74 protein-coding genes, 2 tRNA genes and 2 pseudogenes are annotated in these 87,833 nt (G+C 70.1%); 46 read left to right on the top strand and 32 right to left on the bottom strand.

Annotated features, from left to right (window positions below):
- Positions 1-54: 54 nt before the first annotated feature.
- Positions 55-228, bottom strand: a pseudogene (locus ACFHVL_RS02820) (DUF397 domain-containing protein); the annotation flags it as partial.
- A 426-nt stretch (positions 229-654) separates the two neighbouring features.
- Positions 655-1,812: a DUF4192 domain-containing protein gene (locus ACFHVL_RS02825; protein ID WP_416625245.1), complete on the bottom strand. Its 1,158-nt coding sequence runs from the start codon at positions 1,810-1,812 to the stop codon at positions 655-657.
- A 209-nt stretch (positions 1,813-2,021) separates the two neighbouring features.
- Here ACFHVL_RS02825 and ACFHVL_RS02830 point away from each other — a divergent pair, with 209 nt between their 5' ends.
- From ACFHVL_RS02830 to ACFHVL_RS02850, 5 genes are all read left to right on the top strand, one after another.
- Complete coding sequence (locus tag ACFHVL_RS02830) at positions 2,022-2,915, top strand: fructosamine kinase family protein (RefSeq protein ID WP_416625247.1); 894 nt, start codon at positions 2,022-2,024, stop codon at positions 2,913-2,915.
- A 48-nt stretch (positions 2,916-2,963) separates the two neighbouring features.
- Positions 2,964-3,995, top strand: a complete 1,032-nt coding sequence (gene moaA / locus ACFHVL_RS02835) for a GTP 3',8-cyclase MoaA (protein WP_416625249.1) — start codon at positions 2,964-2,966, stop codon at positions 3,993-3,995.
- 2 nt (positions 3,996-3,997) lie between these two features.
- Entirely contained in the window at positions 3,998-4,255 is a 258-nt protein-coding gene (locus ACFHVL_RS02840) for a MoaD/ThiS family protein (protein WP_416625371.1), read from the top strand.
- 15 nt (positions 4,256-4,270) lie between these two features.
- A complete protein-coding gene (locus ACFHVL_RS02845; protein WP_416625251.1) occupies positions 4,271-5,536 on the top strand; it encodes a metallophosphoesterase in 1,266 nt (421 codons plus the stop codon).
- Between the two features lie 93 nt (positions 5,537-5,629).
- Positions 5,630-8,869, top strand: a complete 3,240-nt coding sequence (locus tag ACFHVL_RS02850; RefSeq protein WP_416625253.1) for a UvrD-helicase domain-containing protein — start codon at positions 5,630-5,632, stop codon at positions 8,867-8,869.
- A gap of 169 nt (positions 8,870-9,038) precedes the next feature.
- Here ACFHVL_RS02850 and ACFHVL_RS02855 read toward each other — a convergent pair whose 3' ends face one another.
- On the bottom strand, positions 9,039-9,986 hold the full coding sequence (locus ACFHVL_RS02855; protein ID WP_416625254.1) for an EamA family transporter: 948 nt from the start codon (positions 9,984-9,986) through the stop codon (positions 9,039-9,041).
- 167 nt (positions 9,987-10,153) lie between these two features.
- Here ACFHVL_RS02855 and ACFHVL_RS02860 point away from each other — a divergent pair, with 167 nt between their 5' ends.
- From ACFHVL_RS02860 to ACFHVL_RS02880, 5 genes are all read left to right on the top strand, one after another.
- Positions 10,154-11,098, top strand: a complete 945-nt coding sequence (locus ACFHVL_RS02860) for an LppU/SCO3897 family protein (protein ID WP_416625256.1) — start codon at positions 10,154-10,156, stop codon at positions 11,096-11,098.
- Positions 11,099-11,314: 216 nt separating this feature from the next.
- Positions 11,315-12,133 carry an LppU/SCO3897 family protein gene (locus tag ACFHVL_RS02865; RefSeq protein ID WP_416625258.1) on the top strand — a complete coding sequence of 273 codons (819 nt, stop codon included), beginning with the start codon at positions 11,315-11,317 and terminating at the stop codon, positions 12,131-12,133.
- A gap of 169 nt (positions 12,134-12,302) precedes the next feature.
- On the top strand, positions 12,303-13,559 hold the full coding sequence (locus tag ACFHVL_RS02870) for an AAA family ATPase (RefSeq protein ID WP_416625259.1): 1,257 nt from the start codon (positions 12,303-12,305) through the stop codon (positions 13,557-13,559).
- A 55-nt stretch (positions 13,560-13,614) separates the two neighbouring features.
- Complete coding sequence (locus tag ACFHVL_RS02875) at positions 13,615-14,166, top strand: DoxX family membrane protein (protein WP_416625260.1); 552 nt, start codon at positions 13,615-13,617, stop codon at positions 14,164-14,166.
- Between the two features lie 254 nt (positions 14,167-14,420).
- Positions 14,421-15,917: a glycosyltransferase 87 family protein gene (locus ACFHVL_RS02880; protein WP_416625262.1), complete on the top strand. Its 1,497-nt coding sequence runs from the start codon at positions 14,421-14,423 to the stop codon at positions 15,915-15,917.
- Here ACFHVL_RS02880 and ACFHVL_RS02885 read toward each other — a convergent pair.
- The 4 genes from ACFHVL_RS02885 to moaC are packed head-to-tail and all read right to left on the bottom strand — an operon-like array spanning position 15,904 to position 18,610.
- Positions 15,904-16,335 (bottom strand): molybdenum cofactor biosynthesis protein MoaE, encoded by a 432-nt coding sequence (locus tag ACFHVL_RS02885; RefSeq protein WP_416625264.1) that lies wholly within the window; start codon positions 16,333-16,335, stop codon positions 15,904-15,906. The genes ACFHVL_RS02880 and ACFHVL_RS02885 overlap by 14 nt on opposite strands.
- On the bottom strand, positions 16,332-17,558 hold the full coding sequence (locus ACFHVL_RS02890) for a molybdopterin molybdotransferase MoeA (protein WP_416625266.1): 1,227 nt from the start codon (positions 17,556-17,558) through the stop codon (positions 16,332-16,334). Before ACFHVL_RS02890 ends, ACFHVL_RS02885 begins: the two co-directional genes overlap by 4 nt.
- 39 nt (positions 17,559-17,597) lie before the next feature.
- Positions 17,598-18,122 (bottom strand): MogA/MoaB family molybdenum cofactor biosynthesis protein, encoded by a 525-nt coding sequence (locus ACFHVL_RS02895; RefSeq protein WP_416625268.1) that lies wholly within the window; start codon positions 18,120-18,122, stop codon positions 17,598-17,600.
- Positions 18,119-18,610, bottom strand: coding sequence for a cyclic pyranopterin monophosphate synthase MoaC (moaC, locus tag ACFHVL_RS02900; protein ID WP_416625270.1), 492 nt, complete (start codon positions 18,608-18,610; stop codon positions 18,119-18,121). Before moaC ends, ACFHVL_RS02895 begins: the two co-directional genes overlap by 4 nt.
- A gap of 443 nt (positions 18,611-19,053) precedes the next feature.
- On the opposite strand from moaC, the gene ACFHVL_RS02905 reads away from it, so the two are divergent.
- Genes ACFHVL_RS02905 through ACFHVL_RS02930 form a run of 6 tightly spaced genes read left to right on the top strand, consistent with a single transcriptional unit; the run spans position 19,054 to position 24,908 of the window.
- Complete coding sequence (locus ACFHVL_RS02905; RefSeq protein ID WP_416625272.1) at positions 19,054-21,585, top strand: putative bifunctional diguanylate cyclase/phosphodiesterase; 2,532 nt, start codon at positions 19,054-19,056, stop codon at positions 21,583-21,585.
- A 23-nt stretch (positions 21,586-21,608) separates the two neighbouring features.
- A complete protein-coding gene (locus tag ACFHVL_RS02910; RefSeq protein WP_416625274.1) occupies positions 21,609-23,063 on the top strand; it encodes a glycosyltransferase 87 family protein in 1,455 nt (484 codons plus the stop codon).
- Complete coding sequence (locus tag ACFHVL_RS02915; protein WP_416625276.1) at positions 22,973-23,482, top strand: fluoride efflux transporter FluC; 510 nt, start codon at positions 22,973-22,975, stop codon at positions 23,480-23,482. The genes ACFHVL_RS02910 and ACFHVL_RS02915 overlap by 91 nt, the downstream gene beginning before the upstream one ends.
- Positions 23,479-23,850, top strand: a complete 372-nt coding sequence (locus tag ACFHVL_RS02920; protein WP_416625278.1) for a fluoride efflux transporter FluC — start codon at positions 23,479-23,481, stop codon at positions 23,848-23,850. Before ACFHVL_RS02915 ends, ACFHVL_RS02920 begins: the two co-directional genes overlap by 4 nt.
- Before the next feature lie 54 nt (positions 23,851-23,904).
- The gene (locus ACFHVL_RS02925) at positions 23,905-24,537 is read left to right on the top strand and encodes a phosphoribosyltransferase (protein ID WP_416625279.1); all 633 of its coding nucleotides are present in this window, start codon (positions 23,905-23,907) and stop codon (positions 24,535-24,537) included.
- A 26-nt stretch (positions 24,538-24,563) separates the two neighbouring features.
- Positions 24,564-24,908, top strand: coding sequence for a zf-TFIIB domain-containing protein (locus ACFHVL_RS02930; RefSeq protein ID WP_416625281.1), 345 nt, complete (start codon positions 24,564-24,566; stop codon positions 24,906-24,908).
- An 86-nt stretch (positions 24,909-24,994) separates the two neighbouring features.
- On the opposite strand, the gene dnaB is transcribed toward ACFHVL_RS02930, so the two are convergent.
- Positions 24,995-27,340: a replicative DNA helicase gene (dnaB, locus tag ACFHVL_RS02935; RefSeq protein WP_416625283.1), complete on the bottom strand. Its 2,346-nt coding sequence runs from the start codon at positions 27,338-27,340 to the stop codon at positions 24,995-24,997.
- 970 nt (positions 27,341-28,310) lie between these two features.
- Here dnaB and ACFHVL_RS02940 point away from each other — a divergent pair.
- Both ACFHVL_RS02940 and ACFHVL_RS02945 read left to right on the top strand, forming a co-directional pair.
- Positions 28,311-29,618, top strand: coding sequence for a hypothetical protein (locus ACFHVL_RS02940; protein WP_416625285.1), 1,308 nt, complete (start codon positions 28,311-28,313; stop codon positions 29,616-29,618).
- Positions 29,619-29,681: 63 nt separating this feature from the next.
- Positions 29,682-30,923: a hypothetical protein gene (locus ACFHVL_RS02945; RefSeq protein ID WP_416625286.1), complete on the top strand. Its 1,242-nt coding sequence runs from the start codon at positions 29,682-29,684 to the stop codon at positions 30,921-30,923.
- 134 nt (positions 30,924-31,057) lie between these two features.
- Here ACFHVL_RS02945 and rplI read toward each other — a convergent pair whose 3' ends face one another.
- The 4 genes from rplI to rpsF all read right to left on the bottom strand — a co-directional run bounded on the left by rplI (position 31,058) and on the right by rpsF (position 32,713).
- Positions 31,058-31,507, bottom strand: coding sequence for a 50S ribosomal protein L9 (gene rplI, locus ACFHVL_RS02950; protein ID WP_416625288.1), 450 nt, complete (start codon positions 31,505-31,507; stop codon positions 31,058-31,060).
- A gap of 14 nt (positions 31,508-31,521) precedes the next feature.
- Positions 31,522-31,761: a 30S ribosomal protein S18 gene (rpsR, locus tag ACFHVL_RS02955; RefSeq protein WP_091551811.1), complete on the bottom strand. Its 240-nt coding sequence runs from the start codon at positions 31,759-31,761 to the stop codon at positions 31,522-31,524.
- Between the two features lie 41 nt (positions 31,762-31,802).
- Positions 31,803-32,324 (bottom strand): single-stranded DNA-binding protein, encoded by a 522-nt coding sequence (locus ACFHVL_RS02960; protein WP_416625289.1) that lies wholly within the window; start codon positions 32,322-32,324, stop codon positions 31,803-31,805.
- A 98-nt stretch (positions 32,325-32,422) separates the two neighbouring features.
- Positions 32,423-32,713 (bottom strand): 30S ribosomal protein S6, encoded by a 291-nt coding sequence (gene rpsF / locus ACFHVL_RS02965; RefSeq protein ID WP_326550722.1) that lies wholly within the window; start codon positions 32,711-32,713, stop codon positions 32,423-32,425.
- A gap of 675 nt (positions 32,714-33,388) precedes the next feature.
- Between rpsF and ACFHVL_RS02970 the strand changes: the two genes are divergently transcribed.
- Together ACFHVL_RS02970 and ACFHVL_RS02975 are read left to right on the top strand one after the other, a co-directional pair.
- Positions 33,389-34,180: a deoxyribonuclease IV gene (locus tag ACFHVL_RS02970; protein WP_416625291.1), complete on the top strand. Its 792-nt coding sequence runs from the start codon at positions 33,389-33,391 to the stop codon at positions 34,178-34,180.
- Positions 34,177-36,183 carry a hypothetical protein gene (locus ACFHVL_RS02975; RefSeq protein ID WP_416625293.1) on the top strand — a complete coding sequence of 669 codons (2,007 nt, stop codon included), beginning with the start codon at positions 34,177-34,179 and terminating at the stop codon, positions 36,181-36,183. Before ACFHVL_RS02970 ends, ACFHVL_RS02975 begins: the two co-directional genes overlap by 4 nt.
- Here ACFHVL_RS02975 and ACFHVL_RS02980 read toward each other — a convergent pair.
- The 3 genes from ACFHVL_RS02980 to ACFHVL_RS02990 all read right to left on the bottom strand — a co-directional run bounded on the left by ACFHVL_RS02980 (position 36,118) and on the right by ACFHVL_RS02990 (position 41,408).
- Positions 36,118-37,725, bottom strand: a complete 1,608-nt coding sequence (locus tag ACFHVL_RS02980; protein ID WP_416625294.1) for a glycosyltransferase family 87 protein — start codon at positions 37,723-37,725, stop codon at positions 36,118-36,120. The two genes, ACFHVL_RS02975 and ACFHVL_RS02980, sit on opposite strands and share 66 nt — an antisense overlap.
- A 144-nt stretch (positions 37,726-37,869) precedes the next feature.
- Positions 37,870-40,752 (bottom strand): transglycosylase domain-containing protein, encoded by a 2,883-nt coding sequence (locus ACFHVL_RS02985; RefSeq protein ID WP_416625296.1) that lies wholly within the window; start codon positions 40,750-40,752, stop codon positions 37,870-37,872.
- A gap of 194 nt (positions 40,753-40,946) precedes the next feature.
- Positions 40,947-41,408 (bottom strand): DUF5318 domain-containing protein, encoded by a 462-nt coding sequence (locus tag ACFHVL_RS02990; protein WP_416625298.1) that lies wholly within the window; start codon positions 41,406-41,408, stop codon positions 40,947-40,949.
- Positions 41,409-41,637: 229 nt separating this feature from the next.
- Between ACFHVL_RS02990 and ACFHVL_RS02995 the strand changes: the two genes are divergently transcribed.
- A complete protein-coding gene (locus tag ACFHVL_RS02995; RefSeq protein ID WP_416625300.1) occupies positions 41,638-42,306 on the top strand; it encodes a PadR family transcriptional regulator in 669 nt (222 codons plus the stop codon).
- Positions 42,307-42,329: 23 nt separating this feature from the next.
- Positions 42,330-43,409 carry an inositol-3-phosphate synthase gene (locus ACFHVL_RS03000; protein ID WP_416625373.1) on the top strand — a complete coding sequence of 360 codons (1,080 nt, stop codon included), beginning with the start codon at positions 42,330-42,332 and terminating at the stop codon, positions 43,407-43,409.
- 100 nt (positions 43,410-43,509) lie between these two features.
- Here the strand turns inward: ACFHVL_RS03000 and ACFHVL_RS03005 are convergent, their stop codons facing one another.
- The 3 genes from ACFHVL_RS03005 to ACFHVL_RS03015 form a co-directional block, all read right to left on the bottom strand.
- On the bottom strand, positions 43,510-43,992 hold the full coding sequence (locus ACFHVL_RS03005) for a methylated-DNA--[protein]-cysteine S-methyltransferase (protein WP_416625302.1): 483 nt from the start codon (positions 43,990-43,992) through the stop codon (positions 43,510-43,512).
- Between the two features lie 7 nt (positions 43,993-43,999).
- On the bottom strand, positions 44,000-44,620 hold the full coding sequence (locus tag ACFHVL_RS03010) for a GNAT family N-acetyltransferase (protein ID WP_416625304.1): 621 nt from the start codon (positions 44,618-44,620) through the stop codon (positions 44,000-44,002).
- Positions 44,621-44,706: 86 nt separating this feature from the next.
- On the bottom strand, positions 44,707-44,928 hold the full coding sequence (locus ACFHVL_RS03015) for a hypothetical protein (RefSeq protein WP_416625306.1): 222 nt from the start codon (positions 44,926-44,928) through the stop codon (positions 44,707-44,709).
- Between the two features lie 624 nt (positions 44,929-45,552).
- On the opposite strand from ACFHVL_RS03015, the gene ACFHVL_RS03020 reads away from it, so the two are divergent.
- From ACFHVL_RS03020 to ACFHVL_RS03030, 3 genes are all read left to right on the top strand, one after another.
- Positions 45,553-45,942: a hypothetical protein gene (locus ACFHVL_RS03020; RefSeq protein WP_416625307.1), complete on the top strand. Its 390-nt coding sequence runs from the start codon at positions 45,553-45,555 to the stop codon at positions 45,940-45,942.
- A 348-nt stretch (positions 45,943-46,290) separates the two neighbouring features.
- Entirely contained in the window at positions 46,291-46,815 is a 525-nt protein-coding gene (locus ACFHVL_RS03025) for an NfeD family protein (protein WP_416625308.1), read from the top strand.
- Between the two features lie 34 nt (positions 46,816-46,849).
- The gene (locus tag ACFHVL_RS03030) at positions 46,850-48,394 is read left to right on the top strand and encodes a flotillin family protein (RefSeq protein WP_416625309.1); all 1,545 of its coding nucleotides are present in this window, start codon (positions 46,850-46,852) and stop codon (positions 48,392-48,394) included.
- A 100-nt stretch (positions 48,395-48,494) separates the two neighbouring features.
- Here ACFHVL_RS03030 and ACFHVL_RS03035 read toward each other — a convergent pair whose 3' ends face one another.
- On the bottom strand, positions 48,495-49,250 hold the full coding sequence (locus tag ACFHVL_RS03035) for a hypothetical protein (RefSeq protein WP_416625310.1): 756 nt from the start codon (positions 49,248-49,250) through the stop codon (positions 48,495-48,497).
- Between the two features lie 127 nt (positions 49,251-49,377).
- Positions 49,378-50,919 (bottom strand): CCA tRNA nucleotidyltransferase, encoded by a 1,542-nt coding sequence (locus tag ACFHVL_RS03040; RefSeq protein WP_416625311.1) that lies wholly within the window; start codon positions 50,917-50,919, stop codon positions 49,378-49,380.
- 59 nt (positions 50,920-50,978) lie between these two features.
- Here ACFHVL_RS03040 and ACFHVL_RS03045 point away from each other — a divergent pair, with 59 nt between their 5' ends.
- The 8 genes from ACFHVL_RS03045 (at position 50,979) to ACFHVL_RS03080 (ending at position 60,381) form a co-directional block, all read left to right on the top strand.
- On the top strand, positions 50,979-51,989 hold the full coding sequence (locus tag ACFHVL_RS03045; RefSeq protein WP_416625312.1) for a hypothetical protein: 1,011 nt from the start codon (positions 50,979-50,981) through the stop codon (positions 51,987-51,989).
- Between the two features lie 55 nt (positions 51,990-52,044).
- Entirely contained in the window at positions 52,045-53,850 is a 1,806-nt protein-coding gene (gene murJ / locus ACFHVL_RS03050; protein WP_416625313.1) for a murein biosynthesis integral membrane protein MurJ, read from the top strand.
- 460 nt (positions 53,851-54,310) lie between these two features.
- The gene (locus tag ACFHVL_RS03055; protein WP_416625315.1) at positions 54,311-55,849 is read left to right on the top strand and encodes a protein kinase domain-containing protein; all 1,539 of its coding nucleotides are present in this window, start codon (positions 54,311-54,313) and stop codon (positions 55,847-55,849) included.
- Entirely contained in the window at positions 55,846-56,592 is a 747-nt protein-coding gene (sigM, locus tag ACFHVL_RS03060) for an RNA polymerase sigma factor SigM (protein ID WP_416625317.1), read from the top strand. Before ACFHVL_RS03055 ends, sigM begins: the two co-directional genes overlap by 4 nt.
- Entirely contained in the window at positions 56,589-57,569 is a 981-nt protein-coding gene (locus tag ACFHVL_RS03065) for a hypothetical protein (protein WP_416625318.1), read from the top strand. The genes sigM and ACFHVL_RS03065 overlap by 4 nt, the downstream gene beginning before the upstream one ends.
- Before the next feature lie 114 nt (positions 57,570-57,683).
- Positions 57,684-58,640, top strand: a complete 957-nt coding sequence (trxB, locus tag ACFHVL_RS03070; protein WP_416625320.1) for a thioredoxin-disulfide reductase — start codon at positions 57,684-57,686, stop codon at positions 58,638-58,640.
- A gap of 38 nt (positions 58,641-58,678) precedes the next feature.
- The gene (gene trxA, locus ACFHVL_RS03075; RefSeq protein ID WP_416625322.1) at positions 58,679-59,002 is read left to right on the top strand and encodes a thioredoxin; all 324 of its coding nucleotides are present in this window, start codon (positions 58,679-58,681) and stop codon (positions 59,000-59,002) included.
- 221 nt (positions 59,003-59,223) lie between these two features.
- The gene (locus tag ACFHVL_RS03080) at positions 59,224-60,381 is read left to right on the top strand and encodes an N-acetylmuramoyl-L-alanine amidase (RefSeq protein ID WP_416625324.1); all 1,158 of its coding nucleotides are present in this window, start codon (positions 59,224-59,226) and stop codon (positions 60,379-60,381) included.
- Between the two features lie 3 nt (positions 60,382-60,384).
- On the opposite strand, the gene ACFHVL_RS03085 is transcribed toward ACFHVL_RS03080, so the two are convergent.
- Positions 60,385-61,038: a GNAT family N-acetyltransferase gene (locus ACFHVL_RS03085; protein WP_416625325.1), complete on the bottom strand. Its 654-nt coding sequence runs from the start codon at positions 61,036-61,038 to the stop codon at positions 60,385-60,387.
- 285 nt (positions 61,039-61,323) lie between these two features.
- On the opposite strand from ACFHVL_RS03085, the gene ACFHVL_RS03090 reads away from it, so the two are divergent.
- Together ACFHVL_RS03090 and ACFHVL_RS03095 are read left to right on the top strand one after the other, a co-directional pair.
- Positions 61,324-62,637, top strand: coding sequence for a PLP-dependent aminotransferase family protein (locus ACFHVL_RS03090; protein ID WP_416625327.1), 1,314 nt, complete (start codon positions 61,324-61,326; stop codon positions 62,635-62,637).
- Positions 62,638-62,644: 7 nt separating this feature from the next.
- Complete coding sequence (locus ACFHVL_RS03095) at positions 62,645-63,628, top strand: D-alanine--D-alanine ligase family protein (RefSeq protein ID WP_416625329.1); 984 nt, start codon at positions 62,645-62,647, stop codon at positions 63,626-63,628.
- Here ACFHVL_RS03095 and ACFHVL_RS03100 read toward each other — a convergent pair.
- The 9 genes and pseudogenes from ACFHVL_RS03100 to rpmH all read right to left on the bottom strand — a co-directional run bounded on the left by ACFHVL_RS03100 (position 63,587) and on the right by rpmH (position 71,525).
- Positions 63,587-64,678: a hypothetical protein gene (locus ACFHVL_RS03100; RefSeq protein ID WP_416625330.1), complete on the bottom strand. Its 1,092-nt coding sequence runs from the start codon at positions 64,676-64,678 to the stop codon at positions 63,587-63,589. The two genes, ACFHVL_RS03095 and ACFHVL_RS03100, sit on opposite strands and share 42 nt — an antisense overlap.
- 605 nt (positions 64,679-65,283) lie before the next feature.
- The gene (locus tag ACFHVL_RS03105) at positions 65,284-66,357 is read right to left on the bottom strand and encodes a ParB/RepB/Spo0J family partition protein (protein WP_416625332.1); all 1,074 of its coding nucleotides are present in this window, start codon (positions 66,355-66,357) and stop codon (positions 65,284-65,286) included.
- A 27-nt stretch (positions 66,358-66,384) separates the two neighbouring features.
- Positions 66,385-67,632, bottom strand: coding sequence for a ParA family protein (locus tag ACFHVL_RS03110; protein WP_416625374.1), 1,248 nt, complete (start codon positions 67,630-67,632; stop codon positions 66,385-66,387).
- A 229-nt stretch (positions 67,633-67,861) separates the two neighbouring features.
- Complete coding sequence (gene rsmG, locus ACFHVL_RS03115) at positions 67,862-68,713, bottom strand: 16S rRNA (guanine(527)-N(7))-methyltransferase RsmG (protein WP_416625334.1); 852 nt, start codon at positions 68,711-68,713, stop codon at positions 67,862-67,864.
- A gap of 4 nt (positions 68,714-68,717) precedes the next feature.
- Positions 68,718-69,317 (bottom strand): protein jag, encoded by a 600-nt coding sequence (locus ACFHVL_RS03120; protein WP_416625336.1) that lies wholly within the window; start codon positions 69,315-69,317, stop codon positions 68,718-68,720.
- A gap of 223 nt (positions 69,318-69,540) precedes the next feature.
- Positions 69,541-70,605, bottom strand: coding sequence for a membrane protein insertase YidC (gene yidC / locus ACFHVL_RS03125; RefSeq protein WP_416625338.1), 1,065 nt, complete (start codon positions 70,603-70,605; stop codon positions 69,541-69,543).
- Positions 70,602-70,892, bottom strand: a complete 291-nt coding sequence (gene yidD / locus ACFHVL_RS03130; protein WP_416625340.1) for a membrane protein insertion efficiency factor YidD — start codon at positions 70,890-70,892, stop codon at positions 70,602-70,604. Before yidD ends, yidC begins: the two co-directional genes overlap by 4 nt.
- A 74-nt stretch (positions 70,893-70,966) precedes the next feature.
- A pseudogene (rnpA, locus tag ACFHVL_RS03135) lies at positions 70,967-71,353 on the bottom strand (ribonuclease P protein component); the annotation flags it as partial.
- A 34-nt stretch (positions 71,354-71,387) separates the two neighbouring features.
- On the bottom strand, positions 71,388-71,525 hold the full coding sequence (rpmH, locus tag ACFHVL_RS03140) for a 50S ribosomal protein L34 (RefSeq protein WP_326550692.1): 138 nt from the start codon (positions 71,523-71,525) through the stop codon (positions 71,388-71,390).
- 611 nt (positions 71,526-72,136) lie between these two features.
- On the opposite strand from rpmH, the gene dnaA reads away from it, so the two are divergent.
- The 5 genes from dnaA (at position 72,137) to ACFHVL_RS03165 (ending at position 78,405) form a co-directional block, all read left to right on the top strand.
- Positions 72,137-73,975: a chromosomal replication initiator protein DnaA gene (dnaA, locus tag ACFHVL_RS03145; protein ID WP_416625343.1), complete on the top strand. Its 1,839-nt coding sequence runs from the start codon at positions 72,137-72,139 to the stop codon at positions 73,973-73,975.
- Positions 73,976-74,649: 674 nt separating this feature from the next.
- On the top strand, positions 74,650-75,783 hold the full coding sequence (dnaN, locus tag ACFHVL_RS03150; RefSeq protein WP_416625345.1) for a DNA polymerase III subunit beta: 1,134 nt from the start codon (positions 74,650-74,652) through the stop codon (positions 75,781-75,783).
- Between the two features lie 51 nt (positions 75,784-75,834).
- Positions 75,835-76,710, top strand: a complete 876-nt coding sequence (gene gnd, locus ACFHVL_RS03155) for a phosphogluconate dehydrogenase (NAD(+)-dependent, decarboxylating) (protein ID WP_416625347.1) — start codon at positions 75,835-75,837, stop codon at positions 76,708-76,710.
- Between the two features lie 5 nt (positions 76,711-76,715).
- The gene (gene recF / locus ACFHVL_RS03160) at positions 76,716-77,852 is read left to right on the top strand and encodes a DNA replication/repair protein RecF (protein WP_416625349.1); all 1,137 of its coding nucleotides are present in this window, start codon (positions 76,716-76,718) and stop codon (positions 77,850-77,852) included.
- Positions 77,842-78,405 (top strand): DUF721 domain-containing protein, encoded by a 564-nt coding sequence (locus tag ACFHVL_RS03165; RefSeq protein WP_416625351.1) that lies wholly within the window; start codon positions 77,842-77,844, stop codon positions 78,403-78,405. The genes recF and ACFHVL_RS03165 overlap by 11 nt, the downstream gene beginning before the upstream one ends.
- Positions 78,406-78,460: 55 nt before the next feature.
- On the opposite strand, the gene ACFHVL_RS03170 is transcribed toward ACFHVL_RS03165, so the two are convergent.
- A complete protein-coding gene (locus ACFHVL_RS03170) occupies positions 78,461-79,021 on the bottom strand; it encodes a hypothetical protein (RefSeq protein ID WP_416625376.1) in 561 nt (186 codons plus the stop codon).
- Positions 79,022-79,593: 572 nt separating this feature from the next.
- On the opposite strand from ACFHVL_RS03170, the gene gyrB reads away from it, so the two are divergent.
- From gyrB to ACFHVL_RS03200, 6 genes are all read left to right on the top strand, one after another.
- Positions 79,594-81,537, top strand: coding sequence for a DNA topoisomerase (ATP-hydrolyzing) subunit B (gene gyrB / locus ACFHVL_RS03175; RefSeq protein ID WP_416625352.1), 1,944 nt, complete (start codon positions 79,594-79,596; stop codon positions 81,535-81,537).
- Positions 81,538-81,817: 280 nt separating this feature from the next.
- A complete protein-coding gene (gene gyrA, locus ACFHVL_RS03180; protein WP_416625378.1) occupies positions 81,818-85,468 on the top strand; it encodes an intein-containing DNA gyrase subunit A in 3,651 nt (1,216 codons plus the stop codon).
- Between the two features lie 3 nt (positions 85,469-85,471).
- On the top strand, positions 85,472-86,467 hold the full coding sequence (locus tag ACFHVL_RS03185) for a DUF3566 domain-containing protein (protein ID WP_416625354.1): 996 nt from the start codon (positions 85,472-85,474) through the stop codon (positions 86,465-86,467).
- Between the two features lie 171 nt (positions 86,468-86,638).
- Positions 86,639-86,712: transfer RNA gene (locus ACFHVL_RS03190), tRNA-Ile, on the top strand.
- 34 nt (positions 86,713-86,746) lie between these two features.
- A complete protein-coding gene (locus ACFHVL_RS03195; protein WP_416625356.1) occupies positions 86,747-86,875 on the top strand; it encodes a DLW-39 family protein in 129 nt (42 codons plus the stop codon).
- A gap of 51 nt (positions 86,876-86,926) precedes the next feature.
- Positions 86,927-86,999: transfer RNA gene (locus ACFHVL_RS03200), tRNA-Ala, on the top strand.
- 381 nt (positions 87,000-87,380) lie between these two features.
- Here the strand turns inward: ACFHVL_RS03200 and ACFHVL_RS03205 are convergent.
- On the bottom strand, positions 87,381-87,833 hold a 453-nt coding region (locus ACFHVL_RS03205), incomplete at its 5' end, for an LPXTG cell wall anchor domain-containing protein (protein WP_416625358.1).

Below are 87,833 nucleotides of genomic sequence, written 5' to 3' on the forward strand. Positions count from 1 at the left end.
GCGCTGGGCTACGCGGGGGACGCACCCCGACCGCTGCCACGAGAGTTGCTGCAGCTAGCGATGGCAGAAGCCCTTGGCTAGCTCAACGAACGCCGACCAGGCGACCGGGCCGAAGGCGAGCGTCCCGCCGTCGCGGTCCTTGGTGTCCCGGACGAGGACGTGGCCCGGAAGGTTGTCAGCGACCTCGACGCACGAACCACTGTCGGACTTGATGCTCTTGCGCCATCGCGGAGTGTTGGACGATGACGACGTCTGACCCCTGGTGTGCCCCGGGGCGGGCAATCCCGTTGCCGCCCCCGCCTCGGGGGACTCCATAGCTCGCAGTCACCGAGGGGGAGACTGCGCGGCCCCTGCTGACCCCCCGGGGTGAGCACACTCGCACCTCACCGCTCCCCACGGCCGCCGCTCAGTGCCTGTACACCCCGGGGCCTTCCCGCGACCCCGGGGGTCGCTCGGCGGTGGTTTGCGCAGTTCCCGCAGAACCGCATCCCCGCGCCTTCCCGGGGGACAGGATGGGAGACCCGGGTGGAGTCCTGCTCACCTCGGGGCCCAACCAGGGAGTCCGGCTTACTCGACCGTCGGGGTCAGCTAGGCCGGACTCCCCGCCTACATCTACTCGGGTGCCGAACAGCTCACGGACTGAGCTGCGGCGATTCACGGTCGGTGGGGACCGGCGGGGCGCGGGCCGGCGGGGCGGGCGCGGTCCCGGCGCTCGCCGCGCGGGCGACGACGGCGGGCGGTCCGGGTGTCGGTACGCGTGCCGCCGCTGGCGGGCTCCTCGCCCGGCTTGGGCCAGGGGCCGAGCGCTGCTGGCGGGATGCCCCGGATCAGCACGTCGTCCATCAACTGGGCCATCGTGTAGCCGGGTTCGGCGTCGAGGGCGCGGTCCAGGGCGACCCTGGCGAGCGCGCCGTTGCCGTTGCGCCAGGCGGCGAAGGCGAGCAGGCTGGCCGGCCCGGCCGCCAACTCCGGCTCGGCCCGCCGCGCGACGTCCTGCCAGAAGGTGACCTGCCACGGCTCGTCGGTGATCCGTTCCCAGGCGTGGTCGCGCACCGTGAGGTCGGTCAGCAGCAGGGTGAGCCAGGCGATGTCGTCGTCGGTCGGGGCGATGCCGCGCCGTTGCCGGTCGAGCAGCATCCGGACGGTCTTCTCGCCGGCGCGGCGCAGGGTACGCGCGCCGAGCAGGTCGCTCGGCGGGGCTTCGCCCAGCAGCGCGGACCGACGGGCGCGGGCCCGCTCGGTCGCGGCCCGCAGCGCCGAACGGGCCGGGCCGGTGATCGGCTCGACCTGCCGCTGCAGGGTGGCCCGGTCGGGCAGGGCGACCTGGCCGGCGACGGTGGCGGCGACGGCCAGCGGGCTGACGCCCGGTGCGATGTGGTGGCCTTCGGGCGGGCAACAGGCGAGGTCCTCACAGAAGAAGGACCAGTAACGGTCGCCGGTCACCCGTAACGCGTCGAGCAGTGGGATGCCGTACTGGCGCAGCGAGGTGGTGGTCGCGTCGAGCGCCGGGTCGACGGCGGCGGCCGGTCCGTAGCCGAGCAGGACGGCGGCGTCCACCCGTTGCCGTTCGACGATCGCCATCAGCTGGGCGGTGGCCGTCGCCCGGATCTGCTCGGAAGCCGTGCCGTCGAGCAGGTCGGCTCGGGCGGCGAAGACGACGGTCGCGTCGCGCAGCCCGACCACCACGACGCTGTCGGCGGGATGGAAGCCGATCAGGTACGGCACGGCGGCGATCAGGTCGGCCGGCTCGCGGACGGTCAGTGCGCCAGCCGAGGAGGTGGGATCGGAAGAGGTGGGATCGATCGGTGTCATGAAGAAAAGGGTTCGTCATCCGCCCCCGCCCGGCGCGACGACCACAGCGGACCTGTGGACAACGATGGACCCAGATTGGACGACATGCCGAGTTATCCACAGGCACGCAGAGTATTGATCCAGGTGGGGGCGTTTCTCCGTATCGAGGGTAGGGATCGGGATCGGTGGGTCCGGCGAGGTCCCGGCGCGGCACGGGCTACCGTGCGGCCATGGATCTGGCGTACCTGCGGGCCCACCCGGAGCACCTGCCGACGTTCCTCACCCATCAGCGGATCCGGGAGACGCCGGTGGCCGGCGGCAGCATCTGTACGGCGAGTCGACTCACCCTCGACGACGGCAACTCGGTGTTCACCAAGTCCTGGCCGGAGGCCGCCGGCTCGCCGGCCCCGGAGGGTTTCTTCACCACCGAGGCTGCCGGGCTGCGGTGGTTGGGCGCGGCCGGCGGGGTACCGGTTCCCGAGGTGATCGTCGCGCTGCCGCAGCTGCTGGCCCTGGAGTGGGTCGAGCCTGGTGAGCCGGACGCCGAAGCCGCCGAGCGCTTCGGCCGCGAGCTGGCGGTCACCCACCGGGCCGGGGCGCGGCGGTTCGGGGCGGACTGGCCCGGCTTCATCGGCGCCCTGCCGCAGGACAACACCCCGGCCGCGGAGGGGTCGTGGTCGGCATGGTTCGCGCAGCGCCGGCTGCTGCCGTACCTGCGGCTGTCGGTCGACAACGGCGCGCTCGCTGCGGCGGACGTCGCCCTGGTCGAGCAGTTGATCAACAAGATCGACGGGTACGGCGGGGACGAACCGCCGGCCCGGGTGCACGGTGACCTGTGGCCCGGCAACCTGCTGTGGGCGGCGGACGGCCGCTGCCGGCTGGTGGACCCGGCGGCGCACGGCGGGCATCGGGAGACCGACCTGGCGCAGTTGTCGCTCTTCGGCGGGGTGCCGCACCTGGACCGGATCCTGTCCGGCTACCAGCAGCAGTGGCCACTGGCGGACGGCTGGGCGGCCCGGGTGCCGGTGCATCAGCTGCAGTTGTTGCTGGTGCACACCGCGCTGTTCGGGGCGGCGTACCGGTCGGCGGTGGCCGCTGCGGCCCGCACCGCGCTGCGCTGCTGACCTACGCGCCGAAACCCGCCCGTCGGACCGGCGCGCTACCGTCGGCGCATGGACTCGAGCGTACGGCCCGACGACGGCCGGCTCATCGACCGGTACGGACGGGTCGCCACCGATCTGCGGGTGTCCCTGACCGATCGCTGCAACCTGCGCTGTTCCTACTGCATGCCGCCGGAGGGTCTGCCCTGGCTGCCCAGCCCGGACATCCTGACCGACGACGAGGTGATCCGGCTGATCCGGGTCGCGGTGCGGCTGCTCGGGGTACGCGAGGTGCGGTTCACCGGCGGTGAGCCGCTGCTGCGGCCGGGTCTGACCCGGATCGTCGCCGCCGCGGCGGCGCTGCGGCCCCGGCCGGTGCTGTCGCTGACCACCAACGGGATCGGTCTGGACCGGCTGGCCCCTGGGCTGCGCTCGGCGGGCCTGGACCGGGTCAACGTGTCCTTGGACACGCTCGACGGGGAGCGGTTCGCCCGGTTGGCGCACCGCCGGCGGCTGCCGGACGTCCTCGCCGGGCTGGCTGGCGCGGCGGCGGCCGGGCTGACCCCGGTGAAGATCAACGCGGTGCTGCTGCGCGGCGTCAACGACGACGAGGCCCCGGCACTGCTGCGGTTCGCCCTCGCCGCCGGCTACGAGTTGCGCTTCATCGAGCAGATGCCCCTGGACGCGCAGCAGTCCTGGGACCGCGCGCAGATGGTCACCGCCGCCGAGATTCTGGCCGCGCTGCGGGCCGAATTCGACCTGCTGCCGGATCCGGTCGAGCGGGGTGCCGCACCGGCCGAGACCTGGCTGGTCGGGGGTGTCACCGGAGTGCAGGGCCCGGCGCGGGTCGGCGTGATCGGCACGATCACCCGGCCGTTCTGCGGCGACTGCGACCGGGCCCGGCTCACCGCCGACGGTCAGGTGCGGGACTGTCTGTTCGCCCGGCACGAGTCGGACCTGCGCGGCGCGCTGCGCTCCGGTGCCGACGACGACGAGTTGGCGCGCCGGTGGCGGGTGGCGATGTGGGGCAAGCGGGCCGGGCACGGCATCGACGACCCGTCGTTTCTGCAGCCGACCCGGCCGATGTCCGCGATCGGCGGTTGACCATGGCAGCAGGGCCGTCGGTGACGGTGCGCTACTTCGCCGGGGCGCGGGCGGCGGCCGGCCGCGCCGAGGAGTCCGCCCCCGCCGGCCTGGACCGGGCCGGCTTCGTAGCCGAGTTGACCAGCCGGCACGGCGACCAGCTGGGTCGGGTGCTGTCGGCGGCGAGTTTCCTCGTCGACGGCACGGTCTGGCATGATCGTCACGCACCGTTGCCGGCCGGTGTCACGGTCGACGTGCTGCCACCGTTCGCCGGCGGCTGAGAAGGAGCCGCGCCTGTGCTCGCCGTACTCGGGTTCGTCGCAACGCTGACGCTGGTCACCGGCCTCATCCACTTCTACCTGTGGCGGCGGTTGGTCCGCGACACCACCCGGCCGGGACGGTCCAGACGAGCCGGCAGCCTGCTGGCCCTCGGGCTGGCGGTCCTGGTGCCGACGACCATGGTGAGCACCCGCTCGGCCGGGATGTCCTGGCTGGCCTGGCCGGGCTACGTCTGGCTGGCGGTGATGTTCTACCTGCTGGTCGTCCTGGTCGTGCTGGAAGTGCCGATGCTGGTGGTCCGGCTCGTCGGGCGCACGCGCGGCCGGCAGGTCGGCACGCTGGACTCGGTGCCGGTGACCGCCCCGGCCGCCGCGGCGGCCGGACCACCGCCGACCGAACTGCCCGGCGGCCGCCCGGCCGACGACGTCGTGCCCGACCCCAGCAGGCGGCTGCTGCTCGCCCGGGGCGTCGCGGTCTTCGCCGGGCTGACCGCCGCTGGCGTCACCGGCTACGGGGTGCGCACCGCGCTCGGCCCACCCCGGCTGGACCGGGTACGGATCCCGCTCGCCCGGCTGCCCCGCGCGATGGACGGCCTGCGGATCGCCACCGTCTCCGACATCCATATCGGGCCACTGACCGGGCCGGCGCACACCGCCCGGATCGTGGAGCTGATCAACAGTTTGGACGCCGACCTGGTCGCCGTGGTCGGCGACCTGGTCGACGGCACCGTCACTGAGCTCGGCAGCAGCGCCGCCCCGCTGGCCGACCTGCGCTCCCGCTACGGCAGTTTCTTCGTCACCGGCAACCACGAGTACTACTCCGGTGTCGAGGAGTGGGTCGCCGAGGTGAACCGGCTCGGCCTGCAGGTACTGGTCAACGAACGTCGGGAGATCGTCACCTCGGGCGGCGTACTCGACCTGGCCGGGGTGAACGACGCGACCGGGGAAACCGCCGGGGTCTCCGGGCCACTGGCCGGCCCGGACTACGACCGGGCACTCGGTGACCGGGATCCGGGCCGCCCGGTGGTGCTGCTGGCCCATCAGCCGGTGCAGGCCCAGGAGGCCGCCCGCTACGGGGTCGACCTGCAGCTCTCCGGGCACACCCACGGTGGTCAGCTCGTGCCGTTCAACCTGTTGGTGGGGCTGGTGCAGCCGGTGGTCTCCGGCCTCGGCTCCGTCGACGGCACCCAGGTGTACGTGACCAACGGTGCCGGCTTCTGGGGGCCGCCGGTGCGCGTCGGCGCGCCGCCGCAGGTCTCCCTGGTGGAGCTGCGGGCCGGCTGACCGAGTACCGAGCCGGGCGAGTGAGAGTCACGTCTCGTGTGTTTCCGAGCGTGGCGACACGCCGAACGGCCTGCCGTCGTGGCAGGATGCGGCGTGCCCCCGTACCGCGCCGTGCCCTCCCCCGGCTCCACGGGTCCCGGATCCTTCGTCGCCGACCTGCACATCCATTCCCGGTATTCGCGTGCCTGCAGTCGCGACCTGAACATGTCGAACCTGGCCTGGTGGGCCCGGCGCAAGGGCGTCAGCCTGCTCGGCACCGGTGACTTCACCCACCCGGCCTGGTTCGACCACCTGCGTGAGTCGCTGCGCCCGGCCGAGCCGGGGCTGTACCGGCTCAGCCCCGAGGCCGAGCGGGACGTGGCCAGACGGCTGCCGCCCCGACTGGCCAGCGAGGCCGAGTCGAACCCGGTGCGGTACATGTTGAGCGTCGAGATCTCGACGATCTACAAACGGGACGACCGCACCCGGAAGGTGCACCATCTGATCTATCTGCCCGACCTGAACGCGGTTGCCCGCTTCAACACCGCGCTGGGGCGGATCGGCAACCTCGGCTCGGACGGGCGGCCGATCCTCGGCCTGGACTCCCGCGATCTGCTGGAGATCACCCTGGCGGCGAGCCCGGATGGTTATCTGGTGCCGGCGCACATCTGGACGCCGTGGTTCTCCGCGTTGGGCTCCAAGTCCGGCTTCGACGCGATCGCCGACTGCTACGCGGACCTGGCCGAGCACATCTTCGCGGTGGAGACCGGGCTCTCCTCGGATCCCGCGATGAACTGGCGGGTGTCCCACCTGGACAAATATCAGTTGGTGTCGAACTCCGACGCCCACTCGCCGCCGGCGCTGGCCCGGGAGGCCACCGTGCTGGACAGCGCGCTCGACTACTACGCGGTACGCGAGGCGCTGCGCACCGGAGACGGGCTGGTCGGCACGATCGAATTCTTCCCCGAGGAGGGCAAGTACCACGCCGACGGGCACCGCAACTGCGGCGTCAACTGGGCACCGGAGCAGACCCGACAGACCGGCGGCAACTGCCCCGAGTGCGGCAAACCGCTGACCATCGGCGTACTGAGCCGGGTCGCCGACCTCGCCGACCGGGCCGACGGGCACCGGCCGGCGAACGCCAAGCAGGTCACCCACCTGGTGGCACTGCCGGAGATCGTCGGCGAGATCAACCGGGTCGGTGCCCGGTCCAAGACCGTCGAAGGCCAGGTCGTCAACCTGGTCGCCACGCTCGGCTCGGAGCTGGACATCCTGACCAAGGTCCCGGTCGACGACATCCGCCGGGTCGGCGGCGAGCTGCTCGGCGAGGCGATCGAGCGGCTGCGCCGCGGCGACGTCCGCCGGGTGCCGGGCTACGACGGCGAGTACGGGGTTATCACGATGTTCGCACCCGAGGAGTTGGCCGGCGGGGCCGGCAGCCAGCCGGAGGCGCTGTTCGACGTACCGGCGCAGCGACCGGCCGGCGAGCCGACAGCCGCGGGCGGACCGGCCCCGGCCGCGGCCCGGCGCGGCACCCGAGCCGCCAGCGCGGGACGACCGGTGCGGACCGGCCGGGCGAGCGCGGCGCCGGCCGCGCCCCCCATTCCGCCGCCGCCGGCGCCGTCGCCACACGAGCCGTTCGAGCCGATGCTGGCCGGGATGGAGGAGGTCGGCACCGGGCTGTTGGACCGCCTCGACGCGATGCAACGGGTCGCCGCGTCGGCACCCGGCGGGCCGCTGCTGATCGTGGCCGGCCCGGGCACCGGCAAGACCCGCACGCTGACCCACCGGATCGCCTACCTCTGTGCCGAGCTCAACGTCTACCCCGAGCGCTGCCTGGCGATCACCTTCACCCGCCGGGCCGCCGAGGAGCTGCGGCACCGCCTCGACGGGCTGCTCGGGCCGGTGGCCGAGGACATCACCGTCGCCACGTTCCACTCGCTGGGCCTGACCATTCTGCGGGAGAACCCGAAGGCGGCCGGGCTGGCGAAGGGCTTCCGGATCGCCGACGACACCGAACGGGCCCAGGCCCGCGCCGAGGCCGGCGAGGACGACGCCGCGTACGCCAAGCTGCTGCGCGCCGCCGACCTGGTCGACCTCGACGAGTTGGTCACCCTGCCGCTGCGGTTGCTGCGCGACGACCCCAAGTTGGTACGGCGGTACCGGGACCGCTGGCGGTGGATCTTCGTCGACGAGTACCAGGACGTCGACGCGGATCAGTACGAGTTGCTGCGGCAACTCAGCCCGGCGGACGGCAACCTGTGTGCGATCGGCGACCCCGACCAGGCGATCTACTCGTTCCGTGGTGCGGACGTGGGCTACTTCCTGCGCTTCTCCGAGGACTTCGTCGACGCCCGGCTGGTGCGGCTGGCCCGCAACTACCGGTCGGCGGCACCGATCCTGGCAGCCGCGGTGCAGGCCATCGCCCCCAGCTCGCTGGTCCGTGGCCGACGGCTGGAGCCGGCCCGACTGGATCCGCAGGCACCGCTGATCGGCCGGTATCCGGCCGGCACCGCCGCCGAGGAGGCGGCGTTCGTGGTGCGCACGGTCGACGAACTGGTCGGCGGGGTGTCGCACCGTTCGTTGGACTCAGGGCGGATCGACGGGCAGTCGTCGACGGTGTCGTTCTCCGACATCGCGGTGCTGTACCGCACCGACGCGCAGTCCGGGGCGATCGTGGAGGCGCTGACCCGCGCCGGGGTTCCGGTGCAGAAGCGGTCCCACAACCGGCTGCGGGACCGGCCGGGGGTGACGGCGATCGCCCGGGAGTTGCGGCACACCGACGCGGCGGCGGAGCCCTCGCTCGCCGCCCGGGTCCGGCTCGCCGGCCAGGTCCTGGCCGACCGGCTGACCACGCCGACGCTCGACTCGGCCGCCGGCCCGCACCTGGTCCCGGCGGACATCTGGTCGGCGGTGGAACTACTCGGCCCACTGGCCCGGCGCTGCGGCGACGACCTGCCGATGCTGCTGTCGCTGTTGGACACCGGCGCCGAGGTGGACGCCATGGACCCCCGGGCCGAGGCGGTCACCCTGCTCACCCTGCACGCCGCCAAGGGCCTGGAGTTCCCGGTGGTTTTCCTGGTCGGCTGTGAGGACGGGCTGCTCCCGTTGCGCTTTCCGGGCACGACCCCCAGCGAGGACGAGGTGGCCGAGGAGCGCCGGCTGTTCTTCGTCGGGCTCACCCGGGCTCAGGACCGGCTGTACGTGTCACACGCCGGCCGGCGGGTCCGGCACGGTCAGGAACGGCCGATGCGGCCGACGCCGTTCCTCGACGCGATCGATGCCGGCCTGTTCGACCGGCTGGGCGAAGAAGGTCCGCGTCGTCCGAAGGATCGCCAACTGCGGCTACTGTGACCATCGACGACTGTCGCTTGGCCGACAGGCGCTGGCCACACATTCATACGAGTGACCCTTGGCTCGAGTCTGACTACCATGAGTCAGCGGCCCCGGATGCTCTTCCGCGGCACGGTCTTCGGCGACGTCGACATCCGGGGACACATCCTCGGGATCCGCGACGGCCGGGCTACCCCCTTCGTCCGCTGAACCGGGGCCGGTTCAGCCGGGGTCGTTCGGTGGTGACCACCAACGCCACCCCGACGACGATCACCAGACCGCCGAGCAGCACCCGGGGAGTGATCGGCTCGGCGACGAACAGCGCGCCGAGGGCGACCGCGACCGCCGGGTTGACGTACGCGTAGGTGGCCACCAACGAGATCGGCGCGTTCTGCAGCAACCACACGTACGCGGTGAAGGCGATCAACGACCCGGCCACCAGGAGGTAGACCAACGCCGCCCACGATCTCACCGAGACCTGAGCCACGTCGAAGCCGCGCAGCTCGCCCCGCAGCGCCCCGATCGCCAGCAGCGCGGCCGCGCCAGCGGCCATCTGGTAGACGGTGGCGACGAACGCGTCGGACGGCATGCTGATCCGGCTGGAGATGAACGAGCCGGTCGACCACGAGGTGGCGGCCGCCAGCACGAGCAACGCGCCGGAAAGTGGCGCGGCGGCGGCACCGGTCGGAGCGACCAGGACGACCAGCCCACCCAGGCCGACGAGCACCCCGGCGACGGTCGTCGGCCGTGGCCGGTCCCGCACAGCCAGCCGGAGCAGCACCACCAGCAGCGGGACGACCGCCACCAGCAACGCGGCGATGCCGGACGGCACGGCGACCCCCGGCGGACCGGACTCGGCCAGCATCACCAGTCCGTTCCCACCGGCGAGCAGAAGGACCCCGACCAGCGCCGCCCCCACGAGTTGCCGGCCGGTGACCCGCAGCGCACGTCGACCGTGGCGTACCCGCAGAATCGCGGCGAGCAGCACCGCCGCCAGCCCGAACCGGGCCCCTGCCGACACCATCGGTGGCATCGTCTCCACCACCACCCGGATCGCCAGGTAGGTGGATCCCCAGACGATGTAGACGATCAGCAGGGCTGACCAGACCATCGCCGGTCGGGTTGCCGACACGCCCACGGAGTCGGCAACTGTCGACCCGGCAAGTCCGCCCGAATCGGGCGGAGCTCCGGGAGTTGGCGTACTTCGGGGAGGTGAGCTCATGGGGTGCTCACGCTACGGTGGCGTCATCACCGCCAGGCCAAGCGGGTGACCAGATCGACCCGCGCCGTGCAGGAGGACAGGACATGTCGCAATACGGACCGCCCGGCGGGCCGTACCCGGATCAGCAGCCGGACCGGTGGGCTGACCGACACGCGCCGGAGCCGTTCCGGGAGCCGTCAGACCCGTGGGGCGGGAACGACCCCTGGGGCGGTACCCCACCCCCCGCCGGGCCACAACAACCCTGGCACGGCGAGAACGACCCCAACTGGCAGGCCGGCCAACCCCCGGCCGCGCAACCCGACTGGCAGGCCGGCCAACCCCCGGCCGCGCAACCCAACTGGCAGGGGTACGGGCAGCAGACGTCGGCGGGTGACCAGAACTGGCATTCGGCGACGCAACCGGCGCCGGGGTGGGCGGGTGCCGCTGAGCAGACCTGGCAGCAGCCCGGGGCCGGCCAGCACCAGCAGCCGCCGGCAGCGCCAGCCTGGGAGCCGACAGCGGCACCGGGCCGGCCCGGCAAGAAGAGCGGCGGCGTGAGCGGCGCGCTGCTCGCGGTGGTGATCGGCTTGGCGGTGCTGCTCTGTGGCGGCGGCGCGGTCGGGATCTACCTGATCAACCGGGCCGAGCCGCAGAACGGCGGGGAAGGACTGGCGGTGCCGACGACGGACCCGCAGGTCGACCCGGCCGTGGTGCCGTCGGCTGGCACCGACCCCACGCCCGAACCAGTCCAGGACGACGACCCCACCCCGGCACCGACACCGACGGCGTCGAACGACGCCCGTTTCGTCACCGTCGGCCAGTGCGTGCGCAACGAGGCCGACGGTGAGGAGGACGACGCGACGCCGGTGTTGGCCATCACGGAATGCGACGCCGGCGCGTACGAGGTGCTCGCCCGCTTCGATGGGGTCACTGAGGGTGAGGAAGACGCGAAGACGAAGTGTGCCGACGTCACCGGCTACACCAACTGGTACTTCTTCAACAGCCAACTCGACGCGCTCGACTTCGTACTCTGTCTCAAACAGCGCTGAGCTGCGACGGCGCCAGGAGCTGAGTGGTTCGGCGGCTAGTGCGACGATGCCCGGGACGCCAGTCGCGCCGGCCGGGACCTGTCGCCCCGCCCACGTCCGACCTGCCGGCCGGCCGGCAGTTGGCGACCGTTGGTTACCGTGCTGAGTAGCACGGTTGTTCCGCGCTACGCTGCCAGACCACCTCGACCCCGCTGCAGCGACGACGCTAGGGAGATCATGTCCAGCTACGGTCCGCCGGGCCACCCCGGTGCGGGACAGCCCGACGACCCCGCCGGCCAACCCGGATATCCGCCGCCCGGTCAGGCCTTTCCGCCACCGCCCGGGTATCCCTCACCGGGCGAGTATCCGGCCGGTGGCGGCTACCCACCCCCGGGTGCGCAACCGGTGTCCGGCGGCGGCTACCCCGATCCCACGACGCCGTACCAGTCGCCTTATCAACCGGGTGGGCAGCCGGGCTTCCCACCGCCGACCTCGGGTGGCGGCGGCTACCCCCCGCCGCCGGGCTCCGGGGGTGGCTACCCGCCGCCACCGCCACCCGGTTGGGGTCCGCCACCGCCGGGAATGCCAGGCGGTCAGCCGCCGAAGAAGTCACGGGTTGGGCTGATCATCGGGCTGGTGATCGGCGCGGTGGTGCTACTGGTGCTCTGCGGCTGCGGTGGCCTCGTGGCATTCGCCGTGGCCAACGGCGAGACCAGCACCGCGAGCGGTCCGGTCGAGTCGCCGTCGGTGGGCACGCCGGCCGAGTCGCCGGACGACGATGCGGAGTCCGGCGTGCCGCCGACCGAGGACGGTGACACCGTTGGGCTGATCGTGGTCGGCGACTGTGTCGTCAACGACGGCACGGATTCCGACGCGGTGCTGCGCAAGGTCGCCTGCGAGCCGGGCTCGTACGAGGTGCTCGCCCGCATCCCGCTGACCACCGACACGGAGCGCTGTGACGATCCGGTCTTCGGCCACGAGGACACCGACACCACGTACGTCAACGACAGCGACCAGGCGATCCTCGACTATGTGCTCTGCATGAAGGAGCTCTGAGCCGGCGAAGTTCCCTGCTCGGGCCGGCCGGCTGGCCGCACCCGCTTCGGCAAACTAGGGCTCTCTAGCATCTAAGCTAGAGAGCCCTAGTTTGCAGTCGAGAACGACACGATCGCGTCTTCTAGCTGGATCTAGCGATCACGCTAGATGAGCCGATACGGTGCCAGACGTGGACCCGATCCGGAACCCGTACGCCCCCGGTGCCGGCCAACGCCCGCCGGAGCTCGCCGGCCGGGGCCGCGAACTCGACGTCTTCGACGTCGTGTTGGAACGGGTCGCCCGGGGCCGCCCTGAACGCAGCCTGATGCTCACCGGCCTGCGCGGTGTCGGCAAGACCGTCCTGCTCAACACGCTGCGGTCGCAAGCCATCAGCCGGCTGTGGGGCACCGGCAAGATCGAGGCCCGGCCGGACCAGTCGCTGCGCCGACCGGTCGCCGCCGCCCTGCACATGGCGGTACGCGAACTCGCCCCCCGGCATCGGGCACCGGAGCGGATCGACGACTTCCTCGGCGTACTCAAGGCCTTCGCGTTGCGCGCGAACCCGGCGGCCGCCGGCGGACGTGGTGCCGCGCTCCGGCTGCGCGACCGCTGGCAGCCCGGCATCGACGTGCCGACCGCCACCGGTCGGGCCGACTCGGGTGACATCGAGATCGACCTGGTGGAGCTCTTCACCGACGCCGCGGCGGTCGCCACCGACGTCGGCACCGGGATCGCGCTGTTCATCGACGAGATGCAGGATGTGGGCACCGACGACGTGTCGGCGCTCTGCGCGGCCTGCCACGAACTGTCGCAGCTCGGCGGGCCGTTGATCGTGGTCGGCGCCGGACTGCCCCACCTGCCCGCGGTGCTGTCCGCCGCGAAGTCCTACTCCGAGCGGCTCTTCCGCTACCAGCGCATCGACCGGTTGGACCGGGTCGCCGCCGATCAGGCGCTGACCGCACCCGCCGTTCGCGAGCAGGTCGAGTACGAGGCGAAGGCCCTCGACCTGTTGTACGACAAGTCGGGCGGATACCCGTACTTCGTCCAGGCATACGGCAAGGCGACGTGGGACAACGCGCCGCGTTCACCGATCACCGCCGCCGATGTACGGATGGCCGCGCCCGAGGCCGAGGCGGAACTGGCGGTCGGCTTCTTCGGCTCCCGATTCGAGCGCGCGACACCGGCCGAACGCGAGTACATGCGGGCGATGGCGTCACTCGCTGGTGCCGCCGACCCGTCCGCCACGGCGCGGGTGGTCGATGATGTCGACCCGGACGCGGCGGTGCCGACCGCCGAGATCGCCCGATCGCTGGGGCGCAAGCCGGCCAGCCTGTCGCCGGCCCGGGACGCGTTGATCAAAAAGGGCCTGATCTATTCGGGCGAACGCGGCACGGTCGCCTTCACCGTTCCGCACTTCGGCCGCTACCTGCGCACCCAGCCCGGTTGAGTCGAGCATCCGGGTTTGCGGCATAGCGGACCGGCCAAGCGGGTACGAATGAAGCATGAGACCCGTACGTACCGCTGCCCGCGCCCTACTCAGTGGCATCTTCCTCGTCAGTGGCGCCCGCGCGGTGGCCAACCCTGCGGCGTACGTCGACCGGGCGAAGCCGGTCACCGATCAGGTCGGACCGATGCTCGGCCGCGCCGCACCACGAGTGCCGACCGACCCCGAGAGCCTGGTACGGATGCACGGCGCCAGCCAACTCGTGGGCGGCATGCTGCTCGCGACCGGTCATTGCACCCGTCCGGCGGCCGCGGTGCTGGCTGCGTCGCTGGTGCCGACGACGATCGCCGGACATCCGTTCTGGTCGACCTCGGACCCGGCCGAACGGCAACTCCATCAGGTGCACTTCCTCAAGAATCTGGGACTTCTCGGTGGGTTGCTCCTCGCCGCGGCGGATACTAGGGGTCGCCCGGGCCTGCGGTGGCGGACCGGTCGAGCGGTTCGCCAGAGTCGCAGGTCGGTCCGGCGGGCGATGCACTCGGCCCGGCGGGACGCGCGGATAGCGGTCAGGTCCGCTGCCGTGGCCCGTCGGCTGCCCGGTGGCCGGTGATCCCGCGATGGCGGCCTGAACTGCCCCGATGCACGCAGCGTAGTCCGTAAATATCGGACTTCATATCTTAGTTTGCCATTGAGCGCTACGAATCATACGGAACACGCCACACTGCGTTAACGAGGTTGAAATGTCGCGAACTAGTGTGGGATCGGACACGGTAGGGTAACGCGCCCGGTGTCGGACGCCGCTGCGTTCTAGGCTCAGACGGGCGCTGAAGTTCTGGGCAACCGATAGCCGGGGGTGGGTATTTCATGGTGACGGACGTCCGGGACCGGGTCCGTCGTCTGGCTCCGCTACGCCGGGCCCACTTGGAGAAACTCCTTCGCGCCGGCCGTGGCGTCGAGCGGGGCACGCTGCTACGGATCGGTCTCGTCGCGCTGACCTGCTATATCGCGTGGCTGGCGATCGGCACCTTCGGTAGGCCGTACAACTTCTTCGACATGCGCATCTACCACGGTGCGATCCTGTGGTGGGCCAACGGCGGCGAGTTGTACGAGTTCATCGCACCGGAGACCACGCTCGGCTTCACCTACCCACCGTTCGCCGGGCTCACCATGCTGCCGATGGCGCTGGTGCCGATGATCACGGCCGGCTGGATCAACGTCGCCCTCGGCATCGTCACCCTCACCGCCGTACTCATGGTCCTGCTCGGTCCGATCGCGGACCGTTGTGGCTGGCCACGGTGGTTCGTCGTCGGCCTCGCGGTGCCCTTGGCCGTAGCCATCGAACCCTCCCGGGAAACCCTCGGGTACGGCCAGGTCAACCTGCTGCTCTTCGGCCTGGTCATCGCCGACCTGGTGGCGTTGCGCTGGCGGGCCGCGCCGGTGCCACACCGGCTGGCCGCTGGCGGCCCGCTGCGCCGGTTCTTCTTCAGCGGCATCTGGGCCGGCGCCGGCATCGGCCTGGCGACCTCGATCAAGCTGACGCCCGCGCTGTTCATCGTCTACCTGCTGGTCACCCGGCAGTGGCGGGCGGCCGCCGCCGCGATCGGCACCGGGGCCGCGGTCACCATCGGCGCGATGCTCATCGCCGCGGACGAGTCGGCGACCTACTTCACCTCCGTGCTGTGGGACACCAGCCGGGTCGGTGTGGCCGACATGACGCCGAACCAGTCGCTCGCCGGGGTACTGGCCCGGCTGTACGACTCGATGCAGACCCCCGGCCTGCTCTGGATCTCCTTCGCGTCACTGCTGCTCGCCCTCGGGCTGTCCCGGGCCGCCCACGCACACGCCGACGGCGACGAGTTGACCGCCTTCACCCTGATCGGCCTCACCGCCAACGTCATCAGCCCGATCAGCTGGTCGCACCACCTGGTCTTCGTGATTCCGGCGATCATCGTGCTGGCCGACGCGGCACTGCGCCGCCGCAGCGCCAGCCGGGGGCTCATCTCGCGCCGCACCTATCCGCCGACCGGCCCCGGGATCAGCGGGGTGGCCGGCCTGCGTACGCCGATCTGGTTCCCCGCGCTGACCGGCCTGCGGCACGCCACCGCCGCCGTCGCGCTGTACCTGCTGTTCCTGATCTCCCCGATCTGGCCGTACGAGCACCAGCTGCCGCAGGTGTCGCACTACCACGACGGGTTGTTCGGCGTCGTGATGGAGAACTCGCTCGCCTTGGCGCTGATCGCGCTCGTCGCGGCCCTGCCGTGGCGGCCGGGCGCCGAGCCGGCCTTCTACACCGATCCCCAGCCGCAGATCCGACACCGCCGAAAAGTTACCGGAAGCGCACAGTCGACTACGGGCAGTTGACCCACTCTTCGGTCCCGTCGGCGAAGATCTGTCGCTTCCAGATCGGCAACCGGGCTTTCGCCTCGTCGACCAGTCGGGCGCAGGCGGCAAAGGCCGCCGCCCGATGCGCGGTGCTCACCGCCGCGACCAGGGCCACGTCGCCGATGGCCAGCGGGCCCAGCCGGTGCGACACGGCGACCCCGTACACCGCCGGATCGGCAGCCACCTCCCGGGCCACCTCCCGCAGCACGCCGGCCGCGCCGGGATGGCCTTCGTACTCGAGCCGGGTCACCGTACGCCCGTGGTCGTGGTCGCGGACCACACCCTGGAAGGACACCACGGCACCGGCGCGCGAATCGGCCACCGCCGCCTCGTGCGCGGCCAGGTCGAGCGGTTCCGAGGTCACCGCCACCAGGGCAAGCCGGATCGGTACGGTCACGTCAGTCGCTCCCCGGGCAGCAGTTGCAGCGGTACGACAGACACTTCGTCGCCCGCCCGGCCGGCACCGCCGGGCGGTATCACCGCGAATCCGATGGCGGTCGCCAGGCCACGCAGCATCGCCGACCCGACGTGTCGCACCGGGTACACCATCCCGGTCACCGGATCCGCGCGTACCAGCGCCAGATGGGTGAAGTCGCCACGGCCCGGCACCGGCGCGCCCAGCCGGTGCTGCGGCAGCTGTGGCGCCGCCCGACCGTGCAGCCCGGCGAGCAGCGGCGCTACCAGCGACACCAGCGCCACGATCGCCGACTGCGGATTACCGGGCAGCCCGGCCACGAAACGGTCCTGCCCGTCGGCACCGGTCAACCGCGCGAGCAGCATCGGGAATCCCGGCCGGACCGCGACGGTGTTGACCACGTACTCGGTGCCGATCACCCGCAACGCGGCATGCAGGTGGTCGACCGGCCCGTGCATGGTGCCGCCGGTGGTGCAGACCAGATCGGCGCGCGACAACGCGGACCGTAGCTCGTCGACGTGGGCGTCGAGGGTGTCCGCGACCGGGCCGATCCCCACCGTGGCTGGCAGTTCGCAGCCGTAGCGACGCAGCCAGGCCGGCACGGCCGGGCCGAGCGCGTCGCGGACCCTGCCCGCCCCCGGCCGCCCGGTGGTCAGCAACTCGTCGCCGAAGACCAGCAGAGCGGCCTGGACGGGGCGGTGCACCAGCAGCGTGTCGTAGCCGCAGGAGGCGGCGAGACCGATCACCCCGGGGTCGACCGGAGTCCCGGCCGGCAGTAGCTCCTCACCGACGGACGCCTCCTCCCCCGGGTTACGCCACTCGGGTCGCGCCCGCGGCTCGCCACGCACCAGTCCCGCCGCGTCGGTCGTCGAATCCTCGACCCGCAGCACACTGGTGGCGCCCGGCGGCACCATCGCCCCGGTGGCGATCCGCACCGTGGTGCCGTCGTCGGTGAGTGCGGTCGGTACCGCCCCGGCGAGCACCTCGCCGACGATCCGCCAGGGCCCGCCGCCGCGAACCGCCCAGCCGTCGATGCTCGCGGTCGGGAAGGCCGGCAGGTCGGTCAGCGTGACCAGCGGGGCGGCGAGAGTGCGCCCGTCGGTCTGGGGCAACGGCAGTCGCCGGGCCGGCCGCCGGGCGGCCCGGCCGGCGGCGTGGCAGAGTTCGCGGGCCAGTGCCCAGTCGACGGGCGGGGTGGCGGTCACCGGGCGAGCCTATCCGGTCGGTAGTGACGCTCGGCCGGCTCAGCCACGTCGATGGTCGCCGCCGGCCAACTGGTCCAGCGCGTGCCGAAGGATCGGCCCGAGTACGGCGAGACCGTCGCGGGCACCGCCGGTGGAGCCGGGCAGGTTGACGATCAGGGTCCGATCGGCCACCCCGGCGGTGGCCCGGGACAAGGCCGAGGTCGGTACGGCTGATCGGCTGACCGCCCGGATCGCCTCGGCGATCCCGGGGATCTCGTAGTCGAGCACCGCCCGGGTGGCCTCCGGAGTCCGGTCGGTCGGGGTGATGCCGGTGCCGCCGCTGGTGAGCACGAGCACGGCGCCGGCCGCGATCGCCCGGCGCAGCGCTTCGGTGACCGGTGGGCCGTCCGGCACGACCACCGGCTCGGCCACCCGGCAGCCCAGTTCCCGCAGTCCGGCCACCAGCAGCGGCCCGCTGGTGTCGGAGTAGACCCCGGCGGCGGCCCGGTTGGAGGCGACGACCACCCAGGCGTACGGACCAGGGTCGGAGCCCGCCGGCTGACGACCCTGCGGTGACCCGGTCACGGCCGGTCCGCCGGTCGCTGCCAGTCGCCGGTCTTGCCGCCTTCCTTGGTCAGCACCCGTACCCCGTCGATGGTGGCCGCCGGATCGACCGCCTTGACCATGTCGATCAGGGTGAGGCCGGCCGTGGCGACGGCGGTGAGCGCTTCCATCTCGACACCGGTCCGGTCAGCGGTACGGACGGTGGCGACGATCTCCACCGCATCGTCGTGCAGGGTCAGGTCGACGGTGACGCCGTGCAGGGCGATCGGGTGGCACAGCGGGATCAGGTCGGGGGTGCGCTTGGCACCCATGATTCCGGCGATGCGGGCCACCGCGATCGCGTCACCCTTGGGCAGTCCGTCGCGGCGAAGCAGGTCGACCACCTCGGCCGTGGTCCGCAGCCAACCGGCTGCCACCGCGCGCCGGATGGTCGGCGTCTTGGTGGAGACGTCCACCATCCGTGCGGCACCGGCCTCGTCGACATGGGTCAGATTCTGCGCCTTGGTCACCTGAACGACCCTAGCGAGGGATAGCGCTGGGCGGTCACTCACCTGTGTCATCAAGGTGTGTGACCGCCGATCGACCACCCATCACCGGCAGCGTGGGCCGGCCAGGGCACGGGTAAGGGAGTGCCGGCAATTCCCTAAGGAAATCCTAAGGATACGAGCGAACGTGTTCGAAAGCGTTCCGTTTGCACCCAGGGACTCAGGGTGACAAACCATGCCAACGTTCACTTAATCTGCACATATGGACATTTATAAGTATGCAAACCGCATAACGCAACTTACGCTTTGCTCCAGTCGAACACAAAGAATCGGATCAAATCCGGTGAATCTTCTGGAGGAGGCGGAGATGCGCGCTCACGAGTGGCAGTGATCCCTGTTGTCAACGGGTCACGACGAGTAGTCTTGCGAGGCACGTGACGGCTTTCCAGTCGGAACCGGGAACGATTGTGACTCGCACGGACAGACGCGATGCTGAGACCGATAGGTGGCTGTTGCCACTCATCGGTCTCGTCGTCGTTTGCGCCTCTTTAGTCGGTATCGCGGCGCTTTACCTGGTCGCCGGCACGATGGCTCCGACCGTCACCGAACTCGCACTGATGGCCAGTCTCATCTTTCTCGCCGCAGTCGGATACACGGTCAAATGGCGGCTGCGGATCCGTTCCACCTCGCACGCCATCACCTGGGGCGAGACCGCGATCGTCATCGGGCTGGCCGTCGCCCCGGCCCCTCTGGTGGTCCTGTCCACCGGTCTCGGCGTCGGGGTCGTGCTGATCGTCCGACCGCTGCCGAGGATCAAGGCCCTCTTCGCCATCGCCAAGAACATGCTGATCGCCGCAGCGGCGGGCCTGGCCCTGCAGCTGCTCGGCTGGACCTCCCCGCCCAGCGACCTCGCCGGCCTGCTCGTGCCGATCGCGGTCGCCTACAGCGTCGCGGTGGTGATCGACGAGCTGCTGACCCTGCCCGTCATCGCTCTCGCCACCCACACCAATCTGTGGCGGCTGTTCCACGACGGCTGGGGCACCCGGGTGGTCAGCGCAGTCGTGCGGTACCTGCTCATCATCGGCACGTTGGCGATCCTGGTCGCCGATCAGTGGCTGCTGGTCGCGATCCCACCACTGATTCTCTGCATCCACCTGGCCCACGCCGGACAGGCCCGAGCCGGAGCCGACCAGCAGGCCTGGCAGCACCTCGCCCGCGCCACCGACGCGCTCAACGTGGTCGACCTCGACGCGGTGCTCTCCGCCGCGACGGTCCAGGCCGCCGAGCTGTTCTCCACCGACCGGGTCGAGGTCGAGCTCACCGAGCCGCCCCGACTCGTCCAGGGCAACAGCGACGGCGTGCGCTACGACGGCCGACCCGACAGCGCACCCGCCACCCCCACCCGCACCGTCATCGCCGTACCACTGGTCGGCCCGGACAGCGGGACCAGCGTCGGCACCCTGCGGTTGTGCTTCACCGGTCAGGTCAAGTTCACCGAACGGGAGCACTACACGCTGCGTACCTTCGCTTCCGCACTTTGTACAGCGGTACGCAACGCCTCCATGTACCAGGAGCTGATCCAGGTCGCCGCCCGGCACGCCCGGGAGGCAGCCCAGGATGCACTCACCGGACTGGCGAACCGACGTCGGTTGATGGAGCACGGCGCCGAGGTCCTCGGCCGCCGGCCAGCAGGCGGCATCACCGCCCTGCTGTTGATCGACCTCAATCACTTCAAGGAGATCAACGACACTCTCGGGCACGCCGCCGGGGACAAGCTGCTGATCGAGGTCGCCGGCCGACTTTCCAGCACCGCCCACGCCGGTGACATGGTCGCCCGGCTCGGCGGCGACGAGTTCGCCGTACTGCTGACCGGTCTCCCGGCCCCCGCGATCGCCACCCACCGGGCCGACACGCTGCTCGCCGCGATCTGCGCGTCGATGGAGCTCGACGGAATGCGGATCAACGTCGAAGCCAGCGGCGGCATCGCCGTGGCTCCCGGCAGCGGCGGCATCGCCGAGCTGCTGCGGCGCGCCGACGTCGCCATGTATCAGGCCAAACGCTCCGGCGGGCGGATCGCCACCTACACCCGTGGCCGGGACACCGCAGACTTCGGTCGGCTCGCCCTCGGCGGCGACCTGTCCCGGGCGGTCGCCCCACACGAGTTCAGCGTCAGCTTCCAACCGATAGTCGACCTCGGCACCGGTGACGTGATCGCCGCCGAGGCCCTGGCCCGCTGGCAGCACCCGGATCGCGGACGTCTCGACCCACGGCGTTTCCTGGAGACCGTCGAACGGTCCGGACTGCTTCCGGCATTCGCCGACGCCGTCCTCGACAAGTCCCTGACCGCGGCAGGCACCTGGGCCGAAGCCGGATTCGCCGTACCGGTCGCGGTCAACCTGTCGCCGCGCAGCCTGCTCGATCCGCGCTTTCCCAGCGCCGTTCTGGCCCGGCTACGCGCGCACGACATCCCACCCAGCCAGCTCATCCTGGAGCTCACCGAAACCCTCACCATCAGCCAACTCGAAGTCGTCGACCAGGTCCTCGGACAGCTCCGCGACGCCGGGGTCCGGCTGGCGCTCGACGAGTTCGGCACCGGATACTCGTCGCTGTCGATGCTCTCCCGCGTGCCGGTCCATGAGCTGAAGATCGCCCGATCTTTCGTGGCGGGAATGGAGACCTCCGCCGAAGCCGTCGCCGTCATCCGGTCGACGGTCGATCTCGGCCGCAGTCTCGATCTGATGGTGGTGGCCGAGGGCGTGGAGAGCGAGCCACAACGCCAGGCACTGTGGGCACTCGGCTGCACCGCCGGGCAGGGCCACCTGTTCGCCCGGCCGATGGCCGCCCACCGGCTGCTCACCGTGTTGCAGTGCGGATCCGGCGGGCGCCCGGGAAGCCTGGCGGGCCCGCTGCACGGCACCGGATCGGTCATCCGGCTGGACCAGTCGCGACGGGCCGGCCAACGCAACCGTACGGAAAAGATCCCACATCTGCCGGCCTGACCCCATCTGCCAGAATTTCCAGCGTGACCGCCGCGACCGCCGCAGACCCGGGCCAGCAGACCCGGCCAGGAGCGATCCGTCGACACTGGCAGTGGATCGACCGCCACGCAGGTGGCCTCACCGGCGATCTCGCCCTCTACCTGATCTCGACCGCCTTCACCGGAGTCATCGCGATCACCACGTCGCTCACCCCGCACCGGGCCTGGGCCACCGTCGCGATCATCGGCTACACCATCGCGACCGCCGCCGTGCTGGTCCAACTCGCCATCCACCGGTACGCCGGTACGCCGCTGCCGGATCGCGGGAACGCACCCACCGGGTCGGCCCGGTCCGCGCCGACCCGGGGCCAGGTCGGCGCGGCGTGGACCGGCGTCGCGGCCCGCTCCTGGCTCACCGGCGTCACCTGGGTCGCGGTGGCCGCCGTGCCGCTGGTGCTCCAGGCCGTACAGCGGGCCGGCGGACGGGCCGACCGGGCACAGGAAGAGGTACTTGTCGTCGAGGACGCCGGTGCCCGGCTGTTGGCCGACGGCAGCCCGTACCTGTCACAACAGCAGATCATGACGCTGCCCGCCGAGGACCAGCTCCTCGGCTACCTGCCGTACCAGCCAGGGATGGCGCTGTTCGGGATACCCCGGGCGCTCGCCGGCGTCAGTTGGTGGACCGACGCACGGGTCTGGTTCGCTCTCGCCACGATCGCCGCCCTCGGCGCGGCGATCGTCGTGTCGTACCGGCGGGTCACCACCGGCGGCGGCAACGCCACGCTGGTTCGCGCCGCGCAGCTCAGTTCGGTACTGCCGATCTACGCACTGACCCTGAGCACCGGCGGCGGCGACCTTCCGGTGCTCGCCCTGGCCCTACTCGCGCTGGTGCTGTGTGCGACCGGACGGTACGGCACAGCCGGCGCAGCGATCGGCGCGGCGGCCGCGCTCAAACTCTTCGCCTGGCCGATCCTGGTCGTGCTGCTCTGCCACGCCGCGACCCGCGGGCGGCACCCGCTTGGGCGGCTCGCCGTCTGCGGAATCGGGCTGCCGTTGCTCGCGCTGCTGCCGGCGGTGCTCGTGGACGGTGCCGCGGTAGCGCACAACGTGCTCGCATTCCCACTCGGTGACGGCGTGGTCGGCACTCCCGCCCAGTCGCCGCTGCCGGGTCAACTGGTCGCCGACTGGCTGCCCGGCGGACGGTTCATCGCCGGCGCGTTGCTGGTGACGGCCGGGCTCGTCATCGCGGCACGCCTGCTGCGCCGGCCACCGCGCACCGCCGCCGCCACCGCGCTGATCTGCTGGGTCGGTCTGCTCGCCGCGACCATGTTGCTGCCATCGACCCGGTTCGGCTACCTGCTGTATCCGATCGCGCTGCTCAGCTGGGTCCCCACGCTGCGGGCGGTCCAGTGGCCGACGCCGACACCGACACCGACCGGGACCGGGACCGGGACCGGGACCGGGACCGGGACCGGGACCGGGACCGGGACCGGCCGATGATGCCGGCCGGGTCGACCGCGCCCACCGTGCTCGCGGCGGTGGCCACCGGTGGCGCGCTCGGCGCCGCCGCCCGGTACGCGGTGGCGACCACCTGGCCACCCGCCGACGCTGGCTTTCCATGGGCCACCCTGGGGACCAACCTCGTCGGCTGCCTGCTGATCGCCGTACTGATGCGACTCGTCACCGCCCACCCACGACCGCACCGGTTGCTCCGACCGTTTCTCGGTGCCGGACTGCTCGGTGGGTTCACCACCTTCTCGGTCCAGACGCTCGAGACGACGAACCTGATCACCGCGGACCGGCCATGGCTGGCCGCCGGCTACGCGTTGGGCACCTTGGCCGGCGGCGTGACAGCCGTCTGGCTCGGCGGGACGGCCGCCCGGCCGGTCGCCACCCGCATCGCGCAGGCCGCACCGTGACGCTCGTCCTGGTGATGATCGGTGGAGCCGCCGGTGCGCTGGTGCGCTACCTCGTCGACCGGATCACGGTCGGGCTCGGCCGACCGAGCTTCCTGGGCACCTTCACCGTCAACGTCGTCGGGGCCACCGCGCTCGGCTTCCTGGCCGCAGTGGCAACGGTCACGGCCAGCTGGCTGGCCCCGTTGGTCGCCACCGGCTTCTGCGGGGCGCTGACCACCTACTCGACCTTCGCGTACGAGGTGGTCCAGCTCGCCGGCGGCTCCCGCCGGGCGCGGTGGACCGCCGCCGGCTACGCGGCCGGCACCCTCGGCGTGGGATTGACCGCCCTGGTCACGGGCCGGCTCGTCGCCAAACTGCTCAGCGGTTGATGGATTTGAGCTGATGGCAGGCGAGCTGCACGGATCCCGCGTACATCTAGAGGAATGGAGAGAGCGTACCGGGATCGCGACGATGCAGGCGAGACGCTTGCCCGCGAGTTGGCGCAGCTGACCGGCCGGCCCGACATCACCGTACTGGGTCTGCTGCGCGGCGGCGCACCGGTCGCGGCGGTGATCGCCCGCCAGCTCGGCGTACGGTACGACGTCCTGGTCATCCGCAAGCTCGGGCTGCCGTCGGCACCGGAGGTCGCCTTCGGGGCGATCGGGCCTGGTGGGGTACGCGTGTTGAACACCGAGGTCGCCCAGCGGCTCGATGCCGAGCAGATCGCGCAGGTCACCAGCGACGAGACCGCCGAGCTCCGCCGCCGTGAACAGCGGCTGCGGGGCGGCCGTCCGCCGCTCGACCTGGCCGGACGAACCGCCGTGTTGGTCGACGACGGGTTGGCCACCGGGGCGACGGCACGAGCCGCGGTGGCGGTGGCCCGAGGTCTGGGTGCCGCCCGGGTGATCCTGGCGGTACCGGTCGGCTCGGTCGAGGCGGTTGCCTCGCTGCGCGACGTCGTCGACGAGATCGTCTGCCCACTGCGGCCGAACGACTTCCGAGCCGTGGGCCAGTACTACCTCGATTTTCACCAGATTTCCGACGATGAAGTGACCCGACTGCCTGTCGGCGGGTGAAGACCGGAGCCGGTACCGTCGAACCCATGCAGATGAACTGTCCCAAGTGTCACGGAGCCATGCGGCAGTACGAGCGCAGCGGTATCACTGTCGACCAGTGCACCGAGTGTCGCGGAATCTTCCTCGACCGGGGCGAATTGGAGCGACTCCTCGACGCGGAGGCCGCCTGGAACGGCGGCCCTGGCGGCCAGCCCCAGCAGGCACCGCGGCCGACCGCGCCCCCCACCGGCGGATATCCACCGCCGGCACACCAGCCGGGCTACCCGCCGGCACCGGGCTACCCGCCGGCACCGGCCTATGGGCACCATGGCTACCACGGGCACTACCGGAACAAGAAGCAGAAGAGCTTCCTGAACCAGCTCTTCGACTGACCCAGCCGCCTACCGGCTGGTCGATCAACTGAGTCTCGGCTCGCTGTACTGGCCGGACATCGGTAGGGCGGCCAGCCAGCGGCGGATCAGATCGCCATGTCGACGAACCGAGAAAGGTGGAGTTGCGCCGCGACGGTCACCGTGTCGGTCGGACCGTTCCGGTGCTTCGCGACGATGAAGTCCGCCTCCCCCGCCCGGGGAGACTCCTTGTCGTAGTAGTCGTCCCGGTGCAGCAGGATCACCACATCGGCGTCCTGCTCGATCGATCCCGACTCACGCAGGTCGGACAGTTGCGGTCGCTTGTCGGTGCGTTGCTCCGGACCACGGTTCAGCTGGCTGACCGCGATGACCGGGCACTCGACCTCCTTGGCCAGCAGCTTGAGCCCTCGGGACAGCTCAGCGACCTCCTGCTGACGGCTCTCGGTCCGCTTCGGCGAGCTCATCAGCTGCATGTAGTCCACAACGATCAACTTCAGGTCGTGCCGTTGGCGCAACCGCCGAGCCTTCGCCCGGATCTCCATCAGGTTCATGTTGGGCGTGTCGTCGACGAAGAGCGGAGCCTCGCTGATCTCGCCCATCCGCCGGGCGAGTTTGGTCCAGTCGTCGTCGGAGAGCTGACCCGAGCGCAGTACGTGCAGCGGGACCTTCGCCTCGGCCGACAGCAGCCGCATGACGATCTCCACCTTGCTCATTTCCAGCGAGAAGATCGCACTGGCACAGCCGGCTCGGATCGCCGCGTTGCGGGCGAAGTCCATCGACGCGGTGGAGTTGTGCGTCGGGGTCATCGACCGACCGGCCAGGAAGAGGTGGTCGGCGCTGTCCACCGTCACGCAGCGCACCGGGACGCTGCGCACCGGTCGGACCGTGGTGACGTACCGCTGCTGCTGCCCGGGGCCGGCCTGAATCGCCACGGTGTACACCGTGGGCGGAGCGGTCATCCGGCCCTGGACGGTCGCGGCCGAGATGGTGCAGTGGTAACCCAGGCTCGCCACCAGCTCCCGAACCGTGTCGGCCAGCCGTCGGGAGGTGGCGCGGTACTCGACGAGCCCGCCGGCACGCGGCGTACCGGCGCTGTCGAGCAGCCCGGCCAGCAACGCCCGACGCTGCTGCTCGGATCCACGCAGGTAGGCCGCCGGGATTCGCCGGTCATCATTGTCGTCGCCGTCGAGGGCCCGGTCGCCGGTGGCGAGCTCGACCCCCATCTCGTACGGCGGAACCGGCAGGTCGTCGCGGTCGGGCAGCGCCAGCGGGCGGCAGTTGGTGACCACGACGCTGGGCTCACCGCCGGCGCCGAGCACCTCGACGATCTGCTCGGTGGTGAGCACCTCGGTCGGTGCGCCCGCGGTCGGATCGGTCCAGTTGCCGGCGGCCGCGGCGGAGGGTCCGGCACCGGAAAGGGCCATCGCCACCGGTTGGCGGGTCACCTGCCACAGGTGGTCGGCGTCGGCGACGATCGTCGAATCGTCGGAGAACTCCACCTGGTACGACCGGCCGCCGAGGAGGATGCCGGAGGTACCGACGACGGTCGTCGGCCGTCCGTCCGCACCCAGCAACTGGTCGCCGATGGTGACTTCGCCCATGGTCGTCCAGCCCGCCGGAGTGGGCAGCGGGGTGTCCAGCGCCAGCGCCTTGCCCAGACCGGGCCGTCCGGCGACGATGATCAGCTGCCCGGGGTGCAGACCGTTGAGTAGCCGGTCGAGATCGGTGAACCCGGTCGGCACTCCGGTCATGACGCCGCCCTGGGCGCCCACCGCCTCGATCTCGTCGAGTGTCGGCTGCAGCATGTCGGCGAGGACGGCGAAGTCCTCACTCACCCGCCGCTCGGTGACGTCGTAGATCGCTTGCTGGGCCAGGTCGACGACGTCGTCGATGTCCCGGCCGCCACCGGCCGCGGATCCGTAGCCCAGCTGGACGATCTTGGTGCCGGCGTTGACGAGTCGACGCAGCACCGCGCGTTCGGCCACGATGCGCGCGTAGTACGACGCGTTGGCTGCGGTCGGCACGCTGGCGATCAGCGTATGCAGGTACGGGGCACCGCCGACCCGGCCGAGGTCGCCCGAGTCGGCGAGTGCGGCGGAGACGGTGATCGCGTCGGCCGGCTCACCCCGACCGTAGAGGTCGAGCACGATGTCGAAAATCGTCGCGTGGATCGGGCGGTAGAAGTCGTGCGACTTGAGGATCTCGACGACGTCGGCGATCGCGTCCTTGGACAGCAGCATCCCACCGAGCACGCACTGCTCGGCGGCGATGTCCTGCGGGGGAGTGCGGTCGAACTGGCCGCCGCCGCCCGCTGGTCCGGGTGGCTGGGCCGGGGGTTTGGGTGGGCCGGCGGGTCGCGGCGGCCGGGAGTCGGCCTGCAGATCATCCGTGATGGACATCCGGCCCCCCTTCGCTACGTCACCACCCGCTAGTGAACTGCTCGGGTACGACATCGTCTGCTGTTCGTCGGCGTCTCGCCGGCTGCCACGCCGCAGGCGTCGGCGACCGGGGGCGTCGCATCTGTGCGGGAGGGCTCCGGGAAACGATACGGACTCCGGGCGGCAGCCCCAAACGGGCCTGTTGATGAACCTCGGGACAAGCTGTGGATAGCGGGCCACAGCCTGTGCACAAGGTTGTGCACAGCCTGTGGATAACTCAGGCCGATTCTGGGGACAGCACGTCTGAGCTGCAGCAACTCTGTCCACATCCAGTGGACAAAAGTCCGTGCCGGGCTGCAGGCCCGGCTACCGGCTACTATCAGCGGTAACTGATTCGCCGGTTCAGCCGATCACGGCTCGACAGCGAGGGAGCGAGGCTCCGGCGGTGGACTACCGGGACTGGGAGTACGACGACCGCCCTTCACGTGAGCGGCGGCCGGCTACTCGCTGGCCCGATGACCGCGATCCTGGCTCGGACGAGCCGTCCCGTTACCCACAGTATCCGGATCCGGTCGGCTACGACGGACCGTCGCGGCGCCGGCGTCGCGACGACGGTGCGGCACCGTCCGCCGGGTCGAGGGCGTCCGACCCACCGGTCTCGCCGGCTGGCCCGAGCGGTCGCGCCGGACGGCACCGCGACCAGTCATGGCAGATTCCTGAGCAGCCGGCACGCGGCCGGCGCGGCTCCCGTGGTTCCGCCGCCGATCCGCGGTCCGGTGACGACTCGGCCTACCCCACCAGTGGCAGTCGGCGGGCCATCGAGGGCCGCCCCGGCGGCCGACGCCGGGCCGCCGAGGAACCGGTCTCGGGTGATCCCTACTCCGGGGAGCCGACCTCCAGCCGGCCGTACTCCAGCCGGCCGCACTCCGATGAACCGGTCTCCGGAACCCCGACGTCGGGCGGCCGACGCGGTTGGGAACGCGACGTCCCCAGCAGCGGCGCCGGTCCGGCAACCTGGTCGAGCCCGCCGGCGAGGTGGTCGGAGGTGCCCGCCGAGCAGGTCGACCCGTGGCGGGACGACGGTCGACCCGGCCGCCGGCGGGCGCGCGATCCCGGGGAGCCGGACGACACCCGACGCCCGAGCCGACGACGCAGAGCCGACGACGACGGACGCCGGTACGAGCCGGACTTCACCTCGGAGTGGCTTCGGGACGACCCGCCCGCTGCGGCGGGCGGCGGCACCGACCGCCGTCCGGGCTCCCGGCGGCGAGCCATCGGTGGGTCCGCCGGCAGCGGTGCCGACCTCACCGGCGGGTGGAGTCGTGGGTCGGACTACACCGGCGAGTGGAGCCGAGAGTCCGACTACACCGGCGAGTGGAGCCGAGAGTCCGACTACACGGAAGGTTGGCAGCGGGAGGACACCAGGTCAGGGCGGCGTACCCGGGCAGCTCGACGGGAGCTGGAAGCCTCCCGTCGGGAGCTAGATGCGCCACGCCGGGAGCCGTCCGCCGACACCGGTACGTGGACGCGCGCCCCACGCGCCATCGGCGCGGGCCCGGAGGCGCCACGGACCGGCGCGACCGGCCGACCGGCCGACCGCGAGAGGTACGGACCGGAGCCGGCAAACGGTTGGCGGGGCGTCAGCGACTACACCGGCCAGTGGCATCGGGGCGACGATCCGGAAAGTTGGCCCGCCGGCAGCCGGACCGGAGCACGCAAGAGGCTGGCGGCCGACATCGCCGGGCCGGACGAGGTTCTCCCGCCGGTCGATCCGTGGCCGTCGGCGCAACCCGGCCGCGAAGGCACCTTCTGGTCAGGGACCCGGCTCGCGGCGGACGACCCGAGGTGGGTGGAGACCCCGCTGTCCGCGCCACGGTCACCGATGGCGTTACCGAGTGCGCCGCGGTCCCGGGCCGACCCGGAGCCACGGTCCCGGCCACGCTACGAGCCGCCGTCGCAGCGGCGGCTGACGTACCGGATCGACGACGAGCTGATCGACGCCGATCAGGGCGGCTACCTGTCGTCGTTGCTCTACACGGCGGCCTGGTACGCCCTTCCAGTGGTGGCGTTCCTCATCTGGAGCCTGACGCTGGACGGCACCCCCGCCACCAACGACTGCGTACTCGGAGTGGACGGCGACTGTCTTTCCGCCCGCGAGCAGGCGATCAGTTCGCTGATCGCCGCCGCGCCCGCCTTCGCCTACGCGTTGATGATCTCGCTGGTCCTGGCGGTGTTGATCCGCTGGGTGAGCGGCACCTGGCGCGCGTCCAGCGCCGGCCTGGCAGCGGCGGTCATCGGCGGCGGCATGTCGCAGGTCTTGGCCAGCGCCATCACCGGCCAGCCCATCGGCTGACGGTCCAGAACAGCCACCTGTTCGTGCTGTTCACGGTGTGCGCGATGCTCGTACCATCGGCCGGTGCACAGCAGAGACCGGACAACCACGCGCGCCGCCGCCGGGCTGCTGCTCGCAGCCCTGCTCGCCGGCTGCGGCAGTAGCGGTGGCGACGTCGTCGTCGAGGACCCGGACCGGGCTGCGGCGACAACGCCGGCTGCGTCCGCGCCGGTTCCCGCCACCGAGGCCGCGCCGTCCGGGGACTCCGGGCTCGGGCCGGCCCCGCGCCCGGACGGTGCCGCCGCACCGGGCGACGCCGGTGGCACGCCGTCGGGTGACCCGGCCGGCAATCCCGACGGCGCGGCGGAGGTGCCGGCGCAGGCCCGTGCGGTGGACACCAGCCGGCCGACCCGCACGGTCGGCGACGGTACGCCGGCCAGTTGCACCTCTGACGCGGTGGTCGCGGCGGTGGCCGCAGGCGGGATCATCACCTTCTCCTGCGGTCCGGCGCCGGTAGTGATCACGATGAAGCGGACGGCAAAGATCCGTAACGCGGCAGCCCGGCAGGTGGTCCTCGACGGCGGCGGCCGGGTCACCCTCAGCGGCGGTGGCGAGCGCCGCATCCTGTACATGAACACCTGCGACGAGGCGCAGGGCTGGACGACTTCGCACTGCAACGATCAGGACCATCCCGAATTGGTGGTCCAGAACCTGACGTTCGCCGACGGTGATGCCACCGGCGAGCAGACCGACGGCGGTGGGGGTGGCGCCATCTTCGTCCGGGGTGGGCAGTTCCGCGTCGTCGACAGCCGGTTCGTCCGTAACCGGTGTGACGCGACCGGCCCGGACCTGGGCGGGGCGGCGATTCGGGTGCTGGACCAGTGGCAGGACCAGCCGGTGTACGTGGTGCGGAGCACTTTCGGCGGGGCGCCGGGCGATGGCGGGGTCTGCGCCAACGGCGGTGCGCTGAGCAGCATCGGGGTGTCCTGGACGGTGCTCAACAGCGTGCTGACCCACAACTCGGCGATCGGGCACGGCGCCAACCCGGCCAAACCAGGTACACCCGGCGGCGGCAGTGGCGGCGCGATCTACGCGGACGGCAATCTTTTCCGTATCACCGTCGCCGGCAGCCTCATCGAGGACAACGAGGCGAGGGAGGGCGGCGGAGCGATCTTCTTTGTCAGCAACGACCGGTCCGGCACCTTGGAACTGACCAACTCGGTGCTGCGTCGCAACACCAGCCAGGGCTTCGCCACCGCCGGCTACCCCGGGATCTTCTACCTCGGTGCGGGGGAACCGGTGGTGGTCTCCAGCACGCTGCGCTGACCCACGGGCGGGCAGCCGCACGGGCTGGGCCCTACCTCGGTCGGGTCAGCAGCCGGCTACGTCTCACGACAGTCGGGCGGGCCGCACCGAATTCGGTGCGGCCCGCCCGACTGTCGTGCTCGCGGCGGTCGACCTTACTTGGCCTGAAGCACGCTGAGGTCGAACTTGGCGGTGACGTCCGGGTGCAGCTTGACCTTCACCGGGTAGGTGCCGACCGACTTGATGTGGCCGGGCAGTTCGAGCCGGCGTCGATCCAGGGCCGGGCCTCCGGCGGTCCGGACAGCGTCGGCGACCTCGGAGGGGGTCACCGAGCCGAACAGCCGGCCGCCTTCGCCGGCCCGGGCCGTCAGCGTGACCTTGAGGTGCTCCAGCTGACCCTTGACCTCGTTGGCGTGTCCGAGGTCGCGGATCTCCCGTGCGGAGCGGGCCCGCTTGATCGAGCTGACCTGCTTCTCGGCGCCCTTGGTCCAGGTGATCGCGAATCCCTGGGGAAGCAGGTAGTTACGGCCGTAGCCGTTCTTTACCTCGAGAACGTCCCCGGGAGAGCCGAGCCCAGACACCTCCTGAGTAAGGATGATCTTCATTTGGGTGCCTCCGCTCAGCGAGCCGTGGTGGTGTACGGCAGGAGCGCCATCTCGCGGGCGTTCTTGACCGCACGGGCGATCTGCCGCTGCTGCTGGGAGGTTACTCCGGTCACCCGCCGCGCGCGGATCTTGCCGCGGTCGGAGATGAACTTGCGCAGCAGCGCGGTGTCCTTGTAATCGATATAGGTGATCCCGTCCTTGTCTAGCGGGTTCACCTTCTTCTTCGGCTTGCGAAGTGCCGCAGCCTTGGCCATTGACCTTGCTCCTGGTTTGCGATCACGGGCGTTGCTAGCCATCAGAACGGGGGTTCCTCTTCGAAGTTTCCGCCGCCCGCGCGTGCAGACGAAGCGGCCGGCGCAGCTGTGGCCCACGGGTCTTCGAAGTTTCCGCCGCCCGAGGCTCCACCGCCGCCGCCGGAACCACCGAAGCCACCGCCACCACTGCCGCCGGAGCGGGCCATCTTCTGTACCTTCGCCGTGGCGTACCGCAGCGACGGGCCGATCTCGTCCACTTCCAGCTCTATGACGGTGCGCTTCTCACCCTCGCGGGTCTCGTACGACCGCTGCCGGAGCCGACCCGAGACGATCACCCGGGCGCCCCGCTGGAGCGACTCGGCGACGTGTTCGGCCGCCTGACGCCACACCGTGCAGGCCAGGAAGAGCGCCTCGCCGTCTTTCCATTCGCCGGAGGCCTTGTCCATGAACCGGGGCGTCGAGGCGACCCGGAACTTCGCCACCGCCGCACCGGACGGGGTAAAACGCAACTCAGGGTCATCGGTCAGGTTGCCGATGACCGTGATGGTGGTATCTCCTGCCATGACCATCTCCTCGCGCGCTCAGTCGATTTGCTGTGCCCAGGCTGCCAGAGCCCTGCGACAGGATCGATGAGGCTGTCGGGCCTACCGGGTACGACGCGTCAGCGGGTTTCCGGCCGAATGACCTTGGTGCGCAGCACCGACTCGTTGAGTCGCAGCTGGCGGTCCAGCTCCGCGACGGCAGACGGCGTGGCCTGCAGGTCGATGACGGCGTAGATGCCTTCGGTCTTCTTGTTGATCTCGAAGGAAAGGCGCCGACGGCCCCAGACGTCGAGCTTCTCGACCGAACCACCGGCAGTCCGGATGACGTTCAGGTACGTGTCGAGCGAGGGCGCGACCGTGCGCTCCTCGAGGCTCGAGTCGAGAATGACCATGATTTCGTAGTGACGCAAGACTGACTCACCTCCTATGGGCTGGCGGCCACGGTCCATCCGTGGCAGGAGGTCCAGCGTCGTGGTGCGGACGACCGGCCAGGTCGCCTGGCCGCCTGCACAACCGTACAAGAATAGCTGGTGCCCGCCGACACCCGCGCGTCAGCCCGGGCACGCCCGGTGGGCACGAGCCGCGGGGCGCCCTGTCCGCATTCTTTGGGTGGGACCTGGGGAGGAACGACCACACCGACGAGGTTGGACATGAAGCGCCCCGCGGAGCCTGTGCAGTTGTACGGCCCGGGCCGGCCGGGGGGCAGCTACCGAGGCTTCTGCCCGTGTTGTACAAGGATAACCCTGATAGCAGCGGCAGATACACCAATTACCGCAATTAAGGCAAGAATCGCCAATAGTCCGGTTGGATGATCTTGGTTGGCCAGGTCGGTGAGCCAGGAAGCTTCCGGCCCGACTCCCAGCGACACGTGCAACGGCGGTCCTCTCGCTGCCGCAATGGCGGGTCCGGCACGCCGGGCGGGAGGCTGCCGAGCCCGATGTCTACCGGAACCAACGACATCGCCCCACCGTGGTGACGCCCCCGATCAGCCCGGCGTACCCGCCCCGGAACCGCCCGTAGCGACCTGCGGATCGGGCCGAGGCACCGCGCCCGGATCGTCAGGCTTGCCACGTAGGCTCGCCCCCATGCGTATCGGAGCCCACGTCGACCCCACCGACCCGCTCGCCGCGGCCGCCGACCGCCAAGCCGACGCCGTCCAGTTCTTCCTGGCGGATCCGCAGGGTTGGCAGGCGCCGAAGCCGCGTACCGACGCGGAGCGGTTGCGCGGCTCGGACATCGATCTCTACGTCCACTCGCCCTACGTGATCAACGTGGCCACCTCGAACAACCGGATTCGTATCCCGAGCCGCAAACTCCTGGTGAACCATGCCGCCAGCGCCCACGACATCGGCGCCAAGGGCCTGATCGTGCACGGGGGGCACGTCAATCGCGGCGACGATCCGTCGATCGGTTTCGCCAACTGGCGCAAGACGTTCGCCTACGCCGAACAGCAGGGTGGCTTCCCGCTCCCGGTGCTCATCGAGAACACCGCCGGCGGCGACAACGCCTGTGCCCGGCGGTTCGACGCACTCGCCCGGCTGTGGGACGCCGTGGGCGAGTTCGGTCCCGGCTTCTGCCTGGACACCTGCCACGCGCATGCGGCCGGCGAGGACCTGCTCGGAATCGTCGACCGGGTGAAGGCGATCACCGGTCGGATCGACCTGATCCACGCGAACGGGTCCAAGGACGAGTTCGACAGCCGCCGGGACCGCCACGAAAACCTCCAGGCCGGGTCGATCGATCCGGAGCTGATCGTCGCGGCCATTCGCGCGGCCGACGCACCGGCAATCGTCGAGACTCCCGGCGGAAGCGAGGGCCAGGCCACCGACATCGCCTATCTTCGGACACGGCTGGGGCAACAGGATCCGTCGCGATGACCGACAAACAGGCGACGACCGGCGACGGTGCTCGGGCCGACGAGCCGTCGGCCACCCCGGCACCGGACAACGACGCCACCCCGGCACCGCCGGCACCGGACAACGACGCCACCCCGGCGACGACGGCCAGAGCCGACGAGCCAATCGGTCACGACGAACCGGCCGCCGAGCCGGACAAGCCCGCAGTGCAGCAGGACGCCGACGAGCCGAACGAGCCGGACAAGCCGGCCGATCCCTTCGTCGCGTTCGCGCCCGATCCGGGGCGACCACCCTCGCGCATCGGTCGAGCCACCCGCGCGGTGGGCCGGGTGATCGGGCATGAATGGTCCCTCGCCGGCCTCGCCACGATCGCCCTCGCCGTGGCGATGACCTGGCCGACGCTGCGCCACCCGCTCTACACGATCCCGCAGGACACCTGGGACCCGACTCTGCAGGCCTGGCAGATGGCCTGGTCCGGGCACATCCTGCTGACGGACCCCACTCAGTTGTGGCAGTCGAACACGTTCTACCCGGAGTCCTGGACCTTCGCCTTCTCCGACACCCTGCTCGGCTACGCGCCCGCCGGAATGATCGGCGAGGGCCCGACGGCGGCGATCCTCCGGTACAACCTCGTCTTCGTGCTCGCCCACGCGATCGCGGCGCTCGGTGCCTACGCACTGATCCGCCAGCTCGGTGCCGGTCGGACCGCGGCGGCGGTCGGCGGGGCCGCGTACGCGTACGCACCGTGGCTGCTCTCCCAGGCCGGGCACCTGCACATCGTCTCCAACGGCGGCATTCCGTTGGCGTTGGCGATGCTCGCCCGCGGCCACGGCTGGACCCTGCGGTACGGCTACCGGCCCGACAAGCGCAGCGTCGGCTGGGCGCTCGGCGGCTGGCTGGTGGCCGCCTGGCAGATCAGTCTGGGCTTCGGAATCGGGCTGCCGTTCATCTACATCCTCGCGGTCGGCTGCCTGGTCTCGTTCGTCATGTACGTCGTTCGGCGCACCTGGTTCTGGCGCCCTCGCAAGCCGTTCGGGGCCGTCCTGCTGCTCACCGACCTGGCCGGTGGCGCGTTGTTCGCCGCCGTCGGCGTACTGCTGGCGATCCCGTACTTCAGGGTTGCCGAACTGCACCCGAACGCGGCCCGCACCCTCGACGACCTGGCCGCCTACTCACCGCCGCTGTCGGGGTTGTTCACCGCGCCGGAAGAGTCACTGCTGTGGGGCGCGCGGCACGCCGACGCCCGCGCCGCGCTGCCCTGGCATCCCGAGATGACTCTGCTACCGGGCTTCGTGCTCTACGCGCTGGCCCTGGCCGGCCTGGTCTTCTCGATCTGGACAGTGCGGCAACGCCTGCTGCTGCTCGCGGGCGTGCTGCTCACCGCGATCCTGTCGATGGGCACCAACTTCCTCGGCGGCACCTACACCTACGGGCTGCTGTTCGAGTACCTGCCCGGCTGGGACGGCATCCGTACGCCCGGTCGGATGATGCTCTGGACGACACTGCTGCTGGCGATTCTCGCCGCTGGCGCGATGGCGGCGCTGGTCCGGCGGGTGGACGACATCGCCCGGCAACGGGTCACCGAGCGGCCCGGTGCGCTGCTGCGCCTGGCCACCCTGCTGCCGCTGCTGCTCGTCCTGGTGGAGGGCCTCAACGTCACCCCGCACCCGGAGGTGCCCGAGCAGCCGCAGATCATGCGGGTCGACGACGGCCCGATCCTGGTGCTGCCGAGCGGCCAGAATCTCGACCAGCACGTGATGCTCTGGTCGACGAGCCGGTTCCAGCCGGTGGTCAACGGTGGCAGCGGCTTCACCCCGCAGCGGCTGGCCGAGGTACGCGAGATCACCCAGCGTTTCCCCGATCAGGCGAGCATCTCGTACCTGCGGGAACTCGGCGTACGCACCGTGGTGGTCCGGCGTGACAGGGTGGTCGGCACACCGTTTCAGACCACGATCGACCTACCGGTCGACGGGCTCGGCATCGAGCGGGCGGACATCGGCGACACCGTCGTCTTCCGGCTGTGAGTCGGGTCCGCCGAGTAGTCGGTTCCGGATCCGGTGCACCCACGCCGCGTCCGGCGCCCCGTCGAACACCCCGCCGTCCGGGTCGTCCAGGTAGGTGCCGCGCACCACGTCCAACTCCGGCCGGAGAATGTCACGGATCACGAACACGGCCAGCGCCACCACCGCGGCCAGCCGGAAGGTGGCGGCGAGAACGAACACCCCTTCGGGGATGATCTGCGTTCCGGTCGACGCGCCGAGCAGCTGGCCGTAGAAGGCGAGAAAGTAGCCGACCTCGGCGGCCTGCCAGACGAGAAAGGCACCCCAGCGCGGGCGGGCGAGCACGATCAGCGGCAACAGCCACAGGGTGAACTGCTGGGACCAGACCTTGCTGAGGATCAGGAACGCGGCGACCACCAGGAAGGCCAGCGCGGCGAGCCGGGGGCGGCGCGGTGCGAGCATCGCCAACGCCCCGATGCCGACGCAGGCCAGCCCGAACAACGCGTACGACAGCATGTTCAGGGTCGGGATGTTGGCGCTGAGCCACTGGAACGGGCCCTGGTCGCCGGCCACCCCGGCGAACCATTTGCCGTCCAGGTATCGCCCGATGTACCACAGCGTTCCCCAGTCGATGGCCCGCTCCGAGTTGAGGTCGAAGAAGCGGCGCCAGCCGTCGTAGGCGAAGTAGTAGACGGGCAGGTTGAGCGCGACGATGGTGGCGAGCGTGGTGAAGATCGCGATCATCGTCGCCCGGATCCTGGCCGACCGCAGGCCGAGCACCAGGATCGGTCCGAGCAGGAACAGCGGCCACATCTTGGCGGCGGCGCCAACGCCGAGCAGGACCCCCGCGAGCAGGGGACGTTGGCGGACCCAGGCGAACAGGCCGAAGGCGGCGAACGCGATCGGCAACATGTCCCAGTTGACGGTGGCCGTCAGCACCAGCGCGGGGGCGAGCGCGAACATGGCGGCGTCCCAGGGGCGGCGGCGGCGTAGCGCGAGAATCGTCGCCACCGTCGCCACCGCGAGCGCGCAGAGCACCAGGGCGTTGGCGTTGTAGAACCACATCGCCTGGTTGAGCTCGGGTCGGTCGGCACCGAGTGCGTGCACCGGCAGGCCGATCATGCCCATGAAGTACCCGGTCACCACGGGATACTCGACCGGGTGGTCCCGGTAGGGGACCTTGCCCTCGTTGAGTCCTTCGGCGTAGTAGAGCGCGAGCACGTCGGTGTAGCAGAATTTCGTGTACTGGATGTTGCTGTGCCAGCCACCGTCCATGCAGGGCGACTTCTGCACCCAGTGGGCGGCCAGACTGAGGCAGATCAGCGCCAGCACGACCCGGGCCGCAGTCCAGAACCGGCCGGGCCGCGGCGACACCCGGTCCTGCCCGGCGGCGTGTCGGCCGAGTGGACCGCCGATGGATTCGGACAGTCCCCGGACGAACGCGTCGCTGCGGGACGGATGGTCGACCTGCACCCCGTCGGGCGTCGCGCCGGGATGCGCAGCGGGTGGGCCGGCGACTTCGTCCCGCTCAGCTTCATCGATGCCGTTCGGTGGCTGCACGCTCATGAACAGGCATCCTGCCGTACCGAACCGGCTTTCGTCTGCCGGGGCCCGGCATGTCGCAACGCCCGTACCGACACACCGGCCGGCGACCTGGTCAGATGACCCGGTCGCCGGCCGGTGCCGGTGCGATGGATTCCCGGATATCGATCAGCCGAAGCCGGTGGGGTCAGGGGTGGGAGTCACACCCGTGCCGCCGCCACCGCCACCGAACTCGATTCCGGTGCCTCTGTCATCGTCGTCGTCGGACTGCCCATCGTCGGTGGGATCGGTCCCACCGCCGGGGTCGGGCGGGGTTCCGTTGCCCTGGCCGCCGTTGTTGGGGTTGCCGTTGCCGCCGGGCGGGTTGCCGCCGGGACAGAAGATGGCACCCAGCGGCCCGTCACAGACGCCGCCACCGCCCTGCGTGTCCGGGTCCGGCCGCGGTGGCGCCGGCGATTTGCCGTTGCCGGCGTCGACGCTGCCGATTTCCCGGGCTTCCGGGAAGCGTGCGACGTCCATGCCCTTGTGAGCTTCGTTCATGAAGCGCTGCCAGATGGTGGCCGGCAGACCGGCGCCGCCGATCGAGTTGTTGTTCTTGTCCCGCAGTGGCTTGCGGTCTGCCACGTTGCCGACCCAGACGGCGGCGGCGATCTGCGGCGTGTACCCGACCATCCAGGCGTCGCCGTTCTCGCTGCTGTCGTCGTTGAGCTCCCAGGTGCCGGTCTTGCCGGCGACCGGGCGGCCGCCGCTGAGGTCCTTGCCGATGTTGTCCGGGATCCGGGTCAGCACGTCGGTGAGGTCGGCGACCACTTCCGGGCGGATGCGCTGGTCCGGCTTGAGCTGCTCGCCACCCTTGGACAGCCACTCACCGGTCTGGGTGTTCTTCTGCTCCACCGAGATCACGAAGTGTGCCTTGTTGTAGACGCCCCGGTTGGCCAGCGTCGACACGCCGTTGGCGTGGTCGAGCACGGTCACCGGGTACTGCCCGTAGGCGACCACGTTGAAGAACGGCGACGGGGCGACCTCCTTCGGGTCGACCGAGGTGAGGTCGTACGGCTTGTCGTCGGCGGTGTTCCACATCGTGTGGATACCGGCGGCGGCGGCCATCCCCACCACCTTGTCCGCACCGATCTGCTCTGTCACGTGGTAGAAGGGCACGTTGTACGACTGGACGGTGGACTCGACCAGTGAGCACCACTCGCCGCAGCCGGCGTTACGGCCGGCGTTCTGCACCCGGATCTCGGTGCCCTCGACCTTGAACGGTTTGGCCGTCCAGTGCGAGTCGACCGAGATGTCGTTGTCCAACGCCGCCGCCAGCGTATAGATCTTGAACGTCGAGCCGGGCGAGTGGCCGCCGGTCCATTGGCCGTTCTCGTAGTTGCGACCGGCGTAGTCGTGCCCGGTGCCGTTGTCGCCACCGAAGTAGGCCAGCACGCGACCGGTCGACGGCTCTATCGCGACCATGGCGGCCATCAGGTTCTCCGGCTGGCCTTCCATGGCCGAACCGTCGGCCTTGCGCCAGATCGCCTTCTTCGCCGCTTCCTGCATCTTCGGGTCGATCGTCGTGGTGATCTTGTACCCGCCCTGGCGAAGCTCCTGTGAGCAGGTGTCCGGGGTGCAGATGCCCAACTGCACCATCTCGTCCCGGACGTAGTTGATGACGTTGCCCTCGGGTGTGTTGATCCCGCAGTCGATGACGCAACTGTTCGGGTCGACCACCCTGACCTCCGGGTACTCGGCCGGCCGCTCGGCCTCCGAGATCCAGCCCTTCTCGATCATGCCGCCGATGACGTACTCCCAGCGGGCCTTCGCCTCCGCCTCGTTGATCGCCGGGTCGAAGCCCTGGTGGCCGCCGGCGGAGTCCGGCTCCGGCTGCTTGATCACCGCCGCGATCACCGCGCCCTCGGCGACGTTCAGATCGGCGACCGACTTGCCGAAGTACTGCTGGGCGGCAGCCTCGATGCCGTACGCGCCACGGCCGAAGTAGATGGTGTTCAGGTAGAACCCCATGATCTCGTGCTTCTCGTACTTGTCGTTCAGCTTCGAAGCGAGCACTGCCTCCCGAACCTTCCGGGCGTACGAAACGTCCCGTAGGTCCATCGCGTTCTTGGCGTACTGCTGGGTGATGGTGGAGGCACCCTGCCGGCTGCCGCCGGTGAAGTTGTTCCACGCCGCGCGGGCGATGCCGACGTAGTCGATCCCCGAGTGTTCGTAGAAGTTACGGTCCTCGGCGGACGCCACCGCCTCCTGCACGTGCTCCGGGATCTGCTCGACCGGCACGAAGATCCGGTTGAACTCGCCCAGCTTGGCGATCCGGGTGTTGCCGTCGCTGGCGTAGAGCGTGCTGGCCAACGGCAGCGGCAGTTCCTCGGGCAGTGCCACCGTGGTCGTGTAGTAGGTGCCGCCGACCACCGCACCGCCGGTGAGCATGATCAGAATCGCGAACGAGGCGATCAGCAGGTTGATCCGCCGTCGCTGCTTGGCCTTCTTGGCCGCCGCGGGGTCGTTGCGGCCGCCGCGCCCACGCCGCCCGGGGCCGGAAGGGCCACCCGGTCCGCCGGGGCCACCGGGGCCACCGGGGCCACCCGGCCCACCGGGGCCGTCACCGAAACCGCCGGCCGGGGACACGGGCCGTACGCTGGCCCGGCCGACCGTCGCCCGCCCGGCGGCACCGCCCACCGAGGCGCTGCCACTGACCGGAGCGACGCCACCGACCGACGCCGATCCACCGCCGACCGAGGCCCGCCCGGCCGATCCGCCGACCGAGGCCCGCCCGGCTGACGCCCGCCCGGCGGCACCGCCCACCGAGGCGCTGCCACTGACCGGAGCGACGCCACCGACCGACGCCCGTCCACCACTGCTCGGGGCACGGCCAGCCGGCCGCTGCCAGCCGGCATCGGCTTCACCGTACGGGGCACGGGAGCGTCCCGGCGGCGCGTCGTCCTCGCCGAAGCCCCACTGGCGGTCATCCGGCTCAGATCCGTACCCGCCGCCGGTGCCTGATCTGTTGGCATGCCCGTGAGCGGAGTTGGGGTCGCCGTACGTGTTCATGTGTCACACCCTGCCGGTTGCGGTGGTACGCACGCGCGACACCACCGGTCTGCCGTGAGTTGGCCCACTGCTGGTGCCGCAGCGGCACCAGCAGCCGAAAGCCACTTCATCAGAAATATCGTGACTTGTCCGGTCAACCATTCACATTGCCCTGCCCACTCTCTGGTGCCTACGCAGCGGCCGGGCAGTTGGGTTCACCGGTGAGCCTCTCGCCTTCGTTTGCTCATGAGCGCCGGACCGCCACCAGACCCGGCCAGCGCGGCGCCCGCGTCGTCGGCGTCGGTCGGGTCCAGACCTTGCCGGCCGAGCAGGTACTGCTCGACCAGATGGTTCCAGTTGCAGACGCGACACACCTCGACGACGTACACCTGGAACTCACGCAGCGTCATCGCCAGGAGCGACAACTCAGCCCGGTTCCGGGCCTGCCCGGCGGACTGCTTCAGCTCATCACCGTAGATGTAGTGCACATGGGTCAGGTTCTCGCGGTGGCAGATCGGACAAGGCTCCTCCGTCGACTCGCCGTGGAACCGAGCTGCGTTCTTCAGGTACGGCGAGGCATCGCACACTTCGTAGGTGCCGACCCGGCCAGACAGAACGTCCCGCAGCACTGCTCGCCGCTGTAGCGAGTAGTCGACGATCCGCCGCTGAGAACGCATGGAATCGAGCGTACGCGGTCCGGGCTGAACTTGGCGACCGCCGTCACCTTCGGTAGCCAATCGCATGCGGAGGAACATTTGCCGGCCGACCGGATCCCGTCTACCGTGTCGATGTATCGGGCCGATACATCGGCTCGGTGAACCGCAGGCAGCCGCTGGCCAGCTCCCGGCAACCGACCTCGGTGAACGGCGAACGACGACCGAACGGCGACCAGGCAGGAGGGACAGCATGCTGGAACTGGCCATCCTCGGCCTGCTTCAGGAGTCCCCGATGCACGGCTACGAGCTCCGCAAGGAACTCGCCGCCAAACTCGGTGCCATCCGCGCCGCGATCAGCTACGGATCGCTCTACCCCACCCTGCGCCGGCTGCAGACCAACGGCCTCATCGCCGAGGCCGACGACCCGCCGACCGCCGACGTGGAGATCCCCGCGCTCACCAGCCGACGGGGCAGGGTCGTCTACACCATCACCGCCGAGGGCAAGGAACGGTTCGCCGACCTGATCGCCCAGGCCGGCCCGGAGACCTACGAGGACACCGGGTTCGGCGTGCACTTCGCCTTCTTCTCCCGGACCGACCGGGCCACCCGGCTACGGATCCTGGAGGGTCGGCGACGCAAGATCGAGGAACGCCGGGAAGGACTCCGCGACGTGCTCAGCCGCGCCGCCGAGCGCCTCGACGCGTACACCCTCGAACTTCAGCGGCACGGACTCGACGCCTGCGAGCGCGAGGTCCGTTGGCTGGAGGAACTGATCGCCAACGAGCGGTCCGGCCGTGCCCCGCGCACCGGCCACCTCGACCCCACGCACAACGAACCCGCAGCAAGCGAACCGCCTCCGCCTGGACAGACCAGGGAAGCTTCGCCCGGACAACCCGGACAGGAGCAGGAGCGGCCGTGAAGAACAAGAAGGAGGCAAACGCGATGGGCTCCGTCCGCGTCGCCATCGTCGGTGTCGGAAACTGCGCCTCGTCCCTGGTCCAGGGCGTGGGGTACTACCGCAACGCCGACCCAAACGACCGCGTCCCGGGTCTCATGCACGTCACCTTCGGCGACTATCACGTCTCGGACGTCGAGTTCGTCGCGGCGTTCGACGTGGACGCCAAGAAGGTCGGCATGGACCTCGCGGAGGCGATCAGCGCCAGCGAGAACAACACGATCAACTTCTGCGACGTACCGCCCACCGGGGTGCTGGTGCAGCGTGGCCCCACCCTCGACGGCGTCGGTGAGTACTACCGGGAGATCATCCACGAGTCCGACCAGCACCCGGTCGACATCGCCCAGGCATTGCGGGACGCCCGCGCCGACGTGGTCGTCTGCTACCTGCCGGTCGGCTCCGAGCAGGCGGCCCGGCACTACGCCCAGGCCGCCATCGACGCCGGCTGCGCGTTCGTCAACGCCCTACCGGTCTTCATCGCCTCGGACCCGACCTGGGCCCAGAAGTTCACCGACGCCGGGCTGCCGATCGTCGGCGACGACATCAAGAGCCAGGTCGGTGCCACGATCGTGCACCGCGCCCTGGCCAAACTCTTCGAGGACCGTGGCGTCGAGCTGCTGCGCACGTACCAGCTCAACTTCGGCGGCAACATGGACTTCATGAACATGTTGGAGCGCACCCGACTGGTCTCCAAGAAGATCTCCAAGACCCAGTCGGTGACCTCCCAGGTACCACACGAGATGGCCAAGAGCGACGTACACATCGGGCCGTCCGACCATGTGCCGTGGCTGGACGACCGCAAGTGGGCGTACATCCGGCTGGAGGGCCGCTCGTTCGGCGACACCCCGCTCAACGCGGAACTCAAGTTGGAGGTGTGGGACTCCCCCAACTCCGCCGGTGTGATCATCGACGCGTTGCGTGCCGCGAAGATCGCGCTGGACCGGGGGGTCGGCGGGCCGATCCTCTCCGCGTCGTCCTACTTCATGAAGTCGCCGCCGGAGCAGTATGCCGACCACGACGCCCACCAGGCCGTCGAGGACTTCATCGCCAACAAGATCGAGCGCTGAACCAGACCGCTCGTCGTCGCACGCCTGCGGGGCGGGGTCACCAGCCGGCTGGTGACCCCGCCCCGCAGGCGTCGCTCGGTGGCCGGTGCCGGGCGGACTGTCAGCTCCAGGCCTGGCGCAGTGCCACCCCGGCCTCCAACTCCAACAGGTGCCGCTTGCGCGGCAGGCCACCGCCGAAGCCGACCAGCTTGCCGCCGGCACCGATGATCCGGTGACAGGGCACGATCACCGGGATCGGGTTGCGGTTGCAGGCCACCCCCACCGCCCGGGCAGCCTGCCGGTCACCCAACGCGGCGGCGACCGCCCCGTAGGTCTCGGTCCGCCCGTACCCGATGTCGGTCATCCGCCGCCAGACGGCGCGCTCGAAGTCGGAGCCCTGCCGCACTGACAGCGGCACCGTGAACCTGGTCAGCTCACCGGCGAAGTAGCCGCGCAGCTCGTCGAGCGCCGTCTGTAGCGTCGGGTCGGTGGTCGGTCCGTCGTCGACCCCGTCGGCCCGCCCGAACAGCACCCGACACACGCCGACGTCGTCTGCGGCCACCGAAAGCCCACCTATCGGTGAGTCGAGCACCGCCCATCGCATCCGTCGATCATCCGCCGTCGCCGGCCGGATCGGCAAAGGGTGGCACCGCGGCCGGGTCGGCAGACGGTGGTGGCACCGCGGCCGGGTCGGCAAACGGTGGTGGCACCGGTGCCGACATGAACAGGGCCACCTCGTCGTCGTACGGCGGCAGGTAGCGCGTGGTGTCGATGCCGGTCAGCACGAACCCGAGCCGGCGGTACGCCCGTACCGCCGCGATGTTGACGTTCTGGGTCTCCAGCCAGAGCTCCCGGGCGCCGTTCTCCCGGGCAGTGACCGCGACGAGGCCCAGCAGTTCCCGGGCCAGCCCTCGCCGGCGGTGCGTCGGGGCGACGTGCAGCTCGTTGACGACCTGCCGCCCGTTCCAGCGCTCGTAGGTGGTCGCCATGAAGCCGACCGGCCGCGTGTCGGTGACGGCGAGCGCGTACAGATCCCAGGGTCGGCTGCCGGCGGTGACACCCTCGGTCAGGTCGTAGCGCCGGCTCAGCGGTGGCACCGGAGTCTCCCGGAGCCTGAAACCGTCCTCGCGCACAGCGACCTGATAGACGGACGTGGCGGAGAACGACGTGTCGAGCTGGTGGATGGCGTCAAGGTCAGCGTTACTGATCTTGGACCGGACGAGGACCTGCACCAGCCGATTCTGTCATCGCGACGGTGCCGTGCGGGAACCGTCGGATCTGGTGGGATGGTGCGACCTGTTGATCGTTCGGGGCTCGGTCAGCCGATGAAACGCAGCCGCTCACGGGTGCCGTCCGGATAGGTCACCTGCAGAGATCCGCCACCCCGTTCCACCGCGTCGAGAATCGCGTCATAGAGCAGCACCGAGCGGTTGAGTATGTCGGTCTTGGAGTCACCGGTCTCACCGGCAATCTTCTCCAACGCCTGAATGGCTCGCGGCGTGAAGTTCGCCGTCACTCGGGTCAGCGTGCCGGTGGTCACCGTCGCTGGCTGGACCGCGCTCTCGCCAGCTGGGTCGACCTGACCGGATGGACGTCGACCGCCCGGGGCCGACCGCACGTCGTCGGGGGTTTTCCTTACCGAGCTCATGACTGCCTTCCTCCTTCACGGCTACCCGCACCCCCTGCACATAAGTCACTGTAAGTAACCGGACGGGCGTACGTTGTACATGATGCCACATCTGACCTCAACATGCGCTCACCTGGTGCGCGTTTGATGCATCTCAGACGTACGATGTGCCATATCCACCAAACGGCTGGATCTTGATGCGGCCAAGCTAGTCGCTCCTGACTGACGAATCAATCTTGCCCCCAGGAGCACTGCGACAACCGCTCGTATCGAGTTGCGGACGTCACTGGAAGGAGGTTCACAAGGCCGTGCACGAAGCTGGCTGCGGCCCGCCGGCGACCACGCGGCACCCCTGCGCACCCGCCGTGCCCCCGCAGGGACCCGCTGTGACGCCAGGGCGATCCAGGCGAAGCGCGTGTATGCCATGTGTGCGTGATGTGCGCGTGTCGCGCCCGTTGTGAGCTACTCTCAGTTGCATAGACTGCTGTACCGTAGCGCCGGTCACTCTGGGTTGCAGACGAGAATGTGAGACGACGGATGGCAGTAGCACCGCCACAGGACGGCCAAGAAGACCTGGAGATCGACCTCACCCACGAAAGGCCGAGCGCCAAGGCGGACGAGGTCCCACTACAACTGGACAGAGTCTCCGTCACCTTGAGAAGTCGGTTGATCACGGCAGGAGGTGCCGTCGAGGTGAAAGGGCAGCTCCACCAAGCGGTGAACCTGGTGATCCTGTGTATGGCGGGCCTCGGCACCGCCGCTCTGACAGCCGTCGTCTGCCGGTCCGTAGACGTGCCCTTCTGGTGGCTGACCATGACGCTGGCCATCGTCGGAGGAACCGGCGTGTTCGTCGTGGGACTGCGCCTGCTCCGTGCGGCACCCGGGTCATCCGATGGCACCACCGCCACTCCGGGCAAGACCAGCTGACCAGCACCGAGAACTACCGGAAGGGAACAACGTGTCTCAGACCCTCGACCTCAGGCTGGACCGCCGATGGCTGGTCCGCGTCACATGGTCCCCACCGCAACTGCTCCGGAACGGGTACGTCGAGAACATCGTTCTGGACAGTGACTCGCAACTGCAGTCACAGCTGCTCTCGCTCGCCACGGATCCATGGGTTCAGGACATCCACTGCGAGCGCTACTTCGGAACACTGCCGGCTCGGCAGTATCCGACAGCTGTCAGCTGACCGACCCTGATCGTCGGCAGAGCCGGCATCGAAGGGTGTCAACCAGCTACGAGCCTCTTTGCAGGCAAGGGCTATCGTCACGGGGTGTGGACACCGGAACACTAGTATTTCTCGTCATCGGCGGCCTGGGGGTGGCGGTCCTCGCCGTCGGGCTGCTCGGCGGCGAGTTGCTGCACCTCGGCAACGTCGGTGCCGACGGCCCGGTGTCGGTGGAGGTGGTCGCCGGCTTCGCCGGGGCGTTCGGCTTCGCCGGCGCCATCGCGAACGAACTGCTCGGTGCCGGCAGCGCCAGCCTGACGCTCACCGCCGCCGCGATCGGCGTCGCCGCCGCGGTGCCCACCGGCTGGCTGACCGCGCGGCTGTCCCGCGCCGCCCATGACATGCCCACCGACGCGACCCCCACCCGCCGCGACCTGGTCGGCACGCTCGGCGTCGTGATCACCCCGATCCACCCCGGCGGGTACGGCGAGATCCGGGTCCGTCTCGGCGGGCAACCGGTCAAGCTGAACGCTCGCGCCGACCGGACCATCCCGCTGGGCACCCAGGTCTTCGTCGTCGAGGCGGTCAGCGACACCAGTGTCGTCGTCGAGCAGATCTCCACGATCCAGTGACATCGAGATCCACCCCATCTCCTAAGGAACCCGCATGCCCCCACTGCTCATCGCGATCGTCGGCGCCGCGGCGTTGGTGCTCGTCCTCATCCTCTTCGTGCTCTCCAGGATCAAGGTCGCCGGCTCCAACGAGGCGTTCATCGTCACCGGCCGCAAGGGTCGCACCACCCAGGCGCTCGACGGTTCCCGCTCCACCGACATGTCCGGGCAGAAGGTCGTGATGGGCGCCTCGGTGTTCGTCCTGCCGGTCGTGCAGAAGCTCCAGGTGCTCGACCTGTCCAGCCGCCGAATCCACGTCGAGATCACCGGCGCGGTCAGCAAGCAGGGCATCCGCGCCAACCTGCAGGGTGTCGCGATCGTCAAGATCGGCGGTACGGAGGACGCGATCCGCGCCTCCGCCCAACGCTTCCTGCACCAGCAGGACGAGATTGAGGACTTCACCCGGGAGGTCCTCGCCGGTGCGCTGCGGTCGATCGTCGGCCGGCTCACCATCGAGGAGATCATCCGGGACCGGGCCGCCTTCGCCAGCGCGGTCGCCGAGGAAGCCGAACACTCGATGACCAACCAGGGTCTGGTGCTCGACACCTTCCAGCTGCAGGACATCATCGCCGAGGGCACCTATCTGCAGGACCTCGGCCGGCCGGAGGCGGCCCGGGTGCTCAAGGACGCGGCGATCGCCGAGGCACGGGCCCGTCAGGCAGCCGAGCAGGAACGGCTGCTCGCCGAAGAGGCGATCGCCGAAGCCAACCGGAACCTGTCACTCAAGCAGGCGTCCATCGCGGCCGAGATCGACGCCGCCAAGGCCAGGTCGGCGGCAGCCGGCCCACTGGCCCAGGCCGAACGCGACCAGGCCATCCTCTCCGAGCAGCAGAAGGTCGCCGAGCGCAACGCCGAGCTGAAGGAACGCCAGCTCGACACCGAGGTACGCAAGCCGGCAGACGCGGCACGCTACCGGGTAGAGCAGGAGGCGGAGGCGGCTCGTAGCGCCGCCGTGCTGGGTGCCGACGCCGAGCGGCAGGCGACCATCGCCGCTGCCCAGGCCTCCGCCGAGCAGGCCCGGCTCACTGGTGAAGGTGAGCGCTCCCGGCGGGCGGCACTGGCCGAGGCGAACGCCATCGAAGGTGCCAAGGAGGGCGAGGCCGAGCAGCGGCGGCGTACCGCGATCGCCGATGCGTTCGAACGGGAAGGCCACGCCGAGGCGGCGGCGATCCGGGCCCGCGGTGAGGCCGAGGCGGAGGCGATGGCCCGCAAGGCCGAGGCGTTCGCCGCGTACGGCGAGGCCGCCGTACTGGACCTGCTGGTCAAGGTGCTGCCGCAGGTGGTGGAGGCGGCCAGCGCCCCGATGGGCGCGATCGACAAGATGACCGTCATCTCCACCGACGGGGCGTCGGCGCTGACGAAGTCGGTGGCCAACAACGTGGCGCAGGGTCTGCAGCTCGGCACCGACCTGACCGGGATCGACCTGGCCGGGATGCTCGCCAGGCTCGGTGGCGCCAGCGCGGAGGCGACCGACGGCGGACGTGCCGACCGCACGCCACTGACCGGATCAGCGACCGAAACCGGCGTGGACAAGGGCTGACCTCGCGCCCGGAAACAGGACGGCGGGTCCGGGTCGCTCCCCGGGCCCGCCGCTTCCGTCGAAGGCTCTGATCGCCGGCTCTGATCGCCGACGCCAGCCGTCAGAGCCGGGCCATCTGTACGGTGTACAGGTTCGTCTGCTGGGTCAACGTGTCACCGCCGCACCGGTAGTTGGCCGGATCGATGTTGCCGGCCAACTCCTCTTCCTTCGGTTCGATACCAGGTGCGCTCAACGTGACCAGTCCGTCGGCGTTCACGTCGGTGAAGGAGACTGCGCCATCGAGGGCGCGGTAGTGGTAGGTGATCGTCCCGGTGAAGGTGAGCGTGACGGTGATCCCGGAGACCTCCCCTTCGAAGTCGGTGCCGTCGCCGTAGTGGATGGCGCCCAGTCCGTCCTCGCGCAGCTCGACCCGGGCACCCGGCCCGACGCCGACGAACCGGGCGGTCCCGAACGGCGCGGGTAGCGCGATGTCCTCCTCGTGCGATTCCACCTCCCAGGAGCCGACCACGCAGGGGTCGATCGACGGGGGTGCGGAACCACGCTGAGTCACGGACGCACTCGGGGTCGGCGAAGGGCTCGGATCGGCCGTCACCCGGTCGGTATCGCCACTGCCGGCAGTGCGGGCCACCAGCACCACACCGATCGCGGCGACCAGCACAGCGAGCGTGGAGCCGAGCGCCACCAGCGGCACCAGATAGGAACGGCCCCGGTTCGTCGCTGGTGGCGGTGCCTCCGGCTGGGCGGGCTGGGGCGGATAGCTGTGCGGAGCCGGTGGAACGCCGCGCAACGTACCGCAGTTCAGGCAGTAGCCGGCCTGGTTGACGGACCCACCGCCACAGACCGCGCACGGCTGCATCTGGCCCTCCCGGTTGGTCGATCGCCGGCCGACGCCGACCGCCCAGCGGTCGCCCGGCCTGTCCGCCCTGCGACGGTAGTCGAGCAGCACGACGGCCGGTAGCCGGTGGATCGGGCCGGGCGTACCGTCAACCGGCGTCCGGCAGGATCCCTTCGGACCGGGCCCAGCGCACCAGCTCCGCCTCGGCCTCGTCGCGGTCCAGTGGGCCGCGTTCCAGCCGTAGCTCCTTCAGATGCCGCCAGGCACGCCCGATGACCGGCCCCGGCGGTACGCCGAGCAGCTCCATGATCGCGTTACCGTCCAGGTCGGGACGCACCCGGGCGAGGTCCTCCTCGGCCTGGATCCGGGCGATCCGCTCCTCCAGCGCGTCGTAGTCGGCGGCAAGCGCGGCCGCCTTACGCCGGTTACGGGTGGTGCAGTCCGATCGGGTCAACTTGTGCAGCCGGCCCAGCAGGTCACCGGCGTCGGTGACGTAGCGGCGGACCGCCGAGTCGGTCCACTCTCCCCGGCCGTACCCGTAGAACCGCAGGTGCAGCCCGACCAACGTGGCCACCTGCGCGATCATGTCCTTCGGGTAGCGCATCGCCTTCATCCGCTGCCGGGTCAGCCGGGCGCCCACCACCTCGTGGTGGTGGAAACTGACCCGGCCGTCCGACCCGACCGCCTTGGTCGCCGGCTTGCCCACGTCGTGCATGAGCGCCGCCATCCGCAGGGCGAAGTCGCAGCCGTCGTCCTCCAGCCGTACGGCGTTGCTCACCACGGTCAGGGTGTGCTCGTACACGTCCTTGTGCTGCGCGTGCTCGTCGATCTCCAGGCGCAGCCCGGACAGCTCCGGTAGGAAGTGGTCGGCCAGCCCGGAATCGACCAGCAGCCGCAGCCCGGTGACCGGGTCGGCGCCGCAGAGCAGCTTGGTGAACTCGTCCCGGACCCGCTCGGCGGTGATCCGGTCCAGGTCCGGGGCCATGGTGGCCATCGCCGCGCGGACGTCGGGGTGCACGGCGAAGCGCAGCTGCGCGGCGAACCGGGCCGCGCGCAGCATCCGCAGCGGATCGTCACCGAACGACTCCTGCGGTGTTCCCGGCGTACGGATGACCTTGGCGGCCAGGTCGGCGACGCCACCGTACGGGTCGGTGAACCGGTGCTCGGGCAGGCTGACCGCCATCGCGTTGATGGTGAAGTCCCGCCGCCGCAGGTCGTCGATCAGGTTGGTGCCGTACGCCACGACCGGGTTGCGGGTCACCCCGTCGTACGCCTCCGCGCGAAACGTGGTGATCTCCAGCGTCAGCCCACCGCGCCGGGCACCGATGGTGCCGAACTCCCGGCCGGTCTCCCAGGTCGCCTCCGCCCAGCCGGCCAGCACCCCCAGGGTCTGATCGGGGTGCGCGTCGGTGCAGAAGTCGAGATCGTTGCCGAGCCGGCCGAGCAGCGCGTCGCGTACCGAGCCGCCGACCAGGTGCAGCTCGTGCCCGGCGGCGACGAACCGGCGGCCCAGCTCGTCGGCGACGGGGGAGACCCGGAGCAGTTCGGCGACGGCGTTGCGTTGCACGGCGGTCAGGTCCCGGGGCTGTGCGGCGGGCGGTGAACCGGCGGCGGGCGGGTCGCTGACCGGTGAGCCGGGGCCGGTTCGGGTGTCGGTGTCGGTGGCGCGGGGCGCGGAGGTATCGGACATGGGATCGCCAGACTATCCGCTGTGGCCCTCGCCGCAGCCGCCGGGCAGGATGAATCACCGTGCCTGTTCCCGAGCATCTGTGCAGCCTGACCGCTGATCCGGCGTTCTGGGCGGCGTACCTGCCGCCGGCCGGCGAGCCACCGGCCGGTCACCCCGCCGAACTGCGACTGCCGCTGCCGGTCGCCGGCGGGTACGGGCTGGTCCTCGACGTCGACCTCGCCTACGGCGAGTGTCAGCTCGGGCTGCGCCAACCCGGCGCCAGCGAACCGGTGCCGCTGTCGCGTCTGGACGCCGGCCGGCCGTTCGCACCGGTGCTGCGCTGGGCGGAGCTGGACCTTATCGGCCGGGTGGTCGCCCTCGACGACCCGGCGTGGCCACACCCAGGTCTGCTGGTGGCGCTGCTGCACCGCTACGCCCCACCGGCGGATGAGCGTGGCGAGACGGATCGGGCGGCCACGATGCTGGCCACCGCGCTGCGCGCACTGCGCCGCGCCGACGGCGACGGTGACGGTGACGACAGCGACGGTGACGGCGGCATCGCGAGCGAGCCCGCCGGTCCGCAGCAGCCGCCGCTGGCGTTGTTCACCGACCCGTCGTGGTGGCCGACGCCGGTCACGGCGGATCCGCAGATCTTCGACGACGACGCGGTGGCCCAACGGGTCCGCGACCACCTCGACCACGGCGAACAGGTGCAGTGGCGGTACGCGGCCGGCTGGGGCTGGGTGACCGCCGGGAACATCCCCGACGGCGGTACGCCGGCCCGTGCCCCCGGTGCCGAATCGTTTCCGTTCGACGGCGTCACCGAGTTGGTACGCCGAGCGGCCGACCGGCACCGCCGGTTGTTGGACACCCCGTGGCGGCGGGCACCGGCCGTCGCGCCGCTGGCCCGACGGATTCGCGACCGGGGCGACCTGGCGGCGGTGCCGTCGCTCGCGCAGGCGTTGCAGGCGGCTGGTTGTGATCATCCGACGGTGCTCGACGCGCTGACCGAGCCGGTGGTGCCGGCCGAAGCCGCCTGGGTGGTCGACGCACTGTCGGGCATCGTCCCGGCCGACGACGACGGCCGATAGGGTCGAGCCTGCGCCCGGAGTGCACGGTCCCGGCGTACCGTCGGGTGGAGGTTCGATGAGCAGCGGGTTGTACCGGAGCACGAACGCCGACCCGGACAGGCACGGTTTGGTTTCAGACGGGCCCGGTCCGGATCCGGACGGTGCCACCCGGATCTCGGTCGGCCCCGGCGGGCAACCGCTGGTGGAGGCGACCGCACCGCCGGGCGAACCGCCGGCGACGACGCCCGGCCCGCCGGGCGAGCCGGATCAGCCCGAGGGCGGCAGCGCCGCCAGCAACAGCGCGGTCATGGCACTGGGCAGCCTGGTCAGCCGGGGCACCGGATTCCTGCGTACGCTCGTGCTTGCCGCCGCGCTCGGCGGGTCGCTGGTCGGCAACGCGTACACCACCGCGCAGATCTTTCCCGGGATGGTCTACGAGTTCCTGCTCGGCGGGATCCTGACCAGTGTGCTGGTGCCGGTGCTGGTGCGACGGCGCAAGTCGGACGCGGATCAGGGCCAGGCGTACGCGCAGCGGTTGCTGACGCTGGCGGTGCTCGCGCTCGCGGGCGCGACGCTGGTCGCGATGGCCGCGGCACCGGTGCTGACTCTTCTGTACTCCAGTGACCGCACCACCGGTGAGTTCCGGGAACTGGTCACCCTGCTGTCGTACCTGATGTTGCCGATGATCTTCTTTACCGGATTGTCGGCGCTGGTGAGCGCGCTGCTGAACACCCGGGGCCACTTCGCCGCGCCGATGTGGGCGCCGATCCTGAACAACCTGGTGGTGATCGCCACCCTCGGCACGTACATCGCGGTCTTCGGTGCCCGGATCGTCAGTCCGGACGAGATGACCGCTGGCCGGATCGTGCTGCTCGGTGGCGGCACGCTGCTCGGCGTGATGGTGCAGGCCGCCGGGCTGCTCCCGGCCCTGCGCAAGGTGGGCTTCCGGTGGCGCTGGCGGTTCGACTTCCGGGCGCTCGGCCTCGCCGAGCTGGGTCGGCTCGGCGCCTGGATGTTCTGCTACGTCGCGGTCAGCCAGCTCGGCCTGGTGGTGGTCTTCAACCTGCTGAATCGCGCCGGCGACGACGACGAAGCCGGCCCGTTGATCTACAACAACGTGTTCCTGCTGATGATGATGGCGCACGGCATCATCGCGGTTTCGGTGATCACCGCGTTGATGCCCCGGATGAGCAGCGCCGCCGCCGACGGGCGGTTGGCGGACGTGGCGGCCGACCTGTCCCGGGGCACCCGGACGGTCACCGCGGTACTCGCGCCGATCGCGGTCTGTTACGCGGTGCTGGCCACGCCGTTGTCGACCGCTCTGTTCCGGTACGGCGCGTTCAACACCGAAGCCGCCGAAGCCACCTCGGTCGTGCTGCTGGCTGCGGCGGCCGCGCTGGTGCCGTTCGCGGTCAGCCAGCTGTTCACCTTCGCGTTCTACGCACTGCCGGACACCCGGACCCCTGCTCTGATCAACATCCCGGTGGTGCTGCTGCGGGTGCTGGTGCAGGTGGGGTTGTACGTCATGCTGTCCGTGCAGTTCGCCGCCGCCGGCCTGATGGTCGGCAACGCGGTGTCGTACCTGGCGGCGGCGGTGCTGTCGGCCTGGTTGCTCCGCCGACGGGTGGGCCGGATCGGATTCGGCGCGATCATGGTCACCTTCGGCAAGGTCGCGCTGGCGGCGGCCGGTGCCGCCCTGGTGGGCTGGCTGGTGGTCACGGTGTTGCCGGGCGGCGACTCGCCTGGCCAGGTGACGTCGTTCGTCCAACTTCTGGTCGGCGGGGCGGCGATCGCGGCGGCCTATCTCGGCCTGTCGGTGGCGCTGCGCATCCGGGAGGTCAACGACCTGCTGATGATGGTCCGGCGGCGGCTCGGGCGCTGACCCCGGTCCGGAGCGACTTGCCCACGCCCTGTGGATTGCCCTGTGGATAACTTCGCCTACCGCGCTCAACAGCAGGTCAGACCCTGTGGATAACCGAGGACCACGATCGCCGCTACGGGCCGTGGCCGGACTCGGCCCGGGAGGGTCCCGATCGGGTGGGCAGTGGCACCCGGGCGGTACAACGTATATTCGCGCCGGAGGTTATGCGTTCGGGCCGCGGCGGTGTGATCGCCTGGCGCGGGCCGCGTGAAGCTGACATGTTGGTCGCTGCGGAACCCGGGTAAGGTCGCTTTGGACGGGTGCGTGCGACATCTATCGTAGGAAGCGACGTCCCACCGACGTGAGCCGGTCAGCGAGTATTCCGATACCGTGAGAACAAGCACCTACCGTGAGAACAAGCACGACACCCGCGACAATCAGGACCGGCCGTTCGATCGAAGCGACCAACAAAGGAGGTCGGGTGACCCAGGTCGGCGAGGGCCGGGGGGCGGATGCGGCCAATCCGCCCGTGATGGCCCTCGATGCGCCCACGGTCGGCGAGATCCTCGCCGACCGCTACCAGCTGGCTGAGCACGTCAACAACGACAGTGCGGGCCGGCAGGTCTGGCGCGGCGTCGACGTGGTGCTGCGCCGCCCGGTCGCGGTGGTGCTGCGCTATCCCGGCGGCGACTCCGCGATGGAGATGCTCCAGGCAGCCGTACGGGCGAGTCGGGTCATCCACTCCAACCTCGTCGGGGTCTACGACGCAATCGACGAGGGGCAACGCGCCTACGTCGTGCGTGAGTGGGTCGATGGCGACTCGTTGCGCGAGGTCATCGCCGGCAGTGGCCCACTCGACGCCGCCCGGGCGACGATGATCGCCCACTCGGTGGCCTCCGCCATCGCCGCTGTCCATGCGACCGGCATGGTGCACGGAAACATCCACCCCGGCACGGTGATGATCGGCCACGACGGACGCGTGGTCCTCGCCGACGCCCGGTCCGACGGCTCGGACACCTACGAAACCGACATCCGGGCCATCGGCGGTGTCCTCTACTTCGCGATGACCGGGCACTGGCCACACCACGAGGCTGGCCGCAGCGCGCTGCCGGACGCCCTGCGCGATGCCACCGGGGCGGTCGCCGCGCCGCGTCAGCTGCGCGCCGGCGTACCGGCGTACCTCGACGACCTGACCATGGACCTGCTCGACCCACGCCTCGCGCTACCTTCCTCGGAGGTGCTGGCCGCGGAGCTGAGCCGGCTGGACGCCGCGACCGAGGAGCACTATCTCGACAGCGTCGGCCCGCTGCGGTTCTCCGCCTCGGACGATCCGGTCGAGACTCCCCCGGCGTCCCGCCGCAAGATCGCCGCAGGCGTGGCCGGACTACTCGTCATCGCCGTCACCGGACTCTTCTTCGGCATCAACGCGCTCGCCAACAACAGCGACGGCGGCGGCGATGGTCTGCCGACCCCGCCGGATGCCCAGGCAACCGCCACGCCGGGCCCGACCGAGACCAGCGCCGCGGCCCAGCCGCGACCGATCGCCCTCACCGCCGACCAGGTGCGCATCGTCGACGCCGACGGCGCCCGCGACGAACTCGACGGTGTCGCGGCCACCGTCGACGGCGACACCAACACCGGTTGGGAGACCGACGCCTACGAGCGCAGTCCCAACTTCGGCAACCTCAAACGCGGCATGGGCGTACTCATCGACCTGCAGGAACCTCGGTCGGTGACCAGCGTCCGGGTGGAGCTGTCGGCCGCCGGCGCGTCCGCCGAGTTGCTGGCCGGGCCGGCCGACCCGGGGTCGAGCCGCGACGGCGACACCCAGGTCGTGGACACCTTCACCGACCGGATCGGCGAGCCGTTCGAGAACGCCGACGGCGCGACCCTCACGTTCAGCGGGTTCTCCGCCGACGAGACCTACCAGTACCTGCTGGTGTGGATCACCAAGTTGCCTCCGATCGGCGGCGAAAGGTACCAGATCGGTGTGCAGGAGATAACGGTAGAGGGGCCATGACCGTACGCCGGGCTGACCTCGGCGACGACGACCTGCTCCGGGCCCATGTCGAGGGCGATCCGGAGGCCTTCGCCGAGCTGTTCCACCGGCACCGCGACCGGCTCTGGGCGGTCGCCCTGCGTACGTTGAGCGACCGGGAGGAGGCCGCCGACGCCCTGCAGGACGCGCTGCTGTCCGCGCATCGCGGTGCCGCCCGGTTCCGTGGTGACTCTGCGGTCACCACCTGGTTGCACCGCATCGTGGTCAACGCCTGCCTGGACCGGCTCCGCCGACGTAAGGCGCACCCCACCGTGCCGTTGCCGGACGGCAACCGCGACGACGAGAGGGTGCGCGGCGTCGAGCCGGCGGCGCCCGCCGTCGACCATGACACCGCGCTGGTGGTCCGGCAGGCACTCACCGAGCTGCCGGTGGAACAACGTGCCGCGCTGATCCTGGTCGACGTGCAGGGTTACCCGGTCGCCGAGGTCGCGTTGATGCTCGGAGTCGCCGAGGGAACCGTGAAGAGCCGGTGCGCGCGGGGGCGCGCCCGCCTCGCCGGCCTGCTGGGCCATCTACGCCCGCCTCGCACGGATGTCCCGACCGTACCCGGGTCGGGGTCAGGGTCGGCCTCGTCCGGCTCGCTGCCGGCGGCGTCGGTACAGTCGCTCGCGCCACGGAACCCCCGCCGCCTCGACGACGTCCCATCTGGGTCCGCACGCCCATCCGGGTCCGCGCACGGTGACAGTGGCAAGGAGGAACGGTGACCGCCGACCAGTTCGAGGAGGTCGATCGGGATCTGCTCGCCGACTATGTCGGTGGGGCGCTCGACGGCACCCTGGAACAGGTCGTGGTGCGACGGCTGGTCGCCGAGCGGCCGGCCTGGCGGGCAGCCCACGACGAGTTGCTCGGCGCGTCCCAACTGGTCCGGGGGATGCTGGCGCAGTGGGGCAGCGGCGTCGAACCCATCCCACAGGGGGTCGCCGACCGGATCAACGCGGCGCTGGCCGCCGAGCCACCCGCCGACGTACTTACCGGTTCCGACATGTCGCCGCTGCGAACGTCAGCAGGCCAGTCGTCGCCAGATGCTTCGCCTTCGCCCGCACCGGACGCCCTACCGACGCCGACGCCGTTGGCGGCGACACGGGCGCGGCGGGCTGGCCGACGCTGGCAGCGGATGGCCGCGCCCATCGCGGTCGCCGCGGCGACCGCCGCCTTCGCCGGCTTCGGGCTGGACCACCTGTTCGGTGACGACCTCGCCACCGACTCCAGCACCACCGCCGCTGGCGCGCCGGAGAGCGCCACCGGGCCGCCGACGGCCGAGGACAATGGTCCGGCCAGCACGATGATGGAGCCACCCCCGCCACGGGTGACGTTCAGCGGCACCGACTACCAGCGCGCGACGATCGTCGCGGCGGCGGCCGACCGGACCGGCACGGACTTCGGGCAACCCGCCCCAGGCGGCGACACCGTGCTGCAGGAACCGCCCAGCTCGGTCGCCGCGCCGCTGCGCCGGCTCGGCGAGCCGGCGGCGCTCGCGGACTGCCTCGCAGCGGTGACCAGCGAGCACGGCAACGGAGTGCTCAGTGTCGGTCTGGTCGACTTCGCGGCTTTCGAGGGTGCCGCCGCCCTCATCGTCGCCTTCACCGACAGCAGCGGCTCCTCGTGGGTCTGGGTCAGCGGACCTGACTGTGGTACGCCTTCAGCCGGCGCGGACACCCGTTACTCGACACAGGTAGGGTGACCGTACCGCCGCGTGACCTGGACCACGCGGCACCGGAACGGGAATGACGCCCCGACGCCGTGACGTTCCTATCAACGGTCGCCGATTGGCAGAATCACACCTTGGGAGTCGGCAGTGGACGAGGTCCGTAACCTGATCATCATCGGCTCGGGTCCGGCCGGCTACACCGCCGCGGTGTACGCCGCACGTGCCAACCTGAACCCGCTCGTCATCGAGGGGGTGCAGTCCGGCGGTGCCCTGATGACCACGACCGAGGTGGAGAACTTCCCGGGCTTCCCCGACGGGATCATGGGTCCGGAGCTGATGGACTCGATCCGCAAGCAGGCCGAGCGCTTCGGCGCCGAATTCGTCACCGACGACGTGACCCGGGTGGACCTGGCCGACACCGGGACCCCGGGCGGGGCTGAGACCAGCACCGTGTACGTCGGCGAGACCGCCTACCGGGCGAAGTCGGTGATCCTCGCCACCGGCTCCGCGTGGCGGCCGCTCGGCGTACCCGGCGAGCAGGAGTTCCTGGGTCACGGGGTCTCATCCTGCGCCACCTGTGACGGATTCTTCTTCCGTGGCCAGCACATCGTCGTGGTCGGCGGTGGCGACTCGGCGATGGAGGAGGCGACCTTCCTCACCCGCTTCGCCGAGTCCGTGACGATCGTGCACCGCCGCGACGAGTTCCGGGCCAGCCAGATCATGGCTGCCCGCGCCCTCGGCAACGAGAAGATCCGGGTCGAGTGGAACAGCGTCGTCGAGGAGATTCTCGGCTCCGACGGTAAGGTCTGCGGGGTCCGGATCCGTAACGCACACACCGGCGAGGCCAAAACGCTCGACGTCACCGGCGTCTTCGTCGCGATCGGCCACGACCCGCGCAGCGAGATGTTCCGCGGCCAGGTCGAGCTCGACGAGAACGGCTTCGTCACGGTCGACTCGCCGAGTACCCGCACCAGCGTGCCGGGCGTGTTCGCCGCCGGTGACCTGGTCGATCACACCTATCAGCAGGCGATCACCGCCGCCGGCAGCGGTTGCGCGGCGGCGCTCGACGCCGAGCGCTACCTCGCCACACTCGAAGAGGTCTGACCGCCGGCGCAGCCGGGCGGTCGAGGAGGAGGATTCCCGTGGGAGCTACCCGAGCGGTCACCGAGGCCAGCTTTGCCAGCGACGTACTCATGTCCGACAAGCCGGTACTGGTCGATTTCTGGGCTGAATGGTGCCAGCCGTGCCGCAAGGTCGCGCCGCTGCTCGAGGAGATCGCCGCCGAGATGGGCGACAAGGTGTCGATCGTCAAGCTGAACATCGACGAGAACCCGGAGATCGCCCGCAAGTACCGGGTGATGTCGGTGCCCACCCTGACGGTGTTCAAGGGTGGCGAACCGGTGCAGTCCGTTGCCGGTGCCCGGCCAAAGGGCGACCTGGTGAAGCTCATCGAGTCGGCCTTCTGAGGCCAGCCCACCAAGGCGGGTGACGAGGCCGGCCCCGGTCGGACCGGGGCCGGCCTCGTCACCTGTCTGCTCGGGCGCACAATCGGTTCCCCGAGGTTGATCGGCCGCCCAGCCGGGTACTCCCCTGTACGGCCCGCATCACGACAACCCTGATACGGGCACTCCGCAGGCGGGTTAGGCTCCGGACGTCCCGCTCGAAGCAGGGGGGAGGTCGGCGTCTCGTGCGTCCTATCCGCCGTGACGATCAGGGTCCCGCCGTGGCCGAGATCCGCTCTATCCTGGTCAGCCTGGATCTGCTTGAACCGGCCCCGGGCGCGGACTTCTTCGACCCCACGACCGAACACGCCGTACGCGCGTTTCAACAGTGCCGCGGACTGAGCATCGACGGTCGGGTTGGCGCCGAAACCTGGCGGGCGCTGGACGCCGCCCGCTGGCGGCTCGGCGACCGGTCGCTCTACCACTCGGTCCCGGATCCGCTGGTCGGCGAGGACGTCCGAGCCCTGCAGGAGCGGCTGCTGGAAATGGGATACGACGTGGGCCGGGCGGACGGCATCTACGGCGGCCGTACGGCGCACGCCGTCACCCAGTTCCAGCGGGAGGTGGGCCTGACCGCGGACGGCAGTTGTGGCCCGTACACCATGCATGCGATCCGCCGACTGGGCCGCAAGGTCGTCGGTGGCCGGCCCCAGTGGCTCCGCGAGGTCGACGCTTTCCGCCAGTCCGGTCCCAACCTGGTCGGCAAGACGATCCTCGTCGACCCCGGCCACGGCGGCCCGGACCGGGGCGTCGTCGTCGCCGAAGGGGAGTTGCGCTGGTCGGAGGCGGATCTCGCGTACGACCTGGCGGCCCGGTTGGAAGGTCGGCTGGCCGCCGCCGGAATGCGGGTGCACCTGACCCGGGGGCCGATGACCGACCAGGCGCTGAGCGACCCGGAGCGGACCCGGTTCGCCAACGAGATCGGCGCGGACCTGCTCATCTCGATCCATGTCGACGGGCACGCGAATCCGGCGGCAGAGGGGGTGGCGACCTACCACTACGGGACCGGCAACGGGGTCACGTCGACCGTCGGTGAACGCCTCGCCGGGTTGGTGCAGCGGGAGATCGTGGTCCGCACCGGGCTGCACGACTGCCGGGTGCATGCCAAGAGTTGGGAGCTGCTGCGACTGACCCGGATGCCGGCGGTGCGGGTCGACGTGGGCTATCTGACCTCTGCCGGGGACCGACGACGGCTGATCCAGCCGGCCTTTCGCGACCAGGTCGCCGAGGCGCTCGTCGCCGCCGTCCAGCGGATGTACTACCCCGTCGAGTTGGACGTCCCGACCGGCTCGATCGACGTCCGCACGTTGCGGGCCGTCGTGGATGTCCCCGCGACGGCCTGACCGTCAGTTGGTCATCGCCCGGGTGGCGGGACGCAGCAGGCTCTCCGGGCTCATCGAGCCGAGCAGCTTCTCCAACGCGTACTCCACGTCCGACTTCCATGACAGCGCAGTCCGCAGCTCCAGCCGCAGCCGGGGAAACCTCGGGTGCTGCCGGACCGTCTTGAAGCCCACCGACAGGAAGAAGTCGGCCGGCGCGAGGCAGCTACGCCGCTCCGGCGGCCCGTCCGGATCGGCGGCGGCGTCGCCGAACGCCTCGATCGCCTTGATCCCGCGTTTGGTCAGATCCCGAGCGACCCCCTGCACCAGCATCCGGCCGAGTCCACCGCCAGCGAACGGCGACACCACGTGCGCGGTGGTCAGCAGTACGGCGTCGGCGGAGACCGGCGAGGTCGGAAAGGCCATCGAGCGTGGCAGGTAGGCCGGCGGCGCGTACATGACGAACCCGGCGGGCATCCCGTCGACGTAGGCGAGTTTGCCGCAGGAACCCCACTCGAGCAGGGTCTGGGACACCCAGGCCTCCTTGTCCAACGCCGGATCCCCGCTGGCTCTGGCCCGGTCGGCGGCGACCGGATCGAGCTCCCAGAACACGCAACGCCGGCAGGACCTCGGTAGTTCTTCCAACGTGTCCAGCGTCAAGCTGACCAGACGTCGCGACATCGGCGTATCTCCCACCAAACCGGTCGAGTGTCGAAACCTGCCGAGTTCCCCCACCCGCCGTCTCCTGCCCCAACCAGCGATCGTACGCCGCAACGACGCGCCAGGGGAGGGGTCGGACCGACATCCGGGCCACCACCGTCGCCAATTCGGATTCACTGGTCCGACATGTGGTCGGCGTGGTAATGCGCGGGCCGAACGACGACACGCCGGACTACCATCAGACGATCAGTGCGTGTCGCGGCCCGCCACGGCACCACCGGGGAGACGCGTATCGAGGTGAGGGTCATGACCGGCACGACGCTCGACGACTACACCGACCGCTATGCCCGCCGGGTCCGAGGGATGACCGCCTCGGAGATCCGGGCACTGTTCGCGGTCGCCAGCCGTCCGGAAGTCGTCTCACTCGCCGGTGGCGCACCGTACATCGCGGCCCTGCCGCTGGACGCGGTCGGCGAGATGCTCGGTCGGCTCGCCGCCGAGACCGGCAGTTCGACCCTGCAGTACGGCATCGGCCAGGGCACCCTCGACCTGCGGGAACGTATCTGCGAGGTGATGTCGCTCTCCGGCATCGACGTGTCGTCCGGTGCGTCCCCGGAGGATGTGGTGGTCACCGTCGGCGGCCAACAGGCGCTGGACCTGATCGCCCGCATCTTCCTCGATCCGGGTGATGTCGTCCTCGCCGAAGGACCCACCTACGTCGGTGCCCTCGGCGTCTTCCAGGCCGCCCAGGCGCAGGTGGTGCACGTTCCGATGGACGACGACGGGCTGATCCCGGAGGCACTCGATCAGGCGATCACCGAGGCGGCCCGGTCCGGGCGCCGGGTGAAGTTCCTGTACACCATTCCGAACTTTCAGAACCCGGCCGGCGTCACCCTCACCGACGAGCGGCGGGAGCGCGTACTCGACATCTGCGAGCGGGCCGGGCTGCTGGTCGTCGAGGACGACCCGTACGGTCAGCTCAGCTTCGACGGCCCGGCACCGGCACCGCTGCGCGCCCGCCGGCGGGCCGGGGTCTTCTACCTGAGCACCTTCTCCAAGACCTTCGCGCCCGGCCTGCGGGTCGGCTGGATTCTCGCTCCGCACGCGGTACGCGAGAAGCTGGTCATCGCCAGCGAGGCGCAGATCCTCTGCCCGAGCGCGTACGCACAGGCCGCGGTGTCCACCTATCTGGCCACGATGCCGTGGCAGGAGCAGCTCAAGATCTACCGCGAGGTGTACCGGGAGCGCCGGGACGCGCTGTTGGACTCGCTGGCCGATCTGATGCCCGCCGGCACCAGCTGGACCCGGCCCAGCGGTGGACTGTTCGTCTGGGCCTCGCTACCGGAGGGCCTGGACGCCAAGGCGATGGTGCCTCGGGCGATCGCCGCCCGGGTCGCGTACGTTCCCGGCACCGGCTTCTACGCCGACGGCTCGGGTTCCGGCAACATGCGGCTCAACTTCTCCTACCCGCCGCCGGAGCGAATCCGGGAAGGTGTCCGCCGGCTGGCCGGGGTGATGGAGCGGGAAGCCGCAATGCGCGAGGTGTTCGGTCCGGTGTCCGGTGGCGGAAGCCGACGCCGCCGCCCCGGCGCGGACACGCCCGGCCCCGACTTGGCATGATTCGGGCATGAGCCCACTGCCGGATCACTCCGCTGCCACCATGCCGGCCGAGCTGCGCGTCCTGGTTCTCGCCGGGGGTCTCTCCTATGAGCGGGACGTGTCGTTGAAGTCCGGCCGCCGGGTGCTGGACGCGTTGCGGTCGGCCGGGGTCGAGGCGGAGCAGCGCGACGCCGACATCGCGCTGCTGCCCGCCCTGAGCGCCGACGCCCCGGACGCGGTGGTAATCGCGCTGCACGGGGCGACCGGTGAGGACGGGTCACTGCGCGGTGTGCTCGACCTGTGTGGCGTGCCGTACGTCGGCTGCGACGCTCGCGCGGCCCGGCTGGCCTGGGACAAGCCGTCAGCCAAGACCGTGCTGCGGGAGGCCGGTATCCCCACCCCGGACTGGGTGGCACTGCCGCACGACCGGTTCTCCGAGCTCGGTGCGGTGGCGGTACTGGACCGGATCGTCGAGCGACTCGGGCTGCCGTTGATGGTCAAGCCGGCGCAGGGCGGCTCCGGGCTCGGAGCGGCCGTCGTACGGGCGGCAGGAGAGCTGTCCGCCGCGATGGTCGGCTGCTTCGCATACGACTCGACGGCGTTGGTGGAGCGGTACGTCCCCGGCATGGACGTGGCGGTCTCCGTCATCGACCGGGGGTCCGGGCCGGAGAGCCTGCCGGCCGTCGAGATCGTGGCCCGCAACGGGGTCTACGACTACGCGGCCCGTTACACCGCTGGACTGACGACCTGGCACGCTCCGGCCCGACTGGATCCGCAGACGGCCAGCGAGATCGCGGCGACCGCGGTCGCTGCCCACCGGGCACTCGGCCTGCGCGATCTGTCCCGGGTCGATCTGATCGTCGACGCCGACGGTCGTCCGCACGTGCTGGAGGTCAACGTTTCTCCAGGCATGACCGAGACCTCGTTGCTCCCGCTCGCGGTCCAGGCCGCCGGGTTGGACCTCGGCAGCCTACTTGCGACCTTGGTCGCTCGGGCCGCGGCTCGCGGCTGAGCCGGTCGCCGCGCCTGCGGTCGGCCCGCCTCTTGCTGAGCCCGAGGCTGCCGGGACCGTCTCGGGCTGGGCGCTTCGCCGGGACATCCCGGTCCCGGCAGCCTCGGTACCGACTGCCTGCTCGGCACAGTCGCTCGCCTCATCGTCAAGCTCCCCGCCTGGCTGGTCATCCTCGCTGCTGGTGACAGCGGCTCCGGTGTGCTCCGGCTCGGAGGCGGAGGCGTCGACGCCCGCTGGCACGGCGTCGGCCCTCGAGCTGCCGGGTACCGCGTCCTCCGGGTCGGCCGAATCGGGGGACGCGACGAGTTCGTCGAGGTCAGCGGCTGGCTCGATGCTCTCTATCGGCAGTACGGCGGCTGGCCCGTCGCCCGCTGCCCGCCCGTCGGCGTCCAGCTCGACACCGAATTCCCGGTCCGCGTCGAACGGGTGGCTGGCCTGCTCTAGAAGGTTCGACGGCGTCCGCCACTCGATCCGTGGCGGCTCGGCCAGCTGACGCCCACCGAACTCCGCGAGCCAGGCCGCCACCAGTGCCAGGTTCTCCCGCCATCGCGACTCCGTGATCGGCGGCAGAATGCTGTCCCACAGCGACAGGAAGGTCCCCCGTAGCTGCAGCTGCCCGTACGGCCGGGCCAGGAACCACAGGTGCAGGTGCGCGGATCCGTCCCCCCATCGGTTCACGTGCACCCGGGCCACGCCGTCGAGCGAGCGGACGGCTCGCTCCAGCCGTACGGTCATCACGCCGAGTTCGGCAGCGAGCAGATTCGGCAGGTCACCGAGATCGAAGTGCGACCTGGATTCCAGGATCAGCACCATCGGCAGCCCGGTCGGTCGGTCCATCGCCCGGACCCGCCAGCGCTCGCTGACCCAGATGTACGCGTCGTCCGGCGCGCTGCAGGACGAGCACTCCGCCGTCCCCTCCCCCTTGCGCGGTGGCTCGACGTCGACCGGATCATCGAGCTGCTTGACCCGTAGGTCGCCGTCGAAGGGGAAGGAGGGCCATCTCGCGAAATCGGGAACCGCGTCAGGGGTGTGTGGCACGAGGCTGACCATAACCGAGTCTGCTCACCCTGTCGTTCCCCGTTTCGGCCGGCCAGGGGTTCCTCCTGGTGTCGACCCGGCCGAGCGGTACGGCGGCGGTCATCCAGACCGTTGTCCACAGAAGTTATCCACAGGCAGACAACCCCGTCCACCCGCTGTTTCACGTGAAACCAGGTGCCCTGTGGAAAACGCCTGTGGAAAACATCGGATCGATGTGCGCCGCCTTGACGCCGATGCCACGGTCGCCCCTGACCCGCGCGGAGACACCCGCATTCCTCAACGAGTCACCGTCGCCAGCGGTCACCGCGGAGCGGGCGTGGATCTGGAGAAGCCGGTCCCGAACACCGTCATGAAGGCCCGACCCAACCGGCGCAGCGGACCCGCGCCGCCGGAGGTCGGACCGGCAGGGGTCGGCCGCGCGGCGGGCATCGCCGCCCCTGGGCGGCAACGTCCGTTGCCCGGAGATTCGGCCGACCTGGCATCCGTCGTTTCACGTGAAACGATGTACGACCACGCCGCGAAGCAGCGGCGTGGTCGTACGGTGGGCCGGAATCCTGGCCGGGGCTGTCCGCTCGAGGCGCGCGCCAAGGCCGGGTTGTTTCACGTGAAACGGTCCGTCAGGACGCCTCTTCCGAGTCCTGCTCGCCGTCCATCCCGATGATACCGACGATGCGCTCGAGGTCGTCGACCGTGGCGAACTCAATGGTGATCTTGCCCTTGCTCCGCCCGATGTCCACCTTCACCCGGGTATCGAACCGGTCCGAGAGGCGGTCCGCGAGATCGGTGAGAGCCGGTGCATGCGGCTTGGCCCGCCGCTGCGCGGTGCCCGGGCGCTTGGCCTGCTCCTCCGTCGCGGCAAGTGCCACCAGTTCCTCGGTTGCCCGTACCGACAGCCCTTCAGCCACGATGCGCAGTGCCAGCGCGTCCTGGGCGGCGGAGTCGTCCAGGCCGAGCAGTGCCCGGGCGTGCCCGGCCGAGAGAACTCCAACGGCGACCCGTCGCTGCACCTGCGCCGGCAGGTTCAGCAGCCTGATGGTGTTCGAGATCTGCGGCCGGCTGCGGCCGATTCGCCGGGCCAGCTCCTCATGGGTGGCACCGAACTCATCGAGCAGCTGCTGGTACGCAGCGGCTTCCTCAAGGGGGTTCAGGTTGGCACGGTGGATGTTCTCCAGGAGCGCGTCCCGGAGCATCGCGTCGTCCTTCGTATCCCGGATGATCGCCGGGATGGCCTCTCGGCCGATCGCCTGGGCCGCCCGCCACCGGCGTTCGCCCATCACCAGCTCGTACTGCTCGCCGTCATCGAGCTGGCGGACCACGATCGGCTGAAGGAAGCCGACCTGCTCGATGGAGATCTTGAGCTCTTCGAGCGCCTCGTCGTCGAACACCTGCCGGGGCTGCTTCGGGTTCGGCACGATCGCACTGACCGGTAGCTCGGCGAACCGGGCCCCGGGAACCGGCGACAGGTCATCGGACGACAGGGCGATCACCTCGGGCAGAGCAGCCGAGGGCTGCTGGGACTCGACCTCGGGTGCCGGTGCCGGTGCCGCTACCGATGCCGGTGCCGGTGCCGCCAGCAAGGGCGCGACCGGCCCAGGATCGGGCTGCACCCTGGGCTGCGCGGGTGCCGGCGCCGCAGTGGGGATCAGCGCGCCGAGCCCACGACCGAGCCCGCCCTTCGGACGGTTCTTCATGCCCTGCCTCCCGCTCTACCCACACTGTCAGACATTGCGGCCAAGTCGCGCCACTCCACGCTCGGCGATCTCCTGAGCCGCCTCGAAGTAGCTCGTCGCACCCCGCGATCCGGGATCGTAGGTCATCACCGACTGGCCGTAGCTGGGAGCCTCCGACACCCGGACGTTGCGCGGAATGACCGACTGCAGGACCTTGTCCCCGAAGTGGTTACGAACGTCCTGCTCCACCGCGTCGGCCAGGCGGGTCCGTCGGTCGTACATCGTCAGCAGAATCGTGGAGACGTCCAGCGTCGGGTTGAGGTGCTGGCGGACCAGGTTGATGTTGTTGATCAACTGGTTCAGCCCTTCCAGCGCGTAGTACTCGCACTGGATCGGAATCAGCACTTCCTGGGCCGCGACCAACGCGTTGACCGTCAACAGGCCCAACGACGGAGGGCAGTCGATGAAGACGTAGTCCAGCTCCGCCGGATACGCTGCGACGGCTCGGGACAGCCGGGACTCCCGGGCCACCACCGAGACCAGCTCGATCTCTGCACCGGCCAGGTCGATCGTGGCGGGCACACACCACAGGTTGGGGATACCCTCGACGGCCTGAGCCACCTCGGTGAGCGGCACGTTGTCGATCAGGCAGTCGTAGACGTCCGGCACACCGGCGTGATGTGGGACGTTGAGGCCGGTCGAGGCGTTGCCCTGAGGATCGAGGTCGACGACCATCACGCGGTTGCCATGCAGGGCCAGCGCCACCGCAAGGTTGACCGTCGTGGTCGTCTTACCGACGCCCCCCTTCTGATTCGCGACACCCATGATGCGCGTCCGGTCTGGACGGGGCATGGTCACCTCGCCGCTGGGGTTCAAAATCTGCACGGCGCGCAAAGCCTCCATTGCCAAGGGGGGATCATCCTCTTCCCGGTTCGGTGTTTCACGTGAAACGTACGGGACGTCGGCCACCGGTGCGGAAGCACGCACCGGGCGACCGGGTGAGTTGGGGGACGTTGGCTGGTCCACCACCGCGGCGTCCCTCATCGAAGGGGTCGCCGGACCTGGCCCGTTCACCGGACCGGGCGGCGTCGCGACGTCGAGTGGTGACCGCGCGGTTGATTGCGTCGCCGCGCTGGGCCCGGCCCCATCTGCCTGCTTGACGCGACTGCCCGCTGGCGGGACACCGCCGACAGCACCGGGGCGGTCGGTCGTTTCACGTGAAACCATCGCGGAGTCACTGACCCGCTGGCGGTCACCTGTCACCGGGGAATCCTCGCAACTACCGTTGTCATGCACCGTGTCATCCCTGCCTGCCTTGGCTGGATCGGCACCGCCAGCGCTCACGTCCGCGCTTTCGGGCGTGGCGTGCGGACCAGCATGAGGCGGCAGGACTCTAACCACTGCGCGTTGCCGCCCGGCCCACACTATCGACGCGCGGTCAGCCTACGGGGATCCGGGGCGGCGTGGCCACGGCCGACCGCCCGACGTGTCGCAGTCCTGACGTCCATCGCCTTCGGTGGCCGGGTCACGAACGGCCGCGCCGCTGGCCACGCGGGGAGGCATCACGTCGGGCCCGGCCCGGACCGGCCTCGGTGCGCGACCGGACGGAAGCCGAGCCGAGTCGGCTGATCTCCACCACGGTCGTCGGTGGATCGACCCACCGCACCCCGCACCGCCGGAGCACCGGCTCGGAACCGCCGAGACGAGCGACCGCGGCCCGGTGCTCGGCGATCTCGGCGGCGGCGGAGCTTCCCTTCATGGCCAGCAGCCGCCCGCCCGGCACGGTCAGCGGCAGGCACCACCCCACCAGGCGGTCAAGCGGCGCCACCGCGCGGGCGGTGACGACCGGAGCCGCGCCGCCGGGATGGCCCCGGTGGAGTTCCTCGGCTCGACCACGGACCACCTCCACCGATTCGGCCAGCCCGAGGGCCGCCACCGCCTCGACGAGAAATGCGACTCGCCGAGCCAGCGGCTCCACCAGCACGATCCGCAAATCGGGGCGGGCGAGCGCAAGCGCGAGCCCCGGCAGTCCAGCCCCAGAGCCGACATCCAGCACGGCGGAGTCGGCGGGAATCAGCTCGCCGAGTACCGCGCAGTTGAGAAGATGACGGTCCCAGATCCTCGGCACCTCACGGGGTCCGATGAGTCCACGCAGCACGCCCTCGGTGGCCAACAGATCGGCGTAGCGAACGGCGAGTGGCAGCCGCTCGGCGCCGAAGATCTCGCCGGCGGCCGGTGGGACTGGGCCGCTACCGGCGGCAGCGGTGCTGGCGGGCGGTAGGGAGTGCCGATCGACCTCAGACGCCGCCGGCCCGGACGGTTCGTTCCCGTCCGGGCCGGCGGCCACCCGATCGTCTGGTACGGGCAGCTGGGTCATTGGTTCAGTCGGCCGGACGGACGACGATCCGGCGGGTGGGTTCCACACCCTCGGATTCGCTCAGCACGCCGTCGAGAGCATTCACCACGTCATGTACGCACTTGCGCTCGAACGCCGACATCGGTTCGAGCCGCACCGGCTCGCCGTACTCCTTGACCTTCTCCACGGCGTTCTTGGCCACCGCGACGAGCTCCTTGCGGCGGTTCGCCCGGTAGCCGCCGACGTCCAGCAACAGCCGGCTCGGCGTACCGGTCTGCCGGAAGATGGCAAGCCTCGTCAGCTCCTGAAGTGCTTCCAGCGTCGCACCACGCTGGCCGACCAGGGCACCGAGCTGGCCGCCGACCACCTCGACCATCGGACGTCCCGCGGTGACCAGTTCGTCGATGTCCCCGTCGTAGTCGAGGATGTCGAGCAGGCCCTCGACATAGTCCGCCGCGATCTCGCTCTGCTGGAACAGGTCGCTGTCACTGGCTACGGCGGGCGTCGGCGTGTCCTCGTCAGCCGCGTCACCGTCGGTGTCGTCGTCCGTGTCCACCACGGCCCCGGTCGGGGCGACCTCCTCGTCGGTGGACGAGTCGGTACTGGGCAGGCTGGTATCGGTCACGGTGTCATCTCCGTACTCGCTCGGCGGAACCGGTCGGTCCGCTGGTTTCCCGAGGCGGGCGGACGGGCGCCTCGTCCTCGGGGACGTCTACGTGCCACCGCTACCGCGGCGGGCTCGGCCCGGGCCGCCGGGCCCGCCACCTGGGGCGGCGAGCCCGGCGGCCCGGGGCCGCCGGGGCGCGTCGTCCGAGGCCGCTGATGGCGCCCTCGGCGAGCGCGCCCGGTCAGCCGGGGCGCTTGGCCGGTCGCCGCTTTTTCGTGTTGACCGGCTTCGCACCAGGTTTGGGCTTGAGCGCCTCGCGGACGGGCGACGGCTCGGGCTCGGCCGGCGCGGCACCGTTCGCCTTGCGGGCGAAGATGCCACCGGACTTGGTCTTGGTGTCGGCGGCGGCACCGTTACGGGCCGAGGTCGTGCCGCCTTTGCTGGTCGGACGCCCGGTCGAGGACCGGCCGCCGGTCGAGGTCGTCGCGGACTTGCCCTTGCCGGCCGGCATCGGCGGTGGCGGGAACTTCCGGAGTACCCATTGCTGCTGGGCGAGCGTCACCAGGTTGTTGACCACCCAGTAGATGATCACGCCGACCGGGAAGATCGCGCCGGAGATGAGCAGCGAGGCCGGGATGCCGTACAGCATCAGGCGCTGGATCATCTTCTGCTGCGGGTCCTCGGCCCAACCGGTCTTGAGGATCATCTGCCGGCTGGTCAGGTAGGTGGTGACGATCATGATGATGACCAGAATCCCGGTGATCACCTTGACCGTCGTGCCGTTGGCACCCATCGCGGCCAGTTCCTCGGCGGTGGAACCGAACCGGCCAGCGAGTGGGGCGGTGAACAGACTGGCGCCGGACGCGTCGTAGAACTGGTCTGCGGACCAGCCGTAGAGGTCGACGTTGATCGTCTGCTCCGGATTGAGCCGACGCAGGATGTGGAACAGACCGAGGAAGACCGGGATCTGCAGGAACATCGGAAGGCAGCCCATCAACGGGTTTGCCTTCTCCACCCGGTACAGCTCCATCATTTCCTTCTGGAGCGTCTCCCGGTCACCCTTGTGCTTCTCCTGCAGCTCCTTGACCTTCGGCTGCACGGCCTGCATGGCGCGCTGCGACTTGATCTGCTTGACGAAGACCGGGAACAGGATCACCCGCACGGTGACCACCAGGAACACGATGGCCAGGATCCACGACCAGTTGGTGCCGAGGACCTCGCCCGACGGCACGCCGATCCGGTCCCAGGCCGAGTGCCAGAGCAGGAGGATCCACGAGATCGCCCAGTAGATCCAGTCGAGACTCAATTCGGGGCTCCAGTCGCATCGGCACGGCGGCCGCCCGGCATCGGCACCGGGTCATATCCACCGGGGTGGAAGGGGTGGCAACGCAGCAGCCGCCAACTTGCCAACAGCACACCCCGTAGTGCACCGCGCCGGGCGATCGCCTCCTGGGCGTACGCGCTGCACGACGGGTAGAACCGACAGCGAGCCGGCAGAGCCGGGCTTATCCAACGACGGTACGCGACGATCGCCGCAGTCAGCAGGCGGCCACCCGGTGTCGTGGGTCGAGGAAGATCGTCCGGGGCGTTCATCGCGGCTCCCCGCCCCCCCGGTGCCGTCGGTGCTCCCGGCCACGCCCAGCGGACTGACCTTCGACCGAGCTGTCGCGGGGGCGACGCGAGGTGGTACGACTCGCGGCGGCGATGGCGGCGTCGAGGTCGGCTCCAAGACCCGCCGACGAGCTGCCAGCCGCCGCCGGCAGTGCCCGCACGACCACGGTCGTGCCAGCCGGCAACGACGCCAGCCTCGGTCGGACCAGGTGTCGCAGGCGGCGGCGGACCCTGTTGCGGACCACCGCGTCACCGACACTCTTGGAGACGATGAACCCGGCGCGGGAGCCAGATACAGGCACGTCCACGCCGGGTTCATCGGTGTGCGTCATGGCCGGAAGTAGCAGGTGAACGACGAGACAGCCACGGCCGGCGCGCCGGCCGGCGCGTACGACCTCGGTGAAGTCGGCACGGTCGCGTACCCGCTGTGCGGCGGCCAGCATGGCTGTTTACATCTCCGCGGGGCCGGCGAGGCCGTCAGGCCGACAGGCGGGTGCGGCCCTTGGCACGACGGGTGGAGAGGATGGACCGTCCGGCCCGGGTGCGCATACGCAGCCGGAAGCCGTGTGTCTTCGCGCGGCGGCGGTTGTTCGGCTGGTAGGTGCGCTTGCTCACGTCGATCTCTCCGTCAAGGTGTGGCCCCGGCAACGACCGGAGTCAGGTGATCAGACCGGCCTGCGGTGTGGGATGCGGGTTGGTCTGTGGCATGCGGGTTGGTCCGGGCGCTGTGCAGGCACAGCACACCCGATGAGCTTATCAGAGTGCTCCGGAGCTGCCGCGCCGCCCGCTGACCGACCGGCGGGCGCCCGGCGCGTCGCAGTCGGTCCGGCGGCGGCCTCACCACCGTTTTCACCGACAACGACAACGGTGAGCCGGCACCGCCGGTTGAACGGTCGTGGATGACGCTGTTAGCGTGCGCGATTGCCGGTCACGCATCCGGCCGCACCTGGTACCGCTCCATCGGTACGGACCAAGCGGCCAGTTCGGCCGCCCGCAGCGGTGATCACAGGGCGCCAGACCGGCAGGGGGGCAAGAGCTCAGGCGGACCACGGGGATCCGCGGTCAGCAGTACACACAGGTTGTGGATAACTTGTGGATGACGGTCAGTTCAGCGGCCCGCGGCACGGCTCGTCGTACCTGTTCGAGAGCGGGACCGGTCCAGACCGGCGGCCGACACCGACAGTTGGCGGCGCCGGGGACCCGGATGCGATGGGGGTGGCGCTACGGTGGCCGACACGATTGACCTCGGCGCGGTCTGGTTGGCGACCACGGAGGAGCTGGCAGACGAGATCGTCTCGGCGCAGCAACGTGCCTATCTCCGGCTGACCCGGTTGCGGGCCATCGTCGAGGAGACCGCGCTGCTTTCCGTGCCCGATGCGTTCACCCGCGATGTCATCGAGTCCCGGCTGCGGCCGGCGATCACCGAAGCCCTGTCCCGCCGGCTCGGTCGCGAGATCCAGGTCGCGGTCACCGTACGGCCGCCCGACGACGGGCAGGGCCGGGCGATCGGCACGGTGTACGGCACGGCGACCGTCGAGGTGCGGGGCGGTCAGCAGGAGACCGCCGACATTCGCGCAGAGCCCTCAGCCGGCCATCAGCCACCCGCCGTACCCACCGATCAGCAGTTTGGCGACGCCGGGCCGGCGACGCCCGACAAACCGTATCGACATGGCGATGCCGGGTCGCATGACACCAGCGAGATTCCGGGCGTCGAAACTCAGCAAACCGGTCAGCCCGGTCAGCCGCCGGTGGTACCGGGTGCCCGCGCGGGCGATCAGGGCGCGTTGTTCGGTGCCGAGTACGCCGCACCCGCCGACCTGTTCACCACCGACGGTGACCCGGGCCCGGCGCGGCAGCCACCATCGCCCCCCGCCCGTCCGACACCGGACTACCGTCTACCGGATCAGCGGTACGGTGGGCCGCCCGATCATCTGCGGGCGGGTCCACCGGACAGCGGTCCCGGTCGTGGCGGGCTGGAGCACCGCGGCACCGGGCGGGAGGACCGGCGGCTCAGCGGGCCGGGGGTCGACACCGGCGGCAACCGGCTCAACCCGAAGTACATGTTCGAGACCTTCGTCATCGGCTCGTCCAACCGCTTCGCGCACGCGGCCTCGGTCGCGGTGGCCGAGTCCCCGGCCAAGGCCTACAACCCGCTGTTCATCTACGGCAGTTCGGGGCTCGGCAAGACGCACCTGCTGCATGCGATCGGCCACTACGCCACGACCCTCGGAAACGCCCGGTCGGTGCGCTACGTCTCCACCGAAGAGTTCACCAACGACTTCATCAACTCGCTGCGCGACGACAAGACCAGCGCCTTCCAGCGGCGCTACCGGGACGTCGACATCCTCCTGATCGACGACATCCAGTTCCTGGAGAACCGGGAGCGGACCCAGGAGGAGTTCTTCCACACCTTCAACACGTTGCACAACGCCAACAAGCAGATCGTGATCACCTCCGACCGGTCTCCCAAGCAGCTCGCGACGCTGGAGGACCGGCTGCGGACCCGCTTCGAGTGGGGGCTGCTGGCGGACATCCAGCCGCCCGACCTGGAGACCCGGATCGCCATCCTGCAGAAGAAGGCGGCGCAGGAGCGGCTGTACGCGCCGCCCGACGTGCTGGAGTTCATCGCCTCCCGGATCTCCAGCTCGATCCGGGAGCTCGAGGGCGCGCTGATCAGGGTCACCGCGTTCGCCAGCCTCACCCGGTCGCCAGTGGAGCTGGCGCTCGCCGAGGAGGTGCTACGCGACTTCATCCCCGACGGATCGGGCCCGGAGATCACCGCCGACCAGATCATGGTCTCCACCGCCGACTACTTCGGGGTCAGTCTGGAGGACCTGCGCGGCCACTCCCGGTCCCGGGTGTTGGTCAACGCCCGGCAGGTGGCCATGTACCTCTGCCGGGAGTTGACCGACCTGTCGCTGCCCAGGATCGGGCAGGCGTTCGGCGGCCGAGACCACACCACGGTGATGCACGCCGACCGCAAGATCCGCCAGCAGATGGCCGAACGGCGGTCGCTGTACAACCAGATCGCCGAACTGACCAACCGGATCAAGCAAATCGCCTGACCGGTTTTCCACAGCTTTTCCACAGGGGGTTGTCCACGGTTGTGGACAACCCCCTGTTTCGGCTCCTCGGTTATCCACAGGCTGTGGACGACGGGCTGTGGAAACCGCTGTGGACAATCACGCTCCGTAGCGGTTTGTCCACAGGTTGCCGGCTGCCTGTGGACCACCTGTTGAAGGTTCTGGGGACAACGGGGGCCTGCACCCGCCCCGGTTCATCCACAGGTGGGGACGAACCCTTGGGATAACCGGTGGATAACCGGTGGATAACTCGGTCCGCCTGTGTGCAACGAAACCGCCTGTGGATGAACCGGCAGGTTGTACCCAGCTCCCTCCACAGGTAATCCACCGCTGCCCAACCCTGCTGAGCTGCACATACGTGAGTTGTCCACAGAGTGCACAGGACCGACGAAGACGATGAGTTTTATCTTCTAGACAACAAAAACCAATCATCGGCGTTGTGGATGGGTGTGGATGAAGCAGTCGACGGAGCTCACGCACCGGAGGACGCGTCGCAAGCCTGGGGGCGGACGCACGGGCGTCACGCTCTGGCCTATCGTTCGGAGAGGTCCGTTGACCGACAGCAGTCGAGCCGCCGAGGGCGACCTCGGGTCCGGCAGCACAGAAGATCGTTCGAGTCGACGCGGAGGCACGCCCATGAAGTGCGGAGGCAAGGGATGAAGTTCCGGGTGGAGCGCGACGCGCTCGCCGACGCGGTCGCCTGGACCGCCAAGAGCCTGCCCAACCGGCCGTCGGTGCCGGTACTGGCCGGCGCGATGCTCCGGGTCACCGACGGCTCCCTGCAGGTATCCGGGTTCGACTACGAGGTCTCCAGCCAGGTGACCGTCGACGTGCAGGGCGACGCGGACGGTGCGGCTCTGGTCTCCGGCCGGCTGCTGGCCGAGATCACCAAGTCGCTGCCGGCGAAGCCGGTCGACATCGCAGCCGTCGGCGCACACCTGGAGCTCGTCTGCGGCAGTGCCCGTTTCACGTTGCCGACGATGCCCGTGGAGGACTACCCGACGTTGCCGGAGATGCCGGCGAGTGCCGGGACGGTGGACGCACCCACGTTCGCCGCCGCTGTCGCCCAGGTGGCGATCGCGGCCGGCCGCGACGAGACTCTGCCGATGATGACCGGTGTCCGGCTCGAACTCAGCGGCTCCACCCTGGCGATGCTCGCCACCGACCGCTACCGGCTGGCCATCCGGGAGATCGAGTGGCAGCCCGACGACGCCGAGATCGACCTGAACGCGTTGGTTCCGGCCCGTACCCTCGCCGACACCGCCAAGACGCTCGGCCCGACCGGCGGTGAGGTCGTCATCGCGCTGGCCCACGGCGGAGCGGGTGAGGGCATGATCGGCTTCGCTGGCGGCACCCGCCGGACGACGAGCCGACTGCTCGACGGCGCGAACTACCCGCCGGTGCGTTCGCTCTTTCCCAGCAGCCACAACGCCGACGCACGGGTCAGCGTCTCCGGCCTGGTCGAGGTGGTCCGCCGAGTCGCGCTGGTCGCCGAACGCACCACCCCGGTGCTGCTCAGCTTCGGCCCGGACGGACTGGTCGTGGAGGCCGGCAACACCGAGGAGGCCCGGGCCAGCGAGGCCATGGAAGCGGCCTTCACCGGCGAGCCACTGACCATCGGGTTCAACCCGCAGTACCTCATCGACGGACTGCAGAACCTCGGTGCGGCCACCGCCGTGTTCACCTTCGTCGACGCGTTCAAGCCGGCGGTGATCTCACCCGCCGGCGAGGACGGCGAGATCATCCCCGGATACCGCTATCTGATCATGCCGATCCGGGTAACCCGGTGACAGCTGGTCGTCGGACCGGCGACGATCCGCGGTAACGAAAGGGGACAGACGGTGCAGCTCGGCATCATCGGTTTGGGTCGGATGGGCGGCAACATGCGTGACCGGCTACGCGACGCCGGTCACGAGGCGTACGGCTATGACCGCGACCCGGCGGTGAGCGACGTCGCGAGCCTCGCCGAGCTGGTCGACCGGCTCACGGCCCCCCGCGCGCTCTGGACGATGGTGCCGCTGTCGGTGACCTCGTCGGTCGTCGACGAGCTGTCCGGCCTGCTCGACCCGGGAGATCTGGTGATCGACGGTGGCAACTCGCGATTCACCGACGACGCGCCCCGCGCGGCCAAGCTGGCCGAGCACGGGATCGGTTACCTCGACGTCGGGGTGTCCGGCGGCGTGTGGGGCCGGCAGGCCGGCTACGGACTGATGGTCGGCGGGGACGCCGACCACGTGGCCCGGATGATGCCGATCTTCGAGGCGCTGAAGCCCCCGGGCGAGCACGGCTTCGTGCACGCCGGCCCGGTCGGTGCCGGGCACTACGCCAAGATGGTGCACAACGGCGTGGAGTATGCCCTGATGCACGCCTACGCCGAAGGCTACGAGCTGATGGCGGCGGCAGATCTGATCACCGACGTCCCCGGGGTGATCAAGTCCTGGCGGGACGGCACCGTGGTTCGTTCCTGGCTGCTCGACCTGTTGGACGCCGCGCTCGACGAGGACCCGCAGCTGGCCGCGCTGCGCGGCTACGCCGACGACACCGGTGAGGGCCGGTGGACGGTCGAGGAGGCGATCAATCTCGGCGTGCCGATGAACGTGATCGCAGCCTCGCTGTTCGCCCGGTTCAGCTCCCGGCAGGACGACTCTCCGGCGATGAAGGCGGTCGCCGCGCTGCGCAACCAGTTCGGCGGGCACGCCGTGCAGTCCAGTCCCTGACGTCCGTGTACGTCCGCCAGCTCGAACTGATCAACTTCCGCTCGTACGAGCGGGTCGACCTCACGTTCGACCCCGGCGGCAGCGTCCTGATGGGCGCCAACGGGGTCGGTAAGACCAACCTCGTCGAGGCGCTCGGCTACCTGTCGACGCTGGGCAGCCACCGGGTCGCCACCGACGCGCCGCTGGTGCGGGTCGGTGCCGATTCGGCGGTCATCCGGTGCCTGATCATGCACGACGAGCGGGAGCTGCTGGTCGAGCTGGAGATCGTGCCGGGGCGGGCCAACCGGGCCCGGCTGGGCCGGTCACCGGCTCGCCGGGCCCGTGACGTGCTCGGCGCGCTGCGGCTGGTGCTCTTCGCCCCCGAAGACCTGGAGATCGTCCGCGGGGATCCGGCCGAGCGTCGCCGCTACCTCGACGAACTGCTGGTCACCCGGCTGCCCCGGTTCGCCGGGGTGCGGGCCGACTACGACCGGGTGGTCAAGCAACGCAACGCCCTGCTGCGCAGCGCGTACCTGGCCCGCAAGACCGGCGGTACCCGGGGCGGCGACCTGAGCACCCTGGACGTGTGGGACACCCACCTGGCCAGGCACGGGGCCGAACTGCTCGCCGGCCGGCTGGAGCTCGTCGACGCGCTCGCGCCGCACGTGGCCAAGGCGTACGGCGCGGTGGCCGCCGGGGCGAGCGCGGCCGCGATCGGCTACCGCTGCGCCATCGAACTGCCCGAGCCGGCGGCAACGGACCGGGCGGAGCTGGAGTCGGCGCTGCTGGCGGCGCTGCGCGAGGCACGGCGCAGCGAGGTCGACCGGGGGGTGACGCTGGTCGGTCCGCACCGCGACGACCTGCACCTGAGCATCGGCAGCCTTCCGGTCAAGGGGTACGCGAGCCACGGTGAGTCCTGGTCCTGTGCACTGGCGCTGCGGTTGGCCGCGTACGACCTGTTGCGCGCCGAGGGGATCGAGCCGGTCCTGGTGCTCGACGACGTCTTCGCCGAGCTCGACAGCGGCCGTCGGCAACGGCTGGCCGAACTGGTGGCGGGAGCCAGCCAACTGCTGGTGACCTGTGCGGTCGCCGACGACGTACCGGTAGCGTTGCGCGGGGCACGCTTCGAGGTGACTCCAGGGGAGATACGCCATGCCGGCTGAGCCGCAACCGGGACCGCCGAGTTCCGAGCCACCGATCCTGCCGCCGCCGTCGACCGGTCCGCAGCTGGCCCGGGCAGTACTCGACGCGGCCCGGGCCCGTCGGGAGGCGAACCGGTCCCGGCGTACCGGCAGCGGTCGTGACGGTGGTGGCGACGGCGGGCGACGGCCGCGCGGCTATTCCGGACCCGGGCCGGATCCCCGCGATCCGCAGTTGTTCGGCGACGTGCTGGCCCGGCTGGTGAAGTCGCGCGGCTGGCAGCAGCCGGCGGCCGAGGCCACGGTCTTCGGCGCCTGGGAGAAGGTGGTCGGCCCGGAGATCGCCAAACACAGCCGGCCGGTCAAGCTGGAGGACGGCGAGCTGACGGTGGAGGCGGAGTCGACTGCGTGGGCGACCCAACTGCGCATGCTCGCCCGATCGTTGCTGCATCGGATCGCGAAGGAGGTCGGCCACAACGTGGTGCGCAAGTTGCACATCCACGGTCCGTCGGCCCCGTCATGGTCGAAGGGTCCCCGGCGGGTCCGCGGCCGGGGACCACGGGACACGTACGGCTGACGCCGGGAAGCGGGAGCGCGTACGGCTGACGCCAGTCGTGGACCCGGGCCGGCGATCAGGTCTCGGCGTCGGCGTAGACGGCGAATCCTCGGTCTGCGCAGCGGCGGTAGAAGTGCGACAGCACGGCGAGCTCCGACTTCGGGAAGCTCCACTGCGGCGCGTCGCCGGCGTCGTCGCGTAGCGCGCCGAGCCGGGTCTCCAGCCAGCGCAGCTGCTGCTCGGCCAGCCGGGCGTCGGCGAGGGTGTCGCGCAGCACGGCACCGACCGTGTCGAAGGTGACGGTGTCGCCGTAGCGCTCGTGGCCTTCGACGAAGCGTTCCAGGCCGCCGGCGATCCAGGCGCAGCCGTCCGGGTCGATGACCGGATCCTCGTCCTCGGCCGCCGCTTCGGTCGCGTACAGCACCCCGGTGAGACCTAGCAGAAGATCGACGAGTTCGGTGTACGCGGTCGCCCGTACGCTGCCTGTCTTGGCGACGTAGCCGGCGAGCGCGGCGGTTGGGGCCGCGACGTCGGCCTGCTCCGCCAGGTCGCCGAAGTCGACGAACTCCGCCGGCGCCACCGGTTCGTAGAATTCGCCGACCCGTGGCCACTGCACCGCGACGTTGTCCAGGCCCATCGCAAGCGTCACCCTTCTCCAGCTGATGGCGCTCCGATGCGACTGCACGGCGGTGCAGCCGCCCGGGCGCGCCTGAGCGGTAGCGGCACTGTAGCGGCACCCGGTCCGGTACCTGATCTCAAGGTGCGGGGTTCGTCTTGGCGCCACATTCGCCGCGGGAGGTGGACCGCGGGCGTGTGGGGGTGGTCGCGGTGGGTGGGGTACGGCCGGCTACGAACCTCTCAGCCGCTTTACGGGGGTGCCGCGTCCCTGTTATCTCGGCTCGGCACAGTAGGATCGTAGACAGAGACGAGGGAGACCCGCGCGGAGCGACGATCCGGACCACTGGGCATGATCACCGGCAAGGTGATCTCCGGCGGTCGAGACCGTCGGATCGGGCGGGGCCCAGCCGTTCGTGACCCGCGGGTGCCCCTGCGGCGTTCGGTGCGTTTCGCCACCCGTAGGCGATCCACCCCGTGGAGGTCGGGTCGTCGGCCGTGGTGTGCGATCCGCGCCCGCGCGCCGCCGGACATCCCCGCCGAACCCCGCGCCCTGCGCCCGTCGTGGCCAGGCGCGCGAGAAAGTGGCTGAGCGTGTCAGCGCAGAACAAGCAGGAGTACGGCTCCGAGTCGATCACCGTGCTTGAGGGCCTGGAAGCGGTCCGCAAGCGGCCGGGCATGTACATCGGCTCGACTGGTGAGCGTGGCCTGCACCACCTGGTCTGGGAGGTCGTGGACAACGCGGTCGACGAGGCGCTGGCCGGCCACTGCGACACCATCGAGGTGGTGCTGCTGCACGACGGTGGCGTGCGGGTCACCGACAACGGCCGTGGTTTCCCGGTCGACCTGCACCCGAAGTTGAAGAAGCCGGGTGTCGAGATCGCGCTCACCGTGCTGCACGCCGGCGGCAAGTTCGACGGCAAGGCGTACGCGGTCTCCGGTGGTCTGCACGGGGTCGGTGTCTCCGTGGTGAACGCCCTCTCCGTGAAGATGGAGGTGGAGATTCAGAAGGACGGCTACTTCTGGCGGCAGCGGTACACCAATTCCAAGCCGGGCCCGCTGGACAAGGGCGAGCCGACCAACCTGACCGGTTCCGCGGTCTCCTTCTGGCCGGACCCGACGATCTTCGAGACCACCGAGTGGGCCTTCGAGACGATCTACCGCCGGCTGCAGGAGATGGCGTTCCTCAACCGTGGGTTGACGATCCAACTGCGCGACGAGCGGGTCACCGAGGACAACGGAAAGCACCGCGAGGTTACTTTCTGCTACAAAGGCGGCATCGCGGACTTCGTCCGGCACCTGAACAACTCCAAGAACCCGATCCACAAGAGCGTGGTCGAGTTCGGCGCGGAGGAGGAAGGCATGTCGGTCGAGATCGCCATGCAGTGGAACGAGTCGTACGGCGAGTCGGTCTACACCTTCGCGAACACGATCAACACCCACGAGGGTGGCACCCACGAGGAGGGCTTCCGGTCCGCCCTCACCGGGGTGGTCAACAAGTACGCCTTCGACAAGAAGCTGCTCAAGGGGGACGAGAAGCTCTCCGGCGAGGACATCCGGGAAGGGCTGGCCGCGATCATCTCGGTGAAGCTGGCCAACCCGCAGTTCGAGGGGCAGACCAAGACCAAGCTGGGCAACACGCCGGTGAAGAGCTTCGTGCAGCGGGTGTGCAACGAATGGCTGGTCGACTGGCTGGACCGCAACCCGGCCGAGGGCAAGATGATCATCACGAAGGCCACCCAGGCGGCCCGGGCCCGGATTGCCGCCCAGCAGGCCCGCAAGCTGGCCCGACGCAAGTCGCTGCTGGAGTCCGGTTCGATGCCGGGCAAGCTGGCCGACTGCCAGTCGACCGACCCGCGTGAGTCGGAGGTCTTCATCGTCGAGGGCGACTCGGCGGGCGGTTCCGCCAAGCAGGGACGGGATCCGCGTACCCAGGCGATCCTGCCGATCCGTGGCAAGATCCTCAACGTCGAGAAGGCCCGCATCGACCGGGTGCTGAAGAACAACGAGGTCCAGGCGCTGATCACGGCGCTCGGCACCGGCATCCACGACGACTTCGACATCGAGAAGCTGCGGTACCACAAGATCGTGTTGATGGCGGATGCCGACGTCGACGGCCAGCACATCCAGACGCTGCTGCTCACCCTGCTGTTCCGGTTCATGCGGCCGCTGGTCGAGCTCGGTCACGTCTACCTGGCCGCCCCGCCGCTGTACAAGATCAAGTGGAACCGGAAGGGCGACGACGCACAGTACGCGTACTCCGACCGGGAGCGCGACGGACTGATCGCGCTGCGCCAGCAGAAGAAGCCGAACGCCAAGCCGGACGACATCCAGCGGTTCAAGGGCCTCGGCGAGATGAACTACCCCGAGTTGTGGGACACCACGATGGATCCGGCAACGCGTACGCTGCGTCAGGTGACCTTGGACGACGCCGCAACCGCCGACGAGTTGTTCAGCGTCTTGATGGGGGAGAACGTGGAGGCACGGCGGTCGTTCATCCAACGCAACGCCAAGGACGTCCGGTTCCTGGACATCTAGCGACTCCAGATCGGGGCGCACCCCGAGACCGGGAGCGGCCCGATCGAGTTGTCCACAGCTTCGCGAGATTCCACCGCCGTTGTCCACAGCGGTTTGACGATAATAAGTCTGATAAGGGTAAACAGTGACGGATACTCCCGAGTCCTTCGACAGCGAGTCGGACAGCGCGGCCGCCGCCGCAGCGGCCGTAACCGCCGCAGCGGCGGCAGTCGCCGGCCACGACCGCATCGAGCCGGTCGGGCTGGAAGTCGAGATGCAGCGCTCCTACCTCGACTACGCGATGAGCGTGATCGTCGGTCGGGCGCTGCCAGACGTACGGGACGGACTCAAACCCGTACATCGCAAGATCCTCTACGCGATGTTCGACTCCGGCTACCGGCCGGACCGGGGCTACGTGAAGTGCTCCCGGGTCGTCGGCGACGTGATGGGTCAGTTCCACCCGCACGGCGACTCGGCGATCTACGACGCCCTGGTCCGGATGGCGCAGCCCTGGTCGCTGCGTTACCCGCTGGTCGACGGCAACGGCAACTTCGGCTCACCGGGCAACGACCCGGCAGCAGCCATGCGCTACTGTCTGTCCGGTAATGTCCGAATCCGCACCTCTGAAGGCTCGGTCCGGATCGAGCAGGTCGTGCCGGACGCCGCATCGAGCAGCGAGACCGATGTCGACCTCAAGGTCCGCGACCGCAACGGCGATCTGGTCCGCGCCTCCAAGTACTTCCACTCCGGCGAGCACCCGACCCTACGGCTGCGCACCCGCGAGGGGTACGAGCTGACCGGCACCCACAACCACCCGGTGCTCTGCCTGGTGAACGTGGCCGGCGTGCCGACCCTGCTCTGGAAGCTACTCGCCGAGATCTCCCCCGGCGACCGGGTGGTCATCCAGCGCTCGGTGCCGGACGAGATCGGCTACCCGATGCTGGAGCACGTCGAGGCAGCCGTCCTTGCGGGTGCGCTGGTGAGTGAGGGCTGGATTTCCGACGAGTGGGTTGAGTTCGCCAACGTCGATCGCAGCTTCTTCACTCGGGTGATCGCGGCGTTCGATCTCGCTATCGGGGGTAAGCGCTGGTTCAACGAGGAGTCGACGCCCTCTGGCAACACGCTGTACCGAGTTCGGGCCAGCATCAAGCAGTTGGCTAGCACCGCACTGGGCGAGCTGGTCGGTGCGCGCAGCGCCGCCAAGTGCGTACCCGAGTTCGTCTGGCAGGGGCCGGCGGCTGTCAAGCGTGCCTTCCTCCAGGCGCTCTTCGAGGGCGATGGCTCCTCCTCGCTGCTGCCCCGCAACACAATCCAAATCTCGTACTCCACCCGCAGTGACCGGCTGGCCCGTGAGGTGCAGCAGCTCCTGCTGGAGTTCGGCGTGATCAGCAAGCAGTGCCGGTACGACGACGGCGAGATCAAGGTGGTCGTGACCAACCGCCGCGACGCCGGGATCTTCGCCGCCCACGTCGGTTTCCTCGGGCGCAAGCAGGCCAAACTGGAGTCCGAGCTGGCCCAGGTGCCGGCGACCAGCAGGGTTCTCGCCGGCGACTTCGTGCCGTTCGTCGGGGACTTCATCCGGGAGCACGGCGCAACCCGCTGGACGGAGCGTGACTGGCTGCGCCGGCACAACGTCGACCGGATCGAACGATGGGAGCGTGACCGGTCCGAGATTCTCGCCCGGATCACTGAACGCGAGGTGCGCGACGTCGTCGAGCCGCTGGTCGACGGCCGCTTCTACTACGCCGAGGTCGCCGAGGTCGCCGACGCGGGCGTGCAGCCGGTCTACAGCCTTCGGGTGGACACCGACGACCATTCCTTCGTCACTGACGGATTCGTCAGCCACAACACCGAGTGCAAGCTCGACCCGCTGGCGATGGAGATGCTGCGGGACATCGACGAGGACACCGTCGACTTCCAGGACAACTACGACGGGCGGGCAAAGGAGCCGGTGATCCTGCCGGCCCGGGTCCCCAACCTGCTGATCAACGGCTCCGAGGGCATCGCGGTCGGCATGGCGACCAAGATCCCGCCGCACAACCTGCGGGAGATCGCCGCCGCGGTGCAGTGGTGCCTGGAGAACCCGGAGATCGACGAGCCCACCACGCTCGAAGCGCTGCTGGAGATCGTCAAGGGCCCGGACTTCCCCACCGCCGGCCTGATCGTCGGCACCACCCCGATCCAGGACGCGTACCGCACCGGCCGCGGGTCCATCAGGATGCGGGCGGTGGTCGAGGTCGAGGAGGACAAGAAGAACCGGACCGCGCTGGTCGTCACCGAGCTGCCGTACCAGGTCAATCCGGACAACCTCGCCGAGCGGGTCGCCGAACTGATCAAGGAAGGCAAAATCGGCGGGATCGCCGACATCCGGGATGAATCCTCCGGGCGTACGGGGATGCGGCTGGTCCTGGTCCTCAAACGCGACGCCGTCGCCAAGGTGGTGCTCAACAACCTCTACAAGCACACCCAGCTGCAGGAGACGTTCGGCGCCAACATGCTGGCGCTGGTCGACGGGGTGCCGCGCACGCTGAACCTGGCGCAGTTCATCCGCTACTACGTCGAGCACCAGATCGACGTCATCCGGCGGCGGACGGCGTACCGGTTGCGCAAGGCCGAGGAGCGGGCGCACATCCTGCGCGGTCTGGTCAAGGCGCTCGACATGCTCGACGAGGTGATCGCCCTGATCCGGCGGTCGCCGACGGTCGAGGATTCCCGTCAGGGCCTGATGCAACTGCTGGACGTCGACGAGATCCAGGCCACCGCGATCCTGGACATGCAGCTGCGGCGGCTCGCCGCCCTGGAGCGCCAGAAGATCATCGACGAGCTCGTCAAGATCGAGATTGAGATCACCGATCTCAAGGACATCCTGGCCAAGCCGGAACGGCAGCGGAAGATCGTCTCCGAGGAACTCGGCGAAATCGTCGCCAAGTGGGGCGACGAGCGGCGGACGAAGATCGTGCCGTTCGACGGTGAGGTCTCGATGGAGGACCTGATCGCCCGCGAGGACGTGGTGGTCACCATCACCCGAACGGGTTACGCCAAGCGGACCAAGGTCGACCTCTACCGTTCCCAGCGCCGGGGCGGCAAGGGTGTCAGCGGTGCCACGCTGCGCCAGGACGACATCGTCAGCCACTTCTTCGTCGCCTCGACCCATGACTGGATGCTGTTCTTCACCAACAAGGGCCGGGTCTACCGGGCAAAGGCGTACGAGCTGCCGGAGGCGTCGCGTACCGCTCGTGGGCAGCACGTCGCCAACCTGCTGGCCTTCCAGCCGGATGAGCACATCGCCCAGGTCATCCGGATCCCGAACTACCAGGTGGCCCCCTACCTGGTACTCGCCACCCGTAACGGGCTGGTCAAGAAGACCAAGCTGGAGGAGTTCGACTCCAACCGGTCCGGGGGGATCATCGGCATCAACCTGCGGGACACCGATGAACTGGTCGGTGCCGCGCTCGCCTCGGCCACCGACGACCTGCTGCTGGTCTCGAAGAACGCCCAGGCGATCCGATTCAACGCCACTGACGACGCGCTGCGACCGATGGGCCGCGCCACCTCCGGTGTGATCGGCATGCGGTTCACCGACGACGACGAGTTGCTGGCCATGGAGGTCGTCCGCGAAGGTATGGACGTCGATGTTTTGGTGGCCACCAACGGGGGGTACGCGAAGCGGACACCCATCGAGGAGTACCCGGTGCAGGGCCGGGGAGGTAAGGGCGTGCTGACTGCCAAGATCACTGAACGTCGTGGTGGTCTGGTCGGGGCCGCCGTGATCAGCCCGGACGACGAACTCTTCGCGATCACCAGCAACGGTGGCGTGATCCGGACTCCGGTGAAGCCTGTACGACGTACCCGGGATCGGAACACAATGGGGGTCAAGCTCATGGACCTCCCAGACGGCGTAACCATCGTGGCCATTGCTCGCAATGCCGACGAGCCTGACGAACAGGACTAGTTGATGACGGAGACCCAGGCGAAGTCGGGGGCCACGGGGGCCGCGGCGGGGCCGGTCGACGAGGAGTCCACCACCGGGGGCCCCGCAACGGCCACCGGCCGGGCAGCTGTCGGCCGGGCTACCGTCCCGGCCGACTCGCCGTCGCCGAAATTCACCCGAGCACCGGGGATGCCGCCGCCGCCCGATCGACCTACCGACGACGCAGACGGCGATGCCGCCGCCGGTTCGGGCCGAGCCGGCGGCACCGGCGACCGCGCTACCAGTGGCGCTACTCAGCTCGGCGGCGGCGCCGCCCCGTCCGGAAGGTCGTCCACGCCTGTGACGTCGGCACCTCCTGTCTCGTCCGCACCACCAACCAACTCCGGCAGCGGGTTCACCGGTGGCGCGCTCGGCGCCACCGCGGCCAGCGGCACCAGCGTCCGCCCCGGTGCCGCGACGACCCAGCAGATCGGCACCATCGGAGGTGCTACCAAGGCCGGCGCCCCGGCGCCCGGCAGCCGTAGCGGGCTCGGCTCGCCGAGCGTGCGCACGATCGGTGCCACCGGAGCCGGGGCCGCGGCGGTAGGCGCCGCTCGGGTAGGCGGCGATGGTGCCCGTACCGCCCGCCCCGGGGTGAGCTCCGCGGCTTCGCGCGGCCCACGCCGGGCCCGCCTCAACCTGAAGCGGATCGACCCGTGGTCGGTGATGAAGTTCTCGTTCGCGGTCTCTCTCGTGCTGTTCATCGTGGTGATCGTCGCGACGTCTGTGCTCTACCTGGCTCTGGACGCGATGGGTGTGTTCCAGAGCGTGAACGCCAGCCTCGGTGACCTGATCGGCACCGGCACCGGCGAGGGTCCGTCGTTCCGGATCACCGCGCAGGGCGTGATCGGCACGGCGGCGCTGTTCGGCCTGGTGAACGTGGTTCTCTACACGGCGCTCGCGACGCTCAGCGCGTTCATCTACAACGTCTGCGCCGACCTCGTCGGCGGACTCGAGTTGACCCTGGCGGAGCGGGACTGACCGACCACGACCGCACGACGCGGGCGGCCGGGCACGTCGATACCCGATGGTCCCGGCCGTTCGCGATCCGGTAGTCTCCCGATGTCCGGCAGGCCACCTGCCAGGCGCCGGTGGTGCCCGGCCCGAGTTTGGGTCCAAGTCATCGGTACGGTAACCTAGCTCGTCGCGTACGGGGCTATAGCTCAGTCGGTTAGAGCGCAGAGCTGATAACTCTGAGGTCGCTGGTTCGATTCCAGCTAGCCCCACTCCACGACAGTCGAGCGTAAGGGGATACACCCCATGGTCAAAAAGCTCCTGATCATCGCTGCGGTCATCGGTGTGGCCGCCTTGGTCGCGAAGAAGGTCAAGGAGACCAGCGACGAGCGTGCCCTGTGGCACGAGGCGACCACCGCTCCTGATCTTCGCTGATCTTCTCCTGTCCCCGGCCGGCGGTCGTCACCGTTTCGGCGGGGACCATCCGGGGCCATAGCTCAACTGGCAGAGCACTGCCTTTGCAAGGCAGGGGTTAGGGGTTCGAGTCCCCTTGGCTCCACCGACCGCACCATTGTGCGAAGCGGGTTTTTACTCGTGCATGCCCCCGCCCGGGTCGGGCGGGGGCATCGTCGTGTCGGTGGGGATCTTTGACACGGGATGACTCCCTGGCCGGTGAGTTGGACTTCGGCAGCGTCGCCGACCTGCTCCCCGACCTTCAGAACGCGCTCGCGCGCCAACCCGACTGTCGCCATCGACCCGGCGAACGGGGTACGGCTCGTGCTCCGGCATCGAGACTCCCTCGATACCGAGCGCGACTTGACGGTGCCGGGCGGCACGCCCAGCACCGTCAAGTCGCGGCCTTGCCCAAGGTGCAACCGCGCCGGTAGATCTGCGACGGCGCCTGTACGTCGTCGGTGACGAGGCTGCGGAGCACCGTCGGTCAGCGTCGCCGGTACGGATCGCGGCGACGTTGAGTTAGGTAGACCAGCCCGACGCCAGCAAAGACGAGCACCATACCGCCGACGATGACATTGATGGTATTCGTGCCGGTGAGTGCCAGTCGGTCGGCGAGCTCTTCCGCGCTGTCGGCGTCGTCGATGGCCTCGTCGACAGCGAGGTTGTCGGTTGCCGGGGCGTTCAGGCCACCAGCGCCGGCGGTTGGGCTCGGCTCGGGCTCCTCTTCCTCGACAGGGGTGGCCGATTCGGTCGGATCCGGCGTCCGGCCGGTGACTCCCCGAATCGGTGCCGCACTTTCGGTGTCTTCGACCTCGGGTTTGGCCGGTGCCTCAGGGCTGGCCGGTGCCGGCTGCTCCTGTTCCTTCTCGGCTGGGGGTTCTTCGGCTGGGGGTTCTTCGGCTGGGGGTTCTTCGGCTGGGGGTTCTTCGGCTGGGGG

This window comes from Micromonospora sp. LOL_023 (genome assembly GCF_048060115.1).
GTDB lineage: Bacteria > Actinomycetota > Actinomycetes > Mycobacteriales > Micromonosporaceae > Micromonospora_E.

What these genes read in the sequence shown, in the direction of transcription:
- ACFHVL_RS02825 (WP_416625245.1), bottom strand. Translation starts at nt 1,812, where the DNA reads ATGACACCGATCGATCCCACCTCTTCCGATCCCACCTCCTCGGCTGGC.
- ACFHVL_RS02830 (WP_416625247.1), top strand. Translation starts at nt 2,022, where the DNA reads ATGGATCTGGCGTACCTGCGGGCCCACCCGGAGCACCTGCCGACGTTC.
- moaA (WP_416625249.1), top strand. Translation starts at nt 2,964, where the DNA reads ATGGACTCGAGCGTACGGCCCGACGACGGCCGGCTCATCGACCGGTAC.
- ACFHVL_RS02840 (WP_416625371.1), top strand. Translation starts at nt 3,998, where the DNA reads ATGGCAGCAGGGCCGTCGGTGACGGTGCGCTACTTCGCCGGGGCGCGG.
- ACFHVL_RS02860 (WP_416625256.1), top strand. Translation starts at nt 10,154, where the DNA reads ATGTCGCAATACGGACCGCCCGGCGGGCCGTACCCGGATCAGCAGCCG.
- ACFHVL_RS02865 (WP_416625258.1), top strand. Translation starts at nt 11,315, where the DNA reads ATGTCCAGCTACGGTCCGCCGGGCCACCCCGGTGCGGGACAGCCCGAC.
- ACFHVL_RS02875 (WP_416625260.1), top strand. Translation starts at nt 13,615, where the DNA reads ATGAGACCCGTACGTACCGCTGCCCGCGCCCTACTCAGTGGCATCTTC.
- ACFHVL_RS02880 (WP_416625262.1), top strand. Translation starts at nt 14,421, where the DNA reads ATGGTGACGGACGTCCGGGACCGGGTCCGTCGTCTGGCTCCGCTACGC.
- ACFHVL_RS02925 (WP_416625279.1), top strand. Translation starts at nt 23,905, where the DNA reads ATGGAGAGAGCGTACCGGGATCGCGACGATGCAGGCGAGACGCTTGCC.
- ACFHVL_RS02930 (WP_416625281.1), top strand. Translation starts at nt 24,564, where the DNA reads ATGCAGATGAACTGTCCCAAGTGTCACGGAGCCATGCGGCAGTACGAG.
- dnaB (WP_416625283.1), bottom strand. Translation starts at nt 27,340, where the DNA reads ATGTCGTACCCGAGCAGTTCACTAGCGGGTGGTGACGTAGCGAAGGGG.
- rplI (WP_416625288.1), bottom strand. Translation starts at nt 31,507, where the DNA reads ATGAAGATCATCCTTACTCAGGAGGTGTCTGGGCTCGGCTCTCCCGGG.
- rpsR (WP_091551811.1), bottom strand. Translation starts at nt 31,761, where the DNA reads ATGGCCAAGGCTGCGGCACTTCGCAAGCCGAAGAAGAAGGTGAACCCG.
- ACFHVL_RS02960 (WP_416625289.1), bottom strand. Translation starts at nt 32,324, where the DNA reads ATGGCAGGAGATACCACCATCACGGTCATCGGCAACCTGACCGATGAC.
- ACFHVL_RS02970 (WP_416625291.1), top strand. Translation starts at nt 33,389, where the DNA reads ATGCGTATCGGAGCCCACGTCGACCCCACCGACCCGCTCGCCGCGGCC.
- ACFHVL_RS02975 (WP_416625293.1), top strand. Translation starts at nt 34,177, where the DNA reads ATGACCGACAAACAGGCGACGACCGGCGACGGTGCTCGGGCCGACGAG.
- ACFHVL_RS02980 (WP_416625294.1), bottom strand. Translation starts at nt 37,725, where the DNA reads ATGAGCGTGCAGCCACCGAACGGCATCGATGAAGCTGAGCGGGACGAA.
- ACFHVL_RS02985 (WP_416625296.1), bottom strand. Translation starts at nt 40,752, where the DNA reads ATGAACACGTACGGCGACCCCAACTCCGCTCACGGGCATGCCAACAGA.
- ACFHVL_RS02990 (WP_416625298.1), bottom strand. Translation starts at nt 41,408, where the DNA reads ATGCGTTCTCAGCGGCGGATCGTCGACTACTCGCTACAGCGGCGAGCA.
- ACFHVL_RS02995 (WP_416625300.1), top strand. Translation starts at nt 41,638, where the DNA reads ATGCTGGAACTGGCCATCCTCGGCCTGCTTCAGGAGTCCCCGATGCAC.
- ACFHVL_RS03000 (WP_416625373.1), top strand. Translation starts at nt 42,330, where the DNA reads ATGGGCTCCGTCCGCGTCGCCATCGTCGGTGTCGGAAACTGCGCCTCG.
- ACFHVL_RS03005 (WP_416625302.1), bottom strand. Translation starts at nt 43,992, where the DNA reads ATGCGATGGGCGGTGCTCGACTCACCGATAGGTGGGCTTTCGGTGGCC.
- ACFHVL_RS03020 (WP_416625307.1), top strand. Translation starts at nt 45,553, where the DNA reads ATGGCAGTAGCACCGCCACAGGACGGCCAAGAAGACCTGGAGATCGAC.
- ACFHVL_RS03030 (WP_416625309.1), top strand. Translation starts at nt 46,850, where the DNA reads ATGCCCCCACTGCTCATCGCGATCGTCGGCGCCGCGGCGTTGGTGCTC.
- ACFHVL_RS03035 (WP_416625310.1), bottom strand. Translation starts at nt 49,250, where the DNA reads ATGCAGCCGTGCGCGGTCTGTGGCGGTGGGTCCGTCAACCAGGCCGGC.
- ACFHVL_RS03040 (WP_416625311.1), bottom strand. Translation starts at nt 50,919, where the DNA reads ATGTCCGATACCTCCGCGCCCCGCGCCACCGACACCGACACCCGAACC.
- murJ (WP_416625313.1), top strand. Translation starts at nt 52,045, where the DNA reads ATGAGCAGCGGGTTGTACCGGAGCACGAACGCCGACCCGGACAGGCAC.
- sigM (WP_416625317.1), top strand. Translation starts at nt 55,846, where the DNA reads ATGACCGTACGCCGGGCTGACCTCGGCGACGACGACCTGCTCCGGGCC.
- ACFHVL_RS03085 (WP_416625325.1), bottom strand. Translation starts at nt 61,038, where the DNA reads ATGTCGCGACGTCTGGTCAGCTTGACGCTGGACACGTTGGAAGAACTA.
- ACFHVL_RS03090 (WP_416625327.1), top strand. Translation starts at nt 61,324, where the DNA reads ATGACCGGCACGACGCTCGACGACTACACCGACCGCTATGCCCGCCGG.
- ACFHVL_RS03095 (WP_416625329.1), top strand. Translation starts at nt 62,645, where the DNA reads ATGAGCCCACTGCCGGATCACTCCGCTGCCACCATGCCGGCCGAGCTG.
- ACFHVL_RS03100 (WP_416625330.1), bottom strand. Translation starts at nt 64,678, where the DNA reads ATGGTCAGCCTCGTGCCACACACCCCTGACGCGGTTCCCGATTTCGCG.
- ACFHVL_RS03105 (WP_416625332.1), bottom strand. Translation starts at nt 66,357, where the DNA reads ATGAAGAACCGTCCGAAGGGCGGGCTCGGTCGTGGGCTCGGCGCGCTG.
- rsmG (WP_416625334.1), bottom strand. Translation starts at nt 68,713, where the DNA reads ATGACCCAGCTGCCCGTACCAGACGATCGGGTGGCCGCCGGCCCGGAC.
- yidD (WP_416625340.1), bottom strand. Translation starts at nt 70,892, where the DNA reads ATGAACGCCCCGGACGATCTTCCTCGACCCACGACACCGGGTGGCCGC.
- dnaN (WP_416625345.1), top strand. Translation starts at nt 74,650, where the DNA reads ATGAAGTTCCGGGTGGAGCGCGACGCGCTCGCCGACGCGGTCGCCTGG.
- ACFHVL_RS03165 (WP_416625351.1), top strand. Translation starts at nt 77,842, where the DNA reads ATGCCGGCTGAGCCGCAACCGGGACCGCCGAGTTCCGAGCCACCGATC.
- ACFHVL_RS03170 (WP_416625376.1), bottom strand. Translation starts at nt 79,021, where the DNA reads ATGGGCCTGGACAACGTCGCGGTGCAGTGGCCACGGGTCGGCGAATTC.
- gyrA (WP_416625378.1), top strand. Translation starts at nt 81,818, where the DNA reads ATGAGCGTGATCGTCGGTCGGGCGCTGCCAGACGTACGGGACGGACTC.
- ACFHVL_RS03185 (WP_416625354.1), top strand. Translation starts at nt 85,472, where the DNA reads ATGACGGAGACCCAGGCGAAGTCGGGGGCCACGGGGGCCGCGGCGGGG.
- ACFHVL_RS03195 (WP_416625356.1), top strand. Translation starts at nt 86,747, where the DNA reads ATGGTCAAAAAGCTCCTGATCATCGCTGCGGTCATCGGTGTGGCCGCC.